Source organism: Glycomyces sp. NPDC047010 (assembly GCF_040644205.1).
GTDB lineage: Bacteria > Actinomycetota > Actinomycetes > Mycobacteriales > Micromonosporaceae > Glycomyces.
In genome coordinates this window covers 1-100,781 of record NZ_JBEYVY010000014.1, presented here as the reverse complement: position 1 = coordinate 100,781, position 100,781 = coordinate 1, and the positions used below count along the sequence as shown (strand labels likewise).

The following is a 100,781-nucleotide window of genomic DNA, read 5'->3' as shown; positions in this document are numbered from 1 at the left end:
GCCGCGACAGCGAGTACGCGCCGCGGATCGACCCGACGACGCTGACCGCGGTCCCGCCCGCGGTGATCCCGAGGGACACGACGAGGGACCGGAGAGGCGGTGCGCCGGTAGACCAGCAGCGCCTCCGAGTCGCGGCCCGCGGCGGCGAGCGCGCGCATGAGCGCGGCGGCCACGCGTTCGCGGAGCGGGTCCTCGGCAAGCAGATCGGTGAGTTCGGGCACGAGGCCCGCGCCGTTCCCGGCGCCGATCTCGGCGTCGTACCGGTCCTCGGTCGCGGTGCGGCGCAACCGCTCCAGGCGTGTGACCGCGGCGTCGAAGCCGGCCGAGGCGGGCAGGTCGACGCCTTGGAGGGCGCTGCCGCGCCACAGCGCGAGGGCCTCGCGGAGCCGCCGGGCCCGCTGGGCGCCGCCCTCGTCGACCCCGGTCACGAGGCGCTCGAACCTGACGGCGTCGACCTCCTCGGGCGCGACCGCGAGCAGGTACCCGTCCGCGCGGCCCTGCACGGCGCCCTCGGGGAGGACCTTGCGCAGCCGCGATACCAACCGGTGCAGGGCGTTCGCGGCCTCCGCGGGCGGGTGCTCGCCCCAGATCCAGTCCACGAGCGCGTCCTTGCGCACCACGGTCCCGGGCTGGAGCGCCAGAGCGGCGGCGAGCGCCCGCAGCCGGGCGCCCTGGACGTCCGCGGCCCGGCCGTCGCCGAGGCGGACCTCGAACGGCCCGAGCATCCTGATCTGCACCCGGCGATCCTGCCACACCTGTCCGAACCGTGACGGTGCGCATGTGGCCCCTGGGTTCATCGTCCGGATGGTCCGGTTCGCGATCCGGACGGCGCCGGAACGCCGCTCGGGGCGGCCGGGTCGGCCGCGCGGCCCGGCCGGCGCCGCGGGCTAGGATTCGACCCACCATGACTTCGCAGCAGCCTTCCAAACCCGTGAGCAGGGCTGGCGGAGTGCTCTTCTGGGTCCTCATCGCGTTCACCGCGCTCTTGACGCTCGGCGCCGGACTCGGGCTGGTCGCCGAAGGTCTGAGCGGCCGCAACACGCTCGCGGACGGACCGGTCGGGACCTTCACTCCCGAGCGCACCAAGGCATGCGACCAGACCTGCGCCCTCGTAGGGGTGTTCGCCAGCGACGACGGCGCGATCGTCGAACGGGACGTGGAACTGCACGGCGAACGGGTCAGGCGGACCGAGTCGATGCCCGCCGCCGTCGACCAGGTGCGCCTCGATCCCGACGCCAGGCGGCCGACCGCCTACACGTCCGATTTCGACTGGCGGCCGCCGATCGCCAAGGGCGTCGCGATCCTGGTCGTCGGATCAGCGGTCTGCGCGATCCTGCTGACGGTGCGACGGCGCTCCGCGGCCGCGGCCCCGCGGTGACGCGGCGCGACCGCACGACCTGAAGCCGCCTCGGAATCACCGCGCGCCGGGCCGGTTCGCGGCCCCGCCGGAACCCTGAAGTGCGGCATACTGTTCAGTACCTTTCCCCGGGACCGCTCCCTGACGACACTCCACAGCGACATGGCAACGGAGCCAACAGTGGCCGCAGACGAAGCCCATCGGACCGAACCCCTCGAAGACGAGACGCCCGTGCCGCCGCGGCAGAGCCCGCCGCCCCCGGCCGTGTACCTGGGCGGGGCGGCGGTCACGGTCGGGGGCTTGTTGGGAGCGCTCATCCAGCTGCTCATCGGCGCGGTCCCGCAGCCGTGGAGCACCGTGCTGGTCGCCGTGGGGATCGGCATCATCATCGTGCAGCTGCTGTGGAGCCTGTTCCGGGTCGGCGCCGGGCGGGGCGGCGTGCGGTCCACGGCGTTCGCCGTCGTGGCGGTCGCGGTCGTGTGCTCGTTCATCCTCGGATTCCTGCTGCGCCCCATGGCATTGCGGATCTACGACCGGCTCTACTCGTGCGGCGACCCGGTGGAGCTGACCGTGCTCGTCCCCGTGGACGGGGCCGCCTGGTTCCAGGAGGCGATCACCGAGTTCAACCGCGAGTACGGCGAGGGTGAGTGCCGCGCGGCGAACGTGACCGCCTACAGCGCGCCGTGGCCCGAGGTCGAGAAGGCGATGGCCCAGGGCTGGGAGCCGCCTGCCGAAGGCGAGGAGGACCGGCCCTTCGAGGCGCAGCGCGACGTCGGCCCCCGGCCCCACCTCTGGATCGCCGAGTCCCTCGCCCAGGTCGAGCTCGCCGACGCGAGGCTGAGCGCCGGCGCCGCCAAGGACAAGTACGAGGTCTTCGAGCCCGAGGACGCCGAGCCGATCGGGCGGACCCCGCTCGTCCTCGCCGTACCGGAGGCGGTCCTGGACACGCAGGAGTTCAACGGAGGCGACCCGACCGCCGACCGGGACCTGAACGAACTCATCGTCGAACTCGGCGACCGGTACGGCACCCCGGTGCTCAGATCGGACCCGGCGGTGTCCACCACCGGGCTGCTCTTCTTCCGCGCCCTCTCCGCCCAGGGCCAGGCCGCCCTCGCGGAGAGCCGACTCGCCAACGCGGCCGCGTCGACCGGGATCGCACTGTCCCCCAGCGACACCGACCTGCTGTGCGAACTCGCCCGCGCCCAAGGCGCGAACCCCACCGCGGCAGTGCTCACCACCGAGATGGCACTGGCGCAGTACAACACGGGGCGAGCCCTCGGCGACGGCTGCCCGGGCGCGGACGACATGCGGTCGGGGCTCGTGCCGGTCTACGGCACCGGCCTCGGCTCCCTCGACTACCGCGGCGTCCGGCTCGACTGGACCGACGACCCCTGGGCTGAACGGCGCTCGAAGGTCGCCGACGACCTGCGGTCCTGGCTCGCCGGGAAGGGCGGCGGGGCCTACCCGGAGGCCCTGGGCATGCGCAGTGAGGACTACGAGCGCGACGCGCTGGCGGGCGACTACCGCTTCGAGACCGATTTCGACGTCGCGACCGACCCGCCGAGCGCCGCCGAGTTCGAGGCGCTCCGGGAGGACTACGGCCTCAGCCGCCTGCCGAGGACCGTGCTGCTCGCGGTGGACCACTCGGAGACGATGAACGAGGAGGTGGGCGGCGGACGCACCCGCTTCGAGCTCGCGACCGACGGCGTGGTCGCCGCGCTCGACTACCTCGGCGTGAACCCCGCCGATCAGGCAGCACTGTGGACGTTCCCCGTCTCGGGCTCCGGTTCCCACGAACCGGTGTTCGACATGACCGCCGACCCTCCCGACGACGTGGCCGGACTCCTGCGGGCCACGCCGACGAGCAACGGCGTCGACCTCCACCAGACCGTGCTCGACGGCATCGCCGAACTCGACGCGACCGGAGGCGACGGTTCGGCCGCGATGGTGGTGATCACCGACGGCGCCGACTCCGACCGGTCCGGGACGACCGTGGACGACGTGCACGAGGATCTCGCCGAGCACCAGGCGAACCTGTACCTGATCGCGGTCGGCGAGGCGTCCTGCCGGTCGGCGGTCTTCGCCGGACTCGACGAGGACCCGCGGGTCACCTGCCTCGAAGCCGAGGCGGAGCAGATCCAGACGACCTTCGACAGCCTGTTCAACCAGTTGTGGAGCGGCCGATGAGCGAGCAGCGGAGCACCCGCCCGCACCTGTCCCGCCGGACCCTCCTCGAAGCGGCCGGCGGCGCGGCGGCCGCGGGCGCGGTCGGCGGCGCCTACCTGCTCGGCGGCCGCGAGCCGGAGGAGGACGGCTGGGAGGACCTCGGAGGGGACGCGATCCAGATGTACGCGGCCCGCGACGCCACCGCGAACGGCCAGCGCCGGCTCCTGGTCGACCAGTGGAACCTCCGGCACGGCGACCACCGCGTGGAGATGGTGGAGCTGTCGCCGATCGCCGACCTCCAGTACAGCGCGATCCACGCCGCGCTCCAGGCCGAGAACCCGGACGTCGACGTGGTCGACCTCGACGTCCCCTGGGTGGCCGAGTTCGCCGCGGCGGGCCGCCTCGAACCGCTCGACGGCGTCGATACGGAGGGGTTCCTGGAGCGGCCCTTGGAGACCGGGCGCTTCGAGGGCGGGCTGTACGCGCTGCCGTTCAACACCAATGTGGGGATGCTCTACTACCGCAAGCGGACCGACTCTGGATCGGACTCCGACTACGCCAGCGGCGTCCTGACGCAGCTGGAGGCCGAGTCGATCGGGACCTGGGGGGACCTGCGGCAGACGATCGGCCTGATCCTCCAGGAGGACAACGGGTTCACCGGCGGCATCGCGATGCAGCTGGCGTCCTACGAGGGGTTCACGGTCAACGTCTGGGAGTACCTGCTCGCCAGCGGGGCCGAGGTCGGGGCCGACGGGAGGATCGACTTCGGTCCGCGGTCGCGGGCCCTCGGGATGCTCGAAGAACTCTGGGGCGACCTGTGGGAGCCGGTGGCCGAGGGCAAGTGGACGGTGCTCCCCGCCGCGGTGCAGCACAACGAGGACGAGTCGCTGGCGGCGTTCCAGGCGGGGCTGACGCCGTTCCTGCGGCACTGGCCGCAGGCGATCCGGACCCTGGAGTCGTGCGAGGCGTTCTCGGCGGCCGCCGCCGACGTGCCGTTCGAGGTCGGCGTGATGCCGATGCCCGGCGGGGTGCTGGGCGGCGGGAGCCTCGCGGTGAGCGCGTACTCCAGGCGCAAGAACGTCTCCCGCGCGCTGATCGAGTTCCTGACGGGCCCGGTGAGCCAGCAGCTCCTGTTCGAGCGCGGCGGCTTCGCCGCGACGCGGCCCGAACCGTACTTCGACGCGAGGGCGCTCATCGCGAGCGGTGTCGCGGACGGCGGCTGCGAGTCGGTCGGCGGCCCGCGGCCGGAAGCCGAGGCGATGTACGAAGCGCTGACCGACGATCCGGGCCAGCGGCCGGAGATCGACAGGTACACGCAGTTCAGCTACGCGTTCCGCGACGAGCTGCACGACAAGCTCGCCAACGGCGACGCCCCCGACTTCAGCGACCTCGCCGGGAGGCTCGACCGGGCGGTCGAGGGCAAGTGACCGGGACCTGAAGACCTTGCGGCGCAAGGTGAGCCGGGCGCCCGGCTGGTCCCGGTCAGTGCGCCGCCGCACTACGAACGGTCCGGACCGCGACCGTCGCCCAGACGCCGACCAGGCCCGCGTAGAGCACCACCGCGAGCACCTCGAACGCGACGGCCCCGGTGTGGAGCGCCAGCGCGCTCGCGGCGGTCACGCAGGTGCCGACCGGGAACGTGAAGGACCACCAGGCCGGGCCGAACGGCAGGCCGTCCCGGGCGGTGCGGACGGTGACGGCGAGGGCGATCGCGGCCCACAGCAGCGCGAACCCGAGAACCGGCACCCCGAAGACCACCCCGAGCGCTTCCAGCGCCCCGCTGTCGGGCGTCACGAGGTGTGCGTTGCCGCCCAACAGGTTCGCGGCCGTCACGGACTGCCCGAACGGGCCCAGAACCATCCACAGTGTCGGGACTGAAGCGGCGGAGCCGACCCCGTGGTGGGCCAGGCGCGACCACACCAGGGTGATGACCACCAGCGACGCGATCAGGCTGACGCCGAACATCCCGTAGCAGCCCCACAGCGTCGTCGCCCGCCACTGCCCCGCGGGGAGGCGGGGGAGCAGCAGCGCGCCCGTGGCCGCCGAGACCATCGGGGGGACGACGGGCATGAGCCACCCGGCGAACGCGGCGTCGGGCGCGTACGCGAACCCGGTGAACGCCAGGTACGGCAGGACGACCGCGGAGGCAAGCCCCAGCAGCGTCCCGAGCGTCCAGAGCACTGCGGCGACGGCGAAGGCGGCGCGCTCGCCGAACAGGTCGCCGCCGAACAGCAGCGCCCCGGCGCCGACGGTCATCAGCGCCATCGCGGGGGCGCCGTAGAAGTGGGCCGTCACCGGGTGGCGCAGGTGCCCGCGCGCCGTGTCGCGGTGCCGCGTCCACTGCGCGACCGTCACCGCCGTCAACGCGATGAGCAGCACCGCGGCCAGCCCCCACACGGCCGTCGCCGCCGCCCGCAGGCCCGGGAACTGGAGCGGCAGCGTCGCGGCCGCGTTCGCGACGATGCCGGTGCCCATCACGGAGGCGAACCAGTTCGGCGCCGCGTTCGCGACCGCGCGCTCCGGCAGCGCGAACCCGCGGACACCGTGGCGGACCATCGGGCGGGGGAGGGAATCGGTGTTCAACACGCGTCCCAGCCTCCTCGCCCGCCCCGCGCTACGGTAGGGGCATCTGCTTACCCGGTTCCAAGCAATCCTTGGAACCGGACCACCTCACGAAAGGGCGGCGAATGGAGCGGCCCCCCGACCTCGAAGGGCTCCGGGCGCTCGCGCTCGTGGCCGAGACCGGCAGCCTCAACGCCGCCGCAGCGCGCCTCGGCGTCACCCAGCAGGCGGTGTCGCTCCGACTGCGCGCCTTGGAGACGCGCCTCGGCGTGCCGCTGCTCGTCCGCTCCCCGCGCGGCTCCACGCTCACCTCGGCGGGCCAGCTCGTCTCCGCATGGGCCGGGCCGCTCCTGGCGGCCGCCGAGGAGTTCACCGAGTCGGTCGGCTCGCTGCGCGAAGGCCGCGAGCGGACCCTCCGGATCGCGGCCAGCCTGACGATCGCCGAGCACCTGCTCCCGGAGTGGATCGCGCGCTGGCGCGGCGCGGGCGCGGGTCCGGCCGTGCAGCTCCTGGCCGCCAACAGCGACAACGTGATCGACACCGTGCGGCGCGGGGACGCGGCGCTCGGCTTCATCGAGACCCCGTCCGTGCCCGCAGACCTGAAGTCCCTGACCATCGGCCGGGACGAACTCGTGGTCGTGGCCCCGCCGACGCACCCGTGGTCCCGCCGCAAGGCCGTCACGGTCGAAGAGCTCGCGACCACGGCCCTGGTACTGCGCGAGCCCGGCAGCGGCACCCGGGCCGCTTTCGAAGCGGCGCTAGCGGACGCGGGCGCCCCGCTGGCCGCCCCGCCGAACGCGGAGCTGTCTACGACCCTCGGCCTCCGCAGCACCATCGCCGCGGGCGCCGCACCGGGCGTGCTCAGCTCCCTCGCCGTCCAAGAGGACCTGCGCACCCGCCGCCTCCGGCGGGTCCGCATCCGCGACCTGGAGATCATCCGCCCCCTCACCGCGATCTGGCCCGCCCCCCGCCCCGCCCCGGCCGCCGACGACCTCCTCCGGTCGATCACCACCCCCACCCGCCGCCCCTGACGTGCGGGCCGGTCAGCGGGCGAACCGGGCGAAGGCGCCCGCGACGTCGACCGCCTCGACCGTGGTCATCTCCGCCGAGCTCGGCGTCCCGTGGTCGCCGTGGAGGCGCAGGAGCCGCAGGTCCCGCTCGCCGGTGGCCCGGTGGGACAGCTCGCGGGCGAACCGGCCGTTGCCGAGCTCGTCGATGCCGCCGCCGTCCACCGCGGCCGCGAACCCCTCCCGCAGTGCGTCCTCGGCGTCACCGGTGAGCGCCTCGCCCGCGCCGTCGAAGATCGCGAAGGCGATCTCGGTGAGCTCCCGCGCCGTGTACTGCGGGAACTCCACCACCGTGGAGAAGCGCGAACGCAGGCCCGGGTTGGTGTCGAGGAGCCCGTCGATCTGGTCGGTGTACCCGGCCAGGACGATGACGAGGCGGTCGCGCCGGTTCTCCGCGGCCGTCAGGATCTCCTGGAGCGCCTCGTCGCCGAACGCGTCCGCCTGCTCGGCGTAGCCGCGGTTGGCGAGGGAGTACGCCTCGTCGATGAACAGGACGCCGCCCGTGGCCTCGTCGATCTTCGCGCGCGTCTTCATCGCCGTGTGGCCCAGGAAGCCGCCGACGAGGTCGCCGCGCTGCGCCTCCACGACCCGGCCGTGTTCGAGCAGTCCGAGGCCGGCGAGGATCTCGCCCATGACGCGGGCGACCGTGGTCTTCCCGGTGCCGGGCGGGCCGGTGAACACGAAGTGCTGCGGGCGCACGGCGCTCGGCAGGCCGCGCTCCTTCTTCAGGACCGCCATCCGGTACTGCGCCTTCAACGCCTCGATCTGCTGCTTGACGGAGTCGAGGCCGATCATCGCGTCGAGGGTCGCGGCGGCGCGCGAGAGGAGCGCGGCGCGATCGGCGCCGCCGGTGGGGGTGCGCCGGTCGAAGTCGAGGTCCACGGCCTTCTTCGGCCGGAGGGCGCGCACACGCTCGGCGAACGCCTCGACCTCGGGCGCGAGCCGGAAGGCGCGCTGGAACGACTGCGCCGCTTCGCGTTCCTCGCCGAGCGACTCCATCGCGACGCCCCTGACGAACGCCAGGTGGGCGATGTAGGCCGGGGCGGAGACCTCGGTCGGCAGGCCCTTGAGCACCTCCAGCGCCTCATAGGGCGTGCCGAGGTGGACGAGGCTCGCGGCGACGTAGAGCGTCGCCTCGTCGTGGAGCGCGCGGTCGGTGATGCCGTGCGCCGCCTTGAGGACCTGCTCCCACTGCTCCTGCTCGTAGTGCAGGCGGGTCTGGAGGAACCGGGTCTGGTCGGTGGTCTCGCGGTCGGCGGCGAGGGAGAGCTGGTCGCCGGCCGCGGCGAAGTCGTCGGCGTCGAGCAGCGCGGCGACATGCGCGAGCCACGCGTCATAGGCGCCGTTGAGCTTGTAGGCGACGAACTTCCCGATCGCGAACGACGTCCGGATGTCGAGTCCGGTGATGTCGCGGAACTGGCCCAGGCGCACCTGGTGGCGGATCATGCCGCGCAGCGCCTCGTCGCGGCGCTCGCCGGTGGCGTAGAGGCCGAGCCAGGCGTCCGCGATGGACGGGTCGTAGTCCAGGACGAACTCGAAGCAGTCCGAGGCCCGCACGAGGTCGCCCTCCCGCAGGAGGCCGACGCCGCGGGTCCAGGTCTCCAGTACCGATGCGGTCGTAGCGGAAGGGGGCATGAGGGCTCCATGGGGAAGGGGAATTCGACCGCCCTCCAGAGTAGCCAGCCGCAGCGACCGCGACCTGCGGTTCCGTCCCCGAGCGGGCGGCGGGATTCCGGCAGGACTCAGGCGGTCAGCGCGGGAGGATCGCCGTGCGGCCCTCCCAGGTGCCGTGTTCGGAGAGGGGGCGGAAGCGGAGGGTGGTGAACTCGTGGTGGAAGTCGCGGCGGGTGCGTTCGGCCATGGCCTCGTGGTGGAGGCGGGCGGCGGGGCCGCGGTCGCGGCCGAAGGCCATGCCGGTCATCGCGCGGGAGCTGGTCCAGACGGAGAACGTCGCGACCGAGCGCGGCGGGCGCATCGCGGCGAGGGCGAGGGTCGTCTCGGGGTGGTCGCGGACCTGGCGCTCCACGGGACGTCCCCAGTGGAGGAAGCGCGGGACCTCGGTGAGGCGCATGCGCGCGAGGGTCACGGCCACAACGGGTTCGGCGGGGTCGGTGCGTCCCGTCTCGGCCGGGAGGTGGTCGAACTCGCGGACCGCGCCCCAGCGGCGGAGGTATTCGAGGCGCACGTGCCAGCCCGCGTCCAGGTGCTTCCCGAAGGGCCGCTGAAGGAACGCGTCCAGGGCCTCCTCGTCGGCCCATTCGGCGAAGACCGCGAGGTGCCGCAGGCGCATCCGGTGGCGGGAGACGACGGGCGCGCCGAGCCGCATCCCGGCCAGGACCTCCATGTGTCGCAGCCCGGGAGCCGAGGGCGCCCGCAGCAGCGCGCCGACGGCGGCGCGGAGGGGGACGCGCGCGAGGTGGAAGGAGTGGACGCTCATGGGTTCATTGATACCCGGGGCCTCCAACACCGTGCGTCAAGGCGAGGCCCCGTCACTCGCGCAGCACGCCCGCGCGGGCGGCGGCGAGGGCGGCGTCGGCCGCGCGTTCCGCGTCGCGTTCGGTGACCGGCTCGTGGGTGATGAACAGCCGGTAGTAGACGGGCGAGACGGCGAGTCTGATCAGCTCGGCCGCGTCGGTGCCCGGCGGCACCTCGCCGCGGGCGATCGCCCGTTCCACCACCGGCGCCGCCTGCTCGTGGCGGGAGGCGAAGAACGCGTGCAGCGCCTGCGCGGGGCCGGAGCCCTGCACGGCGGCCGAGACGAAGGCGCTGGCGATCGGACCGGCGACCGGGTCGGCGAACCCGCTGCGCACGAGCTCGACGATGCCCCGCAGGTCGTCGCGCAGCGAGCCGGTGTCCGGGATCGGCCACGGCTCGCTCCCCGCGAGTTCGAGCGCGTCCGCGATGAGCCCCTCCGGGCTGCCCCACCTCCGGTAGACGGTGGTCTTGTGGACGCCCGAGCGGCTCGCCACGCCCTCCATCGTCAAGCCGCCGTAGCCGTTCTCGGCCAGCTCGACCAGGGTCGCCTGCCGAACGGCGTCGCGGACGCGGGCGCTGCGGCCACCGGGACGTGCTTCCAAAATCTACTCCAGTTGCGTTAAGGCGATCCCCTGTGCTAGCTTAACGCAACAATAGTAGCGATAGGAGTCGCCATGTTGATCGACGGTTCCCCGTACGGCGTCACCGGCGGTCCCGACGGAGCGCTGTGGTTCACCCTCGTCCATCAGGGGCGGATCGGACGCGCCGTGCCGGGGGAGGAGCCCGTGTACTTCCCCCTCGACCCGGCCGACGGCCAGCCCACGGTCATCGCCGCGGGCCCGGACGGCGCCCTGTGGTTCACCGAGTTCGTCGGCGGGCGCATCGGGCGCATCACCGTTGACGGCACCGTCTCCGCGTTCGAGGCGTCCTCGCCGTACGGGATCGCCGCGGGCCCGGACGGCGCCATGTGGTTCACCCGGTTGCAGGACGACGCCATCGGCCGGATCACCCCGGAGGGCGAGACGTCCTCGTACGCGCTGCCCGACAAGGGCCTGATGCCCTCGGTGATCGCGGCGGGCCCGGACGGCGCCATGTGGTTCACCCTCAACCAGGGCAACGCGATCGGCCGCATCACGACCGGCGGCGACGTCTCGACGTATCCGCTGCCCACGCCGGGCGCGGCGCCGGTCGGGATCTGTGCCGGACCGGACGGCGCGCTGTGGTTCGTGGAGATCGGTGCGGGCCAGGTCGGCCGCATCGACACCTCCGGTGCCGTCACCGATTTCCCGCTGCCCCAACGGGATGCGCGACCGCACGCCATCACGGCGGGACCGGACGGCGCCCTCTGGCTCACCGAGTGGGGTGCCGGCTTGCTGGCGCGCATCACCACCGACGGGACGATCCAGGAGTTCGAGCTGGAAGGCGACGAACCCCACGGGCTCGCCGTCGGTCCGGACGGGGCGGTCTGGGTGGCGATGGAGTCCGGGCGCTTGACGCGCCACCCTGTGTGACGGTCCGGCCGGGCGCACTTCGGTCCGCCCCTTGGCTATCGCTGCAAGCCTGAAGGGGGTCCGCACCATCCGGCGCGGACCCCCTTCACGTGCTGCTTCAGCGGGCCCGGTGGGCCTCCGCGGCCAGGCGGACCATGTCCTGCTGCGAGATCCGCGGCGTGAAGCCGAGGAGTTCGCGGGCCCTGGCGTTGGACGTGACGTAGCTCGGTGCGGTCGGCGGGAGTTCGACGTCCACCGTGGCGAGACCGGCGGCCGCGGCGAGGGCCCGGGCGAAGTCGCCGAGGTCGGTGGAGGCGTCCGGGCCGAGGCCCACGACCTCGTACCCGGTGGTGTCGGCCTCGACGGCGAGGACGACGCCGCGGGCGAGGTCGTCGGTGGCGAGGATGCCCATCTGGACGGGCGCGCCGTCGGAGCGGCGGGCCACCAGCAGGGTCGAGTCGTCCCCGGCGTACGGCGCGAGCTGGTCGGCCAGCGCGGTGTCCCCGGCGGCGAGGGCCTTGCGGTGGCGGCGGCTCGCGAAGAAGCGCGGGCCGGAGAAGAACGAGTCCGGGTCGAGGAGTTCGGCCGGGTGCTGGGTGTGGGAGAAGCGGAGCGCGACCGCGTCCCAGCCGCGGGTGTGCGAGGCGAACGCGACGATGTCCTCGGCGAGGACCTTGGTGAGCCCGTACCAGGTGCGCGGCAGGCGCGGGTGGGCCTCGTCGAGCGGCTGGTACTGCGGGGCGTTCTCGGGGTAGACCTCGCCGGTGCTCGCGAGCACGAAGCGGCGCAGGGCGCTCCCGTCGAGGGCCCGCACGAGTGCGAGCGTGGCGGTGACGTTGGCGTGGTGGAGGCGTTCGGCGTCGGCCTCGTCCCAGGACATGAGGGCCCCGAGGTGGGCGACCGCCTCGATGCCGGCGAGGCGCGGGTCGGCGGGGGCGAGGTCCGCGAGGTCGCCGACGAGGTACTCCACGTCCGGTACGGGACGGCGCGGCTCGACGAGGTCGAGGCCGACCACCTTGTGGCCGTTGGCGGTGAGTTGGGCGGCGACGGCGCCGCCGACGCGGCCGGACGCTCCGGTGACTGCGATGCGCATCAGATCTCCTTCAGTGGCGAGCGGGCCGTCTCGCGGGCGCCGAGGACGACGAGGAACGTGATGAGCGCGGCGCCCATGACGTAGAAGGCGGGGGCGAACTGGTTGCCGGTCCAGGAGATGAGGCTCTGGGAGAACCAGGGCGTGATCCCGCCGAACGCGGCGACCGAGATGTTGTAGGCGATGGCCATGGACCCGTAGCGGATGTTCGTGGGGAACAGCTCGGCCATCGCGGCGCTCATTGCGCCGTCGTAGGCGGCCATGAAGACGCCGAGGAGGATCATCGCCGAGGCCGCGGCCCAGAAGGTGCCGCCGTCCATGAGCATGAGGGTCGGGTAGGTGAGCAGCAGGAAGCCGCCCGCGCCCAGGAGCATGACGGGCTTGCGGCCGATCTTGTCGGAGAGCAGGCCGAAGACCGGGACGAGGACGGTGATGGCGAGGAGGCCGACGACGGTGACGCCGTAGCTGGTCTTCTGGTCGTACCCGAGGTCCGACTGGAGGTAGGAGGGCATGAAGGTCTGGAGGATCCAGTGCCCCACGGCCTTGAGGACGACGAAGCCGACGCAGAACAGCAGCGCCTTCCACCAGCGGCTGATCGAGGTGCGCAGCGGGGACTTGGTGACCTCGCCCTTCGCCTGGATCGCCTGGAACTCGGGGGTGTCCTCCAGTTTGCGGCGCAGGTAGAGGCCGGAGAGGCCGAGGGGGAGGGCGAGCATGAACATGACGCGCCAGCCCCAGTCGTTGAGGGCCTCGGTGCCGAGGACGGCCGTGTACAGCAGGACCAGGCCGGCGCTGACGACGAACGCGGCGAAGCCGAAGACGTCGACGAAGCTGGAGACGAAGCCGCGCCGGTTCGAGGGCGCGTACTCGGCCAGGAGCGTGGTCGCGCCGCTGGACTCGCCGCCGGCCGCGAAGCCCTGCACGAGCCGCACCACCACGAGCAGCACCGGGGCCCACACGCCGACCTGGTCGACCGTGGGCAGCAGGCCCATCGCGAGGGTCGCGCCGGAGGTAATCAGGATGACCAGGGCAAGAGTGTTTTTTCGCCCGAGTCGATCTCCCATGCTGCCGAAGAACAGCCCGCCGAGCGGGCGCATGACGAAGCCCGCGCCGAAGACCGCGAAGGACGACAGGAGGGCGGCCTGCGGGTCCCCTTCGCGGAAGAAGTGGACCGCGATGACCGATGCCAGGGTGCCGTAGAGCCCGAAGTCGAACCATTCGACGAAGTGGCCGATGCCGGCGGCGGTGATGACCTTCCGCATGCGGCGCCGACGGGCCTCGTCGTCCAGGGGCGTCACCGCTTCGGGCGGGCGGGACGCGTTCTCCAGGGCCGGTTCCTGAGCCATAGGTGCTCCATTCAACCTCATTGTCGTTACCGACCGAGCGTATACCGGTGAATGAACCTTGTAAACCGCTGGATGAAACAAAACTTTCACTCAGCGGTACACTGGCCGCAACGCCGAGGTAGGGAGACGCAATGGAGCAGCGCACGCAGCAGTACGACGTCGTCGTGATCGGAGGCGGCCTCGCCGGGACCTGCGCGGCGGTCGCCGCCGCCCGGCTCGGCGCCAAGGTCGCACTCGCCACCAACCGGCCCGTCCTCGGCGGCAACTCCTCCAGCGAGGTCCGCGTCTGGGTCGTCGGCGCCACCGCCCACGGCACCCAGCGCTACGCCCGCGAGACCGGCCTCATGGGGGAGCTGTTCCTGGAGAACAACTACCGCAACCCCGAGGGCAACCCCTACTACTGGGACCAGACCGTCCTCGACCTCGTGCGCGCCGAACCGAACGTCACGCTGCACCTGAACACCGACGTGCGCCGGATCGACATGGGCGAACCCGGCGAGGACGGCCCCCGCATCGCCGCCGTCACCGGCTGGACCATGGGCAGCGAGATCGAGACCCGCTTCGAGGCGCCCGTCTTCGTCGACTGCACCGGCGACGGCCTCATCGCCCACCTCGCCGGCGCCACCTCCCGCATCGGCCGCGAGGCCCGCACCGAGTACGCCGAGCCCTGGGCCCCCGAGACCGCCGACGACGAACTCCTCGGCTCCTCGATCTTCTTCTACACCAAGGACGCCGGACGCCCCGTCCCCTTCGTCCCCCCGCTCGCCACCAAGGACATCCGCGACACCCCCATCCTCGCCAACCGCATCATCCGCACCGGCGACAACGGCTGCGACTACTGGTGGATCGAGTGGGGCGGCGAACTCGACACCGTCCACGACAACGAGCGCATCCGCGACGAGCTCTGGTCCGTCGTCTTCGGCATCTGGGACTACATCAAGAACTCCGGCGAGTTCGACGCCGAGCACCTCACCCTCGAATGGGTCGGCGCCGTCCCCGGCAAGCGCGAGTACCGCCGCCTCTGGGGCGACTACACCCTCACCCAGCACGACATCCTCGACCAGCGCGAATTCGACGACGCCGTCGCCTTCGGCGGCTGGTCCATCGACCTCCACCCCGTCGAAGGCGTCTACGCCGAACGCGCCGGCGCCCAGCAGCGCTACAGCGACGGCACCTACCCGATCCCGTACCGCAGCCTCTACTCCAAGGACGTCGGCAACCTCCTCTTCGCCGGGCGCAACATCTCCGCCTCCCACGTCGCCTTCGGCTCCACCCGCGTCATGGCCACCTGCGCCACCCAGGGCCAGGCCGTCGGCACCGCCGCCGCCCTCGCCGCCCGCGAGGGCCTCTCGCCCCGCGCCGTCGGCCGCGACCGCCTCCCCGAACTCCAGCGGACCCTCCTGCGCGAGGACGCCCCCGTCATCGGCGTCCGCCGCGACGACCCCGCCGACCTCGCCCCGCTCGCCACGGCCACCGCCACCAGCACCCTCGACACCGTCACCACCCGCCCCCACGCCACCGGCGACCACTTCCCGCTCGACCGCGACGCGGCCGTCCTCGTCCCCGCCGACCCCCGCATCGACGCCGTCGAACTCGACGTGCGCGCCGACCGCGACACCGTCCTCCGCGTCGAACTCTGGGACACCGGCAAACCCCAGAATGCCGTCCCCATCGGACACCTCGCCACCGTCGAAGTGCCCGTCGCCGCCGGAACCGGCACCGCCCGCGCGAAGTTCGACTGGCAACCGCCGCAAGGCAACCGCCAAGCCGTGGTGGTCGTCCGCGCGAACCCGCACGCCGCCCTCGCCCTCACCGGCGAGCGCCCCCACGGCGTCCTCGCCATGGGCGCCAAGCTCGCCACCGACAAGGCGTTCGACGACCACATCAACGAAGAGCAGGCCCAGCCCGTCACCGACTGGAACGCCCGCATGCTCCGCCGCCGCTCCTTCGCGCTGGCCGTCGAGCCCGCGACCGCCGCGTACACGCCTGCCCAGGTCACCGGCCCCTACCAGCGGCCCTACGGCGGCCCGAACCTGTGGTCGAGCGCCCCCGACGCCCTCGCCGCGGGCCCCGTCGCCCTCGAACTCGCCTGGCCCGCACCGGTACGGCTCGCCTCGGTGCGCCTCGTGTGGAACGACGACGTCGACGAGGACCTCATCAACCTCCACCACCACCGCACCGGCTTCCGCGTCATGCCCGAACTCGCCGCCGACTACACCCTCGACGCCCTCGTGGACGGCCGCTGGCGCACCCTCGCGGACGTCACCGACAACCGCCACCGCCACCGCGTCCACGACTTCGCGCCCATCGACGCCGCCGCCGTTCGCGTCGCGGTCACCCGCACCAACGGCTCGCCGTACGTCTCCCTCGCGGCCCTCCGCGCCTTCGCCGAGCCGAGCGGGCGCGCCGCGGCGATGCCGTGGCGGTGACCGGCGGCGCGGCCTGCCCTAAGCTGTCGCCGGGAGGTTCGCATGGCCGCTGAGGTGCAACAGGGGTTCGGCCGCGCCGCATCGGTGCTCGCCGCCATCGCCGCGTCCACGACGGGGCCGATGCGCGCATCGGACATCGCGCGGGCCACCGGGCTCGGGCCGTCGACGACCGCGCGGCTGCTCGCCACGCTCGACGAGCTCGGGTACGTGTCGAAAGTGGGCGACATGCCCGGCTACACGATCGGCACCACGGTCCTCCGGCTCGCCAGCGAGGGCCTGAACCAGAACCCCGTGCACCGCGAGTCCCGTGCCACCGCGCAGGAGCTCGCGACCCGCACCGGCTTCAGCGCCAACGTCGCCGTGCGCGACGGCGACAAGCTCATCTACCTGTGCCACTTCGAGGGCCGCCACGCCCCCAAGAGCCACACCATGATCGGGATGAGCCAGCCCCTGCACGCCTCCGCGCTCGGCAAGTGCCTGCTCCTGGACACCACCGAGGACGAGCGGCGCGCACTCCTCGGCGACCTGCCCGTCTACACCGCCAACACGATCGGCGCGCACGAGGCGCTCACCGCCGAGGTCGAGCGCGTCCGGCGCGCCGGCAGCGCCGTCGAGGACCAGGAGCTCGCCCTCGGCCGCCTCGGCATGGCCGCCCCCATCCGCGACTCCGAAGGCGGCGTGGTCGCGGCCATCTCGATCTCCGGGCGCCTCACCCTCATGCGCGAGCACGGCGTGGACCTCCTCGTGGAGGACGTCGTCGAAGCCGCCGACCGCATCAGTGTCGGCCTCGGCCTCATCACCGCGGTCGCCCCCGGCTGAGCCGCGACCGCTCCGGACCGGTCACTCCCCGCACAGGGTCCGAGCCCGGCCCGCGGCACTCGGTAGGCTTCGCGGCAACTACACAGCGAGGGAGTTGATTGCCGTGGGCGGCTATGGAGGGCAGCTCGCGCTGGTCGTGGTGCTCATCGGACTGAACGCGGTGTTCGCGGGCAGCGAGATGGCGCTGGTGACCCTGCGCGACAGCCAGATCCAGCGGCTGGAACGCGAGTCGAGGGGCGGGCGGGTGCTCGCCAAGCTGGCACGCGACCCGAACCGGTTCCTCGCCACCATCCAGATCGGCATCACGCTCGCAGGGTTCCTCGCCTCGGCCACCGCAGCGGTCGCGCTCGCGCAGCCGCTCGTGCCCGCCCTGTCGATGTTCGGCTCCGGCGCCGAGTCCGTCGCGATCGTCGCCGTCACCCTCGTCCTTACGTTCGTCACCCTCGTCTTCGGTGAACTGGCGCCCAAGCGGATCGCGATGCAGCGCGCCGAGCGCTGGGCCCTCCTGGTGGCCCGGCCCCTCGACGTCCTCGCGTCCATCGCCCGGCCCGCGGTCTGGCTCCTGGGGGTGTCGACCAACCTGGTCGTGCGCCTCACCGGCAACAACCCCGCCGCGGGCCGCGACGAGGTCACCACCGAGGAGATCCGCGACCTCATCGACGCCCAGAGCGACTTCACCGCCGACCAGCGGACCATCCTCTCCGGCGCCTTCGAGATCGCCGAGCGGGTCCTGCGCGAGATCGTGATCCCGCGCCGCGACGTCACCTCCATCCCCGCCACCGCCACCGCGGCCGAGGCCGCGCAGATCCTCGTCGCGACCGGCCACTCGCGCGCCCCGGTCGCGGGCCCCACCGGCATCGACGACGTCGAGGGCATCGTCCATCTGCGCGACCTCGTCGGCGTCGACGGGCCGGTGACCGGGCAGACCCGGCCGAGCATGCTGCTGCCCGAGAGCCTCAAGGTCACCGACGCGCTGCGGCGGATGCGCGACGAGCACGAGCAGTTCGCGATCGTGGTCGACGAGTACGGCGCCGTCGAGGGCATCATCACCATGGAGGACCTGGTGGAGGAGATCGTCGGCGAGATCTACGACGAGTTCGACCGCGACATCCAGACCGTCCTGCGCGAACCCGACGGGTCCTTCGTCCTCCCCGGCGGCTTCCCCCTCCACGACCTCGTCGACCTCGGCATCGACCTCGACCGCACCGGCCACGGCGACTACGCCACCATCGCCGGCCTCGTCCTCGACCACCTCGGCCACGTCCCCGACCGCCCCGGCGAGACCGTGGCCGTCCAGGACTACACCGCCGAGATCCTCGAAACCGACCGCAACGCCATCACCAAGATCCGCCTCCACCGCAACCCGCCCCCCGACCCCGCCGACACCCCCTGACGAGCGGCCTGCGCCGGGCGGCCGCTCACGGACGGAGGCGGCGTTCCAGGTCGGGCGGGAGCGGGTAGGCGCGTTCGGCGGGCAGCAGGCGTTGGGCCTTTGCGGCGCCGCCGCTCTGAATCAGGTTGGCGGCCTTGCGGACCTGTGGGGTGAGGTCGGTCAGTTCCGTGACCCACTCGTCGGCGAACGTCCGGATGAGGTGGCGGCCGATGCCGACCTGGATGCTGTAGTGGTTGAGCGCGGCGCCGCGGACCGACCGCTCGGGGTCCCACTGGACGTGTACGGCGGCCTTGGCGACTGCGGCCGGATCGGCGGTGGTGAGGACGGCGTTCGCGAGAGCCTCCTCCCATCCGTCCCGGCTGATCCGCACCGCGAGAATCCGCTCCTGGCCGGACTTCCGGGCCCAGTTGCTGCGGTGCATCAGCCACAGGAACGACGGCTTGATCCACGTCATCCGGTTGAACGAGAACGGGGCGACGAACCGCCCCGCGCGCAGCGCCGCATCGGCGATCACGGGTGCGTACGCCTGGTAGACGACGATGCTGCGCGCGTCGAAGTCGGCGCGGATCTCATACGGCGAGGCCATGTCCCGCAGCCTCGCATCGGAACCCGGCAACGGGCAACCATGTTTTCTCGGTCAGGTCAGGGTGGTGAGGGCTGTGGCGGTCAGGGCGGTTGCGAGGAGTAGGGCGGTGGTGGTGAGGGCGATGGGGTTGCCGAGGTTGATCGTCCATTGGGCGCCGCCGACGCGTTGGTGGACGAGGATGGCGGGGTCGTTTCGGTTGGCGTAGACGAGGCCGCCGAGGTGCCAGTGGCGGTCGGTGTCGCGTTGGACGAGGCCGGTGTCCTCGGCGGCTTCGCCGGGGAGGGCGGGGAGGCGGTGGCCGCCGGTGCCCACGCGGAGCTCGAAGCGGACGGTCAGCACGGCGGCGGCGAGGAGGGGCGCGAAGACGATCGCGGTGGTCGCGATCGAGGCGGGCAGGAGTTCCCACAGCCGCAAGGCGATCCCGGCGAGGGTGAGGTTGGCGCACGCGGCGACGATGAGGAGGAGGTCGGCGAGCGCGGTCAGGTAGGCGCGGTAGCGGCGGGCCGTGGCGGCGGGGCGGGCGGCGTCGATTTCGGGGCGGGCGCGCATGACCACGACGAGGACGAGGACCGTGGCGGCGATGGTGGCGGCCTGGGTGAGGACCGGGTTCGCGGCGTTCCAGAAGGTGGCCGGGACGCGCGGGCCGCCGTCGAGGGCCCAGCCGTCCAGGCCCGGGAGGGTCGCGGGGAGTGAGTCGGCGCGGAGGAGCCCGGTAGCGGCGGTCGCGACCAGGACCGCCACAGCGGGGATCAGGCCGCGCCACCTGACGCGGACCGGGTCGGTGCGGAAGCTCAGGTCCGCGGTGACGGCCTGGCGGGCTCCGGCGTACCAGTCGCCGTCGGCTTTCGCGGCGCGCACGGCGCGGCTCGCGAACGCGTACGCGGCGAGGTCGGCGATGACGAGGACGCTCGCGCCGATGCTCAGGGCCGCAACGGGTCCGGTGAACAGCGCGAGGGCCCACGTGGCGGCCGTGGCGCCGACGCCGAGGGCGATCACGTTGCGGGCGTAGACCTTGCGGATGCGCCCGAGGGCCGGGTCCGCGGCGCCTCCGGCGACCGCGACGCCGAACGCGTACTCGGGGCGGGCGAGGGCCGGGACGGCCCGCCATGCGGCGGTGAGGGTGGCGGTGACGGCCAGGAGCAGGGCGAGGTCGGCGGGGTTCACGTGGGGCTCCGTTCGGCGGTGAAGGCGTCGAGGACGCCGCCGGTGCGGTCGAGGACCTCGGCGGCGGGGATGCCGTGGGCGACGGCCTCGGCGAGGAGGGTGCGCAGGCGCTCCTGCCAGGCGTCGGCGACGCCGGGGTCGGGCGGCCCGGAGTCCGGGTCACGACGCACGACCGCGCCGCTCTTGCGGTTGACGCGGATGAAGCCCTCGCGGCGCAGCAGGTCGTACGCCTTGTTGACGGTGTGGAAGTTGATCATCAGGTCCGCGCCGAGCTGCCGGGTCGAGGGCAGTGGTGCCTCGGCCGCGAGCTCCCCGGCGGCGATGGCCGTGACGATCTGGTCCCGGATCTGCTGGTAGATCGGGACCTCGCTGTCCACGTCGAGCGTCAGTCGCATCCCGGAAGTGTATCTGATATACATGAGCTATAACAGATAGATGAGACGACCGAGTGGAACGGACACCGCCATGCACCCGCCCCACCGCCTCGAAATCCGGGGCCTCACCAAGCGATTCGGGCCCGTCGCGGCCGCCACCGACGTCGCCTTCGACGTCGAACCCGGCCGCGTCACCGGCTTCCTCGGCCCCAACGGCTCCGGCAAGACCACCACCCTCCGGATGCTCCTCGGCCTCGTGCAACCCGACGCCGGCACCGCCCTCATCGGCGGCCGCGCCTACCGCGACCTACGCTCACCCGCCCGCACCGTCGGCGCCGCCCTGGAGGCCAAGGGCCTCCACCCCGCCCGCAGCGGCCGCGACCACCTCCGCGTCTACGCCGCGTTCCTGGGACTGGACGACGCGCGCGTCGACGCGGTCCTGGAGCAGGCCGACATCGCCGACGCCGCCCGCCGCCGCGCGGGCGGCTACTCCACCGGGATGCGCCAGCGCCTCAACCTCGCCACCGCGCTCCTCGGCGACCCGCCCGTGCTCGTCCTCGACGAGCCGACCAACGGCCTCGACCCCGCGGGCATCGCCTGGCTGCGCACCCTCCTCAAGGGACTCGCCGCGGAAGGCCGCACCGTCCTCGTCGCCAGCCACGTCCTCGCCGAAGCCGAACGGCTCGTGGACGACGTCGTCGTCATGCACCGCGGCCGCATCGCCGCCACCGGGCCGCTCGCCGAGTTCACCCGCGACGGCGCCCTCGAAGACGCCTTCCTCGACCTGACCGGAGCCCCCGCATGACCCGCCCGATCCGCGCCGAACTGCGCCGCCTCCTCACCACCCCGCTGTGGAGATGGGGACCGTTCGCGGCCCTCGCCTCCGGCGGCCTCCTCACCGCCGCCTGCGTCCTCATCGGACCCGAACGGTTCGACCCGCCGATGCCCGGCCTCGACACCGACGCCGGAGTCCGCCTGGTGCTCAGCATGATCGGACTCACCGTCCTCGTCCCCGCCCTGTTCGGCGCCCTCGCCGTCACCGCGGAGTACCGGCACGGCACGATCGCCTACACGTTCCTGTTCGAGCCGCGCCGCCACCGCGTGCTCGCCGCCAAACTCGCGGCCTACGCACTCGCCGGAACCGCCTACGGACTCCTCACCGCAGTGTCGGCGGCGGCCGCGCTCTACGGAACGGCCGCGGCCAAAGGCGTCGACATCGGAGCCACGCCCGGGACGGTGGCGGGGCTCCTCGCGGGCCTCGGCGCGGCCATGGCCGCCTACACCGTGATCGGCGTCGGACTCGGTGCGCTGCTGCGCAACCAGACCGCGACCCTCCTCGTCCTCGGCGCCTACCTCTACATGGTCGAGCACCTGCTCGCCATCATCCCCGGCGTCAACCACGCCTACGCGTTCCTGCCCGGCGGCGCCACCGCCGCCCTCACCGGCTCCAGCCTCATGACCGCGGCCGCAGCCGAGACCACCGGCTCGGCCGCCGCGCTACTGCCGCCCGTCCTCGGCGGCGCGGTCCTGCTCGCGTACGCCCTCGCGGCCGCGACGGCCGCCGTCACCGCCCCCATGCTCCGCGACGTCACCTAGCGAAGGAGAACCCCATGGCCGTCCTCACCGCCACCGACACCCACCTCTCGATCCACCTCACCGGCGCCCGCCGCGTCTTCGGGCGCTGGCGCCCGCTCACGGTCCCTTGGGACCGGATCACCAACGCCCGCATCGATCCCGAGGCCGCCCGGGTCTTCCCCGGGGCCCGGTGGGGCGTCGCCACGAACGTCCCCGGCGTCGTCAACCTCGGCTCGTTCCGGCGGGCCGGGCGGCTCGACTTCTGGGACGTCGGCGACCCCGACCGGGCGATCGTCGTCGAACTCGAAGGCGCGAAGTACGACCGGCTGCTCCTCGAAGTCGACGACCCGGCCGCCGCGATCGCCATGATCGGAGCGATGACTTCGGAGGACTAAAGCGCTATAGTGAGGCGATGTCACAAAGTAGTGGCAACCCCGCCAGGTATGGAGGTATCGCCTCATGACCGCCCCGATCGACCGTCATAAAGCGTTGCACCGCAGCGCATCCGCTGCGATCCTCGCCCTCGGCCTCGCCGCCGCGGGTCTGCAGGTCGCCGCTCCCGCCGCCGCCGAACCCCTTCAGGTGGACGACGCCAAGCGCGTCGTCTACGTGGAGGTCAACAGCAACGACATGGCGAACGTCGCCGACTACCAGCTCGAAGGGACGTCGCGGCCCGCGTTCGACGTCGCGATCATCTTCGCGGCGAACGTCAACTACGACACCGCGACGTCCCAGGCGTACCTCCACTTGAACGACCGCGTCACCGAGACGCTGGCGGACGCGGAGAACCAGATCCGGCCGTTGCAGGACCAGGGCACCGAGGTGCTGCTGTCCGTGCTCGGGAACCACCAGGGCGCCGGGATCGCGAACTTCCCGTCGCAGCAGGCCGCGGCCGCGTTCGCCGACGAGCTCGGCGACGTCGTGGAGGCGTACGGGCTCGACGGCATCGACTTCGACGATGAGTGGGCCAACTACGGCGCCAACGGGACCGGACCGGCGAACGCCAGCTCGTTCGTCTACCTCGTGAGCGCGCTGCGGGACCGGCTCGGACCGGACAAGCTCATCACGTTCTACAACATCGGCCCGGCCGCCGCCGCGACCGAGTACGGCGGGGTTCGCGCCGGGGATCTGATGGACTACGCGTGGAACCCCTGGTACGGGTCCTGGAGTGTCCCGCAGATTCCCGGGATGGACGCTTCGCAGCTCGCGCCCGGGGCCATCAACCTGACGGCCACTTCGTCGGGGACCGCCGCCTCGTTCGCGGAGCGGACGGCCTCGGAGGGGTACGGCGCGATCGTCACCTACAACCTGACGGCGGGCGACCACTCGGCCTACCTGTCGGGGATTACCGAACCGCTCACCGGGTACGACACCGTCTACAGCCCTTCGTAACCCATTGAAAAACGGCGGCGGGGGCGCTTCGGCGCCCCCGCCGCCGTCAGTCGAGGTCGAACAGCTCCAATTGGCGCAATGACACCGGCGCGAGTGCTCGGACCCGCAGCATTCGTGCTTTCACTGGTTCAGTGAAGGAGAAGGGCGTCGTACGGTCGGCTTGGAGCGCTTCGGTGTGCGTCGTCGGGATTGCGGCCCATGTGACGCCGTCTTCGCTTGCCTCCCATGCGAGGCACGCGGCTGCGTCTTCCCCCGCCGTCACGGTCACATCGGACACTCTCCGGGGCTCTGGGAACTGCCATCCTGCCCAGTCGCCGGGGGAGAGTTCCATGAGGGAACCGGAGGCGCCGTTGTCGAACAGCGCCTTGGCATTCTGGATCGAGCCGGTCGCGGAGCCGGATGAGCTGGTGAGGTCAGGGCGCCAGGGCTCGGGGGTCGCCGAGTTTTGCCAGAGCGGGCTTGCGGATGCTTCGGTCGCGTCTTCGGTAAAGCGCAGTTCCAGCTCTGCGTCTCCTTGCAGTGCTTCCACATCGAGCACCGGTCGATCGAGCGCCGTTCCGTTGAGGCGGGCCTCGGTCAGGTACCGGGCATCGGGGGAGGTGCGGTGCGAGCGCACTCGGAGCAGGCCGCCGTCAGCGCGCCGCACCGAGATGTCGTCGTGCAGCGGGCTGCCGATCCGCAGCTCACCGGACGCGAGCACGAGCGGGTACAGGCCGAGCGCGGCCCAGAGCCACCACATGCTCATCTCGCCGTTGTCCTCGTCGCCCGGGAAGCCCTGGCCGATCACGGCCCCGGCGAAGAGCCGCCCGGCGAGGCCGTGGACCAGTTCGCCTGCGCGCCAGGGCTCATCACCGTAAACGTGCATCCAAGGGATGTGGTGGGCCGGCTGGTTGGAGAGGGCGCACATGCCCGAGCGCTGCGCCCGGGCCTCGCGCTGTTCGTGGATGACCGTGCCGTAGGTGCCGCCGAACGCCTCGTCCGCGGTCTCCGGTTCGGCGAACAGGCGGTCCAGGTGAGCACGCAGGCCGGCGGGGCCGCCGTAAAGTGCCGCGAGGTCCGGGCCGTCGTGGACGGGGGTCACCGACATGCCCCAGGCGTTGGTCTCGACGTTGTCGCCGCCCCAGACTCGCGGGTCGAACGGTTCGTCGGGGAACGCGCCGTCGTCGCCGCGGCCGCGGAAGAAGCCGTGGTCGGGGTCGAAGAGGGTGCGGTACGAGCGGGACCGGTTGCCGAAGTAGCGGGCGAAGGCCCGGTAGCGCGCCGGGTCCTGAGCGGTGTCGGCCAGCTGCAACGCGAAGCGCGCGATGGCGTCGTCGCTGATCGCGTTCTCCAGGCTCCAGCTCATACCCTCCGGGACCTCGTTGGAGACGTGGCCGGTGAATCGCGCCCGGCCGATGCCCTTGCGGCCCTGCCGCGGGTCCGCGGACGGTTCGCAGGCGTTCTTCCAGGCGCTCGTGAAGGCGTCCTCGCGCGCGAACGGCACGCCCCAGCGGGCGGCGTCGGCGAAGATCTGGTCGCTTGAGGTGCCCACCATGCAGTCGACGTAGCCGGGCGCGCTCCACCGCGCCATGAAGCCGCCCTGCCGCCACTGCTCCAGGAGCCCGTCGAGCATCGCGCCGGTGGCGGCCGGGTCGAGCAGCGCGAACGCGGGCCACGTCGTGCGGTAGGTGTCCCAGTAGCCGTTGTTGACGTACAGGTTCCCGGCCCGAATCGGCGGGTCGTCGGTGGCTCTGGGGGCCATGGGGTTCGCGAAGGTCCATTCGGGATCTTCGGTGGTCCCGGCGTTCTCGGCGGTGCGGTTCGGGTAGAGGTGCAGGCGGTACAGGGCGCTTGCGATGCGCGCCCGGTCCTCGTCGTCGGCGAGGCCGCGGAAGGGGTGCTCGTGCGAGTCCAGGGCGGGGACGGTGACCGCGCCGAGCAGTGCGTCCCATTCGCTGCGCAGGTCGTCGCGGAGGTCCTCGAACGAGTGTGCCGCGGGGAGTTCCTGGTCCAGGGAACGACGTGCCTGTTCGACGGACACGAACGACTGCGCCACGCGCACTTCGAGTTCGCCTGTCGCGGCGAGGAAGCCTGCCACTCGGGGGCGGCCGTCGTCATTGAGCATTCCGCTCGTCGCGGGCGCGAGGGTGCGCCCGGCGAAGTACGTGCGCGGCGGGTTGCCCCACTCCGCCCGGCCCTCGGGGATCCAGCCGGTGAACGAGCCGTCGGGCGAGAGCTCCAGATGACCGGCATCGGTGAGCTGGTCGATCACGAAGCCCACCAGCGCATCCCGGTCGGCGGCGGTCGCGCGGAACGCGCCGCCGTGGTCGGTCGCGGTGACCTCCAGGTGCAGGCCGCCGTCGTCCGCTGTGGAGTTGTGGAGGACGGCGCTGTACGAGTGCGGCCGCGCGGTCTCCGTCCCGGGTTCGATCCAGCGGCGGCGTTCCGATCGCGACGAGACCGGCGAGCCGAGGAACGGCATGAGTTGCAGGACGCCGCGGTCGCCGATCCACGGGCTCGGCTGGTGGGAGAAGTGCACGGCCTCCAGTCGGCGGCCCTGCGGGTCGTCGTGGACCGACCACCGGTACGGCCAGCTGGAGTCGGCCGCGTCGGTGGCCGGGGTGAGGAAGCAGAAGCCGTGGGGGCGGGCCGTGATCGGGATGGTGTTGCCGCGCGAGAACCGCGATCCCGAGTGGGTGCCGCGGCGGGTGTCGACCCGGTCGGAGGGCGACGGGCCGGGGTCGGGGTCGCGGGTGCCGACGACCACCTCCACGAATCCGGTGGCCTCACCGGTGCCCGAGTCCACCAGGGACGAGGCGCCTAGAACGACTTCGATCGCGCCGGTGCGTCCCGCCCAGTGCTCCAGCTGGACCGCGTCGGCGTTCCACTGCTCGGGCATCGACCATGCGGCCGTGAACTGGGCGTCGGGGTCGAGCGCGAAGCCGTACCGGTCGCGCAGGCGCGGTTCTGCGCTCAGGCGCGAGCCGTCGTCGAACCGCACGTCCACGGCGACCGCCAGAGCGGCGTGCGGCGCATGCACAGCCTGCGGCCCATCGGTATAGAACGCCCACTGCACGACGGTGTCGGGGCCGATCGGCACCGCCTCCAGGCCCGGGACGGTGAGGCGCTGCGGGCCCTGGGCAGGGTCGAAGCGGAAGGCGTGAACCTGCCCGCCGAGGACCCCCGCGCGCGGACGCGAGGACGGCGGGTCGGCCGGTCCGTCGGCCGGGGTCAGCGCGGCAAGCGGGCTCACCCCTTGACCGCGCCTTCCTGGACGCCCTTGAAGAAGTACCGCTGCATCACCGAGAAGACCACGACGATCGGGATGAGCGCGACCATGGTGCCCGCGGCGATGAGGCGCGGGTCGGGAGAGAAGTTGCTGTTGAGGTACGCCATGCCGACGGTGAGCGTGTAGTTGTCGGGCTCGGTGAGGACCATGAGCGGCCACAGGTAGTCGTCCCAGGCGCCGATGAAGGTGAAGATCGCGACGACGCTTGCCATGCCGCGGACATTGGGCCACACCAGGTGCCGGATGCGCTGCCAGGTGGTGGCGCCGTCGATGGTGGCGGCGTCGAGCACGTCCTTCGGGATCATGCGGCAGGCGGTGGCGATGAGGAGGACGTTCATCGCGCCGATCGCGCCGGGCAGGAACACGCCCCAGAGGGTGTTGCCGAGGCCGAGGGCGTTGATCGTGAGGAGGTTGCTGGTGACCGTCACTTCGGCGGGCAGGAGCATCGTGGACAGGAGAACGCCGAGGGCGATGAGCTTGCCGCGGAACCGCATGCAGGCCAGCGCGTACCCGCCGAGCACCGACAGGACGACGTTCGTGGCGACCGAGCCGGTGGCGACGAGGAGCGAGTGCCAGGCGTAGCGGTACACGGGCACGACGTCGGTGACGGTGGAGTAGTTGCCGACCGTCGGGTCCTGGGGGATCAGGTTGGGCGGGAACGAGTACAGGTCGTCGGCCGGGCCCTTGAGCGAGGTGGAGAGCTGCCACAGGAACGGGCCGATCACCAGGGCGAAGACCGCGATAAGGAGCGCGTAGCGCAGGACGAGGCCGAGGAGGGTGGGCCGGGTGAAGTCGCTCGATCCGCGGCGGCGGAAGTGCTGTCCTTTTCGGACTGTCTGGGCCTCGCGGGTCTCGGGCCGGTCGGTGGTGAGGGTCATGCCGGCACCTTCGTCTTCTTCTCGCGGTTCATGAATGCGATGGCGGCGAGCGGGAGCACCGTCAGGAGGAACAGCGCCACGCTGAGGGCCGCCGCGTAGCCGAGGTTGCCGCTGAGGCCGGAGCCGACCTGGCGGATGAGCATGACGATCGACATGTCGTAGCCGCCCGGCCCGCCGGTGCCGTTGGAGAGGATGTCGAGTTCGGTGAACACGCGCATCGCCGAGACCGCGATCAGGGCCGAGACCAGGAGCATCGCCCCGCGCACGGCCGGGATGGTGACGTCGCGGAAGCGGCGGAACGGGCCCGCGCCGTCCATCATCGCGGCCTCGTGGAGCTCCTTGCCGACGTTCCCGAGCGCCGCGAGGTACACGACCATGTAGAAGCCGAGTCCCTTCCAGACGGTCAGGAGGATCGCGCACGCGAGGAGCCACCACCGGTCGACCAGGAACGCGATCGGCTTGTCGACGATCCCCATCCACTCCAGGGCCTGGTTGAGGACCCCGCGGCTGTCGAAGACCCAGGTCCAGATGAGGGCGACGACGACCGCGGAGGCGACCACGGGGAAGTAGAACGTGGTGCGGAAGAACGCGATCCCGGGGATCTGCTTCTCGACCAGGAGCGCCAGGAGCAGCGGCAGGATCGTCAGGAGCGGCACGCACACCACGACGTAGACCAGGCAGGTGATGAGCGCGTAGCGGAACTGCTCGTCGGTGAGCAGCCGCTCGTACTGCGCCAGGCCGACCGGCTCGGCCGGGCGCAGCGGCCGCGCGTCGGTGAAGCTGAGGATGACCGTGTTGATGAACGGCCAGAAGGAGAACACCAGCACCCAGACGACGGCCGGTCCTATGAGGAGCCAAGGGGTGAACCACTTGTGCGATCGCATTGGGGGTCTCTTTCGTCCGGGTGCCGGTGTGCTGCTGGGGGAGTCGGGGGCTTACCCGGTCACTGGTCGATGCGGTTCTCGTTGGCGTAGGCCACGACGTCGTCCAGGGCCTCCTGGGCGGTGACGTCGCCGCGGACCGCGAGCGCGAGCTGCTGCGACGCGTAGTCGGTCATGGCGGAGGTCCACTGGAACGGCATCGCCTGGGCGCCGCCGAGCGCGTCGAACATGACGTTCAGGGCCGCGGCCTGGGCCGGGTCCATGTCGGCGGCCACAGCCGCGGCGACCTCGTCGGCGCCTTCGGCGGTGCCGGGCGCGAAGCCCGCGGCGAGGGTCGTGAACGCGACCTGGTTCTCCTGGTTGGTGACGTACTCCGCGAACGCGAGCGCCGCGGGCTTGTTCTCCGAAGTGGACGCCACGTTGAGGCCCTGGACGTACAGCGGCGGCACGCCCGCGCGCGGCGTCGCGACCGAGGTCTCCAGGAGCGACGGCGCCTGGGTGGCGAGGTCGCCCGCGAAGCCGGGGCCGCCGGAGGTGTAGGCGACCTGGCCCTGGAGGTACATCTGCGCGTTGCCCGCGTAGCTGCCGGTCAGCGCCTCGGCGGGCATCGCGCCCGCCGCGTAGGCGTCGGCGTAGGACTGCACGAGCGCGGCGGCCTCGGGGGTGTTGAAGACGAACGCGCCGTCCTCGTCCATGAGCTCGATGCCGTTGGCGAGGAACACGTCCACGGTGGGCATCGAGGAGACGAGCATGACTTCGCCGTCCGATTCGGCGGCGACCTGCTCGGCGAGGTCGAGCCAGCCGTCCACGGTCGTGGGCAGGTCGGCCTGCGTCACCCCGTACGGGCCGAGCTTCCCGAGGTCCCACCAGGAGACGTCGCTGCCGAGGTACCAGGGGAGGCCGTAGGTGCCCTCGGTGCCGGTGAAGCGGCTGTAGGCGTCCCAGGCGCCCGCGTTGTACTGGGCGTCCAGGCCCGGGTGGGCCTCGGCGAGGTCGAGGAGCTGGCCGGCCTGGACGAGCGGGAACGCGATGTCGGGCGGCAGGTTGAGCACGTCGGGCAGGGTGCCGGACCCGGCCTGGCTGAGGATCTTGTCCTGGTAGCCCTCGCCGGGCTGGTCGATCCATTCGATCGTGACGTCGGGGTGCTCCTCCTCGAACGCGGCGATGAGGTCCTCGAAGTAGGGCGTGAACTTCTCGTTCTTGAGCGACCAGGTCTGGAACTTGACGGTGCCGCTGAGTTCGCCGGTGAGGTCGACGGGTCCGCCGTCGGAGGCGTCCTCGACGCCGCCGCCGGTGCAGCCGGAGAGGGCCAGTGCTCCGGCCGCGGCGAGGGCCGCCGCCTTGCCCAGGCGTGTGGAAAGCTTCATTGCTCGCTTCTTCCTTGAATCGAGAAGGGGGGCGCGCGGGTTCCGGCAGGGACTCGGAACTACAGCGCTTTAGCGAATCCAAACACTGCGGTGCTCGGTCTGTCAAGCCGAGGACGGTTCCGGATGCGGCGCGGCGGTCGACTCGCGGTGGATCACCCGGGCCACGACGGGCTCCTGCTCGACCGGCTGACCGGCGATGAGCTGGAGGATCTCCGCGGCGGCGGTGCGGCCCAGCGACACCGCGTCGCGGCTGAGCGCCGTGACGGTGGGGTGCAGGACCTGGCAGGTGGTGGAGTCCTCCCACGACAGGACCGAGACGTCGGCGGGGACGCGCAGCCCGAGCGAGGCGAGGGTGCTCATGCCCGCGATGGCCATGACCTCGCTGTCGAACACGATCGCCGTGGGCGGCCGGGGCGCCCCGGCCAGCCGCGCGGTCGCCTCGCGCGCCTGCGCGGGGTCGAAGTTCCCGGCGAGCGACTGGCCCCACACGCCGTGGTCGACGCAGAACTGCGAGAACGCGTCCATGCGCTCGCTGATGTGGCGGAACGCCTGGTCGCCGGTGACGTACGCGATCCGGTCGTGGCCGAGGCCGTGGAGGTGGTCCATGATGAGCCCCATCGCGCCGCCGTTGTCGACGTGCACGGACCGGATCGAGTCCCGGTCGACCTGGCCGCCCACCACGATCGTCGGGTGGTCCATCCCGGCCAGGGCCGCGATGCGCGGGTCGTCGATGCGCGGGTCGAGGACCAGGATGCCGTCGACCCTCCCGTCCAGGATCCACGCCTGGTGGATGGCGGCCTCGGCGGCGGCGTCCTCGGCCATCTGGAGCAGCAGCGAGTAGCCGCGGCCGCTCAGCGTCGACTGCACGCCCGCGATGAACTTGGAGAAGAAGATCTCCTCGCCGATGACCTCGGCGGGCCGCGCCAGCACCAGGCCCACGGCCTCGGAGTTCTTGCCCATCAAGGTCTGCGCGGCGTGGCTGGGGCGCCAGCGCAGCTCGCGGGCCACGTCGAGGATGCGCGCCCGGGTGGTGTCGGAGACGCCGGGCTTGCCGTTGACGGCGAGCGAGACGGCGCCGGAGGTGACGCCGGCGCGCTCGGCGATGTCGGCGATCGTCACGCGCTTACGCTTGCGCGGCGGCTCGGCCGGGTTCGCTGCGTCGGCCATCTCGACTCCTTCGCTCAACTGCTTGACGGTTGACATTATCCGCCTGGCGGGAGAGAGTACGGGGGCGCATCGCTAAAGCGCTACAGTGACGCCGAATGGCGCGGCCGCCCGCCCCTCGCACCCCGCAGGGCGAGCCGACGGTGAGCTAGAGAGAGGTTTCCCATGAGGTTCGGCGTCAACTACACGCCGCGCGTCGGATGGTTCCACCACTGGACCGACTTCGACGCGGACGAGGTCGCCCGCGACTTCGACGCGATCGGCGGGCTCGGCGCCGACCATGTGCGCGTGTTCCCGCTGTGGCCGGTGTTCCAGCCCAACCCGACGATGGTGAGCGCGGCGGCGCTGCGCGCCCTCGACCGGGTCATCGAGCTCGCGGGCGAGCGCGGGCTCGACGTGGCCGTGGACGGCCTCCAGGGCCACCTGTCGAGCTTCGACTTCCTGCCGTCCTGGCTCCTGTCCTGGCACCGGCGCAACATGTTCGTGGACGAGGACGCCGTCGGCGCGACCGCCCGGTACCTGGAGACCCTCGCGCGCACCGTCGCGGCGCATCCGAACACGTTCGCGTTCACCGTCGGCAACGAGGTCAACCAGTTCACGGGCACCGTGCATCCCGACCCGCACCCGGCGACGAGCCCGCAGATCACCGCGTGGCTGGACCGGATGCTCGGCGCGATCCGCGCCGGGGCGCCGAACCTGCTGGCACTGCACGCCTGCTACGACGCGAGCTGGTACGACGACACGCAGCCGTTCACCCTCGAACACGTGGCCCGCCAAGGGGACCTGAGCGTGGTCCACTCCTGGGTCTTCAACGGCACCGCCCAGCGGTTCGGGCCCGACGCGTTCGAGACCCGCGCGCACGCGCGCTACATGGTCGAGCTCGCCCGCGCGTTCCAGACCGACCCGGGCCGCGGCATCTGGGCGCAGGAGCTCGGGGCGCCGCGGAACGTGCTGCCCGCCGCGTCCGTGCCGGACTTCATCGACGGCACCGTCGAGCAGCTCGCCGAGGCCCCGGACCTGTTCGGCCTCACCTGGTGGTGCTCGCATGACGTGAGCCGCGCCCTCGGCGACTTCCCCGAGCTCGAATACGACCTCGGCCTCATCGACGAGCACGGCCGCATCAAGCCCGAAGGGCTCCGCGTGCGCGACGCCGTGGCCGCGGCGCGCAAGACCGCCCCCGCCGCGCTCGCCGACGCCCCCGTGATCGACTTGGACCCGGCCGCCGACGGCGGCCGCGCGGCGCTCGCCCCCGGCGGCGCGTTCTGGACGTCCTACATGGACGAGGCGCGGAACGGCCGGCACCCCCGCATCCGCCTCGTACCGAACCCCGTCCGCGCGCACGACGCCGTGCCCGCGCAAGAAGGAAGTGCCGCAGATGCATGACGACCAAGCCCTCACGATGGGCCGCGTCACCCGGGTCCTGGCCGAGCGCCTGCGCCCGGCGATCTACTCCGACCCGCGCCCCTTGGAACTCGCCGCGCACGTCGTGGACGGCGAGCCGATCCCCGTCGCCGAGGGCCTGGGCGCCGAGTACGCCCCGATGTCCGTGGGCGACAGGTGGGGCCGCGCCTGGGGCACGACCTGGCTGCGCCTCACCGGCGAGGTCCCCGCGTCCTTCGCCGGGCGCCGCGTCGAGATTGTCGCCGACCTCGGCTTCGACGTCAACATGCCGGGCTTCCAGGCCGAAGGGCTCGTCTACACCCCCGGCGGCGAGCCGGTGCGCTCGCTCAACCCGCGGGCCCAGTGGATCCCCGTCTCGCCCGAGGCCCGCGGCGGCGAGGCCGTCGAGTTCTTCGTGGAGGCCGCGTCCAACCCCGTGCTCCTCGACTACCACCCCTTCCTGCCGACCGAGGAGGGCGACGTGCTCACCTCCGGCGACGAGGAGCTGTACCGCGTCCGCCGCGTCGACCTGTGCGTGTTCGAGCAGGAGGTCTTCGAGCTCGTCCACGACGTCGAAGTGCTCCACCAGCTCGCCGCCGAACTCCCCGAGGAGTCGGCGCGCCGCGCCAAGATCCTCCGGGCCCTGAACGCCGCGCTCAACCGCGTCGACCTCCAGGACGTGCCCGGGACGGCCGCCGCGGGCCGCGAGGAGCTCCGCGAGGTCCTCGCCAGCCCCGCCGAGCCCAGCGCCCACAAGATCACCGCGGTCGGCCACGCGCACATCGACTCCGCGTGGCTGTGGCCGCTGCGCGAGACCGTGCGCAAAGTCGCCCGCACCTCCAGCTCCATGGCGACGCTCATCGACGAGGACGACGAGTTCGTCTACGCCATGTCGAGCGCCCAGCAGTACGCGTGGATGAAGCGCGACCGCCCCGAGGTCTTCGCGCGCGTCAAGAAAGCGGTGGCCGAAGGCCGCTTCGTGCCCGTCGGCGGCATGTGGGTCGAGTCCGACGCGGTCCTGCCGTCCGGCGAGAGCCTCGTCCGCCAGATCAGCCAGGGACAGCGGTTCTTCAAGGAGGAGTTCGGGGTCGAGTGCCGCGGCGCCTGGCTGCCCGACAGCTTCGGCTACTCGGGCGCGTTGCCGCAGATCCTCTCCGGCGCCGGGTACGAGTGGTTCCTCACCCAGAAGATCTCCTGGAACCAGGTCAACCGGTTCCCCCACCACACGTTCCTGTGGGAGGGCATCGACGGCAGCCGGATCTTCACCCACTTCCCGCCCATGGACACCTACAACTCGCAGCTCTCCGGCGAGGAGGTCGCCCGCGCGGCCCGCCAGTTCAAGGAGAAGTCCGTCGCGCGGCACTCCCTGGCCCCCACCGGCTGGGGCGACGGCGGCGGCGGCACCACCCGCGAGATGCTCGCCCGCGCCAAGCGACTCGCGAACCTCGAAGGCAGCCCGCAGGTGTCCTTCGGGACCCCGAACGACTTCTTCGAGCAGGCCAAAGCCGAACTCCCCGACCCCGGCGTGTGGCGCGGCGAGCTGTACCTCGAACTCCACCGCGGCACGTTCACCACCCAGCACCGCATGAAGCAGGGCAACCGCACCAGCGAACGGCTCCTCGCGGAGGCTGAGCTGTGGGCCGCGTCCGCCGCGGTCCGCGCGGGCCGCGACTACCCGTACGACGAACTCGACGCCCTCTGGCAGGAGGTGCTCCTGCTCCAGTTCCACGACATCCTCCCCGGCACCTCCATCGCCTGGGTCCACCGCGAGGCCCGCGAACGGTACGAGCGCGTCGCGACCACCCTGCGCGGCATCATCGCCGACTCGCTCCAGGCGCTCGGCGCCGCCGGTGAGGCCGACGGCCTCGACGCCGCGCCCGTCGGCGAGCGGCTCGCCCTCAACGCCGCGCCGTTCCCGCGCCGCGGCGTCCCGGCCGCCTCGATCGCCCCCGCCGGCCCCGCCGCGCCCGTCTCCGCACGGGCCGAAGGGGAGTCGTTCGTCCTGGAGAGCGCTGCCGCACGCGTCGAGATCGACGGCAGCGGCCACGTCCGCAGCCTCGTCGACCTCGCCTCCGGCCGCGACGCGATCGCCCCCGGCCGCACCGGGAACGTCCTCCAGCTGCACCAGGACTTCCCGAACATGTGGGACGCCTGGGACGTGGACGCGTTCTACGCCGGGATGCGCGACGACCTCGACGGGCCCGCCGACGTGTCGCTCGACGGCGACGCCGTCGTGGTGCGGCGCAAGTTCGGCGAGTCCGCGATCGAGCAGCGGCTCACCCTCGCCGACGACGGGCGCCTGCTCGTCATCGACTGCGACGTCGACTGGCGCGAAGAGGAGAAGTTCCTCAAACTCGCCTTCCCCGTCGCCGTGTTCACCGACGAGGTCGTCGCCGAGACCCAGTTCGGGTACCACCGCCGCGCCAACCACGCCAACACCTCCTGGGAGGCCGCGCGGTTCGAGACCCACGCGCAGCGCTGGTTCCTGGTGCGGGAACCGGGCTTCGGCGTCGCGTTCCTCAACGAGTCCAGCCACGGCTTCGACGTCGCCCGCGAGAGCGCGGGCCGCGACGTGGTCCAGAACGCGCGCTTCTCGCTCCTGCGGGCCCCGCGATTCCCCGACCCGCGCGCCGACCGCGGCCGCCACCGCATGCGCTTCGGCGTCCTCGCCGGCGCCACCGTCGAGTCCGCTACCGAAGCGGGCTGGGCCCTCCAGTCCCCGCTCCGCGCCGCCACCGGCACCGCCGTGCCCGCGCTGGCGACCTCGCAGGACCCCGCGGTCGTCGTCAGCACCGTGAAGCTCGCCGACGACCGCTCCGGCGATCTCGTGGTGCGCCTCTACGAGTCCACCGGCTCCCGGGCCTCGACCTCGATCGCGCTCAACGGTTTCGAGGCGGCCCGGGTCGTCGCGGCCGACCTCCTCGAACGCCCGGGGGACCCGATCGAGACGACCCGGACCCCGGACGCCGTCCTGGTCCCGGTGGCGCTCCGACCCTTCGAGGTGACCACCCTCCGCATCACCCGCTGACGCGCCACGGCCCGACCGGGAGCCGCCCGGTCGGGCCGTCGCGCGCCCGGATGCGGCGAGACACCGGCAGGACCGAGGCAGGAATTCGGCGGGGTGGGCGAACCGCACGTCGGACGTGCGTCCAAGTCGATCGGTTGCCATACGATGACGCCATGACCGATCGAGCAGCCCGGGCCCGCATCGATCTCCGGAGGCTCCGGTCGGAGGCGCTGCTGACCCAGGAGGAGCTCGCTTTCAAAGCGGGCGTTGGCATCCGCACGATCCGCGACATCGAGGCGGGACGGGCGCGCCCGCAGACCGGCACCCTCCGGCTGCTGCTGCGGGCCCTCGGCGACACCGGTGGGAAAGCGCACCTCCCGGCCCCGCCCGCCCTCGTCCCCAGGGAACTGCCGCGCACCCTCGCCACGTTCGCCGGGCGCGGCCCCGAACTGGAGGCCATCGCCGCCGCCGTCGCGGACGGCGCCGCCGTCGTCGCCGTCCACGGGATGGCGGGCGTCGGGAAGACCTCCCTCGCGGTGCGGGCCGCGCACGACCTGGCCGACCGCTTCCCCGACGGGCAGCTCTTCGTCGACCTGCACGGCTTCGCCGCCACCGGCCCGCGCCCCGACCTCGAATCGGTCCTCACGCGCATTGTCCGCAGCTTCGACACGACCGGCCGCGCCCGGCCCGAGGAGTTCGACGAGCTCGCCGCCGCCTACCGCAGCGCCCTCGCCGGAAAGCAGGTGCTCCTGCTGTTCGACAACGCCGCCGACGCCGCGCAGATCGAACCCCTCCTGCCCGGCACGCCCGGCAGCCTCGTCATCGCCACGAGCCGCCGCGACCTCTCCGTGCTCGCCGACGCCCACCCCGTGCCCCTCGGGCCCCCGCCGATGCCAGAGGCCGTGGCGATGCTCGGCGCCGGCGCCGCGGGCCGGTTCACCCCCGCCGAAGCGGCCGAGATCGCCGAACGCTGCGGCCGCCTCCCGCTCGCCATGGGCCTCGCCGCCGCCCGCCTGCGCAGCCGCCCGCTGTGGCGCGCCGACGACCTCCTTGCGCGCCTTGCCGACGAGGACCTCCTGTTCGACGAGCTCGGCCACCGCGGCGTCGCCGCCGCCCTCCACGCCTCCTACCGCGAACTCGACGCCGACCACCGGCGGCTCCTGCGCCTCCTCGGCCTCGTCCCCGGCGGCGACGCCGACGCCCGCGCGGTCGCCGCGCTGAGCGGCGCCGACGAGCGGACCGCGTCCGGCCTCATCGAAGACCTGGTCGACGTCCACCTGGTCGAGACCCGCTCCTCCGGGCGCTACCGCCTCCACGACCTGGTCCGGCTCTTCGCGGCCCACCTCGCCGCCCGCGAGGAGCCCGAACCCGAACGCACCGCCGCGCTCTCCCGGCTCCTCGCCCTCTACCTGCACCTCGCCTACCAGGCCGCCGCCCGCCTCCACCCGAACAAGCGCCGCTTCACCGACGGCGCCGCCGCCCACGACCTCGGCCTCCCCGCGGCCGCCGACCAGCAGGAGGCCCTCGCCTGGTTCCAGGCCGAGCGCGGCAACCTCGAAGCGGCCGTCGCCGCCGCGGCCGACGCGGGCCTCAACGAGCAGGCGTGGCACCTCGCGACCGCGTTCAACGCGTTCTTCGTGCACGACTCCGACATCGGCCCGCACACCGCCGTCAACCTCATCGCCCTCGCCATCGCCGAGTCCACAGGGGACCTCCGCAAGGAGGCGTTCACGCTCGGCGACACCGGCCGCCGCCTCCTCGCCGCGGGCCGGAACGCCGAGGCCGTCGCGTGCCTCGAACGCTCCGTCGCGCTCAAGCGGGAGCTCGGCGAGGAGGCCGACGCCGCGCTCACCCTCGCCAACCTCGGCATCCTCCACCGCCGCCGCGGGCGCTTCGCGCAGTCGGCCGCCGTCCACGCCGAGGCGCTGGCGCGGGCCGAAGCGGTCGGCGACGCGGCCGCCGCCGCGCTCATCAGGACCAACATGGTCGTGCCGCTGCTGCGACTCGGCCGCTTCGACGACGTCGAGCAGTGCCTCGCCGCCGCCGAGGCCCGCCTCGACGCGGGCGACGAGCACAACCGGGTCCGCATCGAGTCGTTCCGCGGCGTCCTGGCCCGCGAGTCCGGCGACCCGGCCGGGGCCGCCGCCGTCCACCGGGCCTGCCTCGACTCCTACGGGGGCGAGAGCGACACGGCCGACGTGACCGAGACGCTGGTGGAACTCGGGGAGGACCTCCTGCGCCTCGGCGAGTCCGGGGAGGCCGCCGTCCACTTCGAGCGCGCGGTGGACCACGCGGTGAAACTCGTGGACCCGTCCCTGGAGCGCGCCGCCCGCAACGGACTCGGCCGCGCCCTCACCGCGCTCGGCGAACCCTGCGAGGCCGCGGCGCAGCACGAGCGGGCGGCCGCGCTGGCCGCGTCCCATGAGGACGCGTACGAGTCCGCCCGCGCCCACCTCGGCCTCGCGGACGCCTACCGCGCCAAGGGGGACGAGGACGCCGAGCGCATGCACCGGCGCCTCGCGGCCGACGGCCTCGCCGCGTGCGGCCTGCCGGAGGCCGAGCCGCACCGCCGCTGAGACCACCGGGGCTCCGGCCTCAGAGGACGATGCCGTCGACGCCGTTCGGGTTCGGGATCACCCGGCTCGACTCCGCGGGGTCGCCGCTCGCGACCAGCGCCGCGCACTCCTCGAACGCGGCGACCAGCTCCCCGGCGAGCTTCTCCCGGTCGGCCTTCACGACCTCGGCGACCTGCGCGAATGCCGCGAGCACCTGGTCGTGCAGCACATCGGGGTCCGGCGAGTCCATCCGCGGCTCGTCGGCGTCTTCGAGCGGGAGCTCCGTGAGGATCTTCTGGATCGTGCCGCCCACCCAGCCGACCGTGGACATCACGGCCGGGCCGCCGGGGGCGCCCGCGATGATGCCGATGACGGTGAGCCACCCGATGATCGGCTCCAGGTCGAGTTTGGGTCCGGCCGGGCCGTTGTCGATCGCGGTGGCGGCGGCCCGCACGAGGCCGTCGAGGTGGTGGCGGATCTTCATCATGATGAGCGAGTCCAGCTGCGCGGCGTTGGCGAGCGCGTTCGCCATGGCGAAGTGGGTCTGCGTCGACCTGGTGAGGTGGTCGGAGTAGCCCTCCCGCACGGCCGCCCCGGCCTCGCCGCGCCAGCGCTCGAACCGCTCCTGCACGATCGCGAGCTTCGCGTCCGTCATGGCGCCCTCGTAGGAGGCGGCCAGCTGCAGGAGGTCCGCGACCATGGCGTCGAGGTCGCCCTCCTCCTTGTCGACGAGGTTGTCGACGCCCACGAGCAGGTCGATGACGAAGTTCGTGGCGAGCGGCCAGCACAGGGCCCGCAGCTCCTCGTCCTCGGCGCGCGTCATGCGCGTGTCGAAGTCGAACAGCCAGGTGTCGTCCGCGTTCTGGATGCTGCTGCCCGCCGGGTACCGCTCGTTGAAGAACGCGTCGTAGCGGGAGCGCACGTAGAGCATCTGGAGCGGTTCGCCGAACGCGGCGATCATCTCCTTGAGCTCGTCCTTCGTGGGCGGCCGCTCGTCGTCCATGCTCTGGAAGGTGGGGAACTTCGGCACGGTCAGCGTCCTCCGCGTTCGTCGAGCGGCTCGCGGTCGCCGCCGCGGTCGGTGGGGGCGGCGCGCTCGAACAGCGGCTCGGGCTCGATCGCGTAGTCCTGGCGGTCGACCGGCTGCCGCGGGCTGCCGGAGAGCGCGTCCTCGTACCCGGACCCGCCTTCGGCGCGGTCGAAGTTGCCGAAGCGGTAGCCGCCGTCGTACTCGTACTCTCCCGCGTCGGCCTTGTCGAACGCCCGCGCCGCGGCGCCCGTCAGGTCGTCCCCGGCCATCTCCAGTCCGCGGGCGCTCTCCCGGTCGGACTCGCGGTACGCGTACCCCGCCTCGGCGACGCTCGCGCCGACGGCGCGGTGGCTGTCGGCGGTCTCCTCCGTGACGGCGTAGAGGAACCGGTGGCAGCGCATGACGGCCTCGCCGAGGGCGTTGCCCGCGGGGGAGTCGCTCATCGTGGGGATCAGGCCGCGGCCGGCGCTGGAGCCGATGGCGCCGAGGCGGTTGGCGAGCTCGTCGTAGAAGTCGGCCGCGTAGGGCAGCGTGATCTCGCCCGCGTCGATGAGGTCGTCGGGGTCAGCTTCGAGGCCGGTCATCGGTGCCGCGCTTTCGATGTCGTGGGTTTCGGGGGGCGCCGGGCGCCCGGTCCAACGTAGGTCGGGAGCGGGCCCGGGGGAAGGCGGTCAGGCGGCGGTTCACCGGCGGAAAGCGGTTGAGGGACCGTCCCGGGGTACCGCTCGAAATGTCCACAATCAGACATATACGATGAAAAAATGACAAACGCCACAGAATTCGCAGTCAAGTACGCCTCCATGTTCACCCTCCTCGACGCCGACAACAGCGGCGACCTGTACGCCGCCGACATGGCGGCCCTCGGGGAGCGCCTCATCGGCGCGTTCGGCGACTCGGTCGCCCCCGAGAAGGCCGCGACCGTCCGCGCGGCCTTCGTCGCCTACTGGGAGGGCCTGGCCGCGCAGATGGGCGGCGGCGACGGCCCGTTCACCCAGGAGCAGTTCACCGACGCCGTCACCGCGGCCATCGGCGAAAGCGAGCAGGGCTTCGACGAACTCCTCCGGCCCCTGGCCGAGGCCGTCTTCGCGCTCATCGACGACAACGGCAGCGGCGCCATCTCCCTCGACGAGTTCCGCCGCGCCGAGGTGGCGATGGGCGTGCAGGGCGAGGACAGCGAGCGCGTCTTCCGCCTCATCGACACCGACGGCGACGGCGAGATCGACCGCGAGGAACTCGTCGCCGCGGTCGGCTCCTACTACCGCGACCCGTCCGCCGACTCGCCGATGAGCGGCTTCTTCGGCGCGCTCAACCGCTAACGCGCACATGGATACCGCGACCGCCGTCCTTCCCGCCGCCACCGCGCTGCACGACGTCCTCTACCGGCCCGAGACCGCCCGCCTCCACCAGCGGTGGCGCGACCTCATGGGCACGGCCGAGTTCGCCTACCCGGAAGGGCGGGCGCACCAGGAGCGCGTGCTGCGCTCCTACCGGCTGCTGCGCATCGTCAACGACAGCATCGGCGACCCGCTGGCCTTCGCCGCGGACGCCGAGCAGCTCGCGATGATGCACGAGTGGACCGGCGCCGTCGACGGCGGCCTGACGGCGGTCGCGGGCATCCACTACAACCTGTTCCTCGGCAGCCTGCTGGACCTCGACTCCGGCGGCCGGGACCTCGGCGAGTTCACCGCGCTCCGCCGCACCGGCACGTTCCTGTGCACCGAACGCGCGCACGGCAACGACGCCGCCCGCATGGAGACCACCGCGACCCGCGGCCCCGACGGCTTCGTCCTCCACACCCCGCACCCCGGCGCCGCCAAGTTCATGCCGAACACCGGTCCCGCCGGCGGACCCAAGTCCGGCCTGGTCGCGGCCCGGCTCGTCATGGACGGCGACGACTACGGGGTCCACCTGTTCCTGACTCCGCTCAGCGACGCCGCCGGACCGCGCCCCGGCGTCCGCGTCGAAGTCCTCCCCGAGACGTTCACCGGCGCGGTCGACCACTGCGCCACCACCTTCGACCACGTGCGCCTCCCGCACGACGCGCTCGTCGGGCCACTGCCCGAGCACCGCTCGGGCGGCAGCGGCCGCCAGCGGTTCCTGCGCGCGATCGGGCGCGTCACCACCGGGAAGCTCTGCATGAGCGCGTGCGGCGTCGGCGCCGCCAAACTCGCCGTGACCCGCGCCGTCCGCTTCGCCCACGAGCGCACCACCGCCGGTGTCGCCCAAGGCAGCACGGTCACCCTGTTTGAGCACCGCGCCCACCAGACCCGCCTCATGGACGCCCTCGCCACCACGTACGCGGTGACCGCGCTGCACCGGCTCGCGGTCCGCCGCTGGACCGACGCCACCGACGAGACCCGCACGGAGGCCGAACGGCTCGTCGCCGTCGCCAAGGGCTGGAACACCTGGCGCAGCCGCGCGGTCGTCATCGAGTGCCGCGAGCGCTGCGGCTCCCGAGGCGTGTTCCGCGCCAACGGCTTCGGCGACCCGATGGCGAACCTGGAGGGCCCGGTCACCGCCGAGGGCGACAACCTCGTGGTGTGGAGCAAGGCCGCCGGGGAGCTCGTCCTCGGCCGCCGGTCCCGCCCCGAGCGCGCCGTCGTCGCCGCGGACCTGGACGACCCGGAGCACCTCCAAGACCTCCTGGGCGCCATTGAGGACGGCTGGCACCGCCGCGCGGGCCGCCGCCTCCGCGACCGCACCGCCCGCACCCCGCAGGAGCGGTGGAACAACGCCGTCAACCCGGCCCTCGAACTCGTGGACGCATACGCCTGCCGCCTCGCGGGGGAGGCGCTCCTCGGCATGGCCGCCGACGCGGCGACCGCCGAGGCCCGGGGGATGCTGCACACCGTCCACCGGCTCTTCGCCTTCCGCCGGATCGCCGCACACGCGGGACCGCTCCTGGCCGCGGGCCGCCTCACCGCCGACGACGTCGAGGACCTGCCCGACCTGTGCGACGGCACGGTCATCGACCTCGCCGCTCACGCCCTGCCGCTGGTGGCCGCGTTCGGCGTCGACGGCGCCCTCGCCCACCCGCTGACCTGACGGCACCGGGGCCCGGCCAAGCGGCCGAGCCCCGGATTCCCCTTGCAGGTCAGCGACAGTCGACGCCCTCATACCGCAGCGTCGCGACCCCGGTCGAGCCGTCAGCGTCCGTCACGGTCACCGCGACCTCGCCGTCCCGCACCGAGCGGGCCCGCGTCGGGACCTGGAGCCGCGCCCGCTCACCCGGACCGAGCTCGCCGATGCGCCGGTCCCCGTACGGAGTGGACACCTCGACGAGCAACGGCTCACCCCCGTCGCTGCTCAGCCGGATCACCAGGTGCGCCTTGCGTCCCTTGCACTCCATCACGGCGACCGCGTCGAGCCACGCCTCCGGCGCGGGTGCGAACACCGCCGTGAGCGTGGTGTCCCCTGGCAGCGCGAACACGTACCGGGCGTCGGTCGAGACGACCTCACCGGAACCGTTGCGCCACTCGGCGAACCGCGAGCCCGCGGCCGCCTCGGCCACCGCCGTCACCGTCGCGCCGGTCTCGTACCGGCCCGGCGCGACCTCGCTGCCCTCGATCGCGGCGGTCCCGCCGCCGTCGGTCGCGACCGTCAGCGCCGAGGTCGCCATGTTGATCGCCATCGGGTTCACGATCACCACCGGACCCCGGCTCGTCGTCCCGTTGTAGCGCATCAGGTTGACCACCGTGACCGCGCTCGACGCGTCGGCGTCCACGGTGAACCCGCCCGGCCCGAGGTTGTCCGTGCCCAGGTTGAACGCCGTCACCGTCGCGCCGTCGCTCGCCGCGATCCCGTCGTGCGAGCCGTACGCGAACGTGTTGCGCACCTCCAGGCCCTCGGCCCCGATCGCGCGCACGAGCACCTCGCGCTGGCGGCTGACGCCGTCGATGACCTGCGCGAAGAGGTTCGCCTCCTCGACCCAGCCGGGGATGCCGTACGCGTTGCGGGTCATGACGTTGCCGTTGGACAGGACGCCGTCCACGACGCCGTCCGAGGCCCCGTCGACGCGCACGCCCTCGGACAGGAAGATGCCGAGCACCCGCCGCACGAGGAACCCGTCCGCGTCGGCGGTCATGTCGATCGCGTTCCAGGCGTTGTCGAGTCCCACGTTCACCGCGTACACGCCCGGGGCGTCGCCCCGCACCGCGAACGGGTACGCCACGGCCCCGTCCTCTGACGCCGGGTTGTTCTCCGGGAACAGGACCCGCAGGCCCCGCACCCCGGCGTCCGCACCGGCGAGGGTGACGACCGCGGGCGCTTCGAGCGCGGCCTCCACCGACGCCTCGTCGGCGCCGTCCTGGCGGCCCTCGTAGGCCATGAGGACCGTGCCGGACGACTCCACGAGCGAGGTGCGGTTCGGCACCGCCGAGGCCCCGCGCAGCTCGACGCCCGCGGGCACGCTCAGGTGCCCGCGCACGGTGTACCAGCCCGCGGGCAGGTACACGACGCCGCCGCCGGCCGCGCCCGCGTCGTCAAGTGCGGCCTGGATCGCCTCCGTCGCATCGAATTCCGCGAACTGCTTCGGCGTGCGCGGCACGTCGTACGGCTCGGCCGTGACGTCGAAGAGGAGTTCATCGGGCCGCGGCGCGTCGCGCGACTCGGTGAGCGCGGGAACGTCCTCCGGGCCTGCGAGGACCCGCACCTCGCCTTCGAGCGCACCGTCCACTTCGGTGTCCGTGAGGTTCACATACCCGTCGGAGTCGTTGCGCACCGCGGCCTCCGAGCCTTCGAGGACGCTCGACGCGAACGACGAGCCCCACCGCGCGTCGGAGTCCTCCACGAGGACCGCGACATCCGTGTCCACGATCTCGGCGTCCACGAAGACCCCCGTGAACGAGGCCCGCGGGCCCTTGACCGCCTTGATGCCCACCGCGTAGTCGGCGGCGTGCAGCCCGGTGAACTGGTCCCATTCCAGGTCGGCCAGCACGAAGCCGGTGCCGTGCGCGCGGGTCCACGCGTCCAGGACCTCCCGGTCGGGCGCGTTGTACACCGCGCCCGCCCCGGCCCAGTACATGTTGTCGAACCGCACGTCCTCCCACACGCCCACGTCGGCGCCGTTGTACCCGGCCGCGCCCTCGAAGAGGACGGTGCCGGACACGTTGCGCACGTTCGCGAGCTCGTGTCCCTGCGCGCCGGGGCCCTCGCCGCGGTCGTTGGGCGTCGTGGAGATCCCGATGCCGCGGTAGGAGTTGAGGAACGTGACGTCCTCGACCGTGCCGAGCATGTAGTTCTCGTTGCCGATCCACGCGAGCCCGGGGATCTCCACGGTCCACCCGTACGGCACCGGGTCCGCGGCGTTCTGCCCCGGGTAGTACGTGGTCAGGCCCACGACCCCGGCCGAGCCGCCGACGCGCAGCAGCGCCGGACCGTCCTCTCCGGACGGCAGGCGCGCTTCGAGCACCGTGCCCAGGCCCTCGGGCGCGTCGGGGTCGCCGAGCGGCTGCTCGTTCAGGTCGCGGTGGTCGCCGCGCAGCGTGCAGTACGCGAACACCTCAAGGGTGTCGCTCACGACGTAGGTCCCCGCCGGGGCCCACACGGTGCCGCCGCCCGCGTCGCGGCAGACGGCCAGGGCCTCCTGGACCGCGGCGGTCGAGTCCTCCGCACCGGTGGGGTCGGCCCCGAAGTCGGTGACGTCCAGGTCCGCGACCACGACGTCCCCGCTCGGGAAGACCGTGTCCGCGATGCCCGGCTCCAGCGTCACGTCCGCGGTGTCGCGGACCTCGAACGCCCTGAGCCCGTAGGCGCCCCGCTGCGTCGCACGCTCGTCGAGCGCGAGCCGCACGTACCGTGCCTCGGTCTCCTCGAAGCGCGTGCGGATCGGCCCGCCGCCGAGCGCCCCGGAGGTCGCCACGGTGGTGAACTCCTCGCCGTCGCCGGACACCTGCACGCGGTAGACGTGCGCGTAGTCCGCGGTCCAGTCCGCCACGACCTCGTCGAACACGGTCGGCGCGCCCAGGTCCACCTGGACCCACGCGCTGTCCTCGTCGCGCCCGGACACCCACGCGGACCCGGTCCCGTCGGTGACCGCGCCGGGCTCGCCCGCGCTGGTGGAACTCGCGGTCGCCGCCGCGTCGCGGGCCAGGTCGGTCGTCACCTCGGAGGCGAGGAACGCCTCCAGGGCGTCTTGCAGCGCATCGATCGCCGCGTCGATCTCGGCCTCCGTCGCATCAGGATCGTCGAGGACGGCCTGCGCCGCCTCGATCGCCTGGTGCAGTACGGCTTTCGAGCCCGCCGGGTACTGGCCGTCGCGTCCGCCCTCGCGGGCCGCGTAGTGCGCGATGTCGGCCTGCTCCACGAGTTCGCGCAGCCCCACGGCCGGGTCGATCCCGCGGGGTACCACGGTCACAGCGAGGCCGTCGAACCGCACGTCCTCAGTGGAGCCTTCGACCGAGACGCGGAAGTCGGACCCGTTGGAGCGGTTGGTGAGGATCGCGTCCTCCAGCAGCCACGACTGCGAGCCCCACGACCCGTCGTCGCCCAGCTCGCGCCGCTCGGACGGCTTGAACATGTCGGGGATGGTGTCGCCCGGCGAGTCGTATTGCAGGAACAGCGATCCGCCGCCCTCCTGCACCGTGGCGTCGACCAGCACCCGGTCGGTCGTGTCGAGCGCGTACGTGTTCGAGACGTTCGCGTAGACGAAGTTCGTGCCCTGGGCGCGGCCGGTCTGCCAGTAGCCGCGGTCCCCGTCGGTGCCGGTGACGAGCCCGGCGGTGTCGTCGCCCGCGCGGACGGCGATCCCGTGCTCGGCCACGGTCGGGCCGAGGTCCACGCTGGTCCCTTGGGTCACAACGCGGATCGATGCGACGGTCAGGTCCCCGTCGGCGGCCGCGAGCGCGACCTCCGGGTCCGCGGCGGCGTCGAGCGCTCCCGCGGGGAGGGCGACGACGGTGGTGGTCCAGCCGTCCCCGTCGCCGTCCTCCTCCGCGGTCCCGGCGTCGAGTGCCTCGGCGCCGCTCGTCGCTACGACGACCTCTCCCGCGAGGTGGTCGACGACGAGGTATCCGGGGGTGCCGGCGAGCCGGTCGACGTACTCGTCGGCGAGGTCGAGCGCGAGCCGCTCGGCCCCTGCGGCGGTGTCGGTGCGCCAGTACTCGCGCCCCGCCTGCTCACCGGTGGCCTGCGCGTCCGCGGTCGGGGTGGTGGCGACGGCGATCCCGTGCGTCCGGGGGACTTCCGACAGGTCGGCGCCGACTCCCGTCGGGTACCGGTCGACCTGGACTGTGGGGGCGGCCGCGGCCGGGAGCACCGGCCACGTCACCGCCAGTGCCAGAACCGCGACGGCGACTGCCGCGCGGCGGGGTATCGGGTGGATGCCCATCCTGATGACCTCTGTTCTCGGACAGCTCTGTCCGGGGATGCGCCGACCGCCGCGCCGCACGGATGGCAGGGGGCGGCGCGGGGTCGGGAATGCGGGTGGGGGACGGCGGGGGCGCCGTGTGATCCGTTGGGGGAGGGACGGTCAAGGTGTCGCACACAAACTAACTCCATGAGAGTTACTAAGTCAAGCAATGATCGACGGCCGTTCGAGACGCGACGGTGCGGGGCCCGGAGGCGCCGCCGGGCGCGCTGGTGGTGCGCGCCCGGCGGTCGGGGGTCAGAAGCCGGAGTTGCCGGGGCCCCTGATGACGTTGAAGCCGCTGGAGGCGTTGAGACCTCCGGAGGCGGCCCCGGTGACCTCGGTGTACGAGAAGTTCGCGGAGCCGGTCGCCTGGATCTCGATGCCGTAGGTGCCGGCACCGTCGATGATGACGTCCTCGAACGTGGTGTTCTGGATCGTGCGCTGCCAGCTCATGAGGACGCCCGCGTACGTGCTGTCCTCGATCACCAGGTTCCGCACGGTCACCGGAGCGGTGATGTCGGAGGTGTCGGCGTAGATCCACAGCGCGCCGAACCGGCTGTCCCAGTTCGGTTCCAGGCCCCCGGCCCGCACGAGGGTGTTGCCCTCGACCAGGGTCTCGCCGCTGAACGGCACGGGGCTGAAGCGGGTGCTGACGGCGATGCCCGCCGAGGCCGTGACGGTGTCGGCGACGCGGTTCCCGGTGGCGCTGTTGCCCTCGCCGCCGTAGATGGCGATGCCGTTGGCGAGGTTCGGGGTCTGGACGGTGTTGTCGCGGAACGCCGAGTTCGCGACGGCGGTCCCGTTGGACCACATGGCGAGCGCGTCGTCCCCGGTGCCGCGGATATGGCTCTGCTCGACCACGGTGTTCCGCGTGCCTCCGTTGAGGTGGATGCCGTCGGCGAAGGTGTTGCGGACCCGCACGCCGGTGACGGTGAGCCCGTCGGTGCCGTTGTGGATCCACAGGCCGACCTTGGCGTGCTCGATCCACACGTTGGACACGGTGGACCCGGGCCCGAAGACGCCCTCGATCGCGGTGTCGGTGGTGATCTGGTCATCGGGGTCGCGGTAGCGCACGTCGCCGTCGAACATGAAGTCCGACAGGCGGACCTGTCCGCCGGTGGGCTCGATGCCGCCGCGGCCGTTGACGCCCTCCAGCACGGAGTGCCACGGGCCCGCCCCGCGGACGTCCGTCCCGTTGACCTGGACGCGTTCACTGATCTGGAAGCGCCCCTGCGGAATCCACACGGTCCCGTTGGATCCCGCGGCGCTGATCGCGGCGCGCAGCGCGGCCGTGTCGTCGCCGCCGTCGCCCGGGACGGCCCCGTGCGCGGTGATGTCGACGGCCCCGGCGGGGGCGCCGATCGGCGCGGCGACCTGCTCGGTGTCGACGAGGTCGATGACGTACGAGGACGCGGTGGACGCCGCGTCCTTCTCCAGGCGCAGCACCGTCCCGGCGGGGAGCGGGTCGATGCGCACGCGCGCCTCGTCGAAGAAGCGGTGCGCGAGCCCGTCGCCGGGGTTGTTGCTGAACGGGTAGGCGCCGTACACCCACGAGTACGCGCTGGTCAGGTCCAGGTCGGTGAGCTTCTCGCCGTCGGCGTAGAGCCCGAGCCCGGCCGAGGCCCCGGCCCCGTTCGCGGAGTCGGGGATCGAGTAGCGCACGACCAGGGAGTCGGTCGGCTCGGTCAGCGTGAACTCGACGTACTCGCCCGTGGCGTCGAGCTGCACGGCCCGGCGGCCCGACGCCTCGGCGGGCACGGTCCGGTAGGTCCGGTCGGGCCCGAGGACGGTGGCGTTCGTGGCCGCGTCCTCGGCCTCGTACTCGGTGTACGGCAGGTCCGCGCCCTCGCCGCCCGTGGCGCCGCCGGGCCCGCCCGGGTCCTCCCCGGCGGTCACGGCGAGGCGGTCGAGGTTGACGTTCCCGGAGTCGCTCGCGTCGAAGCGCACGGCGACCTGGTTGGCCCCGGCGTTCAGGTTCACGGCGGTGGTGACGGTGCCCCAGGACGCCCACCCGCCGGTGGCGGGGAGCGCGAGCTGGGTCGCCTTGGCTCCGTTGACGTAGAGCGAGAGGGTCATCCCGACCCCGGTGCCGTTGGCGTACCGCAGCTCGACGTCGTGGGCGCCGGCCTGGGCCGCGGTCACGGCGAAGGCCGCCGCGGCGGTGCCCTTGTTGCCGTCGGTGAGCCCGCCGACGTAGCCGGTGCCGGAGTACCCGGCGTGCTCGGTCTCGACGCGGGCGCCGCCGCTGAGGGCGGCGTTCTCGGCCTCGATCACGGTGTCGGCCGCGGCGGCCGGGGCCGCGCCGAGCCCCAGGAGCAGCGGGAGCGCGAGGAGCGCGGTGAGCAGGAGTCTGATGCGTCGCTGCATCGTGGTCGTCCCTTCCGGCAGCCGCCAGCGAGCGGCCGCCTATCGACGAACGTTGAAGTATTCGATGGAGTATCGATGATGTACGTGCAGGTGAGGAATGGTTAAGCGCTAAACCTTCGGCCGAGCGTAACGAGGGATGTCAGACTTGTCAATATCGCGGGTCCGCGCACCGCGCCGCCCGCACCGAAGGGAGTGCTCCTTGCACCTCACGTTGAAGGACATCGCCGCCGAGGCCGGCGTCAGCGCCGCGACGGTGTCCAACGTGATCAACGGCAACCGGGCCCGCGTCTCCGCGGACACCCGCGACCGCATCCTCCGGATCGTGGAGCGCCGCGGCTACGTCCCCAGCGCGCCCGCCCGCAGCCTCGCCGCCCGCTCCTCGCGGATCATCGGCCTGCTCGTGCCCGCCGCCGACCAGGACAGCCTCACCCTCAGCCCCCACACCGCCGGGATCATCGGCATGCTCGAACGCGAGCTGCGCCGCCACGACTACCACCTCCTGCTGCGCGGCATCGCCCGCCCGGCCGAGGTCACCGAGGTGCTCAGGTCGTGGAACCTCGACGGGGCCGTGCTCCTCGGGTTCCTCGACGCCGAGATCGACCGGCTCAAGCGCCGCTCCGTCGGGGACGTCGCACTGGTCGCCATGGACGCCTACGCCGACAACCCCCTGACGCTCGGCGTGCGCTCCGACGACCGCGAGGGCGGGCGCCTGGCCGCCCGCCACCTGCTCGGCCTCGGCCACCGCCGCATCGCCTTCGCGGGCCCGGCGTCCTCGGCCACCGGCGTGGTCCGCCGCCGCTACGAGGGCTTCCGCCTGGCCTTCGCCGAGACCGGCACCGCATGGGACGAGGACCTGCGGCTCACCGTCGACACCACGCACGCCTCCGGCCGCGAAGCGGGCCTGCGCCTCGCCGCCGAACACCCTGACGCCACGGCCGTCTTCGCCACCGCCGACGTCCTCGCGATCGGCCTCATGGAGGGCCTGGCCGCGGCGGGCCGGACCGTCCCCGGCGACGTCTCCGTGGTCGGCTACGACGACATCGACATCGCCCGCTACGTCGCCCCGAAGCTCACCACCGTGGCCCAGGACCTCCAGGCCAAGTCCGCCGCGGCCGTGCGGCTCCTGCTCGACCGGCTCGCGGGCGGCGCGCCCCCGGACGCGGCCGTCACGCTCGACGTGCGCCTGATGCTGCGCGGCACCACCGCCCCGCCGCGCACACCGGAGCCGACCTCCCGATAACGGAGTCCTGCCGTACTCCTGCCGGTGTTTCGCCTTGCGATCAGCCGTTCCGGTCCGCAGAATGGGCGGACCTACAGAGTTGGAGACCTCCAGTGTTCACGAAGCTCATGAAGCGCGCAATGGTCGTGTGCGCCCTGACGGCGTCCATCATGGTCGGACTGACGGCCCCGGCGCAGGCCGCGAACAAGACCATCATCCTGAGCGACAGCGACGGGCGCCAGCTCGGCTACATGGTCTTCTACGACGGCAGCCCCGACAAGTTCAAGGTCTGCGACACCCAGCGCGACGGGTACTCCGTCACCGGCCGCGTCATGCGGGGCAACGCCATCCTCGGCGAGACCTCCGACGGCAACGACAAGGGCTGCAACACGATGGCCTTCCGGACCTCCGGCACGCAGATGCGGCTGTGGTGGAACGGCCCCGGGAACATCCACACCTTCGCGAACATCTAGACCCGGCGCGGGACGGGGCCGGGGCCGACGTGACCCCGGCTCCTAATGTTGCGGTCATGCCAATGCACTTCGTCACGCACGGGACCGGGACCCCCGTCCTCGCGATCCACGGCTGGACCCCCGACCACCGCCTCATGACCGGCTTCCTGGAGCCGTTCTTCACCCGCCGCGCCGCCGCGCACCCCGGCGGGCCCTCCTACCGGCGCCTCTACCCCGACCTCCCCGGCATGGGGCAGACGGAGATCACCGAGAAGTACCAGGGCACGGACGACATGCTCGACGCCGTCCAGGGCTTCGTCGACCACATGGTCGGCGACGCCCCGTTCCTCCTCGTCGGCGAATCGTACGGCGGCTACCTCGCCCGCGCCGTCGCCAACGCCCGCCCCGACCAGGTGCTCGGCCTCGCCCTGGTGTGCCCGATCGGGAAGGAGGCCCGCCGCTCCCGGCGCACCCTCCCGCCCCACACCGTGATCGCCCGCGACCCCGAGCTCATGGCCGGGCTCCTCCCCGCCGACGCCGCCGCGTACGGCGACCTCGCGGTCGTGCAGTCCCCGGAGACGTACCGCCGCTTCCGCGAGGAGATCGCGCCGGGCCTGGCGCTGGCCGACGACGAGGGCCTGGTGCGGGTGGCGCGGCGATACGAGCTGACCGCCTTCCCCGAGTCGGGCGCGCCGTTCGAGCGGCCGACCCTCATCGTCACCGGCCGCCAGGACGACAACACCGGGTACGCCGACGTCTATGCGCTGTTTGAGCACTACCCGCGCGCGACCTTCGCCGTCCTCGACCGCGCCGGGCACAACCTCCAGCTCGAACAGCCGGTCCTGCTGGACGCCTTCCTGGACGAGTGGCTCGACCGCGTCGAGGAGGGCGGCGGCGTTTCCCGGTAACGCCAGTACCTCCCTCCTTTGCGGGAGCCGCCGTACGGTGGAGGCATGGACCGAAGCCAGGACGCCAGCGAGTTCCTCAAGTCGCGCCGCGACCGCCTCACCCCCGACCGGGCCGGGGTGTTCGGGTCGCCGCGCCGCCGCGTCCCCGGCCTGCGGCGCGAGGAGGTCGCGTTCCTAGCCGGGGTGAGCGTGGACTACTACGTGCGCATGGAGCGCGGCGACCTGCGCGGCGTCTCACCCGAAGTGCTCGACGCGCTCGCCCGCGCCCTCCAGCTCGACGAGGCCGAGACCGCCTACCTCCACGACCTCGCCGCCGCGGCCGGCCCCGGGGCGCGCAGGCGCCGCGAGCCGCCCGCCGAGGGCCCGCTGCGGCCCGGGCTCCGGCAGTTCGTCGACGCCGTCACCGGCGCCGCGGTGACCGTGCAGAACCGGCCCGGCGACATCGTCGCGTCCAACGCGCTCGGCCGGGCCCTGTACGCCCCGGTCTTCGACAGCGCCGCGGGCCGCGGCAACACGGCCCGGTTCCTCTTCCTCGACCCCGCCGCCCGCGCGTTCTGGCCCGACTGGCGGCTCATCGCCGACCAGAACGTGGCCTCGCTGCGCTCCCTCGCGGGCCACCACCCGCACGACCGGTCCCTGACCGACCTCATCGGCGAGCTCGTCACCCGCTCCGACGAGTTCCGCGTCCGCTGGGCCGCCCACGACGTGCGCTTCCACCGCACCGGCGTCAAGCGCCTCCACCACCCCGAGGTCGGCGACCTCGAACTCGCCTACGAGGCGATGGACCTGCCCGCCAGCCCCGAACTGCGCCTCACCGCGTACACCGCCGCGGCCGACACGCCCAGCGCCGAACGCCTCGCCCTCCTCGGCAGCCTCGCCGCCTCGGCCGAGGCGGACGACACCAATGTGAGGACCGGCCGCGTCGGCGAGCGCGAACCGTAGGGGAGTAGCGCCAGTCCCTCCCGGGCCCGTTGAATCCTCCGTAGCGTCGGTGCCATGAGCGAGAACGACACGCACACCACGCTGAACAACGGCCTGCGGATGCCCCTGCTGGGCTTCGGCGTCTTCCAGACCCCGCCCGACGAGACCCGCGAGGCGGTCGCCGAAGCGCTCCGTGTCGGTTACCGGCTCGTCGACACCGCGGCCGCCTACGGCAACGAACGCGAAGTGGGCGAGGCGATCCGCGCGTCCGGGCTCGACCGCGACGAGGTCTTCATCGAGACGAAGGTCTGGATCTCCGACTTCGGCTACGACGAGACCCTCCACGCGTTCGACAAGTCCGCCGGGAAGCTCGGCGTCGACACCCTCGACCTGTTCATCCTCCACCAGGCCCTGCCGACCGACTTCGACAAGACCGTCGCGGCATACCGGGCCCTGGAGACCCTCCTTGAGGGCGGCAAGGTCCGCGCGATCGGCGTCTCCAACTTCATGCCCGACCACCTCGCCCGGCTCATGGAGCACGCGACCGTCGTCCCGGCCGTCAACCAGGTCGAGGTCCACCCGTACTTCACGCAGCCCGCAGTGCAGGCCGCCGACGCCGACCGCGGCGTCCTCACCCAGGCGTGGTCCCCGATCGGCGGCATCACCGCCTACCGCGACACCGGCACCGGCTCGGTCTTCGAGGACCCGACGATCACCGCGATCGCCGCCGCCCACGGCAAGACCCCGGCGCAGGTCATGCTGCGCTGGCACCTCCAGGCCGGCCGCTCGGCGATCCCCAAGTCCGTCAAGCCCCACCGCATCGCGGAGAACTTCGACGTCTTCGACTTCGCCCTCACCGCCGACCAGACCGCCGCCATCGACGCCCTCGACACCGGCATCCGCGGCGGCCCCGAACCCGAGGCCGTGACCCTTGAGACCTTCGCCAGGGAGATCCCCGAAGCCTGACCCGGCCGCGCTGAGAAGGCCGACCGGAACCGGCCGCCGCCCGCGCGGCGTGTCCGGGAGGCCCTCGGCCGCGGCGTCCCGTGGCCGAAGGCCGCTTCCGTCTCATGGCGAGGTCAACGCCTCGGTCGGGGACATGCGGGCGGCCTTCACCGCCGGGTACAGGCCCGCGACCGCGCCGATGGCGGCGGTCGCCGCCACGCCGCCGCCGAGGGCCCAGGCGGGGACCGTCGGGGGCCAGTCCTGCCAGGTCGCATAAGCGGCGGTGATGAGCGCGCCCAAGGCGACCCCGCCCGTGCCGCCGAGCAGCGACAGGAGGAGGGACTCGGCGAGGAACTGCCGACGCACGTCCGCGCGCGTCGCACCGAGCGACCGGCGCAGGCCGATCTCGCCGCGCCGCTCCAGGACCGACACGACCATCGTGTTCGCCACCCCGACACCGCCGACGAGCAGTGCGACCGCGCCGATCCCCAGCAGCAGGCCGGTGAACGACGCCTCCGCGGCCTCGGCCGCCACCAGCGCGTCCGAGGGCCGCGAGACCTCGACCTCCTCCGGATGCGCCGGGTTCGCCGTCGCCCCGAGCACCGACTGCACGTCGCCCACCGAGGTCTCCGCGGCCCGCGTGTACACCTCCGTGGCGTGCAGGTCGAAGTCCAGATAGGCCGCGGCGGCCTCCCAGCCGATCAGGGCGGCGTTGTCGAGTTCGGGCGCGAGGTCCACCGGATCGAGCACGCCGACCACCGCGAACCACTGCCCGCCCAGCCAGATCTGCACGTCCGGACCGGCCTTTACACCGAGCGAGGCCGCGGCGTCGGCGCCGAGGACGGCGGCCGGGAAGTCCCCGGCGGCGCCGTCGATCCACTGCCCGGAGGCCAGCGAGGCCCCCACGACGTCGAGCAGGTCGCCTTCGGCGGCCTTGACCGCGATGCCGCCCGACTCGTTCGCCGGGATCAGGTCGGTCCGGTACACCTTCGCGTCCGGCACCGTCCCGGTGGCCGCCGCCGACTCGACCGGGCCGATCCGCTCGATCATCGCGACCGCCTCCAACGGCAGCTGCGACGCGCCCCCGAACAGCGCCTGCCCCGGCGCCACCGTGAGCAGGTTCGTCCCCAGCTCGTCCAGCTTCCGGTCGAGTTCAGCGGAACTCGACGACGAGATCCCCACGACCGCCGTCATCGCCGCGATGCCGATCGCGATCCCGATGGCCGACAGCACGACCCGCAGCGGGCGGGACCGCAGGCCGTGGACGCCCACGCGCAGCAGGTCAGTCCAGCGCATCGCGCACCACCCGCCCGTCGCGCATCTCGATCCGCCGCGGCAGCCCCGCGGCGATGTCCCGGTCGTGGGTGATGACCACGACCGTCGTCCCTCCCTCGTGGAGGCCCCGCAGCAGCCCCATGACCGCCTCTCCGGAGCCCGAGTCGAGGTTCCCCGTCGGCTCGTCGGCGAGCAGCAGGCGTGGCCCGCCGACGATCGCCCGCGCCACGGCGACGCGCTGCCGCTCACCGCCCGACAGCTCGTGCGGGTGGTGCCCGACCCGGTGCGACAGCCCCACCCGGTCGAGCGCCGCCGCGGCGGCCTCGCGGCGCACCGGCCGCGCCGCGCCCCGGTACAGGAGCCCGTCCGCGACGTTGTCGAGCACCGGGACCCCTTGCGCCAGATGGAACTGCTGGAACACGAAGCCCAGCTCGGCGGCCCGCAGCCGCGATAGCCGCCGGTCCGACAGGGACGAGACGTCCTCGCCCGCGACCCGCACCGTTCCCGATGTGGGGCGGTCGAGCGTCCCGGCCAGGTTCAGCAGCGTCGACTTCCCCGACCCCGAAGGGCCGACGATCGCGACGAGCTCGCCGTCGCCGATCGACAGCGTCACCCCGTCAAGGGCGGTCGCGCCCGGGTACGTCTTCGTGACCTCCTCCAACTCCACGACGCTCACGACGGCACCGCCACGGCCATGCCCGCCTCCAGGTCGCCGTCGACCTCGACGCGCCCGTCCGCGAACACGCCCGTCTCGACCGGCACCAGGGCCGTCGAACCGCCGTCCACGACCTCGACGCCGTACCCGCCCTCGCGGAGGGCGAGCAGCGCCTCCACGGGCACCGTGAGCACGTCCTCCCGGGTCTCCGCCACCAACTCCACCTCGACCGGCGCCGACACCAGGTCCCCAAGGGCCGCTTGATCCTCCACGGCCACGGTCACCTCGATCGTCTCCGGCTCCTCCGCGCCCTCCTCCTGCGACCCGGACACGGTCTGCCCGACCGCGGACACCGTGCCCGCGGTCTCGGCCCCGTCCGGCAGCGTCACCGTCACGGCCTGGTCCACCGCGACCAGGTCCTGGTCGGCGATCGCCAACTGCACTGTGACCCGCCGCTCCCCGGAGGTGTGCGTCAAGATCGCGCCGTTCGCCGGATCGCCCACGGCCGCGACCTGGTCGGCGATCCGGACCGGCTCCGGCGAGAACAGGACGTCCCCGACGGCCACGACCCCCGTCTCCTCGGCCCCGCTGTCCTCCTGCCACTGCTCCGCGGCATCCGCGGTCGCGTCCGTGTACGCGTCGTCCTCGGTGAACCCGCCGTAGCCGAGGTCCGCGAGGTTCGACTCCAGTTGCGCCACATCGGGACCCTCGACCCCCGGCGCCAGGTCCCGCCACAAGGGCAGGCTCCCGGCCAGCGCCAGCACCGGCGCATTGTCGACGTCGTACACCGCGTCCCCCGCGCCGATGACGGTCCCCGGCTCCGGCAGCCACGTCACGACGCCCGGCTTCGCGCCGTTCAGCGTGCGCGCCTCTCCGTACGAGAGGGTCCCGACGACCTCCTCCGAACGCGCCATGTCCTGGCGCTCCACCGTCGCCGTCGCGCCCGGCTGATCCGCGGCCGCCTCCGGTTCGCCCCCGGTCCAGTACAGCGCCCCGGCCGCGGCCAGGCCCGCCGCCGCGACCGCGCCGCCCGCGATCACCGCGGTCCGCCGCCTCACTGGCCCCGCACCTCTCCGAGGACGTCCTGGCACGCCTCGATCGCGGCGTCCCACTCAGGGTCCGCCTGCCCCTCCTCCAGGAGGGTCGGCCCGAAGCCGTCCTCGCCCGGGTCGGGCATGTCCTCGACCCCGTTGTCGCGCATGCACTGCGAGAACTCCAGCAGAGACGCCTGGACCTCCGGGTCGTCCAGGTTCTGCTCGCCCGAGGCCAGGTGGTCCTGGCACGCCTCCACCGCCTCCGGCTGGTCCTCCATGATCTCCCGCAGCTCCTCTGCGCCCGCGAAGCCGCCGTCAGGGTCGGGGTCGGGGAAGTCGATCCCCTGGTCCCGCATGCATTCCGCGAACGCCTGGAGGGCCTCCTCCTGGCTCAGCTCCTCATCCGTGGCCTCTTCTGACGCGGTGCCGCCGGCGCTGGCGACCTCGTCTTCGGGTTCGTCGCTACAGGCGGCGATCAGCGCCAGGGCCGACATCGCGACCGCGGCGAGCAGTACTCGTCTCATCTGGGGTCTCCTTCGTTCGTGGACCGACGCCGCAAGTGAAGCCGCGGCCGCATGTGGTCTCCGTCAGCGGCAGCGCTTACGCCGCCCTTACGCCGGGCCGGGCACAATCGGCTTCGACGGGGAAGGAGCCGTGATGCGAGTACTGGTGGTGGAAGACGAGCGGATGCTCGCCGACGCGATCGCGAAGGGCCTGCGGGGCGAGGGCATGGCCGTGGACGTCTGCTACGACGGGGACGCCGCGCGGCTGCGGCTCGCCGCCTACGACTACGACGTCGCGGTCCTCGACCGGGACCTGCCGCGCGTCGGCGGCGACGAGCTGACCAGGAAGGTCGTCGCCGGGCCGCACTCGACCCGGGTCCTCATGCTCACCGTGTCCTCCGGGATCGACGACCGCGTCAACGGGCTGGCGCTCGGCGCGGACGACTACCTCGGGAAGCCGTTCGCGTTCGCGGAGCTCGTCGCGCGGGTCCGCGCCCTCGCCCGCCGCGCGGCCCCTGCAGCGCCGCCCGTGCTCGAACGCGCCGGGATCACCCTCGACACGGCCCGCCGCCAGGTCTTCCGCGGCGGCCGGTACCTGCCGCTGTCGAAGAAGGAGTTCGGGGTGCTCGCCGAGCTCATGCGCCCCGGCGCGGCCGTGGTCTCCTCCGAGCGGCTCCTGGAGAAGGTGTGGGACGAGCACATCGACCCCGCCACCAACGTCGTGCGCGTGACGATGATGACGTTGCGCCGCAAGCTCGGCGACCCTCCCGTCATCGAGACCCTGCCCGGCTCCGGGTACGTCCTCAGGGAGGCCCCGTGAGGCTCCGCACGCGGCTCACGCTCTGGTACGGCGGCGCGTTCTTTGCCGCGGGGGCCGTGCTCATCACCGTCGTCTACCTGATCGTGCGCGACCGCGTCGCCGCGAACCTGCCCGCCCCCGACGACTCGATCGAGTACCTCGTCCAGGCCCGCGCCCAGCTCGGCATGACCGAGGAGCAGCTCCTGTCCCTCATCGACACGGTCGTCCAGCGCCAGCAGGACGCCAACGACGCGACCCTCCGGGCGGTCCTGTTCGGCTCGGTCGTCGCGCTCGCCGTCGTCGGCCTCCTCGCGGTCGTGTTCGGGTCCCTCATCGCCGGGCGCGTGCTGCGCCCGATTGACGACATCACCGCCACGGCCCGGCGCGTCGCCGACCGGTCCCTCCACGAGCGCATCAACCTCGACGGCCCGAACGACGAGCTCAAGCGCCTCGCGGACACCTTCGACGGGATGCTCGCCCGCCTCGACCGCGCCTTCGAGGGCCAGCGCCGCTTCGTCGCCAACGCCTCCCACGAGTTGAAGACCCCTTTGGCGATCAACCGGACCCTCATCGAGGTCGCCGCCGCCGAACCGGACGCGGACCACCGCGTGCGCGGCCTGGCCGCGAACCTCCTCGCCGTCAACGAGCGCCACGAGCGCCTCATCGACGGCCTCCTCACGCTCGCCGAGAGCGACCGCGCCCCCGCCGACCCGGTCCCGGTCGACCTCGCCGACATCGCCGCGCACGTCGCCGCCCAGTTCGCCGCCGAAGCCGCCGAAGCCGAAGTCGCCGTGACGATCACGGCCGCCGAAGCGGTCGTCAGCGGCGACGCCGCCCTCCTCGAACGCCTCGTCACGAACCTCATCGCCAACGGCATCCGCCACAACCACCCCGGCGGCACCCTCGCCGTCGGCACCGCCACGATCGACGGCCGCGCCCGCCTCACGGTCGCCAACACCGGCCCCGCGGTCGCCGCCTACGAGATCGACGCCCTCTTCCAGCCGTTCCGCCGCGGCGAGGGCCGCGACCGCATCGAGTCCGTCCGCGGCGTCGGGCTCGGCCTGTCGATCGTGGAGTCCGTGGCCCGCGTCCACGACGCGACCGTCGAGGCGGTCCCGAACCAGGGAGGCGGCCTCTGGATGACGGTGACCTTCCCTTAGTCGCGATCGTCTTCGACGTCGCGGGCAACTCGGTGCGGCCCCGCGCACCTATGAACCGCGACAGGCGAATCCATCCGACTTGGAGGACTCATGCAACGAAGACTGATCGGCGCGGTGGCGGTGCTCGCCGGGGCGGGTCTGGTGCCCGGCGCCGCCGGGGCCCAGGAGGCCGAAGCGCCCGTTGAGGAGGCGTCCATATCGTCCGCGGCCGAGGTGGTGCTGCCGACGGGGGATCGCGTCGGGGTCACGGAGGACGGGACGCTCGACTTCCCGGACGGCGAGGCGTTCGCCGTCGCGAAGGACGCCGACGGCGAACGCGCCGCGGTACCGGTCGACGCCGTGGACGAGGTCGCGTCGGGGGAGTACCGGGCGTCGGACTTCAACGTCGACTCGCCCGGCACCGGGTTCGCGGCGGCGAGCGCGGCCGTCCCGAACGTCACCGTGACCGGCGAGTGGCTCGACGGCACCGCGCCCGACACGTTCGCCGTGTCGTGGGCGCGGGTCGGGTCGACCGAGGGCGGCGGGCCCGAGTTCGTGGAGGGCGGGACCGCCGCCCTGACGCTGGAGGCGGGCACGTACCACCTGGTCACCATGATGTACAAGGGCGCCGACGAGTCCGATGTGGTCTCGGCGATCCAGGAGGTCCGCGTCGGCGAGCACCCCGTGGAGGTCCTCGTGGACGGCGCGAAGGCCGAGCCGCTCGGGTTCGACCTCGACCGCGAGGCCGGGGCCGAGAGCGTCGTGCTCGACGTGTTCAGCTACGGCCCCGGCCACGAGGAGGGCGACGGCGCCTGGCTCGGGTACGCGGCCTGGCCCGGCGGCGACCTGTACGCGATCCCCAGCGGGAGGCTCAGCGGCGTCCAGGACGCCGGGTACGTGCTGCGCGAAGGTCTCGCGAGCCCCGAGGGCACCGCGGACCCGTACGCCTACAACCTGTTCCGGCACGGCACCCGCGGCTTCCGCGGCGACCTGACCCCGCCCGTCGCCGACGCCGACCTGGCCCGCAACGACGCCGACTTCCAGGCGCTCGGCGCGAAGGGCTCGTTCACGCGCCAGGACCTCTCCGACCACCCCGTCTACGACGCGTGGTCGTACACGAACACCGGCGAGGTCGCGCTGCCGTCATCGCGCACCGAGTTCTTCACCGCGGGCCGGGACCTCTCGTGGGAGCACCGCTCGTACTTCCCGTACGAAGGCGGCCCCGGCTCCGCGTGGGACCTGGTGCACCACCGCTCCGGCGCCCTCGAACCCGGTTCGGTGCAGGCGATGTCGTGGAACAACGCGCCCCTGTCGGTGGGTGTGGACGACAACGGGCAGTCATGGCCTCCGGCGACGTTCGTGCGCTGGGACGACATGGGCTCGCTGTACTTCGGGCCGTGGATGTTCTCCTCCGCCATGGGCGGCGAGGCCATCCAGAGCGACTACCTCCCCGGCAAGATCACCTTGTCGCGCAACGGGGAAGTGCTCGCCCAGAACGACCAGATCGGCCTCGGCATCGACGCCGCCTCCGTCCCCGCGGGACAGCTCACCGTGACTGCGACCGCCGACCGCAACGCGTCGTGGACGCCCTTGGGCACCCGCTCCGACGCGTCGTGGACGTTCGACTACGACCCTGACGGCAACCCGGTCCTGCCCGTCTCGGTCGTCCGGTTCACGGCCACCGGCGTCGTCAACGGGGCCGCCGAGGGCGGCACCGTGCAGCAGATCGGCCTGGAGTTCGCGCCGCAGCCCGGCGCCGACGAGCAGCACTGCGCCGCAATGACCTTCGACGTGTCCTTCGACGACGGCGCGACCTGGACCCCCGTCCCGATCGACCGCGACGGGAACACCGCGACCGCCTCGCTCACGCTCCCCGACGACGCCGCGTTCGCCTCGGTCCGGTTCACCGCCGCCGACGAGAACGGCAACACCGTCAGCCACGAGACGATCCGCTCCTACGCGATCGCCTGACCCGGGGGACCGGGCCGCGCTCCACCCGGGCGCGGCCCGGTCCATCCGATTTTCCCCGCCGAGAACGCTCCGCGATGTCGAGAATGGGGTGGCGGCTCCGTCCCAGGTGCAGACGCGGCCGCAGTGGTCGCGCAAGCAACGAGGAGGGGCGTCATGGCGCTCAAGAAGCTGGACAACATCGAGATCATCGTGGAGGACCTCGACGCGGTCGTCGCGTTCTTCACCGAGCTGGGCATGGAACTGGAAGGCAGAGCGGAGGTCGAGGGCACCTGGGCCGCGCGGCTCGTCGGGCTCGAAGACCAGAAGGTCGACATCGCCATGATGCGCGTCCCGGGCGACAACGGGCGCGTCGAACTCGCCCAGTACCGCGACCCCGACGCGATCAGGAGCCTCCCGGTCAACGCCCCGCCCCACACGCTCGGCATCCGCCGCATCATGTTCTCTGTCGACGACATCGACGACCGGATCGCCCGCCTCCTCGCCCACGGCGCCGAACTCGTCGGCGAGGTCGTGGAGTTCGAGGGCTCCTACAAGCTCGCCTACCTCCGCGGCCCCGAAGGCATCCTCGTCGCCCTCGCCCAAGAACTCGGCTGACCCGACCGGCCTCAGCCGATCGTGATGACCGTCTTGCCGGTCGGGCGGGAGGTCGGGTTGAAGGCGCTCACTGCGTCCTCCAAGGGGTGGACCGCGCCGATGCGAGTGCGGAGGCGGCCGTCTCGAACGCGGGCGGCGATGCGGGCGAGCTGGGTCCGGTCGGCCTCCACGACGAAGAACACCGCGTTCGCCTCCGCGGGCCGCACCTCTGGCGGTCCGGCGATCGTGACGAGGGTGCCGCCGGGGCGGACCAGGGCGGCCGAGCGGGCGCCGATGTCGCCGCCGATGACGTCGAACACCAGGTCCACCTGGCCGACCGCGGCGAGGTCGTCGGCCCCGAGGTCCAGGAACTCGTTCGCGCCGAAGTCGAGCGCCGCCTCCCGGTCGGCGGTGCGGCCGGTGCCGATGACGTGGGCGCCGTGCTCGTGCGCGAGCTGGGAGACCACCGAGCCGACGCCGCCCGCGGCGCCGTGGACGAGGACGGTCTGCCCCGTCCGGAGGCGGCCGTGGTCGAACAGGCCCTGCCACGCGGTGAGGCCGGAGATCGGCAGGCTCGCGCCGGTCGTGAAGTCGATGTCGGCCGGGAGCGGCGCGAGGTTGCGGGCCTCGACGGCCACCAGCTCGGCGAGCGTCCCGTCACGGGTCCAGTCGGCGAGCCCGAACACCCGCTGCCCCACGGTGAGCCCGGTCGTGCCGTAGCCGAGCGAGTCGACCACCCCCGCCAGCTCGTGCCCGGGAATGCTCGGCGTCCGGTCCCGCCCGGCCCGGTCGGTCCACGTCCCCGGCCACGTCAGCTCCCCGGGCGTGAACCCGGACGCCCGCACTCGCACCACCACATCGTTCTCCGCCGCATGCGGCTCGGGCCGCTCCCCGAAGGTCATGCCGGCGGTCCCGGCGTCCTGGTCGGTGACGAAAACAGCCTTCATATGCATCCTCTCGCTCGGGCAGACCACTCCATTAAACGGCCTGCCGCGACCCGGCAGGCGCGCGTAGACGAATGCGAATGGAATACGGCTCGGCGACTATGGAAGATCGAGGCCGGGCGGGCTTTGATGAAGACATGACGATCACACCGAACACCCCCGCCCGCCCGACCGGCCACCCGCTCCGCACCGCGGTCCTCCTCCTCGCCACCCTGACGACCGGCCTCACCGCGGGCGTCTACACGGACTGGTCGAACACGATCATGCCCGGACTGGGAGAGGTGGACGACCGGACGTTCGTGGGGGCGTTCCAGGCGCTCGACACGGCGATCACGAACCCGCTGTTCCTGGGCGTCGAGTTCACCGGGTCGCTCCTGCTCATCGCGCTCGCGCTGGTGCTGCACCTGCGTTCGGGCCAGCGCGCCGTGCTGGTCTGGTTGTCGGTCGCGCTCGCGGCCTACCTCGTGTCCGTGGTGATCACCATGGGCGTCAACGAACCCCTCAACACCGAGATCAGGTCCGTCACCGAACTCGGCACCGACGCCGACTTCACGGCCGCCCGGGCGCTGCTCGACGAGGCGCGCTGGACCGCGTGGAACACCGTGCGGGCCTTGGTGACCGTAGCGGCCTTCGGCAGCCTCGCCTGGACGCTCGTGATCCACCGGCGCCGGTAAACCGCTCGCGGGACCGCGCCCGGCCCCGCTACGGTCGGCGGATGTGGAAGCCCCGGTTCACCCTGGACGACATCGCCGCCGCCGTCGCGGAGGGCCATCGGCCGCTCGCCGACTGGCAGCCCCTCACCGAAGGCGAGAACTCGCAGGTCTTCGCCGCCGAGGACGGTGACCGGCAGGTGGTCGTCCGGGCGTGCAAGCGCCGGGACGGGTTCGACGTGGAGGCCCGCGTCGCGGCGATGCTCGCCGGGAGCGCGGTCCGCGCCCCTGAGACCGTCGCGATCGGCCCCGTAGGCGACGCCTGGTGGAGCGTCACGACGCGCCTCCCGGGGGTCCGCCTGTGCGACCTGCCCCCGGACCGCGTCGCGGACGCCGCCGAATCGGTCGCCGAGGCCATGCGCCGCATCCACACCGCGGACGTCACGGCCTCGACCGGCTTCGGCGGCATCGACCCGGCGACCGGGAACGGGCGCCAGTCCGCCTGGCACGACCCGGTCCCCGGACCCGGCGCCTGGAGCGCACTGTCCTTTGAGGACCGGAAGCTCGTGGACGCCCTCACCGACCTGTACACCACCGACGCAGCCGCGCTCCCCGAACAGCGGGCGCTCCTGCACGGCGACTTCAGCGCCGACAACCTCATCGTGGACGGCGACGCGGTCGGGGTCATCGACTTCGAGTGCGCCCGCTACGGCGATCCGCTCTGGGACATCGCCTACCAGCTGTTCTGGGCCGGACCCTGGCCCGTCATGGCCCCGCAGGCGCGCGCCGCGGCCGCCGGCCTGGACGACTCGGCGGACACCCGGGCCCGCCTCCGCCTGCACATGACGGCCGCGGGCCTCAATGGCGCCGCGTTCTACGCCCACGACGACCGCGTCCCCGAACTCCAGCTCATGCTGCGCCGCCTCGCGCCCCTCCTGGAGGACCCGCCGAGCCTGTCCGGACTCGACGGCTACTGGATCCACCCCGGCCGGTAGCCCGGCCGCGGCTACGCTGGGCGGGTTACCGAGAGGGAGGCGGCCGATGGGCGCGGAGCGAGGACTGCCGGTCGACGAGCGGGAGCGCCGGGACCTGTGCGAGCTGCTGGCGGAGGTCGGACCCGACGCGCCGACGATGTGCGAGGGCTGGACCGCCCTCGACCTCGCCGCGCACCTCGTCCTGCGCGAGCACTTCTCAAGGTGGTCCGTGGAGAAGATGGCCGCGCAGAAAGCCAAGGGCCTCCCCGCCCTGATCGACCGGCTCCGCAGAGGGGCGCCGCCGGTGCCCTGGCGCATCCCGGGGCTCCGGACCGCCATGAACGGCACGGAGTTCCTGATCCACCACGAGGACGTGCGCCGCGCCAACGGCCTCGGCCCCCGGACCGGCCGCCCCGACCTCGACGCGCTGGCCTGGAAGACCAGCGGCCTCACCGGCTGGCGGGCCGCCCGCAAGATCCGCCCGCACGGCCTCGAACTGCGCGTCCCCGACGGCCGCACCCGCGGCTTCGGGTCCGAGGAGCGCGCCGTGCTCACCGGCGAACCGGTCGAGCTGCTCCTCTACCTCAGCGGCCGCCGCGACGTCGCCCGAGTCGAACTCTCGGGAGACCCGGTCGCCGTCGAAGCGATGCTGGGCACCGACAACGGCCTCTGACGTGCGGCCCGCGCCGCGTGGCTAGGCTTTCCCGATGCCGCGACTCCTGCGAATCGACGCCTCCTACGAAGCGAACGGGTCCGTCTCCCGCGGCCTCACCGGCGTCTTCGCCGAGGCATGGCGCAGCCGCGGCGACGGGCACACCGTCATCCAACGCGACCTGCGCACCGACCCGGTCCCGCACCTGACGCACGCCGCCCTGCACTGGGCGTCCGAGGAAACCCCTCCGGCCGACGAGTCCCATCGTGAAGCGGCCCAAGCACAACGGGCCCTCGTCGCCGAACTGCTCAGCGCGGACGTCCTGCTGCTCGGCGCGCCCATGTACAACTACTCGCTGCCCTCGACGCTCAAAGCCTGGCTCGACCAGGTCCACGTCCGGGGCCTCACCTCGCCCGCCGAAGAGGACACCCAGCCGCTGCGCGGCCGCACCGCCGTCATCGTCACCACGCGGGGCACCGTCCACGGGCTCGGCACCGCGAACGAGGACCGCGACCACGTGGTCCCGCCGCTCGAACTCATCCTCGGCGAGGAGTTCGGCATGGAGGTCCACGTCGTCATGGTCGGCCGCACGCTCTCGACCTCGATCGCGGCGCTCGCGCCAGAGCGATCGGCCTTCGAGGCGGAGCGCGATGCCGCCGCCGCACGCCTGACCGCGCTCGCGGGCTCGCTCGCCTGAGCGTGGCAGTATTGCGTCGGCCGCGCGTACCCGCCGGTCGAGGGCGTGATCAGGAGTGGACATGGATTTCCGGGAACAGGCCGCCGCCATCGAGGACGAGCTCGTCGCACTGCGCCGCGAGCTGCACCGCTTCCCTGAGGTGGGTCTCGACCTGCCCGGGACGCAGGCGGCCGTGCTCGCCGCGCTCGACGGCCTGCCGCTGGAGATCACCCTCGGCAAGGCCGCGACCTCGGTCACCGCGGTCCTGCGCGGCGGCGGGCCGGGCCCGGTCGTGCTGCTGCGCGGCGACATGGACGCCCTGCCGGTGGTCGAGGAGAACGACGCCGAGTACGTGTCCGGCCGCGTCGGCACCATGCACGCGTGCGGCCACGACCTCCACACCGCGGGCCTCGTCGGTGCCGCGAAACTCCTTGCCGCGCATAAGGACGAGCTGAACGGCGACGTCGTCTTCATGTTCCAGCCGGGCGAGGAGAGCGGCGACGGCGCCGGGCACATGATCGACGAAGGCGTGCTCGACGCCGCGGGCCGCAGAGCCGACGCGGCGTACGGCCTCCACGTCATGTCCGACCGCCTGCCGCGCGGCGTGTTCACCACCAAGCCCGGCCCGATGATGGCCGCGATCTCGGCCCTGACGGTGAAGGTCGTCGGCGCGGGCGGCCACGGCTCCCGCCCCCACACCGCGCTCGACCCGATCCCGGTCGCGGCCGAGATCGTCACCGCGCTCCAGACGCTCGTCACCCGCCGGTTCTCGGTGTTCGACCCGATCGTCCTCACCGTGGGCACCTTCCATGCCGGGACCAGGCACAACATCATCCCCGACAGCGCGGTCTTCGAGGCCAGCGTCCGCACGTTCACCGAGGAGTCGCTCGCCCTGGTCGAGCGGGAGTCGGTGCGCCTCGCCGAGGGCATCGCCGCCGCGCACGGCCTCACCGCCGAGGCCGCGTTCGTGCGCGAGGACCCGGCCACGGTCAACGACCCCGCCGAGGCCGCGTTCGTCGCCGAGACCGTGCGGGGCCTCTTCGGCGACGCACGGTACGTCGAGATGACCGACCCCGTCACCGGTTCCGAGGACTTCTCGCGGGTGCTGGAGCAGGTGCCCGGCAGCTACCTGTTCCTCGGCGCCACAGTGAAGGACGACTTCCGCGAGGCCGCGTCGAACCACTCGCCCCGCGCCGCGTTCGACGACGCCGTCCTCGCCGACGGCGCCGCGCTCCTCGCGGAGCTCGCCTACCGGAGGCTCCAGCGCGGCTGAACCGATCGATCAGGAATCGAGAAGCACGGCTCAGCTGGGAAAACTAGCATCGTAGTCATCAGGGAACGACATTGAAGGAGACCGTGATGACCGCGAAGCAGACCGCCAAGACCTCGGTGGGATTCTCCGACGACGAGCGCGCGGCGATGAAGGAGCACGCCGAGGAGCTGAAGAAGGAGCAGCGCCGCGGCAAGCGCGCGACGAAGGCCGACGGCACCGCCGACGTGCTCGCGAAGATTGCCGAGCTGGAGGGCCCCGACCGGGTGCTCGCCGAGCGGATCCACGAGATCGTCACCGCCAACGCGCCGGAGCTGACCCCGAAGACCTGGTACGGGATGCCCGCGTACGCCCGGGACGGCAAGGTCGTGTGCTTCTTCCAGAGCGCCCAGAAGTTCAAGGCCCGCTACGCCACCCTCGGCTTCAACGACCCGGCCGCCCTCGACGACGGCGACATGTGGCCGACCGCGTTCGCGCTCACCGACATCACCCCCGCCGTCGAGAAGCGGATCGCAGCCCTGGTCACGCAGGCCGCGGGCTGACCCAGGCGTAAACAACGGCCCGCCCCGGCCGCCGCGACCCGCGGCGCCGGGGCGGGCCTTCGCGTTCCCCGGCGTTCGGTGGTGTGCGGGAGGGGCTTGACACGACCGGTCCCCGTGCCGTTACCCTGACATGACTTTACCGATAAACATTCATTGCCGCACGCCCAGGAAGGCACCCCCGACATGAGCCAGCGATTCACCGTCCGCGTCGGCGACGCGGTCGCCGAGGCCGCCCCCGACCTGTGGGGCCTGTTCATCGAGGACCTCAACGACGCCCTCGACGGCGGCCTCAACGCCGAACGCGTCCGCAACGGCGACTTCGAGTTCGACGCCTCCGAGCGCGAGGGCTTCCACCCCCTCACCGGCTGGGCCGCCGAAGGCGGCGTCGAGGTCCGCACCGACGACCCGCTGCACCGGAACAACGCCCACTACGCCCGCCTGACCGGCCCCGCCGCCATTGCCAACGGCGGCTGGGACGGCGTCGGCGCCGCCCGCGGCGAGCGCATGCGCCTGTCGCTGTTCGCGCGAGCCGACGCGCCCGTGCAGATCGACGTGCAGCTCGCCGGAGGCGTCGCGACCGGCACGCTCGACGTTCGCCGCGGCGGCTGGCAGTACCTGGAGACCGACCTCGAAGCCGTCGCGGACGGCCGCGGGGAGCTGCGCCTCGCCGTCCCCGCCGACGCCGCGGTCGACCTCGACGCCGTCTCCCTGCGGCCCCTCGGCGAGGACGGCGAGCCGCTCACCTTCCGCCCCGACCTCCTCCAGGCCCTCAAGGACCTGAACCCGAGCTTCATCCGCTTCCCCGGCGGCTGCCTCGCGCACGGCTACGGCCTCGCGAACGTCTACCACTGGAAGGACACCGTCGGGCCCCGCCACGAACGCGTGCAGGCGTACAACATCTGGCACTACCACCAGTCCCGCCAGATCGGGTACCTCGAATACTTCGAGCTGTGCGAGGCCGTGGGCGCCACCGCCATCCCGATCGTCGCCGCGGGCGTGTGCTGCCAGAACTCCCCGGGCGGCCAGCACGCCGTCCCCGAGTCCGAGATGGACGCCTACGTCCGCGACGTGCTCGACCTCGTCGAGTTCGCCAACGGCGGCACCGGCACCAAGTGGGGCGCCGTGCGGGCCGAACTCGGGCACCCCGAGCCGTTCGGCCTGCGCTACCTCGGCATCGGCAACGAGGACGAGATCACCGCGCAGTTCAAGGACCGGTACGCCCGCATCGAGGACGCCCTGCGCGCCGCCCACCCCGAGGTCACCCCGATCGGCACCGTCGGGCCCGCCCCGCACGGCGAGGACTACGAGAACGGCTGGGCGTACGCCCGCGAGCGCGCCATCCCCATCGTGGACGAGCACGGCTACCAGAACCCGCGCTGGTACCACCAGAACCTCGACCGCTGGGACGCCTACGACCCCGAGGGCCCGAAGGTGTACCTCGGCGAGTACGCGGGCTGCTCCAGCAAGGTCAGGTCGGCGCTCGCCGAGGCCGCGTACATGACCGCGATGGAGCGGCGCCCCGAGGTCGTGCGGCTCGCGTCGTACGCGCCCCTGCTCGCCCGGGTGGGGCACTCGCAGTGGACGCCCGACCTCATCTACTTCACCGCCGACGAGGTGCGGCCGAGCGCCTCGTACTACGTGCAGCAGGCGTTCGGTGCCGAACGCGGCCAACGGGTCCACGCCGTGGCCCTCGAAGGCGTCGAGCACCGGCCGGTGGTGCTCCCGGCGATCGGCACGGCCGTGCTCTCCTCGGCGCGGGCCTCGGTCGCGTTCAGCGGCATCCGGCTCGACGGCGCCCCGGTCCCGGACGCGCGCACGGGGACCGGGGGCGACGGCGTCCACCTCGGCCCGATCGACCCGACCGCGTGCGAGCTGGAGTTCGCCGCCCTCAAGGCCGACGGCGAGGACGGTTTCGAGATCCGGCTCGGCCCCGAGGCCCCGGCCAGTTCGCTCACCGTCTCGTTCGGCATGTGGCAGAACAAGTTCACCGTCGTCAACCGCTCCGACGACGGGATCGGCGGCGGCGACCACGGCCCCGTGCCGTGGCGCGGCCTCCACGAGGGCGAGCCCGTCGAGGTGAAGGTCAAGCTCGACGGCCCGCGCGTCCGGGTCTGGGCCGACGGCGAACTGCGCCACGACTACGAGCAGGACGCGCGGCCCGAGCAGCGGGTCACCGCCGGGGTCCTCTCGCGCGAGGCCGAGGGCGGCACCGAGTACGTGGTGCGCCTGGTCAACGCCGAGGACACCGCGAAGACCGCGCACATCGCCGTCCCCGGCCCGGCCACGGCCGCCGTGACCCTCCTCGCGGGCGCCGGGCCCGACGACGGCGAGCTGTTCCACGCCTCGCCGGTGACCCCGGTGTCCTCGACCGCCAAGGGCGACGACGGCGTGGACATCGACCTCCCGCCGTGGTCCTTCGCCAGCGCGGTCGTCACCGCCTGAGCGCCGCCTGACCGCGGAGTCGCGCGGCGCAAACGAGTCCCCGCCGCAGGCTCGGGTAGGGAGCCTGCGGCGGGGCGGGGTGCGACTAGATTCCGGTCATCTCGTTGGGCGCGTTCGGGAGGTCGGTTTCGGCGGTGATCTCGCCGGTGGCGACGTCGAGCGCGTAGATCTTCTGCGCGGCGGGGTCGCTCACGTAGGCGGTGTCGCCGCGGACGAAGACCGCGGGACGGGCCTCCTGCCATTCGAGCGGCTCCTCCCAGGCGTCGATGACCGGGTAGGACGCGGTGACCGATGCGTGCTCCATGTCGATGACGTGGAGGGCGCCGTCGGTGCCGAGGAGCAGGCCCTCGCCGCCGGGGCCGCGGGCGAGCGAGCGGAAGGTGTAGCTGGTGCCGACGTCGAGGAGGGTCAGCTCGCCGGTGACGGTGTCGATCACGGACACGCGGGTGGGCCGTTCCAGTTCGGCGTCGGGGTCGCTCTTGTAGTCGCCGAGGACGAACGGGGAGTCGTCGTGGCCGCGGGAGTTGCCGATGCGGCCGTACTCGTCGGGGCTGTCGATCTTGGTGAAGGCGCCGTCGCGGTAGACGAGGACGCCGTCCTCGCAGCCGACGACGATCGTCTCGTCGGCGGCGGCCGACTCCCCGTGGACGCCGGGGCATTCCTCGCTGCGGGCGATCTCGTTCCGTTCGGCGTCGAGGACCTGGACGCCGGGGCGGGACTCCTCGTCCCCCAGGGTCACCAGCAGCTCGCCGTTCGCCAGCTCGACGGCCACGCCGTGGTGCGGGTGCTCGGTCGTGAACGTCTCGGTGTCGGGCAGGCCGTCGCCGAGGTCCTGCGGGTCGAAGAGGGTGACTTCGCCTGAGCCGTCGGCGAAGAGCACCGTGACGCCGGCGTGGTTGACGACGTGCCCGGCCTTGGCGGCGGCGAACTCGTCGTCCGAGAGCGTCGCGGCGGTCGCGTCGAGGACGCGGAAGCCGGTCGCGGTGGAGACGAGCACGTGGCGGCCGTCCCCGGCGGGGTTGACGCGGTTGAAGCCCTCCAGGGGGAGGTCTTCGACGACTTCGAGCGTGTCGCCGTCGAGGACGTAGACGCCGCCGTCATAGGTGGCGACGAGCGCGTTCTCCACTTCCACGGCGTCGGGTTCGGCGGCCTCGTCGGCGGGGCCGCCGCATGCGGCGAGGACGAGCCCGGTGCTGAGGAGCGCGGGCGTCCATAGGGTGCGGGTTCTCATTCGTATCCTTCTCTGGGTGTCGGGGCCCGGGGCGGGCCCGTCGATGGGCGGGGTGTACGTCATTGCGGCGCAAGGCCCTCGGCGATGGCTTCGGCGTTGGCCGCGGCCATCTCCAGGTAGGTCCCGGCGCCCTGCCCGGGTTCGGTGAGCGACTCGGTGAACAGCGGGACGATCGCGATGTCGAGCCCGGTCTCCGCGGCCATCGCCTCGATGAGCCGCTCGGGCTGCGAGGAGTCGGCGAAGACGACGGGGACGCCGGAGGCGGCGACGGCGTCGGCGAGGTCCTTCAGGTCGGAGCCGCTGGGGGAGGCGAGGGTGGAGCCGGAGGGGATGACGGCGCCGACGACCTCGAAGCCGTACCGTTCGGCGAGGTAGCCGAAGACGTGGTGGTTGGTGACGAGCTTGCGGTGCTCGTCGGGGATGCGGGAGAACAGTTCGGTCGTGTGCTCGTGGAGGTCGTCCACTTGCGACCGGTACGCCTCGGCATCCGAGCGGACCCGGTCGGCGTCGACGCCCGCGACATGCTCGATCACCTGGTCGGCGATGATCCCGACGGCCTCGCCGACGCGCACCGGGTCGGTCCAGAAGTGCGGGTCGGGCTGCCCGGCGGACTCGTCGGCGCTGTAGTCGATCGGGTCGACACGCTCGCCGACGGCGAGGTCCGGCACCCCTGACGCGGTGGCCGCCTCGATGTGGCTGAGGACGCCCTCTTCGAGGCCGAGGCCGTTGTGCACCAGCAGTTCCGCGCGTTCGAGGGACGCGGCCTGCTGCGCGGAGACGCCGAACGAGTGCGGGTCGGCGCCCGCGGCCATGAGGACCGTGACCTCGGTCTGGTCGCCGACGACGTTCCGGACGAGGTCGCCCAGGATGTTCGTGGTCACGACGATGCCGGAGCGGGCCGATCCCGTTGCGGTGCAGTCGGAGAGCGCGACGGCGAGGACCGGGAGCGACACGAGTGCGCGTCGCGTGAGCGCGGCTACCATCCCGTCTCCACCATGGCGCCGGGCTGGAAGCCGAGGTCGAAGGTCCGGGCCAGCCGCAGGTCGTCGCGGTAGTCGATCTCGTGGACCGCGCCGCCGCCGGGATCGCTGACGTACGCGCGGGCGGTGTCGACCTGGATCACCGGCACGGCGTCGTCCGCGACCGTCAGCAGCTCGGTCTGCGCGAGCGCGGCGCCGGTGGCGGGGTCGAAGGAGCGGAGCACGCCGTCCCGCGCGAGGACGAGCACGGGCGCGTCCTCGCCGGTCGCACTGACCGCGACCGTGTCGGCCACGTCCAGCGCGGTCCACGCGCGCTCCTTGAGGTCCAGGACGAGGACCCCGCCGTTCTCGGTGCGGGCGGCCAGCACCGAGGCGCCGGGCCGGTGGTGGAGGCCGCCGTCGATGCCCTCGCCCGCGGGGTAGGGGATCTTCTCCGCGGTCGGCTCGCCCTCACCGGTGACGAGCAGGACCCCGTCGTCGCACGCGAACACGGCGCCGCGCCGGGTCACGGTGGGCGACTCGGGCTCCGGGCAGTCCTCGGCGAGTGCCGTGCCGCCGCTTCCGTCGCGTTCGAGGACCTGGACCGCCCCGTCGCCGACCGCGATGAGCCGCTGGTCGTAGGGGAGCGCGGCCTGCGCCGCGACCGTGCCGGTCTCGGCGATCTCGCCCGCGTCCAGGGACTCGAGGTCGAGCGTGACCACGCCGCTCCCGCCGTTCAGGACGGTCACCGCCGGGTCGCCGACCGAGGCGGACACCGCCGCGTCGACCGCGCCGACCTCCCGCGGCTCGCTCTTGTAGTAGTGCACGTGGTCGCCGTGGTCGACGGTCCATGCGCCGCTGTCGATCACGCGGGTGCTCGACCCGTCGGACACGTACGCGTAGCGGCCGTCGCTCGCGGCCGACTGCACCCCGTCCACAGTGGCGATGACCGCGGACTCCTCCGTCGCCGGGTCGAAGAGGTGGACCTCGCCGGTCGCGGCGTCGGCGATGACGAGCCGCCATTGCGCCTCGGCGGTCTCCTCGGCGCCCTCGACGTAGCCGTGGGGCGTGGGGGAGGGGTCCTCGGCGGTGGCGCCGGGCTCGCTGGAGCAGCCCGCGAGGACTGCGAGGGTGAGCACGGCGGCCGCTCGGGCTCTCGTGGGCAGCGGCATTCAGTGTCCTTTCAGGATGACGGGGCGGAGCGGGAGGCGGTCGCGGACGAGCGCGGCGAGCGCGGAGGCGAAGAAGCAGGCGACGGCGAGGCCGGCGATGGTGGCGCCCGCGGCCGTCCCGAGGTGCCAGGAGACGAGCAGCCCGCCCGCGGTGGAGGCCGCGCCGAGGAGGACCGCGCCCGCCATGATCACCGGGATGCGGTCGGCCCACAGACTCACGGCCGCGGGCGGCGCGATGAGCAGGCCGAAGACGAGCAGTGTGCCGACGACGTGGAACGAGGCGGTGATCGCGAGCGTCAGGAGGCCGACCATGAGGCCCTGTGCCAGGCCCGGGCGCAGGCCGAGGGTGGCGGCCTTGCGCGGGTCGAAGGCGAGGGCGGTGAACGCCCGGTGGCAGGCGACGGTGATCAGGAGCGCCGCGATCAGGGCACCGGCGAGTACTACGAGGTCGGCGTCCCTGACGGACAGCACGTCGCCGAACAGGAACCCGGTGAGGTCCACGGCGAACGACCCGGATCGGGAGACGATGATGACGCCCGCCGCGAGCATCCCGACGAACAGCAGTCCGATCCCGGTGTCGCGGGAGAGCCTGGGGGAGCGGGAGAGTGCGGTGACGCCGAGGGCCATCGCGAGCGCGCTGGCCGCGGCCCCGAGCAGGAGGTTCCCGCCGAGGAGCGCGGCGATCGCGACGCCGGGCAGCATCCCGTGCGACATCGCGTCGCTCATGAAGGCCATGCCGCGCAGCACGACCCACGTGCCGGCGAGGCCGCAGACCGCCGAGACGAGCAGGCCGCCCCACAGGGCGCGGGCCACGAATCCGACTTCGAAGGGGCTGGTCAACCATTCCACGGCCAGAACTATAATGAAAATCGTTTTCGATTCCAAGCCGAAGGGGGAGTGATCCAGGACATGTCCGCTGCGATCGAGCTGGACGGGGTGAGCGCGCGCCACGGCGCCGCCACCGTGCTCCACGACGTGACCATTGCGGTTCCGCCGCACCGCATCACGGCGGTGACCGGGCACAACGGCTCGGGGAAGTCGACGCTCCTCGGCGTCCTCGCGGGCGTCCACCCGCCCGCGTCGGGCACGCTGCGGCGCACGCATTCGGGCCGCGTCGCGTTCGTGGTCCAGCGCAGCGAGGCGTCCGACGCGCTGCCCGTGACGGTCCGGCAGACCGTGTCCATGGGCCGCTGGGCCCACCGCGGGGCGTGGCGGCGGCTCACCCGCGAGGACCGGTCCATCGTGGACCACTGCATGGAGCGCCTCGGCGTCGCCGACCTCGCCCGCCGCCGCCTCGGCACCCTCTCGGGCGGCCAGCGCCAGCGCGTGCTCCTCGCCCAGGGGCTCGCGCAGCAGTCCGACCTGCTGATCCTCGACGAGCCCGCGACCGGCCTCGACGCCGCCGCCAAGGACCGCATCGCCGCCGTGCTCGCCGACGAGCGCGCCCGCGGCACCACCATCGTCCACGCCACCCACGACCCCGGCGACGCCGCGGCGGCCGACCACCGCATCGCCCTCGCCCACGGCCGGATCACGGCACCGGCCGCCCGGGAAACGGATGACGTATCAACTACTTGAAGGGAAGCCATGAGCGACTTCAACGACTTCCTTCCGAACGGCGAGGCCGCCCCCGACCGCTGGGTCGCCGCGACCCACCTGTTCGACGGCGTGGCCCCCGGCGGCGTCCCCGCCCCGCACGAAGAAGGCCCCTTCGAGCGCTGGGAGCGGGCGAACGCCCGCTTCGAGGCCCGCGACTACATCGGCGCCGCGAACCTCCTCGCCGCGCTCGTCGAGGAGACCCCCGGCCCGACCGGCCCCCGGCTCCTGCTCGCGCGCGCCTACTACCACTCCGCGCAGCTGCGCCGGGCCGAGGAGCAGCTCCGCGAGGTCATCGACCGCGACCCGGTCGAGCACTACGCCCACCTGCTGCTCGCCCGCACCCTCGAACGCCAGGGCCGCCACGACGAGGCCGCGTCCTGGAACCGCATGGCCGCCGCCTTCGGGCTCACGGCCGCCGAATGAGCCGGGCGCCGAAAGGCGCCCGGCCCCACCGACCCGGCGGAGAATGGATACATGACCACCACGCACCAGCGGACCCTCGACCGCATCGAGGACGCCCGCCACCTGGGGCCCGACTCCCAGGTCGACGACAAGGCGCTGGCCTTCGCGCCGACCGACCCCGCGCTCACCGACCCGTTCCTGATCATGGCCGAGGACTGGTTCTCCGAGCCGGGCTTCGAGTGGCACCCGCACCGCGGCCTGGAGACCGTCACGATCGTGGTCGACGGCGTGCTCGAACACGGCGACAACCTCGGCCACGCCGGCGCCCTCGAACCGGGGGAGGTGCAGTGGATGACCGCCGGGAGGGGCATCGTTCACCGCGAGCTCGCCTACCGCGACGAGCACGCGCACACCCTCCAGCTGTGGCTCAACCTGCCCAAGGCCAAGAAGCTGACCGACTCGCGCTACCAGGACCTCACCCGCGCCGGGATGCGCCGCGTCGAGGCGCCCGGCGTCGTCATCGACGTCCACGCGGGCACGGTCGCGGGCGTGACCGGGACGGCGCAGACGCACCAGCCGGTGCAGGGCCTGCTCGCCGCGATCGACCCGTTGTCCTCGTACGAGCTCGCCGTCCCGGGCGAGCACCGCCTGTTCGCGCACGTCGTCGCGGGGCGGGTGCTCGTCGGCGGGCGCGAGCTCGCCGCCGGGCAGACCGGGTGGTCCGATCCCGTTGCGGGCGCGGCGGAGACGATGCTGCACCTGGCGGTCCCGGACGGCGACGACCCGGCGCGCGTCATGGTCTACAGCGGCACGCCGCTGCGCGAGCCGGTCGCGTTCGGCGGCCCGTTCGTCATGAACAGCCGCACCGAGATCGCCCAGGCGTACCGGGACTTCCAGTCCGGCGCCTTCGGCCCGGTGCCCCGCACCGCGCGCCTCGCCTACGACCGCTGAACGTCGGCGGCGGAACCGTCCGGCGGCCATGATCGTAGGACTATGCTCGTGGGCATATAGATGACATGACAATCAAACGGGACGGCAGGTGGTCCAGGTGAGCAACACGGAGCAGGCCCCGGAGGCGTTGCGGTGCACCCCGCCGCCCGGAGCCGCGGCGGGCGTCGAAGTGCTGGAGCCGCGCGAGGTCCCCCTCGGCGGCCCGCGGGCGCTGCTGGTGCGCCGCACGATCCCGCAGCGGGCCCGGACCCTCATCGGCGCCTGGTGCTTCGCCGACCACTACGGCCCCGTCGCGGTCCCGGCGACCGGCGGCATGGACGTGGCGCCGCACCCGCACACCGGGCTCCAGACCGTCAGCTGGCTGTTCAGCGGCGAGATCGAGCACCGCGACAGCCTCGGCACGCACGCGCTCATCCGCCCCGGCGAGATGAACCTGATGACCGGCGGCCGCGGCATCGCCCACTCCGAGGTCTCCACCCCGGACACCACCGTCGTCCACGGCGTCCAGCTGTGGGTCGCCCTCCCCGAGGCGGACCGGCACGCGGACCGCGACTTCCAGCACCACGTGCCCGGACCGGTGCGGATCGACGGCGCCGAACTCCGGGTCTTCCTCGGCTCCCTCGCCGGATCGGCCTCCCCGGTCCGCACGTTCACGCCGCTGCTCGGCGCTCAGATCGACCTCGACCCGCACGCGACGATCACGCTCGACGTCGACGCCGGATACGAGCACGGCGTCCTCGTCGACGCCGGGGAGGTCCGCCTCGACGGCACCGCGCTCCGCCGCGCCGAACTCGGCTACGCCGCGCCCGGCACCGCCGCCCTCACCCTGGTGAACGACGCCGACGCCCCGGCGCGCCTCATCCTGCTCGGCGGCCCGCCGTTCGAGGAGGAGATCGTCATGTGGTGGAACTTCATCGCCCGCACCCACGACGAGATCGTGGAGGCCCGCGACGAGTGGGAGGCCGCCACCGACCGCTTCGGCGCCGTCGAGGGCTACCCCGGCGACCGCCTCCCCGCGCCGCCCCTGCCCAACGCCGTCATCATGCCCCGCCGCAACCCGCTGCCGCCCAAGCGCACCGACGACCGCGCGAGCGAACCCGTCGTACGCCGGGTCGACGCCGAACTGCTCTACGAGATCGCGATCGACGGCGCCCGCGCGGGCCTCACCGCCTACCGCGACCGCGGCGACCAGCGGATCTTCTACCACACCGAAGTGGACAGCTCCTTCGCCCGGAAGGGCCTGGCCGCCACCCTGGTCGAGCAGGCGCTCCTCGACGCCCGCGCCGCCGGGAAGCGCATCGTCCCCGTCTGCCCCTACGTCGCCCGCTTCGTCAAGAGGCACCCCGAGTTCGCCGACGCGACCGACCAGGTCTCGCCCCAGGTCCTCCACTGGCTGGAGGTCGAACTCGGCTAGGCCGATGACATGTCAACCAGAACATAGAATGGACGCGTGACCGACACCGAGCCCGACCCGGGCGCCGTCCCCTGGCTGAGCGCCGAGGAGCAGCACTCCTGGCGCGCCTTCGTGCGGATGCACCTGAAGCTCTCGGCCCGCCTGGCCGCCGACCTCCAGGCGCAGTCGGGCCTGTCGCCAGCCGACTTCGAGGTCCTCGTGGCGCTCACCGACGTCCCCGAAGGCCGCGTCCGCTTCCAGGACCTCGCCAAGGGCATCGACTGGGAGCAGAGCCGCCTGTCCCACCAGATCCGCCGCATGGCCAAGCGCGACCTCGTCGCCCGCGAGGAGTGCGAAGAGGACGGCCGCGGCGCCTACGTCGCGATCAGCGGGCACGGCCGCGCCGTCATCGGGGCCGCCGCCCCGAAGCACGTCGCGACCGTGCGCCGCCTCGTCCTCGACGGCCTCACCCCCGAGGAGTTCGCCGAACTCGGCCGCCTCTCCGCCAAGCTCGCCGACCGGATCGACCGCGCCGAGCCCTAGCAGGGACGCCCGCCGCTCAGGCCCGGGCCGCACCGGTCATGATCGCCACCGCGTCGGTCATCGAGTGGGACTGCGGCGTGATCACCGCCGCCCGCCTGCCCAGCCGCTGGATGTGGATGCGGTCGGCCACCTCGAAGACCTGCGGCATGTTGTGCGAGATCAGGATGACCGGGGTGCCCCGGTCGCGCAGGCTCGCGATCAGCTCCAGCACCTGCCGCGACTCGCGCACCCCCAGGGCCGCGGTCGGCTCGTCGAGCACGACCACCTTCGAGCCGAAGGCCGCCGCCCGCGCGACCGCCACGGCCTGGCGCTGGCCGCCCGAGAGGTTCTCGACCGGGACGGTGACGTCCTGGAGGGTCGTGATCCCCAGCTCGGCCAGCTCCTCCTCGGCGCGCCGGCGCATCCGCTTCGTGTCCACCACCCGCAGCAGCGTCCCCAGTGGACCCGGCTTGCGCAGTTCGCGGCCCAGGAACAGGTTCGCGGCGATGTCGAGCGCGGGGGAGACGGCGAGGGTCTGGTACACCGTCTCGATGCCCTGCGCGCGGGCGTCCTGCGGGCGCTTGAACTGCGCCCGCCGCCCTTCGAGCCGGATCTCCCCCTCGTCCGGGATCTCCGCGCCCGTCAGGCACTTGACGAGCGTCGACTTCCCGGCGCCGTTGTCGCCGATGACGGCGAGCACTTCGCCGGGGTACAGGTCGAGGTCCGCGCCGTCGAGGCCGACGACGCGGCCGTACGTCTTGACCAGGCCGGTCGCCTGGAGGACCGGCTCGCGGGAGCCGCTGTCGCCGGTGCTCATGCGCGTGCCTTTCGGATCCACTGGTCGATCGAGACGGCGGCGATGACGAGCACGCCGACCGCGAAGGTCTGCCACAGGACGTCGACGCCGACCAGGGCCAGCCCGTTGCGGAAGACGCCGACGATGAGGGCGCCCAGGAGCGTCCCCCACACGGTGCCGCGCCCGCCGAACAGGCTCGTGCCGCCGATGACCACCGCCGTGATCGAGTCGAGGTTCAGGTCGACGCCGGTGTTGGGCGAGGCGGCGTTGGACCGTCCGATCTGGATCCACGCCGCGACGGCGAGGATCGCCCCGGCGGCGAGGTAGACGCTCGCCAGCACCCGCGGGACCCTGATGCCCGCCAGCCGGGCGGCCTCGGGGTCGTCCCCGGCGGCGTACACGTGGCGGCCCCACGCCGTCCCCTGGAGGATCAGCGCCAGCGCGACGTAGAGGACCAGCATCATCACCACGCCCAGCGTGATGTTGACGCCGCCAATGGAGAACGTCTCGCCGGTGAGCGTCAGCAGGTCCGGCATGTCCCCGCCGCGCACGGTCGCGCCGCCCGAGTACAGGAGCGTCAGCGCCAAAAAGACGTTGAGCGAGCCGAGGGTGACGATGAACGGCGGGAGCTTCAGCCTGGTGACCAGGAAGCCGTTCAGCGCGCCCGCGCCGAGCCCGACCGCCAGGCCGAGCGCGAGCCCGAGCGGCGCCGGGACCCCGTTCTGCACGGTGGTCTGCGCGATCACCATGGAGGCGAGCACCATGACCACGCCGACGGACAGGTCGATCCCGGCGGTGAGGATGATGAGCGTCTGCGCGAGGGCGAGCGTCCCGACGACCGCGACCTGCTGGCTCACCAGGGACAGGTTGGACGGTTCCAGGAAGCGCTCGTTGAGGCCGCCGAAGACGGCGACGGCGGCGATGAGCACGATGGCCGGGCTGATCGCCGGGTGGCGGTGCAGGAGGTTGCGGACGGCGCGCAGGGGCGTGGACCGGTCGAGGAACTCCTCGGCCAGGTCGGGCGCCGCCGCGTCGGTGCGGTGCTGGTTCACGTGTGCTCCGATGTTCTCAGGGTCGGCGGGGGACTAGCCCCAGCAGACGTCGGCCGCCTCGGCGGAGGTGATCGACTCGATGCCCTCGTGCGGGGTGTCGGTGACCAGTTCCACGCCGGTGTCGAAGAAGTCGAGCCCTTCGGTGGTCTCGGGCGCCTCGCCGGTGGTGACGAGCGAGTGGATCGCCTCGACACCGAGCTGGGCCATGCGCACCGGGTACTGCTGGCTGGTCGCGCCGATGACGCCGTCGGCGACCGCGTCGACCCCGGCGCACCCGCCGTCGACCGAGGCGACGATGAGGCCCTCGGTGGCGCCGGCGGCGTCGAACGCCTCGTACGCGCCGTAGGCCGCCGGTTCGTTGATCGTGTAGACGACGTTGATGTCGGGGTTGATCGACAGGAGGTTCTCGGCCGCGGTGCGCCCGCCGTCCTCGGCCCCCTGGGAGGCCTCGTGCCCGACGATCTCGTACCCGCCGCCGGAGTACTGCCCGGTGGCGGCCTCGTCGCCGTAGGCCGCGGGGTCGGCGGTGTCGATGCCCATCCCGTCGAGGAAGCCCTGGTCGCGCTGGACGTCGACCGAGACGATCTTGTCGTCGAACAGGTCGATCATGGCGATGACGGCCTGGTCGCCGCCGAGCTGGGCGGCGGTCCACTCGCCGATGCGCTGGCCCGCAAGGAAGTTGTCGGTGGCGAAGGTGATGTCGACCGACTCGGGGTCGGACGGGGGCGTGTCCAGGGCGATGACGTACAGGCCCGCGTCGCGCGCCCGCACGAGCGCGTCCTCCACGCCCGGTCCGTTCACGGTGATGAGGATGCCGTCGTCGCCGCGGGAGATGGCGTTCTCGACGGCCTGGATCTGGGAGTCCTCGTCGCCGTCCTCGCGGCCCGCCGCGACGGTGAGGTCGACGCCGGCCTCCTCGGCGGCGGCCTCGGCGCCTTCCTGCATGGCGACGAAGAAGGGGTTGGCGGTGGTCTTGACGATGAGCGTGACGCCCACGGTGTCCTCATCGGAGCCGCCGCCGGAGCAGCCGGTCAGCGCGAGGGTGCCGGCGGCGAGCGCGCCGGTCGCCGCGAGGGCCCGGGTTCGCAGAGTGCGATTCATCGGTGAATCCTCCTGGAGGTCAGGCATCGCCGCCTCTTTGACAACGATGTCAACGACAGTAGTAGTTCATGCGACCGTGTAGAGTCAAGACCACCCGATCTTTGGAGGTCGAATCGTGACATCGTTGTCAGACCAGCAGGTCTCGCGCAACGGCTCCCGTCCGACGATGCGGGAGGTCGCCGAGCTCGCCGGGGTCGGCATCAAGACCGTCTCCCGGGTCATCAACGGCGAACCGAACGTCACCCCCGAGACCGCACAGCGGGTGCGCGACGCCGCCAGTGCCCTGGACTACCAGCCGGACCTGCACGCCGGGAACCTCCGCCGGTCCGACCGCCGCACCCGCACGCTCGGCCTGCTCGTCGGCAGCGTCGACAACCCCTTCGCGGGCGCCGTCCACCGCGCGGTCGAGGACGCCGCGACCGGTCGGGGCGTCGCCGTCTTCGCCTCCAGCCTCGACGACGACCCGCAGCGCGAACGCGAGGCCGTGTCCGCGTTCCTGCGCCGCCGCGTCGACGGGCTCATCCTCACCACCGCCACCGCCAAGCAGACGTATCTGCTCCCGGAGCTGCGGCGCGGCACCCCGATCGTGTTCGTCGACCGCGAGCCCTCGGGGCTGGAGGCCGACGCCGTCGTCAGCGACAACTTCGGCGGCGCCGCCCGGGCCGTCGAACACCTGCTCTCCCACGGGCATCGGCGCGTGGCGTACCTGGGCGACCTGCGCGACCTGACGACCGCCCGCCACCGCCGCGAGGGCTTCCTCGACGCCCTCGCCCGCGGCGGTGTGCCCGCCGCGGACGCCCACGTGGTCGAGGACCTGCACGACGAGAACAGCGCCAGGGACGCGCTGCTGCGGCTGCTCGACGGGCCCGACGCCCCGACCGCCGTCTTCAGCGCCCAGAACCTCATCACGATCGGCGCGCTGCACGCGCTGCGCGAACGCGGCCGCCACCGCGACACCGCGCTCGTCGGCTTCGACGACATCGAACTCGCCGACCTCCTCGAACCCGGCGTCACCGTCATCGCCCAGCACCCCGAGGACCTGGGCCGCATCGCCGCCGAGCGGGTCTTCGCCCGCCTCGACGGCGACGCCTCTCCGGCCCACCGCGTCGTCGTCGGCACCACCCTCATCGTGCGCGGCAGCGGAGAGATCCCGCCCCGCCCGGACGCGGGCGGCTAAAGGAGCCCGGGCGCCCCGCGCCTCAGACCCATTCGGGCACTTGGGCGTAGCGGGCGCCGAAGCCGCCGGTCGGCAGGATCTCCTTGACCGCGGCCAGGTCGGCCTCCGTGAGCTCCACGCCCGCGGCGGCGGTGTTCTCCTCGACGCGGGACCGGCTGCGGGAGCCGGGGATCGGGACGATGTAGTCCCTCTGGCGCAGGGTCCAGGCGAGCGCGAGCTGCGGCACGGTGATCCCCTTGGCCTGCGCGAGTTCGCCGAGCCGGTCGACGGCCGCGACGTTCTTCTCGAAGTTGCCCTCCAGCCAGCGGGGGTCGTTGCGCCGCATGTCCGACTCGTCGTACTCGCTGGCGGGGCGGGCGCTGCCGGTGATGAAGCCGCGGCCGAGCGGCGAGTAGGCGACGAAGCCGATGCCGAGCTCCTCCAGGACCGGGAACAGCCGCTCCACGTCCCGCTCGAACAGGGAGTACTCGGTCTGGAGGACCGAGACCGGCTGCACGGCATGGGCTCTGCGGATCGTCTCGGGCCCGGCTTCGGAGAGCCCGAAGTACTTGACCTTCCCGGCGTCGACGAGCTCCTTGACCGTGCCCGCGACGTCCTCGATCGGGACGTCGGGGTCGACGCGGTGCTGGTAGAACACGTCGAGGCGGTCGGTGCCGAGGAAGCGGAGGCTGTTGTCGGCGACCTTGCGGATGTTCTCGGGGCGGCTGTTGAGGCCGAAGCCCTTCGCGAGGTCGGAGAGGTCGAAGCCGAACTTCGTGGCGATGACGACCTCGTCCCGGAAGTCCTTGACGGCCTCGCCGAGCAGCGTCTCGTTCGAGCCGGTGCCCAGGCCGTAGAGCTCGGCGGTGTCGAAGAAGTCGACGCCCAGCTCGTACGCCTTGCGGATGGTGGCGCGGCCCTCGGCCTCGTCGCCGGGGCCGTACGCCATGGTCAGGCCCATGGTGCCGTAGCCGATCGCCGAGACCCGGAGTCCTTGCGTGCCGAGTGCGCGGTGCTGCATGACAGATTCCCTTCGTCAAACCAAACGGTTCGGTTTGAACGCTACCCCCTCGGAACCGCGATCGTCAAACCGAACGGTTCGGGCAGGTATGCTGGGCAAATGTCGCCCGCCCACAGCCCTGAAGCCACCCGCGACCGCATCCTCGCGGCCGCGCGGTCCGAGTTCGCACGCTACGGAATCGCGGGCGCCCGCATCGACCGGATCGCGAAAACTGCCAAGACCAGCAAGGAACGCGTCTACGCGTACTTCAAGAGCAAGGAGGCCCTGTACCGGCACGTCACGGCCGCCGAGCTGACCGCCGTCGCCGAGGCGACGCGCCTGGACCCGGCCGGCCTTCCCGAGTACGCGGGCCGCCTCCACGACTACTACGCGGCGCACCCCGAGCGGTACCGGCTCATGCAGTGGGGGCGCCTCGAACTCGACGCGGGCGACACCGAGGACCCGATCCGCGCCACCATGGCCGGCAAGCTCAAGCGGCTGCGGCAGGCGCAGGCCGACGGCGTGCTCGACCCGTCCTGGGACCCGATCGACATCCTGGTGCTGCTCAACCAGATCGCCGCCGCCTGGGCCGGGCAGATCGACTTCCTCCCCGCCGACCCGGCCGAGCGCGAGCGGTACATGGGCGAGCGCCGCGAAGCCGTCGTCGCCGCCGTCGCACGCCTCTTCCCCGCCGCCTAGGCCGCGATCATCAGCCACAGGGCCGCGACGCTCAACCCCAGGAACGCGAGCGGCCCGTAGAAGTTGTGGAACACCCGCTCCCTCACGTGCAGCGCCGACGCCAGCACGAAGAACACCACCAGGCCCGCCGCGGCCGCGATCCCCAAGGGCCGCCACGCGAACCCGGCCGCCAGCCCCAGCGCCGCCGCGCCCTTGACGACCCCCAGGAACGGCAGCCACGAGTCCGGCACCCCCACCGCCCGCGAGTTCTGCTTCACCCACGCCGCGCCCATGAAGTTCCCGACGGACTCGACCGCGTTGGCGGCGATGCAGATCAAGGTGACGACGACGAAAGCGACGAACATCGGGCGGTCCTCCGGTCCTGCCCGGCGGCACCTCCGCCGGACGTCCCAAGTCTCCGACCGATCCCGCCGCACGTCCAATACCAGTATCGATAACCTGTGGTTATGGATGTCGACACGCGGCTGCTGCGCTCCTTCGCCACCGTCGCCGAGGAAGGGAACCTCACCCGCGCCGCCGAGCGGCTCTACCTCTCGCAGCCCGCGCTCACCAAGCAGATCCGCCAGCTCGAAACCCAGCTCGGCGCCCGCCTCTTCGACCGCTCCAAGCACGGCATGGCCCTCACCGGTCCCGGCGCGGCCCTCGCCGCCGCGGCCCCGGCCGTGCTCGCCGCCTGGGACGGCGCCCGCCGCGCCGTGCGCGCCGCCGAGGCCGAGGCGTCCCGCGTGCTCCGCGTCAGCTTCCTCGCCAGCGCCGCCAACGAGAAGACCCAGCCGATCATCGCCGCGTTCCGCGAGCGCCGCCCCGACTGGCGCGTCGAGCTGCGCCAGGCCAGCTGGGGCGACCCGATCGCCGGGCTCGTCTCCGGTGACGTGGACGCCGGGTTCATGCGGCTCCCGTTCCCGCGCCAGGACGAGTTCGACGCGGTCGTCCTGCTCACCGAGCCGCGCTGCATCGCCATGGCCGCCGGACACCCGCTGGCGCAACGGGAGTCGCTGTCGATGGCGGACCTCCTCGACGAGCCGTTCATCGCCGCTCCCGCCGCCACGGGCGCGTTCCGCGACCACTGGACCGCCGCCGACGCCCGCGGCGGGCGCCCCGTCAACGTCGGCGCCGTGACCGAGCACCCCGACGACTGGCTCACCGCCATCGCCAACGGCGACGGCATCGCCCTCGCCCCTGCGAGCGCCGCCCGCTACTACGCCCGCCCCGACATCGCCTACCGCGAGGTCGCCGGGGTCGCCCCGAGCGACGTCGCCCTGGTGTGGCCCAAGGGGACCGGCACGTCGGGCCCGCTCGCCGACCTCATCGCCGCCGCGACCGCGCTGGCCGACTGACCGGGGAGTGGGCGGTGTCGCGGCCCGTCGGATACTGTGCGGTCGGGCGGCGCCGGTGCCGCGGATCGGGGGGATCGCATGACGGGCGGACTGCTGTGGAGCCTGACGGGCCTCGCGCTCCTCGACTCGGTCAACGCCGCCACGATCTGGATCGTCATCGTGATCCTGCTGGGCGCCCGCCGCCCCGCACCCACCGGCTGGGCGTTCATGCTCGGGGCCTTCGCGTCGTTCCTGGTCATCAGTTTGATGTTCTACTTCGGACTGTCCTTCGCCGACTCGGTCCTCGACGGGTTCACCCTCTGGCTCCGCCGCCTCCTCTTCGCGGGCCTCGCGGTCGCCCTGATCGTCATGGGCGTCCGCAGGCTCCGGCCCCGTGAACGCAAGGGCTACACCCTCCCAAGTTGGGTCAACGCCTGGACCGCCGTCCCGTTCGGCCTCCTCGCCACCCTCGGCGACCTCCCCAACGCCTTCCCGATGCTCCTCGCCGTCGAACGCCTCATCGACGCCCACATCCCCGCCCCCGCCGCCGTCGCGGTCCTCATCGGCTACACCCTCGTCTACGCCCTCCCCGCGGCCCTCATCCTCGCCGCCGGCCTCGCCTTCAACGACGAACTCCGCGAGCAGCTCCAGTCAATGCTCAAGGGCCGCACCACAGGCACCGCCGCCCCGAGCCCCAAGACCGCCGCAGCCTGCTTCGCCGGAGCCGCCGCCAGCCTCGCCGTCCTCGCCCTCTGGATCGGCTGAACGACGCGTCCGGTTCATAGGGAATTCACCTTTCTGCAACCATCGATGTCGATCCGACGTGTCCCAAGGTGTAGGAACCCCCGCCTCGGCGCTCGCGCCGGGGTGGTCCGCATCTGAGCGAAACGAGACCACCGATGACCCCTTCATCGCGTCGCGCCGCGGCACGCATAGGTTCGATCGCGCTGGCCGCCGCATTCGCCGCCGCCGTCGCGGCCCCCGCGCAGGCGCAGGCGGACTTCACCTTCAACGCCTATGTCGTGACGACCTTCGGCAACCAGTTCGAGGCGGGCTTCCCGGAGGCCGAACGGCAGGCGGGCACGCTCGTCGTCTCGGTCGACGCCGGAGGGCAGGCGATCGAGGTCGAGAGCACGCGCGCCGTCCTCACCATTGACGAGTCCTTCGCGGGTCTCTCGCTCGACACCGAGGACGAGCGGTGCACCGCCTCCGGGAACACCCTCACCTGCGAAGAGCCCGACCGGTTCACGGGCTTCGCGGCCGAGTTCGGGTTCTTCCTCGTGGTCGAACCGGAGGTGCGGCCCGGCGACGTCGCGGCCTACGAGATCGCCGTGGACGCCGACGGCGCGACCGACACGATCGAGCACACGTGGGAGTTCGCCGAGGCGGGCTCGACGGCACCGGACTACGTCGTCAACGCCCACGACGCCGCGTCCCCCGCGCCCGGCGCCGCCGCGAACCCTGCCGTCGAGTTCCAGTACAACGGCGAGCAGGGCTACGAGGACTTCTACTTCCGGGTCCACGGCCGCGCCTACTACCCGCAGCAGGGCTACGTGACGCCCGTGCTCGACTACGCGAACTGCGGCCTGGATGAGGGCGGCTCCGAGTACTGCATCCTGGAGGGCTTCGCGCCCGAGCCCGGCCGGGTCTACGAGCTGTCGGCCGACACGCCAATCGACCTCGTCCCCACCGCCGACGCGCCCGGCCCGATGCGGTTCCCCGAGGCGGTCGTCATGGAGGCGATCACCGACGAGGACCTGATCGACTCGATCGACTTCTACGACGCCGACACCGAACTGGCGTTCGTGCCCGGCGACGCCGAGCGCATCCCGAACCACCCCTACTTCGACGTCATCACCGCAGACAACCCCTTCGACCTCGACATGGCCGACGCGAACGTGAACGGGTCGGCGGGCGACGACGCCTTCTACGACATCGCCTACACCAACGACTCCGCGGTCGACGCGATCATCAGCATCCCGCCGTGGGACGTCGACGTCTTCGACCCCTACCTGGTCGCGATCCAGCTCCCCACCGGCGTCGAGGTCACGGCGGGTGACCCCGAGACCGGCTACTTCACCACCCCCGACCGCTACGGCTGCCAGAACCTCCACATCTACGAGCGGCCCGCGTACGCAGGCATCGTCGCCCCCTACGGCATCGACGACCTGGACCTGGTCTGCGAGATCGGCGACGTCGTCCAGTCCGGCGCGACTGAGACCTTCCGGCTCCCCGTCGAGATCACCTCCGGCACGCCCACGGCGGACGGCCGCAGCGCCGTCCTCGACCCCGCCCTGTTCTGGGGCGAGCACGCGCTCGAAGAGTACGAGATGACCCCTGCGGACTTCCCGTTCCTGGACGCCGACCTCGACAACAACACCTCGGTTCTCAGCCTCAACACCGAGACCCCCGGCCTCCCCGCGACCGGCACGTCCCCGGGCCTCCTCGGCGGGCTCGGCGCGCTGCTCGTCGGTGCGGGCGCCGCCGCAGCCGTTCTCGCACGCCGGTTGAAGGCCGCTCAGTGAGGCGGACCGGTTCCGCGCCAGCGGAACCGGTCCACCAGCTCCTTACCAGTCGTGGACGGTGCCGTCGTGGAGGCGGTTGAACGGCAGGTACGCCTGGACGTACGGGTACTTGCCCGCCTCGTCCGCATCGAGTTCGACGCCCAGGCCGGGCTGGGTGCCCGGGTGCAGGTAGCCGTCCGTCCACGTGAACGACTGCTTGAAGACCTGGTCGGTCTTGGCGCCGTGCTTCATGTACTCCTGGATGCCGAAGTTGTGAATGGACAGTCCGAGGTGCATGGCGGCGGCCATGCCCACGGGGGAGATGTCCGTGGGGCCGTGCATGCCCGACTTGATCTGGTATTGGGCCGCGTAGTCGAGGACCTTCTTCAAGTGGCTGATGCCGCCGGTGTGGGTGACCGCCGAGCGCACGTAGTCGATGAGCTGCTCGCGGATGATCTGCTGGTAGTCCCACACCGTGTTGAAGATTTCCCCGATCGCCAGCGGCGTGGTCGTGTGCTGGCGAACCAGGCGCAGGGCCTCCTGGTTCTCCGCGGGCGTGACGTCTTCGAGCCAGAACAGGTCGTACGGCTCAAGGCTCTTGCCGAGCTGCGCGGCCTGGATCGGGGTGAGCCGGTGGTGGGCGTCGTGCAGCAGCGGCAGCTCGGGACCGAACTCGTTGCGCACGGCCTCGAAGACCGTGGGCACGTGCCGCAGGTAGGAGCGGGTGTCCCAGTCCTCCTCATTGGGCAGTGCCCCGCGCTGGGCGGGCTCGTGGTCGTACCTGACCCCGTCCATCGCCTCGTATGTCGCGTTCGAGGCGATCCCGTAGATCGACTTCAAACCGGGGACGCCGGTCTGGATCCGGATCGCCCGGTACCCCTGCTCCTGGTGGGAGCGAACGGAGTCGAACAGCTCCTCGGTGTCCTTGCCCGACGCGTGCCCGTACGCGAGGAGCCCGTTGCGGGAGGCCCCGCCGAGCAGCTGGTACACGGGCATCCCGGCGGCCTTGCCCTTGATGTCCCACAGCGCCATGTCCACTGCGGCGATGGCGGCCATGGTGACCGGGCCGCGGCGCCAGTACGCGGAGCGGTACAGGAACTGCCAGGTGTCCTCGATCCGGTGCGCGTCGCGGCCCAAAAGCAGCGGCACCACGTGCTCGGTCAGGTACGAGACGACGGCGAGCTCGCGACCGTTCAGCGTCGCGTCCCCGAGGCCGGTGAGGCCGTCGTCGGTGGTCAGCTTCAGGGTGACGAAGTTCCGGTCGGGACTGGTGACGATCACTTCGGCGCGGTCGATGATCATGCGCGGCCTTTCCGTGCGGGGGAGCGGCGGTCCAGGGGTGGCGTCGGCAGGGTACCGCTTGCCACCGGCCCCCCGTCAAGCCCCGCGCCCGGTGGTAGGGCGGACCGTACCCCCGGTCGGGGGGTTCACAGGGTCGGTCTGAGCCGTTGCGGCCCATAGGGTTCGATGCATGAGAAGACGCATTGCCACCGCCGCTGCGGCCGCCGTGGGACTCCTCGCCGGGTTCGCCGCCGTTCAGGTCGCGAACGCCGACGCCGACCGGCCGGGACGCCGCCTCGACACCGCCCTCCTGGAGGACCGCCTCACCGACGTCGCCGCCCTGACCGACGGATCGGTGCTGGTCGAGGTCCGCGACGGCGACGACGCCTGGCGCGCCGCCACCGGACCCAGGAGCCCGGAGGAGGACGCCCCCGACGCGCGGCCCGGCGACCGGGTCCGCATCGGCAGCGTCACCAAGTCCATGGTCGCGGCCGTCGTCCTCCAGCTCGACGGCGAAGGCGAACTCGACCTCGACGACCCGATCGACCGGTACCTCCCCGGACTCCTCCCGTACGAGGAGCAGCCCACCGTCCGCCAGCTCCTCGGGCACACCGGCGGCGTCCCCGACTGGGTCGCCCTCGCCTACCCCGGCATGGAGGAAGGCGACCTCGCCGAAGTCCGCGAGGGCTACGAGACCTACTACGAGCCAGAGGAACTGGTCGCCATCGCCGCCGCTGAGGACCCCCTCTTCGCACCCGGCGAAGGATGGGCCTACTCCAACACCGGCTACACGCTCCTCGGCCTCCTCATCGAAGAGCGCACCGGCCACAGCCTGCGCCACGAGCTCCGCGAACGGGTCTTCGCACCCGCGGGCCTCCACGACACCGACCTCCCGCGCCCCGCCACCGCCGGCATCCGCGGCCCGCACTCCGTCCCCTACATCACCACCGGCGACCCCGACGACCCGTACTTCGACGCCTCGGCCGCCTCGAACTCCCAGCTCTGGGCCTCCGGCGGCGTGGTCTCGACCGTGCGCGACGTCGACGACTTCTACGACGCCCTCACCGACGGCACCCTGCTCACCGCCGAGCAGCTCGCCGAAGCGACCGCGTTCGCCGACACCGGGACCGGCTTCCAGTACGGCCTCGGACTCGGCGCGATCGCACTCGACTGCCCCGACGGCCAGGAGGTCTTCCTCGGCCACGTCGGCGACGGCATGGGCCACCAGACCCAGACGTTCCACTCCCTCGACGGCGACCGCGACGCCACCGTCTCGTGGAGCATCGACGACAAGCACGGGTGCCACGACCCCGAGCAGTTCGGCGGCGCCGTCTTCGCGCTCCTCGCCGCCGGGCTGTGCCCCGCGCCCGCCTGAGCTGGCGGTGCTTGGGGCGGGGCGGGCTAATGTGGTGCCCATGCGTGTGACGATGCGCGAGGTCGCCGTGCGGGCGGGGGTCTCGGTCAAGACGGTTTCCCGCGTGGTGAACGAGGAGCCGCACATCCGCCCCGAGACCCGCGACCAGGTGCGCGCGGCCATCGCCGACCTCGGCTGGCAGCCCAACGCCTCGGCCCGGACCCTGCGCACCGGCCGCACCGGCGTCGTCGGCATCGCCGTCGCCGGACTGCGCCGCCCCCTCCTCGCCGCCCTCGTGGAACGCCTCGTCATGGAGTTGGACCGGCACGGCCTCCACGCCACCGTCGAGCCCACCCACGACGACCCCGCGAGCCTCACCGCCGCCCTCGAACTGCGCGGCCACACCTTCGACGCCCTCCTCGCCATCGACGCCCCCGACCTCCCCGCCGACGCCGTCGCCGCCCAGGACGGGCCCGTCGTCCGCGTCGACATCACCCGGCGGCTCCCGGCCGAACCCGCCGTCGACGTCGTGCGCGCCGACCTCGACCAGGCCGTCAACACCGCCCTGCGCCACCTCAGCGTCATGGGCCACCACCGCCCCGTGCTCATCGGCCCCGGCCCCCTCGCCGAACCCGGCCGGGCCCTCGCCCGCGTCGACCCCGGCCCCGGCGAGATCGGCCGCGCCGCCGGATTCAAGGCCGCCCAGCGGGCCCTCACCGAGCACCCCGGCGTGGACGCCCTGATCTGCGGCACCGACGAGATCGCACTGGGAGCGCTCGCCGGACTCCACGCCGCCGGAGTGGACGTCCCCGGCCGCGTCGCCGTCATCGGCTACGGCGACCTCGACGACGCCCGCTTCAGCACGCCCTCGCTCACCACCATCGACCCCGACCCGATCTCCCTCGCGCGCAACGCCGTCGACCTCCTCACCGCCCGCCTCGCCGCACCCGGCCGCCCGCCGGAGTCCGTCACCGTCCCCGTCACCCTCGTGCAGCGCGAGTCGACCTCGGCGGCCGCGCGATGAGGCGCCCCACCCTCGCCGACGTCGCGGCCGTCGCCCGCGTGTCCCCCAAGACCGTCTCGAACGTGCTCCTCGGCCGCCCCTACGCCGCCGAAGCCACCCGGGCCCGCGTGTGGCAGGCCGTCGAGGCCGTCGGCTACCGCGTCAACCGCGCGGGCCGCGCGCTGGCGGGCGGCGGCAGCGGGCGCATCGCGATCGTCGTCCCGAACCTGCACCAGCCCTACTACGCCGAGAACGCCGAGCGGCTGATCCTCGCGCTGGAGGCGAAGGGGCTCACCACGACCCTGCGGATCGCCACGGACGGCCGGTCCGGGCTGCGAGCCGTCCGCGGCGAGACCACCGCGGACGCGGACGGCGTGATTGTCTTCCCGAACTTCCACCCCGACCACCTGGGGGACGAGGCCCCCGAGCGGCCCGTCATCCAGTTCGGCGGCGGCCCCTCGGGGCTCCTCGACACCGTGGTCATGGGCCAGCACGAGGGCTTCGCGGCCGTCACCCGCCACCTCCTCGACACCGGGCGGCGCCGACTCGCCCTGGTGTGGAACGCGACCGAGAGCGGACTGCCCGACGGCCCGCGGTACGAGGGCTTCCTCGCGGCGCTCGCCGAGTACGGCGTGGAGGCCGACCCCTCGCTCATGGTCGCGGGCTCGGACTGGGACCGCCGCGCCCCCGGGTTCGAGGCGATGTCGGGCCTGCTGGCCTCCGGGGCCGAGTTCGACGCGGTGGTCTGCATCAACGACGCCGTGGCCGTGGGCGCCCTGCGGGCCCTGCGCATCCGCGGCGTCCGCGTCCCCGACGACGTGGCGCTCACCGGCTTCGACGACACCGACGAGGCCGAGTTCACCGTGCCTCCACTCACGACGGTCAGCCCGGAGCACCAGGCCATGGTCGACGCGGCCGTGGCGATGCTGATCGAGCGGCTCGGCGGCGAGTCCGGCCCGCCGCGCGTGCGCCACACCGGCGCGCACCTGATCCCGCGAGCCTCCTCGGGCGTCCCCCGCTAGCACGCCCCCAACGTGGCCGCATCGTTATGGTTCACGTTCACATTTTCTGTTGTCTCGTCATTGACAACGCTGAACCGGATGCATATATTCATGTGGATCTTGGTCGCCGGGAACCCGGCGATCGCGTGAAACCCCAGGTAGCGGCCGCCCCGACGATCCCGAACGCCGCCGCCGACGCACACCCCGGCCCCGACTCAAGGAGGAGTCTTGCTCCCGAAACCGAACCGCCGCAGCGGACCCGCGGCCGTCGCCTCACTCGCCGCAGCGGCGCTCCTGCTGAGCGCCTGCGGCGGCGGAGGCGACGACGACAACGCGCTCCACATCCTCGTCGTCAAGCACCCCCTCACCGGGCCCATGGCCGACATGGCGTGGACCGCCGAGATCGAGAAGGCCGCGGGCATCCCCATCGAGTGGGAGGAGGTGTCGGCCGACTGGGACCAGAAGAAGTCCACAATGCTCGCCGCCGGTGACATCCCGGACCTCGTCATCGGCGCCAACGCGATCACCGACGCCGACATGGTGACCTTCACCGGCCTCTTCGAGGACCTCGGCGACGACATGGACTCGCTCCCCAACGTGCAGGCCATGTTCGACGCCCTGCCCGAGACCGAGCTGATGGCGACCCGCCCCGACGGCGAGGTCTTCTCCGTGCCGTCCTACCGCCGCTTCTGGCCCGAGACCGCGACCCGCCAGTACGTCAACCAGCAGTGGCTCGACAACCTCGGCCTGGCGCAGCCGACCACCTGGGACGAGCTGCACGACGTGCTCCTCGCCTTCAAGACCGAGGACGCCAACGGCAACGGCGACCCCGACGACGAGATCCCGATCGACTGGTCCCCGGCCGGCGAGGGCGGCTTCGGCTACTTCCAGCCCTCCGTGTTCCTCGGCAGCCTCGGCCTCCCGATCACCAACGGCGGCGGCTCCGGGTACTTCGTGGAGGACGGCACGGTCGGCAACTTCCTCACCGACCCCCGCTACAAGGAGGTCGTGTCGTTCCTGCACGACCTGTACGCCGACGGCCTCGTCAGCCCCGAGGTCATGACCCAGGACTACTCGACCTACCAGTCCGTGGGCCGCGGCGACGGCGACACTGCGAAGGTCGGCTTCTCGTGGGGCTGGACGGCCTCCGACCGCTTCGGCCCGCAGATCGCCGACCAGTACGCCCCGATCGCGCCGCTCGCGGCCGACGCCTCCGTCGCCGCTACGGACCTGGCCTGGACGTACGACTCCTACTCGCTCAACTACGGCGTCAACACGGTCACCATGTCCGCGCAGAGCTCCAAGAAGGACGCGGCCCTCAAGGTCATCGACGCCTTCTACGACCAGGACCTCTCGATCCAGGCCCTGTGGGGCGACTTCGGGACCAACATCGAGGAGGGCGGGAACGGCGTGTACACCGTGCTGCCCCCGGCCGACGCGACCCTGGACTCCTCCTCCTGGAAGTGGACGACCACCCTCGCCGACAACAGCCCCGGCTGGATCCGCGACGACATCGAGGTCGCCCTCCCGGCCGACATCCAGGAGGCCGTCGAGGACGAGGAGCCGATCGCGGGCGCCCTCGCCAACATCGACCCGGCCACCGACATCTGGCCCGGCGAGCTCATCAAGATGAACGCCGAGGACTCCAGCCGCCTCTCCCTGCTGCACACCGACATCCTCGGCCCGGCCATGCAGCGGTGGGCCACCTGGATCACCGAGGGCGGCGTCGAGTCCGAATGGGACGCCTACACCGCCGAGCTCGAAGGGCTCGGCCTGACCGAGGCCGTCGAGATCCACCAGAAGTACTACGACGAGTACCTGGCGGCCCAGGGATGACCTCCGCGACCACCGTCCGGCCCGCCGGGGGCACCGCCCCCCGGCGGGCCGGGGGCCCGGTCCACCGCCTCAAGCGGCACTTCCGCCGGTACTGGCAACTGTGGGTCATGGTCGCCCCGGCCGTCGCGTTCGTCGCGGTCTTCGCGTACGTGCCGATGTACGGCCTCCAGCTCGCGTTCCGCGAGTTCGACTTCGCCGCGGGCATCACCGGCGGCGACTGGGTGGGCCTCAAGTACTTCCAGCAGTTCTTCGACAGCCCCCAGTTCTGGAACCTGCTGCGCAACACCGTGGTCATCTCCGTGAGCACCCTCGTCGCGGGCTTCGTGGCCCCGATCGGGCTGGCCCTCATGGTGAACCAGGTGTTCGGGCGGCGCCGCAAGAAGTTCCTCCAGACCGCGACCTACCTGCCGCACTTCATCTCGATCGTGGTCATCGTGGGCATGCTCCAGGTGTTCCTGTCGCCGACCTCGGGCCTCATCACCCGCGTGGTGGGCCTGTTCGGCGTCGACGACGCGAACTTCCTCGGCAGCGCCGGCGCGTTCGTCCCGGTCTACGTGCTGTCCGAGGTGTGGCAGCACGCCGGGTGGAACAGCATCATCTACCTCGCCGCGCTGTCGAGTGTGGACCCGCAGCTGTACGAGGCCGCGAAGATCGACGGCGCCGGCCGCTTCAGCATCATCCGGCACATCGACGTCCCCGCGCTCGTGCCGACCATGATCGTGCTGCTCATCCTCAACATGGGGAACGTGCTGAACACCGGCTTCGAGAAGATCTTCCTGATGCAGAACCCGCTCAACCTCGGCGTCTCCGAGGTGATCGCGACCTACGTCTACAAGATCGGCATCCTCTCCAACCAGTTCAGCTACGCGACGGCCATCGGCCTGTTCAACACCCTCATCAACTTCGCGTTCCTGGTGGTCGCCAACCAGATCGCCAAACGCGTCTCCAACACGAGCCTGTGGTGAGCCCGATGCAGCGTCTTTCCGTCAAGCGGGGCCCGTTCGCCGCCCTCCGCCGCGACACGCCCGGCGACCTAGTCTTCAAGGCCCTCCTGGCCCTGTGCTCCGTCCTGGTGCTGCTGGTGGCCCTGTACCCGATCTACTTCGTGGTCATCGCCTCCGTCAGCGACCCGACCATGGTCTCCACCGGCCGGGTCTGGCTCGTGCCGCGCGACCTCTCCTGGTTCGGGTACGAGCAGATCCTCGCCGACGAGCGCATCTGGAACGGCTACCGGAACACGCTCCTGTACGCCGTCGCCGGGACCGCGCTCAACCTGCTGGTGACCATGCCCGCGGCGTTCACGCTCTCGCGCAGGGAGTTCCGGCCGCGGCGCGTGCTGATGTTCTTCTTCGCGTTCACGATGTTCTTCAGCGGCGGGCTCATCCCGATGTACCTGCTGCTGCGGGACCTGAACCTGCTCGACAACTGGCTGGTGTTCGTCCTGCCCTCGGCGGTGAACGTCTTCAACCTCATCATCGCCCGCTCGTTCTTCGAGCACTCGCTGCCCGAGGAGCTGCACGAGGCCGCCTCGATCGACGGCGCGAACTACTTCCAGTTCTTCGCGAAGATCGCCCTGCCGCTGTCCATGCCGATCCTCTCCGTCATCGGCCTGTATTACCTGGTGCAGCACTGGAACGACTTCTTCACGGGCCTGGTCTTCGTCCGCGACTACAGCCTCCAGCCGCTCCAGATCGTCCTGCGCGACATCCTCATCTCGAACCAGGCGTTCTCCGGGGGCGCGGGCGGGGCGGGCGGCGCCGGGGCCGGGTCGTACGCGCAGCAGTACGCCGACCAGATCAAGTACGGCGTCATCGTCGTCTCGACGCTGCCGGTGATCGTGCTGTACCCGTTCCTCCAGCGCTACTTCGAGAAGGGCGTGATGATCGGGGCGGTGAAGGGATGAGGCCCGCGTTCCTGGAGTGGTACCAGCGCCTCGGCCGGCTCGGCCTGCGGCTGCTGTGCCTGCACCTGCTGTGGATCGCGTGGACGCTGCGGGGCGGGATCGCGCTCGGCGCGTTCCCGGCCACCGCCGCGCTGCACGCCGTACTCCGCGACGACGCCCGAACCGCCATTGCGCACCCCGACGAGCCGCCGGTCCTGGCCGGGCTGCGCGCGAAGTTCGGGGAGCACTGGAAGCGCGAGTTCGCCGCCGCCAACCGGCTCGGGTTCCTGCTGGCGCTGTGCTGGGCGTTCCTCGTCGTGGACCGGCGGGTCGTGGAGCACCTCGACCTCGGCGCGGCCGGGCCGCTGCTCGCGGGCGGGCTCACCGTCGCTGGCGTCGTCCTCGGCGTCGTCACGGTCCTGGTGTGGCCCTTGCAGTCCCACTTCGACGAGGGCGCCGGGGCACTGCTGCGCCGGGCCCTGGTCCTGGCGGCCGCGCGCCCGGCGACCGCGGTCCTCGCGGGCGTGGGCGTCGGCGTCCTGCTGTGCGCCTACTACCTGGTGCCGGGCCTGGTCCCGGTGTTCGGCGTCGCGGCCCCGGCCGCGCTCGCGACGGCGGTGCTGTGGCGCTCGGGCGTGCTCGCGCCCCGCGCGCTCGTCAGCGCGTGAACCCGGCCTTGAGCTCGGCGAGCTTCTCGGCGGCGAACCGCATCCCGTCGGGGAACCGGTCCTCGGGGTCCCAGCGCCACGCGGTGATCATGGCGAGCATGACGATCCGGCACTCGCGCACCAGATCGGGGTCGGCGCCCTCGTAGTGCGCGGCGACCGCGTCGGGGGCGTGGGCGACGTCGAACTCGACGGGGCCGCGGCAGCACGTCTCGAAGTCGATGAACCGCGGGCCGCCGGCGGTGGCGAGCAGGTTCCCGGGGTGCGGTTCGCCGTGCAGCACTTGGTCGCCGCCGCGTTCGGCGATCTTGCGGCCGAGGTCGAGCGCGTCGAGGAGCACCCGCCGGTCGTCCTCGGGGAGCGCGGGGCTGCGGTCGCGGTCGCCCACGATGCCCCTCGCCTCCGCGACCCGGTCGGTGAAGTGCGGGGTGGGGACGTCGAGTGCGCGCATCCCGGCGTGGAGGCGTGCGAGCGCGTCGGCGTACTCGGCGGGCGGAACCACCTCGGCCGCGGGCGGGTAGTAGGTCCAGAACGTGACGGTGAACCCGTCGTGCTCGTGGACGCGCGGCGGGTCGTGCGGGACCGCGACCGGTGCGCCCGCGGCGGCGAGCCGCCCGGCGACGTCCAGCTCGAACGCGGACACCTGCGCCTCCACGGGCGCCACGCGGGCGAGCACGTCGCACGGCAGCAGCCGCAGCGCGTACTTGTCCGACTCCTGGAGCGCCACGGCCTCCGTCGCGTCGAGCCCGATCGAGGCGGCCGCCGACTCCGCCGCGGCCACCGCCCGCGCCAGCCTGGAAAGCCCCATCCGCACCCCTCACTCTCGAACCGGCGCCGAGCCTACCAAGCCGCCAGGTATTGACCCAAATGAATTGTTCCCGGTAACATTCGGAGTCATCGACGTCCGCGGCCGTCGTCATACCCGGCTCCGACGACATCCGCAGCAGCGCCGAATCGATAGGCTGGGGGTATCGCGCGGCACCCCGCGCGATGCCCCGGCTGGTGCGAAGGACGGACCCGATGGAGACCATTCCCTTGGAGGGCGCGCGTGGCGAACACGAGTGCTGACAAGCCGAACATCCGGCAGGTCGCGCGGCTCGCCGGGGTCTCCCATATGACGGTGTCGCGGGTCCTCAACAACTATCCGCACATCAAGGACGCCACCAGGCGCCGCGTCCTGGAGGTCATCGAGGAGCTCGACTACCGGCCCAACATGGCCGCGCGCGCCCTCGCGACGCAGAAGAGCCAGCGCATCGGCGTGATCGTGGAGAGCGCCGTCGAGTTCGGGCCCACGAGCACGCTCCGCGCCCTGGAGTCCACGGCCCGCGCCGCCGGGTACGCGGTCAGCTCGATCAGCCTCGGCGACGGCGACGGGATCTCCCCGCAGGAGGCCGTCGACAACCTCACCACGCAGGGCGTGGACGCGCTGTGCGTGATCGCGCCCCGCTCGTCCTCGATCGCGGCGCTGCGCAAGATCTCGATCGGCGTGCCCGTCCTCGTGGTCAAGCCCGACCGCGACCCGACGTTCCTCACCGTCTCCCTGGACCAGCAGGAGGGCACGACGCTCGCCGTCGACCACCTCGTCTCCCTGGGCCACCGGGACATCCTCCACCTCGCCGGGCCGCTCGACTGGCTCGACGCGAGGGCCCGCGAGCGGGCGTTCCACTCCCGCGCCAAGGCGTGGGGCGTGCGGGAGCGGCCGATCGTGGTGGGCGACTGGAGCGCCGACTTCGCGTACGACTTCGCCAGGGGGATACAGGAACTGCCGGACTACACGGCGGTCTTCGTCGCGAACGACGACATGGCGGTGGGCCTCGTCCACGGCCTCTCCGAGCGCGGCTTCTCCGTCCCGGGGGAGATCAGCGTCGTGGGCTTCGACGACGTGCCGCTGTCGGCGCACGTGCTGCCGCCCTTGACGACGGTGCGCCAGAACTTCCGCGCCCTGGGCGTCGCGATCGTGGACCTGCTGCGCGCGGCCATCGAGGACCGCGAGATCCCCAGGGTCACCAGGATTCCCGCCGAGCTGCTGGTGCGGGCCTCCACGGCCGCGCCGCGGGAGGTGTCCCGATGAGCAAGCCCGTGGTGGAGATGTCCGGCATCACCGTGGAGTTCTCCGGGGTGCGCGTGCTCGACGGCGTGGACCTCGCGCTGTACCCCGGTGAGGTCCATGCGCTCATGGGCGAGAACGGGGCCGGGAAGTCGACGCTCATCGGCGCTCTCACCGGCACGCTCCCGATCCTCTCGGGCGAGGTGCGCATCGAGGGCGAGGAGCGGATGCCGATCGGCGTGGCGCGCAGCCGGGCCGAGGGCATCGCGACGGTGTTCCAGGAGACGCACCTGAGCCCGCACCTGACGGTGGCCGAGAACGTCATGATCGGCAACGAGGTGCGCGGGCCGTTCGGCATCGACTGGAAGGCGAACCGCGCCCGCGCCGCCGAGGTCCTCGCCCGCCTGGGCCTGGACGACCTGGACCCGCGCAGCCCGCTGTCGGCGCTGTCGCCCGCGGTGAAGCAGCTCGTGGCCGTGGCGCGGGCCCTCGTGGTGGAGCCGCGCGTGCTCGTCCTCGACGAGCCGACGTCCAGTCTGGACGCCTCGGAGGTGCGCACGCTGCTGCGCGTGGTGCGCGGCCTGCGCGACCGCGGCGTCGCGATCCTGTTCGTCTCGCACTTCATCGAGCAGGTCTTCGAGGTCGCCGACCGGATGACGGTGCTGCGCGGCGGGCGCCTGGTGGGGGAGTACCTCGCGGCCGAGCTCGACCGCTCCGACCTCATCTCGAAGATGCTCGGCGAGGACATCGAGGCGCTCAAGGCGCTGCGCTCGGAACGCCTGGCGCACCACTACTCCGCGTCCGGCAAGCCCACGCTGCGCGCCGAGGCGCTCGGACGGCGCGGGACGCTGGACCCGACGGACATCGAGCTGTCGCGCGGCGAGGTCGTGGGCTTCGCGGGCCTGCACGGCTCGGGCCGGACCGAGCTGGCGCGGCTCATGGGCGGCGCGGAGCGGGCCGACAGCGGCGAGATCTGGGTGGACGGGGTGCGCGTCCAGCTGCGCAGTCCCGGTGCGGCCCTGCACAAGCGCATCGCGCTCTCCACCGAGGACCTGCGCGGCGAGGGCATCATCGCGGGGCTCACGGCCCGCGAGAACATCGTGCTCGCGCTCCAGGCGATGCGCGGCTGGTCGCGGCCCCTGTCGCGGGGCGAGCAGGGCGCGCTCATCGAGACGTACCTCGAAGCGCTGCACCTGGACCCGGGCGACATCGACCGCCCGGTGGCGGAGCTGTCGGGCGGCACGCAGCAGAAGATCCTGCTCGCGCGCCTCCTCGCGACCCGCCCGCACGTGCTCATCCTGGACGAGCCGACGCGCGGGGTCGACATCGGCGCGAAGCTCGACATCCAGCGGCGCGTGGCGCAGCTGGCGGGCGAGGGCGTGGCCGTCGTGTTCATCTCCTCGCAGCTCGAAGAGGTGGTGCGCCTGAGCGACCGGATCGTGGTCCTCAAGGACCGCGAGAAGATCGGCGAGCTCAGCAACGGCCCCGGCGTCACCGTGGACACGATCGTGGAGATGATCGCGGCGGGCCTCGACGGCGATCACGGGGAGTAGCCGGATCACGATTGCGACACGGGTCTTGTGCTCCCGATTTTGTTCCCGGTAACATAAATCGCGCGGCGCAACCCCTGCGTCACCGCGAACGGCGGCGGACCCTGCCCGGGCCGCCCCGCCGGACCCCTCAGCGTCCGGCATCTCAAGGAGGAGAACCATGTCTGCAAAGCAGCGCATCGTCCAGGTGCTCGGCGCCGCGACGGCCGGCGCCCTCGCGCTCGGCCTCACCGCCTGCGGCGGCGGTGAAGGCGGCGACGACGACGGCCTGACCACCGTCGGCTTCGTCGCGGTCGGCCCGGAGGGCGCGTGGCGCGAGGCCAACGAGACGAACATCCAGGACACCTTCACCGAGGACGCGGGCTACGAGCTGAAGTACGCCCCCGCCACGAACCTCGACCAGAAGTCCCAGATCGACGCCTTCACGTCCTTCGTGGACGAAGGGGTGGACGTCATCCTGCTGTCGGCCACCGAGGCCACCGGCTGGGAGGACTCGCTCAAGCGCGCGCAGGAGGCCGAGATCCCTGTGATCCTCCTCGACCGCGGCATCGAGCCCGACGACACCGACCTCTACGTCACGCGCATCGCCCCCGACAACATCCAGGTCTCCACGGCCGTCGCCGACTGGGCCGTCTCCGCGTTCCCCGACGGCGCCAACTACTTCGTGCTCGAAGGCCCCGCGGGCGTCTCGGTCGTGAACGAGCGCAACGAGGGCTTCGACGCCGTCGCGGGCGCCCAGGCGAGCCTGGTCAAGGTCGGCGCGCAGACCGCGAACTGGTCCACCGAAGAGGCCAAGAGCGTCGTCGAGACCGTCCTGAAGTCCAACGACAACAATGTGCAGTTCATCTTCGCGCAGAACGACGAGATGGGCCTGGGCGCCGTGCAGGCCGTCCAGGAGGCCGGCCTCACCCCCGGCACCGACGTCAAGATCGCCACGATCGACGGCACCAAGAACGCCCTCGAATCCCTCGCGGCCGGCGAGCTGAGCTTCGTCGCCGAGTACAACCCGCTCTTCGGCGAGACCGCCCTCGAAGTGGTCGAGAAGGTCCTGAACGGCGAGGACGTCGAGTCCAGCATCGTCGTCCCCAGCGCCACCTTCGACTCGCCCGAGGCCGCCGAGACCGCGCTGCCCGACCGGAAGTTCTAGCCCCGGTACCACCCCTCCGGCGCGGGGTCCGACCACGTCCCCGCCCCCCCGCCCGCCCCCCCGGGCGGCCGGGCGCCCGCCCGCGCCC

At 72.5% G+C, this 100,781-nt stretch carries 88 protein-coding genes; 53 read left to right on the top strand and 35 right to left on the bottom strand.

Annotated features, from left to right (window positions below):
* Positions 1-737: BTAD domain-containing putative transcriptional regulator (locus AB0A65_RS24425; RefSeq protein ID WP_359954765.1), on the bottom strand; the 737-nt coding region annotated here is incomplete at its 3' end.
* 194 nt (positions 738-931) lie between these two features.
* Between AB0A65_RS24425 and AB0A65_RS24420 the strand changes: the two genes are divergently transcribed.
* From AB0A65_RS24420 to AB0A65_RS24410, 3 genes are all read left to right on the top strand, one after another.
* Positions 932-1,378: a hypothetical protein gene (locus tag AB0A65_RS24420; RefSeq protein WP_359954763.1), complete on the top strand. Its 447-nt coding sequence runs from the start codon at positions 932-934 to the stop codon at positions 1,376-1,378.
* 159 nt (positions 1,379-1,537) lie between these two features.
* The gene (locus tag AB0A65_RS24415) at positions 1,538-3,544 is read left to right on the top strand and encodes a vWA domain-containing protein (protein ID WP_359954761.1); all 2,007 of its coding nucleotides are present in this window, start codon (positions 1,538-1,540) and stop codon (positions 3,542-3,544) included.
* Positions 3,541-4,950 carry an extracellular solute-binding protein gene (locus tag AB0A65_RS24410; protein WP_359954759.1) on the top strand — a complete coding sequence of 470 codons (1,410 nt, stop codon included), beginning with the start codon at positions 3,541-3,543 and terminating at the stop codon, positions 4,948-4,950. The genes AB0A65_RS24415 and AB0A65_RS24410 overlap by 4 nt, the downstream gene beginning before the upstream one ends.
* A 55-nt stretch (positions 4,951-5,005) precedes the next feature.
* Here the strand turns inward: AB0A65_RS24410 and AB0A65_RS24405 are convergent, their stop codons facing one another.
* Positions 5,006-6,079, bottom strand: a complete 1,074-nt coding sequence (locus AB0A65_RS24405; protein ID WP_359954771.1) for a TDT family transporter — start codon at positions 6,077-6,079, stop codon at positions 5,006-5,008.
* 131 nt (positions 6,080-6,210) lie between these two features.
* Between AB0A65_RS24405 and AB0A65_RS24400 the strand changes: the two genes are divergently transcribed.
* A complete protein-coding gene (locus AB0A65_RS24400; protein WP_359954757.1) occupies positions 6,211-7,116 on the top strand; it encodes a LysR family transcriptional regulator in 906 nt (301 codons plus the stop codon).
* 12 nt (positions 7,117-7,128) lie between these two features.
* Here the strand turns inward: AB0A65_RS24400 and AB0A65_RS24395 are convergent, their stop codons facing one another.
* The 3 genes from AB0A65_RS24395 to AB0A65_RS24385 form a co-directional block, all read right to left on the bottom strand.
* Positions 7,129-8,787 carry an AAA family ATPase gene (locus AB0A65_RS24395; RefSeq protein ID WP_359954754.1) on the bottom strand — a complete coding sequence of 553 codons (1,659 nt, stop codon included), beginning with the start codon at positions 8,785-8,787 and terminating at the stop codon, positions 7,129-7,131.
* 115 nt (positions 8,788-8,902) lie between these two features.
* Positions 8,903-9,589, bottom strand: a complete 687-nt coding sequence (locus AB0A65_RS24390) for a hypothetical protein (RefSeq protein WP_359954752.1) — start codon at positions 9,587-9,589, stop codon at positions 8,903-8,905.
* Between the two features lie 52 nt (positions 9,590-9,641).
* Positions 9,642-10,229 (bottom strand): TetR/AcrR family transcriptional regulator, encoded by a 588-nt coding sequence (locus tag AB0A65_RS24385; RefSeq protein ID WP_359954751.1) that lies wholly within the window; start codon positions 10,227-10,229, stop codon positions 9,642-9,644.
* Positions 10,230-10,301: 72 nt separating this feature from the next.
* Between AB0A65_RS24385 and AB0A65_RS24380 the strand changes: the two genes are divergently transcribed.
* Positions 10,302-11,138, top strand: coding sequence for a virginiamycin B lyase (locus AB0A65_RS24380; protein WP_359954750.1), 837 nt, complete (start codon positions 10,302-10,304; stop codon positions 11,136-11,138).
* 97 nt (positions 11,139-11,235) lie between these two features.
* Here the strand turns inward: AB0A65_RS24380 and AB0A65_RS24375 are convergent, their stop codons facing one another.
* Together AB0A65_RS24375 and AB0A65_RS24370 are read right to left on the bottom strand one after the other, a co-directional pair.
* Positions 11,236-12,210, bottom strand: coding sequence for an NAD(P)-dependent oxidoreductase (locus tag AB0A65_RS24375; protein ID WP_359954748.1), 975 nt, complete (start codon positions 12,208-12,210; stop codon positions 11,236-11,238).
* Positions 12,210-13,553, bottom strand: a complete 1,344-nt coding sequence (locus AB0A65_RS24370; RefSeq protein WP_359954746.1) for an MFS transporter — start codon at positions 13,551-13,553, stop codon at positions 12,210-12,212. Before AB0A65_RS24370 ends, AB0A65_RS24375 begins: the two co-directional genes overlap by 1 nt.
* A 131-nt stretch (positions 13,554-13,684) precedes the next feature.
* On the opposite strand from AB0A65_RS24370, the gene AB0A65_RS24365 reads away from it, so the two are divergent.
* The 3 genes from AB0A65_RS24365 to AB0A65_RS24355 all read left to right on the top strand — a co-directional run bounded on the left by AB0A65_RS24365 (position 13,685) and on the right by AB0A65_RS24355 (position 18,194).
* Positions 13,685-15,982 carry an FAD-dependent oxidoreductase gene (locus tag AB0A65_RS24365; RefSeq protein ID WP_359954744.1) on the top strand — a complete coding sequence of 766 codons (2,298 nt, stop codon included), beginning with the start codon at positions 13,685-13,687 and terminating at the stop codon, positions 15,980-15,982.
* 42 nt (positions 15,983-16,024) lie between these two features.
* Positions 16,025-16,801 (top strand): IclR family transcriptional regulator, encoded by a 777-nt coding sequence (locus AB0A65_RS24360; protein WP_359954742.1) that lies wholly within the window; start codon positions 16,025-16,027, stop codon positions 16,799-16,801.
* A 103-nt stretch (positions 16,802-16,904) separates the two neighbouring features.
* Positions 16,905-18,194, top strand: coding sequence for a hemolysin family protein (locus AB0A65_RS24355; protein ID WP_359954740.1), 1,290 nt, complete (start codon positions 16,905-16,907; stop codon positions 18,192-18,194).
* A gap of 25 nt (positions 18,195-18,219) precedes the next feature.
* On the opposite strand, the gene AB0A65_RS24350 is transcribed toward AB0A65_RS24355, so the two are convergent.
* From AB0A65_RS24350 to AB0A65_RS24340, 3 genes are read right to left on the bottom strand one after another with little or no spacing between them, the layout of a single operon-like run.
* Positions 18,220-18,780, bottom strand: coding sequence for a DUF4291 domain-containing protein (locus AB0A65_RS24350; protein WP_359954738.1), 561 nt, complete (start codon positions 18,778-18,780; stop codon positions 18,220-18,222).
* Positions 18,781-18,831: 51 nt separating this feature from the next.
* Positions 18,832-19,944 (bottom strand): hypothetical protein, encoded by a 1,113-nt coding sequence (locus AB0A65_RS24345; protein WP_359954736.1) that lies wholly within the window; start codon positions 19,942-19,944, stop codon positions 18,832-18,834.
* Positions 19,941-20,339 (bottom strand): GntR family transcriptional regulator, encoded by a 399-nt coding sequence (locus AB0A65_RS24340; RefSeq protein WP_359954734.1) that lies wholly within the window; start codon positions 20,337-20,339, stop codon positions 19,941-19,943. Before AB0A65_RS24340 ends, AB0A65_RS24345 begins: the two co-directional genes overlap by 4 nt.
* 40 nt (positions 20,340-20,379) lie before the next feature.
* Here AB0A65_RS24340 and AB0A65_RS24335 point away from each other — a divergent pair, with 40 nt between their 5' ends.
* The 4 genes from AB0A65_RS24335 (at position 20,380) to AB0A65_RS24320 (ending at position 23,285) form a co-directional block, all read left to right on the top strand.
* Positions 20,380-21,123, top strand: a complete 744-nt coding sequence (locus AB0A65_RS24335) for an ATP-binding cassette domain-containing protein (RefSeq protein ID WP_359954732.1) — start codon at positions 20,380-20,382, stop codon at positions 21,121-21,123.
* A complete protein-coding gene (locus AB0A65_RS24330; RefSeq protein WP_359954730.1) occupies positions 21,120-21,914 on the top strand; it encodes an ABC transporter permease in 795 nt (264 codons plus the stop codon). The genes AB0A65_RS24335 and AB0A65_RS24330 overlap by 4 nt, the downstream gene beginning before the upstream one ends.
* A 14-nt stretch (positions 21,915-21,928) precedes the next feature.
* Positions 21,929-22,288 (top strand): hypothetical protein, encoded by a 360-nt coding sequence (locus tag AB0A65_RS24325; RefSeq protein WP_359954728.1) that lies wholly within the window; start codon positions 21,929-21,931, stop codon positions 22,286-22,288.
* Positions 22,289-22,352: 64 nt separating this feature from the next.
* Positions 22,353-23,285 carry an endo-beta-N-acetylglucosaminidase H gene (locus tag AB0A65_RS24320; RefSeq protein WP_359954726.1) on the top strand — a complete coding sequence of 311 codons (933 nt, stop codon included), beginning with the start codon at positions 22,353-22,355 and terminating at the stop codon, positions 23,283-23,285.
* Between the two features lie 46 nt (positions 23,286-23,331).
* Here the strand turns inward: AB0A65_RS24320 and AB0A65_RS24315 are convergent, their stop codons facing one another.
* The 5 genes from AB0A65_RS24315 to AB0A65_RS24295 form a co-directional block, all read right to left on the bottom strand.
* Entirely contained in the window at positions 23,332-26,517 is a 3,186-nt protein-coding gene (locus AB0A65_RS24315) for a GH92 family glycosyl hydrolase (protein WP_359954724.1), read from the bottom strand.
* Complete coding sequence (locus tag AB0A65_RS24310) at positions 26,514-27,431, bottom strand: carbohydrate ABC transporter permease (RefSeq protein WP_359954722.1); 918 nt, start codon at positions 27,429-27,431, stop codon at positions 26,514-26,516. The genes AB0A65_RS24315 and AB0A65_RS24310 overlap by 4 nt, the downstream gene beginning before the upstream one ends.
* Positions 27,428-28,315 (bottom strand): sugar ABC transporter permease, encoded by an 888-nt coding sequence (locus AB0A65_RS24305; protein WP_359954720.1) that lies wholly within the window; start codon positions 28,313-28,315, stop codon positions 27,428-27,430. Before AB0A65_RS24305 ends, AB0A65_RS24310 begins: the two co-directional genes overlap by 4 nt.
* A gap of 59 nt (positions 28,316-28,374) precedes the next feature.
* Positions 28,375-29,679 (bottom strand): extracellular solute-binding protein, encoded by a 1,305-nt coding sequence (locus AB0A65_RS24300; protein WP_359954718.1) that lies wholly within the window; start codon positions 29,677-29,679, stop codon positions 28,375-28,377.
* Between the two features lie 102 nt (positions 29,680-29,781).
* Entirely contained in the window at positions 29,782-30,846 is a 1,065-nt protein-coding gene (locus tag AB0A65_RS24295; RefSeq protein ID WP_359954716.1) for a LacI family DNA-binding transcriptional regulator, read from the bottom strand.
* 162 nt (positions 30,847-31,008) lie between these two features.
* Here AB0A65_RS24295 and AB0A65_RS24290 point away from each other — a divergent pair, with 162 nt between their 5' ends.
* The 3 genes from AB0A65_RS24290 (at position 31,009) to AB0A65_RS24280 (ending at position 37,806) form a co-directional block, all read left to right on the top strand.
* Positions 31,009-32,226 carry a glycosyl hydrolase gene (locus AB0A65_RS24290; RefSeq protein ID WP_359954714.1) on the top strand — a complete coding sequence of 406 codons (1,218 nt, stop codon included), beginning with the start codon at positions 31,009-31,011 and terminating at the stop codon, positions 32,224-32,226.
* On the top strand, positions 32,219-35,251 hold the full coding sequence (locus tag AB0A65_RS24285) for a glycoside hydrolase family 38 C-terminal domain-containing protein (protein ID WP_359954713.1): 3,033 nt from the start codon (positions 32,219-32,221) through the stop codon (positions 35,249-35,251). The genes AB0A65_RS24290 and AB0A65_RS24285 overlap by 8 nt, the downstream gene beginning before the upstream one ends.
* A gap of 152 nt (positions 35,252-35,403) precedes the next feature.
* Positions 35,404-37,806: a helix-turn-helix domain-containing protein gene (locus AB0A65_RS24280; RefSeq protein WP_359954711.1), complete on the top strand. Its 2,403-nt coding sequence runs from the start codon at positions 35,404-35,406 to the stop codon at positions 37,804-37,806.
* Positions 37,807-37,825: 19 nt separating this feature from the next.
* On the opposite strand, the gene AB0A65_RS24275 is transcribed toward AB0A65_RS24280, so the two are convergent.
* Both AB0A65_RS24275 and AB0A65_RS24270 read right to left on the bottom strand, forming a co-directional pair.
* Complete coding sequence (locus tag AB0A65_RS24275) at positions 37,826-38,815, bottom strand: hypothetical protein (RefSeq protein ID WP_359954710.1); 990 nt, start codon at positions 38,813-38,815, stop codon at positions 37,826-37,828.
* Between the two features lie 2 nt (positions 38,816-38,817).
* Positions 38,818-39,399, bottom strand: a complete 582-nt coding sequence (locus AB0A65_RS24270; RefSeq protein WP_359954708.1) for a hypothetical protein — start codon at positions 39,397-39,399, stop codon at positions 38,818-38,820.
* Between the two features lie 177 nt (positions 39,400-39,576).
* Here AB0A65_RS24270 and AB0A65_RS24265 point away from each other — a divergent pair, with 177 nt between their 5' ends.
* Together AB0A65_RS24265 and AB0A65_RS24260 are read left to right on the top strand one after the other, a co-directional pair.
* Positions 39,577-40,131 (top strand): EF-hand domain-containing protein, encoded by a 555-nt coding sequence (locus AB0A65_RS24265; protein ID WP_359954706.1) that lies wholly within the window; start codon positions 39,577-39,579, stop codon positions 40,129-40,131.
* 7 nt (positions 40,132-40,138) lie between these two features.
* Positions 40,139-41,860 (top strand): acyl-CoA dehydrogenase, encoded by a 1,722-nt coding sequence (locus AB0A65_RS24260; protein WP_359954704.1) that lies wholly within the window; start codon positions 40,139-40,141, stop codon positions 41,858-41,860.
* Between the two features lie 49 nt (positions 41,861-41,909).
* Here AB0A65_RS24260 and AB0A65_RS24255 read toward each other — a convergent pair whose 3' ends face one another.
* On the bottom strand, positions 41,910-46,142 hold the full coding sequence (locus AB0A65_RS24255) for a glycosyl hydrolase family 28-related protein (protein WP_359954702.1): 4,233 nt from the start codon (positions 46,140-46,142) through the stop codon (positions 41,910-41,912).
* Between the two features lie 276 nt (positions 46,143-46,418).
* The gene (locus tag AB0A65_RS24250) at positions 46,419-48,530 is read right to left on the bottom strand and encodes a right-handed parallel beta-helix repeat-containing protein (protein WP_359954700.1); all 2,112 of its coding nucleotides are present in this window, start codon (positions 48,528-48,530) and stop codon (positions 46,419-46,421) included.
* A 199-nt stretch (positions 48,531-48,729) separates the two neighbouring features.
* Here AB0A65_RS24250 and AB0A65_RS24245 point away from each other — a divergent pair, with 199 nt between their 5' ends.
* From AB0A65_RS24245 to AB0A65_RS24225, 5 genes are all read left to right on the top strand, one after another.
* Positions 48,730-49,770 carry a LacI family DNA-binding transcriptional regulator gene (locus AB0A65_RS24245; RefSeq protein WP_359954698.1) on the top strand — a complete coding sequence of 347 codons (1,041 nt, stop codon included), beginning with the start codon at positions 48,730-48,732 and terminating at the stop codon, positions 49,768-49,770.
* 92 nt (positions 49,771-49,862) lie between these two features.
* Positions 49,863-50,222, top strand: coding sequence for a hypothetical protein (locus AB0A65_RS24240; RefSeq protein ID WP_359954696.1), 360 nt, complete (start codon positions 49,863-49,865; stop codon positions 50,220-50,222).
* A 56-nt stretch (positions 50,223-50,278) separates the two neighbouring features.
* On the top strand, positions 50,279-51,109 hold the full coding sequence (locus AB0A65_RS24235) for an alpha/beta hydrolase (protein ID WP_359954694.1): 831 nt from the start codon (positions 50,279-50,281) through the stop codon (positions 51,107-51,109).
* Positions 51,110-51,154: 45 nt separating this feature from the next.
* Positions 51,155-52,051, top strand: coding sequence for a helix-turn-helix domain-containing protein (locus AB0A65_RS24230; protein ID WP_359954692.1), 897 nt, complete (start codon positions 51,155-51,157; stop codon positions 52,049-52,051).
* A 54-nt stretch (positions 52,052-52,105) separates the two neighbouring features.
* Entirely contained in the window at positions 52,106-52,996 is an 891-nt protein-coding gene (locus AB0A65_RS24225; RefSeq protein WP_359954690.1) for an aldo/keto reductase, read from the top strand.
* Between the two features lie 102 nt (positions 52,997-53,098).
* On the opposite strand, the gene AB0A65_RS24220 is transcribed toward AB0A65_RS24225, so the two are convergent.
* The 4 genes from AB0A65_RS24220 to AB0A65_RS24205 are packed head-to-tail and all read right to left on the bottom strand — an operon-like array spanning position 53,099 to position 56,463.
* A complete protein-coding gene (locus tag AB0A65_RS24220; RefSeq protein WP_359954688.1) occupies positions 53,099-54,271 on the bottom strand; it encodes an ABC transporter permease in 1,173 nt (390 codons plus the stop codon).
* Positions 54,258-54,926 carry an ABC transporter ATP-binding protein gene (locus AB0A65_RS24215; protein ID WP_359954686.1) on the bottom strand — a complete coding sequence of 223 codons (669 nt, stop codon included), beginning with the start codon at positions 54,924-54,926 and terminating at the stop codon, positions 54,258-54,260. Before AB0A65_RS24215 ends, AB0A65_RS24220 begins: the two co-directional genes overlap by 14 nt.
* Positions 54,923-55,963 carry a peptidoglycan-binding protein gene (locus AB0A65_RS24210; RefSeq protein ID WP_359954684.1) on the bottom strand — a complete coding sequence of 347 codons (1,041 nt, stop codon included), beginning with the start codon at positions 55,961-55,963 and terminating at the stop codon, positions 54,923-54,925. Before AB0A65_RS24210 ends, AB0A65_RS24215 begins: the two co-directional genes overlap by 4 nt.
* Positions 55,960-56,463 carry a hypothetical protein gene (locus AB0A65_RS24205; RefSeq protein ID WP_359954682.1) on the bottom strand — a complete coding sequence of 168 codons (504 nt, stop codon included), beginning with the start codon at positions 56,461-56,463 and terminating at the stop codon, positions 55,960-55,962. The genes AB0A65_RS24210 and AB0A65_RS24205 overlap by 4 nt, the downstream gene beginning before the upstream one ends.
* Before the next feature lie 133 nt (positions 56,464-56,596).
* Here AB0A65_RS24205 and AB0A65_RS24200 point away from each other — a divergent pair, with 133 nt between their 5' ends.
* The 4 genes from AB0A65_RS24200 (at position 56,597) to AB0A65_RS24185 (ending at position 60,945) form a co-directional block, all read left to right on the top strand.
* Positions 56,597-57,262 (top strand): response regulator transcription factor, encoded by a 666-nt coding sequence (locus AB0A65_RS24200; protein ID WP_359954680.1) that lies wholly within the window; start codon positions 56,597-56,599, stop codon positions 57,260-57,262.
* On the top strand, positions 57,259-58,401 hold the full coding sequence (locus AB0A65_RS24195; protein WP_359954678.1) for an ATP-binding protein: 1,143 nt from the start codon (positions 57,259-57,261) through the stop codon (positions 58,399-58,401). The genes AB0A65_RS24200 and AB0A65_RS24195 overlap by 4 nt, the downstream gene beginning before the upstream one ends.
* A gap of 90 nt (positions 58,402-58,491) precedes the next feature.
* Positions 58,492-60,351, top strand: coding sequence for a hypothetical protein (locus tag AB0A65_RS24190; RefSeq protein WP_359954676.1), 1,860 nt, complete (start codon positions 58,492-58,494; stop codon positions 60,349-60,351).
* Between the two features lie 153 nt (positions 60,352-60,504).
* A complete protein-coding gene (locus AB0A65_RS24185; RefSeq protein WP_359954674.1) occupies positions 60,505-60,945 on the top strand; it encodes a VOC family protein in 441 nt (146 codons plus the stop codon).
* Positions 60,946-60,956: 11 nt separating this feature from the next.
* Here the strand turns inward: AB0A65_RS24185 and AB0A65_RS24180 are convergent, their stop codons facing one another.
* On the bottom strand, positions 60,957-61,871 hold the full coding sequence (locus tag AB0A65_RS24180) for an NADP-dependent oxidoreductase (protein WP_359954673.1): 915 nt from the start codon (positions 61,869-61,871) through the stop codon (positions 60,957-60,959).
* A gap of 134 nt (positions 61,872-62,005) precedes the next feature.
* Here AB0A65_RS24180 and AB0A65_RS24175 point away from each other — a divergent pair, with 134 nt between their 5' ends.
* From AB0A65_RS24175 to AB0A65_RS24145, 7 genes are all read left to right on the top strand, one after another.
* On the top strand, positions 62,006-62,542 hold the full coding sequence (locus AB0A65_RS24175) for a DUF1772 domain-containing protein (RefSeq protein WP_359954671.1): 537 nt from the start codon (positions 62,006-62,008) through the stop codon (positions 62,540-62,542).
* Between the two features lie 41 nt (positions 62,543-62,583).
* Positions 62,584-63,513, top strand: a complete 930-nt coding sequence (locus AB0A65_RS24170; RefSeq protein ID WP_359954669.1) for a phosphotransferase — start codon at positions 62,584-62,586, stop codon at positions 63,511-63,513.
* 46 nt (positions 63,514-63,559) lie between these two features.
* Complete coding sequence (locus AB0A65_RS24165) at positions 63,560-64,165, top strand: maleylpyruvate isomerase family mycothiol-dependent enzyme (RefSeq protein ID WP_359954667.1); 606 nt, start codon at positions 63,560-63,562, stop codon at positions 64,163-64,165.
* Positions 64,166-64,199: 34 nt separating this feature from the next.
* On the top strand, positions 64,200-64,841 hold the full coding sequence (locus AB0A65_RS24160) for an NAD(P)H-dependent oxidoreductase (protein ID WP_359954665.1): 642 nt from the start codon (positions 64,200-64,202) through the stop codon (positions 64,839-64,841).
* Positions 64,842-64,902: 61 nt separating this feature from the next.
* Positions 64,903-66,093, top strand: coding sequence for a M20 family metallopeptidase (locus tag AB0A65_RS24155; protein WP_359954663.1), 1,191 nt, complete (start codon positions 64,903-64,905; stop codon positions 66,091-66,093).
* Between the two features lie 86 nt (positions 66,094-66,179).
* Positions 66,180-66,632: a DUF1801 domain-containing protein gene (locus tag AB0A65_RS24150; RefSeq protein WP_359954661.1), complete on the top strand. Its 453-nt coding sequence runs from the start codon at positions 66,180-66,182 to the stop codon at positions 66,630-66,632.
* A gap of 183 nt (positions 66,633-66,815) precedes the next feature.
* Positions 66,816-69,074, top strand: coding sequence for an alpha-L-arabinofuranosidase C-terminal domain-containing protein (locus AB0A65_RS24145; RefSeq protein WP_359954660.1), 2,259 nt, complete (start codon positions 66,816-66,818; stop codon positions 69,072-69,074).
* 85 nt (positions 69,075-69,159) lie between these two features.
* On the opposite strand, the gene aztD is transcribed toward AB0A65_RS24145, so the two are convergent.
* From aztD to aztB, 4 genes are read right to left on the bottom strand one after another with little or no spacing between them, the layout of a single operon-like run.
* Complete coding sequence (gene aztD / locus AB0A65_RS24140) at positions 69,160-70,305, bottom strand: zinc metallochaperone AztD (RefSeq protein ID WP_359954658.1); 1,146 nt, start codon at positions 70,303-70,305, stop codon at positions 69,160-69,162.
* Between the two features lie 59 nt (positions 70,306-70,364).
* A complete protein-coding gene (gene aztC / locus AB0A65_RS24135; protein ID WP_359954656.1) occupies positions 70,365-71,288 on the bottom strand; it encodes a zinc ABC transporter substrate-binding protein AztC in 924 nt (307 codons plus the stop codon).
* Positions 71,282-72,436: a hypothetical protein gene (locus AB0A65_RS24130; RefSeq protein WP_359954654.1), complete on the bottom strand. Its 1,155-nt coding sequence runs from the start codon at positions 72,434-72,436 to the stop codon at positions 71,282-71,284. Before AB0A65_RS24130 ends, aztC begins: the two co-directional genes overlap by 7 nt.
* Positions 72,437-73,285 carry a zinc ABC transporter permease AztB gene (gene aztB, locus AB0A65_RS24125; protein WP_359954653.1) on the bottom strand — a complete coding sequence of 283 codons (849 nt, stop codon included), beginning with the start codon at positions 73,283-73,285 and terminating at the stop codon, positions 72,437-72,439.
* A 60-nt stretch (positions 73,286-73,345) separates the two neighbouring features.
* Between aztB and aztA the strand changes: the two genes are divergently transcribed.
* From aztA to AB0A65_RS24100, 5 genes are all read left to right on the top strand, one after another.
* Positions 73,346-74,014 (top strand): zinc ABC transporter ATP-binding protein AztA, encoded by a 669-nt coding sequence (aztA, locus tag AB0A65_RS24120; RefSeq protein ID WP_359954651.1) that lies wholly within the window; start codon positions 73,346-73,348, stop codon positions 74,012-74,014.
* A 9-nt stretch (positions 74,015-74,023) separates the two neighbouring features.
* A complete protein-coding gene (locus AB0A65_RS24115; RefSeq protein ID WP_359954650.1) occupies positions 74,024-74,458 on the top strand; it encodes a tetratricopeptide repeat protein in 435 nt (144 codons plus the stop codon).
* Positions 74,459-74,509: 51 nt separating this feature from the next.
* Entirely contained in the window at positions 74,510-75,388 is an 879-nt protein-coding gene (locus AB0A65_RS24110) for a pirin family protein (protein WP_359954648.1), read from the top strand.
* A gap of 97 nt (positions 75,389-75,485) precedes the next feature.
* Positions 75,486-76,802 (top strand): bifunctional pirin family protein/GNAT family N-acetyltransferase, encoded by a 1,317-nt coding sequence (locus AB0A65_RS24105; RefSeq protein WP_359954646.1) that lies wholly within the window; start codon positions 75,486-75,488, stop codon positions 76,800-76,802.
* A 36-nt stretch (positions 76,803-76,838) separates the two neighbouring features.
* The gene (locus AB0A65_RS24100) at positions 76,839-77,324 is read left to right on the top strand and encodes a MarR family transcriptional regulator (RefSeq protein ID WP_359954644.1); all 486 of its coding nucleotides are present in this window, start codon (positions 76,839-76,841) and stop codon (positions 77,322-77,324) included.
* Positions 77,325-77,340: 16 nt separating this feature from the next.
* Here the strand turns inward: AB0A65_RS24100 and AB0A65_RS24095 are convergent, their stop codons facing one another.
* The 3 genes from AB0A65_RS24095 to AB0A65_RS24085 are packed head-to-tail and all read right to left on the bottom strand — an operon-like array spanning position 77,341 to position 80,252.
* On the bottom strand, positions 77,341-78,120 hold the full coding sequence (locus tag AB0A65_RS24095) for an ATP-binding cassette domain-containing protein (protein WP_359954642.1): 780 nt from the start codon (positions 78,118-78,120) through the stop codon (positions 77,341-77,343).
* A complete protein-coding gene (locus AB0A65_RS24090; protein ID WP_359954640.1) occupies positions 78,117-79,151 on the bottom strand; it encodes an ABC transporter permease in 1,035 nt (344 codons plus the stop codon). Before AB0A65_RS24090 ends, AB0A65_RS24095 begins: the two co-directional genes overlap by 4 nt.
* 33 nt (positions 79,152-79,184) lie before the next feature.
* Entirely contained in the window at positions 79,185-80,252 is a 1,068-nt protein-coding gene (locus AB0A65_RS24085; RefSeq protein ID WP_359954638.1) for a substrate-binding domain-containing protein, read from the bottom strand.
* Between the two features lie 166 nt (positions 80,253-80,418).
* Here AB0A65_RS24085 and AB0A65_RS24080 point away from each other — a divergent pair, with 166 nt between their 5' ends.
* Positions 80,419-81,429: a LacI family DNA-binding transcriptional regulator gene (locus tag AB0A65_RS24080; protein WP_359954769.1), complete on the top strand. Its 1,011-nt coding sequence runs from the start codon at positions 80,419-80,421 to the stop codon at positions 81,427-81,429.
* A gap of 22 nt (positions 81,430-81,451) precedes the next feature.
* Here AB0A65_RS24080 and AB0A65_RS24075 read toward each other — a convergent pair whose 3' ends face one another.
* Positions 81,452-82,429, bottom strand: coding sequence for an aldo/keto reductase (locus AB0A65_RS24075; RefSeq protein WP_359954636.1), 978 nt, complete (start codon positions 82,427-82,429; stop codon positions 81,452-81,454).
* Between the two features lie 99 nt (positions 82,430-82,528).
* Here AB0A65_RS24075 and AB0A65_RS24070 point away from each other — a divergent pair, with 99 nt between their 5' ends.
* A complete protein-coding gene (locus AB0A65_RS24070; RefSeq protein ID WP_359954634.1) occupies positions 82,529-83,107 on the top strand; it encodes a TetR family transcriptional regulator in 579 nt (192 codons plus the stop codon).
* Here the strand turns inward: AB0A65_RS24070 and AB0A65_RS24065 are convergent.
* On the bottom strand, positions 83,104-83,451 hold the full coding sequence (locus AB0A65_RS24065; RefSeq protein WP_359954632.1) for a DoxX family protein: 348 nt from the start codon (positions 83,449-83,451) through the stop codon (positions 83,104-83,106). The genes AB0A65_RS24070 and AB0A65_RS24065 overlap by 4 nt on opposite strands.
* Positions 83,452-83,553: 102 nt before the next feature.
* Here AB0A65_RS24065 and AB0A65_RS24060 point away from each other — a divergent pair, with 102 nt between their 5' ends.
* From AB0A65_RS24060 to AB0A65_RS24050, 3 genes are all read left to right on the top strand, one after another.
* Complete coding sequence (locus AB0A65_RS24060; protein ID WP_359954630.1) at positions 83,554-84,444, top strand: LysR family transcriptional regulator; 891 nt, start codon at positions 83,554-83,556, stop codon at positions 84,442-84,444.
* 78 nt (positions 84,445-84,522) lie between these two features.
* A complete protein-coding gene (locus tag AB0A65_RS24055; RefSeq protein ID WP_359954628.1) occupies positions 84,523-85,188 on the top strand; it encodes a GAP family protein in 666 nt (221 codons plus the stop codon).
* A gap of 134 nt (positions 85,189-85,322) precedes the next feature.
* Positions 85,323-86,948, top strand: a complete 1,626-nt coding sequence (locus AB0A65_RS24050; RefSeq protein ID WP_359954626.1) for a hypothetical protein — start codon at positions 85,323-85,325, stop codon at positions 86,946-86,948.
* Positions 86,949-86,990: 42 nt separating this feature from the next.
* Here the strand turns inward: AB0A65_RS24050 and manD are convergent, their stop codons facing one another.
* Positions 86,991-88,229 carry a D-mannonate dehydratase ManD gene (manD, locus tag AB0A65_RS24045; protein WP_359954624.1) on the bottom strand — a complete coding sequence of 413 codons (1,239 nt, stop codon included), beginning with the start codon at positions 88,227-88,229 and terminating at the stop codon, positions 86,991-86,993.
* A gap of 169 nt (positions 88,230-88,398) precedes the next feature.
* On the opposite strand from manD, the gene AB0A65_RS24040 reads away from it, so the two are divergent.
* The 7 genes from AB0A65_RS24040 (at position 88,399) to AB0A65_RS24010 (ending at position 95,952) form a co-directional block, all read left to right on the top strand.
* Entirely contained in the window at positions 88,399-89,583 is a 1,185-nt protein-coding gene (locus AB0A65_RS24040; protein ID WP_359954622.1) for a serine hydrolase domain-containing protein, read from the top strand.
* 40 nt (positions 89,584-89,623) lie between these two features.
* The gene (locus AB0A65_RS24035) at positions 89,624-90,586 is read left to right on the top strand and encodes a LacI family DNA-binding transcriptional regulator (protein WP_359954620.1); all 963 of its coding nucleotides are present in this window, start codon (positions 89,624-89,626) and stop codon (positions 90,584-90,586) included.
* Complete coding sequence (locus AB0A65_RS24030; RefSeq protein ID WP_359954618.1) at positions 90,583-91,587, top strand: LacI family DNA-binding transcriptional regulator; 1,005 nt, start codon at positions 90,583-90,585, stop codon at positions 91,585-91,587. The genes AB0A65_RS24035 and AB0A65_RS24030 overlap by 4 nt, the downstream gene beginning before the upstream one ends.
* A gap of 207 nt (positions 91,588-91,794) precedes the next feature.
* Entirely contained in the window at positions 91,795-93,402 is a 1,608-nt protein-coding gene (locus AB0A65_RS24025) for an ABC transporter substrate-binding protein (protein ID WP_359954617.1), read from the top strand.
* Between the two features lie 107 nt (positions 93,403-93,509).
* A complete protein-coding gene (locus tag AB0A65_RS24020; RefSeq protein WP_359954767.1) occupies positions 93,510-94,367 on the top strand; it encodes an ABC transporter permease subunit in 858 nt (285 codons plus the stop codon).
* 5 nt (positions 94,368-94,372) lie between these two features.
* Complete coding sequence (locus tag AB0A65_RS24015; RefSeq protein ID WP_359954615.1) at positions 94,373-95,305, top strand: carbohydrate ABC transporter permease; 933 nt, start codon at positions 94,373-94,375, stop codon at positions 95,303-95,305.
* Entirely contained in the window at positions 95,302-95,952 is a 651-nt protein-coding gene (locus AB0A65_RS24010; protein ID WP_359954613.1) for a DUF624 domain-containing protein, read from the top strand. The genes AB0A65_RS24015 and AB0A65_RS24010 overlap by 4 nt, the downstream gene beginning before the upstream one ends.
* Here the strand turns inward: AB0A65_RS24010 and AB0A65_RS24005 are convergent.
* Entirely contained in the window at positions 95,942-96,757 is an 816-nt protein-coding gene (locus AB0A65_RS24005; RefSeq protein WP_359954611.1) for a phosphotransferase, read from the bottom strand. The two genes, AB0A65_RS24010 and AB0A65_RS24005, sit on opposite strands and share 11 nt — an antisense overlap.
* A 240-nt stretch (positions 96,758-96,997) precedes the next feature.
* On the opposite strand from AB0A65_RS24005, the gene AB0A65_RS24000 reads away from it, so the two are divergent.
* The 3 genes from AB0A65_RS24000 to AB0A65_RS23990 all read left to right on the top strand — a co-directional run bounded on the left by AB0A65_RS24000 (position 96,998) and on the right by AB0A65_RS23990 (position 100,693).
* On the top strand, positions 96,998-98,020 hold the full coding sequence (locus tag AB0A65_RS24000) for a LacI family DNA-binding transcriptional regulator (RefSeq protein ID WP_359954609.1): 1,023 nt from the start codon (positions 96,998-97,000) through the stop codon (positions 98,018-98,020).
* A complete protein-coding gene (locus AB0A65_RS23995) occupies positions 98,017-99,549 on the top strand; it encodes a sugar ABC transporter ATP-binding protein (RefSeq protein WP_359954608.1) in 1,533 nt (510 codons plus the stop codon). The genes AB0A65_RS24000 and AB0A65_RS23995 overlap by 4 nt, the downstream gene beginning before the upstream one ends.
* Positions 99,550-99,706: 157 nt before the next feature.
* Complete coding sequence (locus AB0A65_RS23990; RefSeq protein ID WP_359954606.1) at positions 99,707-100,693, top strand: ABC transporter substrate-binding protein; 987 nt, start codon at positions 99,707-99,709, stop codon at positions 100,691-100,693.
* Positions 100,694-100,781 lie beyond the last annotated feature (88 nt).

Excerpts from the sequence above, each read along its gene's own strand:
- AB0A65_RS24260 (WP_359954704.1), top strand. The coding sequence starts at position 40,139 with ATGGATACCGCGACCGCCGTCCTTCCCGCCGCCACCGCGCTGCACGAC.
- AB0A65_RS24160 (WP_359954665.1), top strand. The coding sequence starts at position 64,200 with ATGCCGCGACTCCTGCGAATCGACGCCTCCTACGAAGCGAACGGGTCC.
- AB0A65_RS24175 (WP_359954671.1), top strand. The coding sequence starts at position 62,006 with ATGACGATCACACCGAACACCCCCGCCCGCCCGACCGGCCACCCGCTC.
- AB0A65_RS24410 (WP_359954759.1), top strand. The coding sequence starts at position 3,541 with ATGAGCGAGCAGCGGAGCACCCGCCCGCACCTGTCCCGCCGGACCCTC.
- AB0A65_RS24405 (WP_359954771.1), bottom strand. The coding sequence starts at position 6,079 with ATGGTCCGCCACGGTGTCCGCGGGTTCGCGCTGCCGGAGCGCGCGGTC.
- AB0A65_RS24325 (WP_359954728.1), top strand. The coding sequence starts at position 21,929 with ATGGCCGTCCTCACCGCCACCGACACCCACCTCTCGATCCACCTCACC.
- AB0A65_RS23990 (WP_359954606.1), top strand. The coding sequence starts at position 99,707 with ATGTCTGCAAAGCAGCGCATCGTCCAGGTGCTCGGCGCCGCGACGGCC.
- AB0A65_RS24220 (WP_359954688.1), bottom strand. The coding sequence starts at position 54,271 with ATGCGCTGGACTGACCTGCTGCGCGTGGGCGTCCACGGCCTGCGGTCC.
- AB0A65_RS24075 (WP_359954636.1), bottom strand. The coding sequence starts at position 82,429 with ATGCAGCACCGCGCACTCGGCACGCAAGGACTCCGGGTCTCGGCGATC.
- AB0A65_RS24320 (WP_359954726.1), top strand. The coding sequence starts at position 22,353 with ATGACCGCCCCGATCGACCGTCATAAAGCGTTGCACCGCAGCGCATCC.
- AB0A65_RS24295 (WP_359954716.1), bottom strand. The coding sequence starts at position 30,846 with ATGGCCGACGCAGCGAACCCGGCCGAGCCGCCGCGCAAGCGTAAGCGC.
- AB0A65_RS24280 (WP_359954711.1), top strand. The coding sequence starts at position 35,404 with ATGACCGATCGAGCAGCCCGGGCCCGCATCGATCTCCGGAGGCTCCGG.
- AB0A65_RS24015 (WP_359954615.1), top strand. The coding sequence starts at position 94,373 with ATGCAGCGTCTTTCCGTCAAGCGGGGCCCGTTCGCCGCCCTCCGCCGC.
- AB0A65_RS24235 (WP_359954694.1), top strand. The coding sequence starts at position 50,279 with ATGCCAATGCACTTCGTCACGCACGGGACCGGGACCCCCGTCCTCGCG.
- AB0A65_RS24190 (WP_359954676.1), top strand. The coding sequence starts at position 58,492 with ATGCAACGAAGACTGATCGGCGCGGTGGCGGTGCTCGCCGGGGCGGGT.
- AB0A65_RS24350 (WP_359954738.1), bottom strand. The coding sequence starts at position 18,780 with ATGGCCTCGCCGTATGAGATCCGCGCCGACTTCGACGCGCGCAGCATC.
- AB0A65_RS24310 (WP_359954722.1), bottom strand. The coding sequence starts at position 27,431 with ATGACCCTCACCACCGACCGGCCCGAGACCCGCGAGGCCCAGACAGTC.
- AB0A65_RS24330 (WP_359954730.1), top strand. The coding sequence starts at position 21,120 with ATGACCCGCCCGATCCGCGCCGAACTGCGCCGCCTCCTCACCACCCCG.
- AB0A65_RS24145 (WP_359954660.1), top strand. The coding sequence starts at position 66,816 with ATGAGCCAGCGATTCACCGTCCGCGTCGGCGACGCGGTCGCCGAGGCC.
- AB0A65_RS24205 (WP_359954682.1), bottom strand. The coding sequence starts at position 56,463 with ATGAGACGAGTACTGCTCGCCGCGGTCGCGATGTCGGCCCTGGCGCTG.
- AB0A65_RS24055 (WP_359954628.1), top strand. The coding sequence starts at position 84,523 with ATGACGGGCGGACTGCTGTGGAGCCTGACGGGCCTCGCGCTCCTCGAC.
- aztD (WP_359954658.1), bottom strand. The coding sequence starts at position 70,305 with ATGAGAACCCGCACCCTATGGACGCCCGCGCTCCTCAGCACCGGGCTC.
- AB0A65_RS24115 (WP_359954650.1), top strand. The coding sequence starts at position 74,024 with ATGAGCGACTTCAACGACTTCCTTCCGAACGGCGAGGCCGCCCCCGAC.
- AB0A65_RS24080 (WP_359954769.1), top strand. The coding sequence starts at position 80,419 with ATGCGGGAGGTCGCCGAGCTCGCCGGGGTCGGCATCAAGACCGTCTCC.
- AB0A65_RS24360 (WP_359954742.1), top strand. The coding sequence starts at position 16,025 with ATGGCCGCTGAGGTGCAACAGGGGTTCGGCCGCGCCGCATCGGTGCTC.
- AB0A65_RS24265 (WP_359954706.1), top strand. The coding sequence starts at position 39,577 with ATGACAAACGCCACAGAATTCGCAGTCAAGTACGCCTCCATGTTCACC.
- AB0A65_RS24155 (WP_359954663.1), top strand. The coding sequence starts at position 64,903 with ATGGATTTCCGGGAACAGGCCGCCGCCATCGAGGACGAGCTCGTCGCA.
- AB0A65_RS24065 (WP_359954632.1), bottom strand. The coding sequence starts at position 83,451 with ATGTTCGTCGCTTTCGTCGTCGTCACCTTGATCTGCATCGCCGCCAAC.
- AB0A65_RS24010 (WP_359954613.1), top strand. The coding sequence starts at position 95,302 with ATGAGGCCCGCGTTCCTGGAGTGGTACCAGCGCCTCGGCCGGCTCGGC.
- AB0A65_RS24180 (WP_359954673.1), bottom strand. The coding sequence starts at position 61,871 with ATGAAGGCTGTTTTCGTCACCGACCAGGACGCCGGGACCGCCGGCATG.
- AB0A65_RS24370 (WP_359954746.1), bottom strand. The coding sequence starts at position 13,553 with ATGGCTCAGGAACCGGCCCTGGAGAACGCGTCCCGCCCGCCCGAAGCG.
- AB0A65_RS24085 (WP_359954638.1), bottom strand. The coding sequence starts at position 80,252 with ATGAATCGCACTCTGCGAACCCGGGCCCTCGCGGCGACCGGCGCGCTC.
- AB0A65_RS24060 (WP_359954630.1), top strand. The coding sequence starts at position 83,554 with ATGGATGTCGACACGCGGCTGCTGCGCTCCTTCGCCACCGTCGCCGAG.
- AB0A65_RS24400 (WP_359954757.1), top strand. The coding sequence starts at position 6,211 with ATGGAGCGGCCCCCCGACCTCGAAGGGCTCCGGGCGCTCGCGCTCGTG.
- AB0A65_RS24230 (WP_359954692.1), top strand. The coding sequence starts at position 51,155 with ATGGACCGAAGCCAGGACGCCAGCGAGTTCCTCAAGTCGCGCCGCGAC.
- AB0A65_RS24270 (WP_359954708.1), bottom strand. The coding sequence starts at position 39,399 with ATGACCGGCCTCGAAGCTGACCCCGACGACCTCATCGACGCGGGCGAG.
- AB0A65_RS24255 (WP_359954702.1), bottom strand. The coding sequence starts at position 46,142 with ATGGGCATCCACCCGATACCCCGCCGCGCGGCAGTCGCCGTCGCGGTT.
- AB0A65_RS24380 (WP_359954750.1), top strand. The coding sequence starts at position 10,302 with ATGTTGATCGACGGTTCCCCGTACGGCGTCACCGGCGGTCCCGACGGA.
- AB0A65_RS24390 (WP_359954752.1), bottom strand. The coding sequence starts at position 9,589 with ATGAGCGTCCACTCCTTCCACCTCGCGCGCGTCCCCCTCCGCGCCGCC.
- AB0A65_RS24040 (WP_359954622.1), top strand. The coding sequence starts at position 88,399 with ATGAGAAGACGCATTGCCACCGCCGCTGCGGCCGCCGTGGGACTCCTC.
- AB0A65_RS24290 (WP_359954714.1), top strand. The coding sequence starts at position 31,009 with ATGAGGTTCGGCGTCAACTACACGCCGCGCGTCGGATGGTTCCACCAC.
- AB0A65_RS24035 (WP_359954620.1), top strand. The coding sequence starts at position 89,624 with ATGCGTGTGACGATGCGCGAGGTCGCCGTGCGGGCGGGGGTCTCGGTC.
- AB0A65_RS24340 (WP_359954734.1), bottom strand. The coding sequence starts at position 20,339 with ATGCGACTGACGCTCGACGTGGACAGCGAGGTCCCGATCTACCAGCAG.
- aztC (WP_359954656.1), bottom strand. The coding sequence starts at position 71,288 with ATGGTAGCCGCGCTCACGCGACGCGCACTCGTGTCGCTCCCGGTCCTC.
- aztA (WP_359954651.1), top strand. The coding sequence starts at position 73,346 with ATGTCCGCTGCGATCGAGCTGGACGGGGTGAGCGCGCGCCACGGCGCC.
- AB0A65_RS24165 (WP_359954667.1), top strand. The coding sequence starts at position 63,560 with ATGGGCGCGGAGCGAGGACTGCCGGTCGACGAGCGGGAGCGCCGGGAC.
- AB0A65_RS24365 (WP_359954744.1), top strand. The coding sequence starts at position 13,685 with ATGGAGCAGCGCACGCAGCAGTACGACGTCGTCGTGATCGGAGGCGGC.
- AB0A65_RS24375 (WP_359954748.1), bottom strand. The coding sequence starts at position 12,210 with ATGCGCATCGCAGTCACCGGAGCGTCCGGCCGCGTCGGCGGCGCCGTC.
- AB0A65_RS24285 (WP_359954713.1), top strand. The coding sequence starts at position 32,219 with ATGCATGACGACCAAGCCCTCACGATGGGCCGCGTCACCCGGGTCCTG.
- AB0A65_RS24095 (WP_359954642.1), bottom strand. The coding sequence starts at position 78,120 with ATGAGCACCGGCGACAGCGGCTCCCGCGAGCCGGTCCTCCAGGCGACC.
- AB0A65_RS24200 (WP_359954680.1), top strand. The coding sequence starts at position 56,597 with ATGCGAGTACTGGTGGTGGAAGACGAGCGGATGCTCGCCGACGCGATC.
- AB0A65_RS24250 (WP_359954700.1), bottom strand. The coding sequence starts at position 48,530 with ATGCAGCGACGCATCAGACTCCTGCTCACCGCGCTCCTCGCGCTCCCG.
- AB0A65_RS24030 (WP_359954618.1), top strand. The coding sequence starts at position 90,583 with ATGAGGCGCCCCACCCTCGCCGACGTCGCGGCCGTCGCCCGCGTGTCC.
- AB0A65_RS24300 (WP_359954718.1), bottom strand. The coding sequence starts at position 29,679 with ATGAAGCTTTCCACACGCCTGGGCAAGGCGGCGGCCCTCGCCGCGGCC.
- AB0A65_RS24335 (WP_359954732.1), top strand. The coding sequence starts at position 20,380 with ATGAGACGACCGAGTGGAACGGACACCGCCATGCACCCGCCCCACCGC.
- AB0A65_RS23995 (WP_359954608.1), top strand. The coding sequence starts at position 98,017 with ATGAGCAAGCCCGTGGTGGAGATGTCCGGCATCACCGTGGAGTTCTCC.
- manD (WP_359954624.1), bottom strand. The coding sequence starts at position 88,229 with ATGATCATCGACCGCGCCGAAGTGATCGTCACCAGTCCCGACCGGAAC.
- AB0A65_RS24185 (WP_359954674.1), top strand. The coding sequence starts at position 60,505 with ATGGCGCTCAAGAAGCTGGACAACATCGAGATCATCGTGGAGGACCTC.
- AB0A65_RS24020 (WP_359954767.1), top strand. The coding sequence starts at position 93,510 with ATGGTCGCCCCGGCCGTCGCGTTCGTCGCGGTCTTCGCGTACGTGCCG.
- AB0A65_RS24005 (WP_359954611.1), bottom strand. The coding sequence starts at position 96,757 with ATGGGGCTTTCCAGGCTGGCGCGGGCGGTGGCCGCGGCGGAGTCGGCG.
- AB0A65_RS24225 (WP_359954690.1), top strand. The coding sequence starts at position 52,106 with ATGAGCGAGAACGACACGCACACCACGCTGAACAACGGCCTGCGGATG.
- AB0A65_RS24170 (WP_359954669.1), top strand. The coding sequence starts at position 62,584 with ATGTGGAAGCCCCGGTTCACCCTGGACGACATCGCCGCCGCCGTCGCG.
- AB0A65_RS24110 (WP_359954648.1), top strand. The coding sequence starts at position 74,510 with ATGACCACCACGCACCAGCGGACCCTCGACCGCATCGAGGACGCCCGC.
- AB0A65_RS24130 (WP_359954654.1), bottom strand. The coding sequence starts at position 72,436 with ATGCCGCTGCCCACGAGAGCCCGAGCGGCCGCCGTGCTCACCCTCGCA.
- AB0A65_RS24395 (WP_359954754.1), bottom strand. The coding sequence starts at position 8,787 with ATGCCCCCTTCCGCTACGACCGCATCGGTACTGGAGACCTGGACCCGC.
- AB0A65_RS24070 (WP_359954634.1), top strand. The coding sequence starts at position 82,529 with ATGTCGCCCGCCCACAGCCCTGAAGCCACCCGCGACCGCATCCTCGCG.
- AB0A65_RS24050 (WP_359954626.1), top strand. The coding sequence starts at position 85,323 with ATGACCCCTTCATCGCGTCGCGCCGCGGCACGCATAGGTTCGATCGCG.
- AB0A65_RS24150 (WP_359954661.1), top strand. The coding sequence starts at position 66,180 with ATGACCGCGAAGCAGACCGCCAAGACCTCGGTGGGATTCTCCGACGAC.
- AB0A65_RS24305 (WP_359954720.1), bottom strand. The coding sequence starts at position 28,315 with ATGCGATCGCACAAGTGGTTCACCCCTTGGCTCCTCATAGGACCGGCC.